The organism is Actinoplanes sp. NPDC048796 (assembly GCF_040650035.1).
Taxonomy (GTDB): Bacteria; Actinomycetota; Actinomycetes; order Mycobacteriales; family Micromonosporaceae; genus Actinoplanes.
Window position 1 is genome coordinate 55562 of record NZ_JBEZGO010000005.1, and the last position, 110229, is coordinate 165790.

Genomic DNA, 110229 nt, shown 5'->3' on the forward strand with positions numbered 1-110229 from the left:
CAGACCTCCGAGGACCTCACCCAGGAGACGATGGTGCGGGCCTGGCGGCACGTCGACGGACTGCCGCCCAGCTCGGAGGAGGAGCGCCGCTGGCTGTTCACGGTGGCGCGCCGGCTGGTCATCGACTCGGTGCGCTCGCGGCGCCACCGCCCGGTCGAGGTCGGCGTGGCCGACCTGACGTGGGCCGCGACCGGGTCGGACGAGACCGGTGACACCGCGCTGGCCTCGGGCACGATGCTCTCGGCGTTCGCGAATCTCACTGCGGCCCACCGGAATCTGCTCGCCGACGTCTATCTGCGCGGCGAGCCGGTCGAACGGATCGCCGACCGGCTCGGCGTGCCGGTCGGAACGGTGAAATCGCGCACCCACTACGCCCGCAAGGCCCTGCTGGCCGCGCTGGCGTAGTGGGTGCGGCCCGGCTACTTCAGGCCGAAGGCCCGGATCACGGTCTGGGTGACCGCGGAGCGGGTGGCCCTGTCCTCGGCGGTGGCCCGCACACTGACGTACTCGGCCGACCTCGGGGCGTCGAGCTTGCCGCGCGGGATGCGCCAGGTGCGGCCGTCGTCGTACGACACCTCGACCTTGACCGCCGTGCGCAGCGCGGTGCCGTCGAGACGGCTGGCGGTCACGCCGAGCGTGGCCTTCCGGGACGCCCGGCCGGACAGGTCGGTCGCCACCGCGTAGTCGAGCTGAACGAGGTCGAGCGGCTCGCCGACGATGTCCTGGCTCAGATCGACGGCGGGCGCCACGAACGACCACGAGGTCGAGGTCTTCGTGCTGTACGGCGTGACCGTGCCGGCGTGGGCCGTCTCGGTGACCAGCCGCAGCGGGGTCGCCCCGGCACCGACCACGACGTCGAAGAACGACCCGTCGACCCGGGCCAGCTCGGTACCGCCCTGGTACAGCGCGGTGCTCTGGGTCAGGCCCTCCTCCATGCTGCCCTGGTGGTGCGGATCGCCGTCACCGAACGGGGCGAGACCGAAGAACGCGACGGCCTCACCGATCCGGGCCGGGCCGCCCCGCTCGAACAGGCGGGGCCGCGCGACCGGGGCGAACCAGCTCGTCCGGCTGGTCCGGCCGACCGGATAGGTGTGCCCGTCGGAGACCTGGTAGACGGGGTGGACACCGGCCTGCTCCATCCAGGAGCCGGCCGAGACCCAGTCGGTGCGCCGGCCCTGGGCGGGAACGGTCAGCGCCGGGCCGTACAGGTAGGCGTCCAGATCGGCGTTCAGGTCACCGCGGGCCATCAGGCCGGTACCGGCGGTGCGGTGACGGAAATCCTGCTCGACCCGGGCCAGGTCGCGCGCCTTCGGCGCCCAGGTGAGGCTGGCCGGCACGGCGCCGGAGAACCACTTGCTCAGGTCGTAGACGTAGTGCGGCGCGGGGTGCGACTCCACGCTCACGTCGGCCCGGCCGAGGCGGGCGATCAGCCGCTCGCCCTCGTCGTGGGCGATGGCGGCCACGGGCAGCGGGGTGACCGGGTCGTCCACCTCCCACCAGGCGTCCAGCCGGCCCTGACCGGAGTTGACGATGACCAGCAGGGTGGCGCCGGCCTTCGCCGCGGCCGCGGCCTGGGCGACAGCCGTGTCGACGTCGACGAAACGTACGACAGCGACCTTGCCCTTCGCCGCCGCGAAGGAACCACCCGGCTTGACCAGGACGGCCTGGCCGCGCCGGACGCCGTCGGGCAGCTTGGCCGAACCCGACTGCCACAGCAGGTCGTCGAAGACCTGGCCGCCCACGGTCAGCGCGAGCGGAGGCTGGACGGCGCTCCAGCGGGTGCCGAAGGTGAAGGCGCCCTGGGTGACCTTCTTACCGGTCGGCGTGGCCCAGATGCTGTCGTACTTGGGGCCGACCACGTAGTCGTCGCCGAACGGGTGCTTGCCGGGGTAGGAGCGGAACACGTCGGCCCGCAGCTGGGCCATGCTCGTGCGCTCCGGGGTGGTCACCTTGGCCGGGACCAGCTTCGTGCCGTCGAGCGTCACCTTCCGGTCGGCGGTGAGCACCACCTCCGGCGCGGCCAGCACGGCCATGCCCAGCGAGTGCGGCCCGCGCAGGCCCGGCACGTCGGCGTACTGCCACATCGCCCACGTGCTGACCGGCAGGCGCAGCGTCAGGGTGCCGGACGCGGTCATCTGGTAGGCGCGGGGCGCGGTGTCGTGCTTGACGTCCTTGACGATGAGCACGCCGGGCAGCGGCTTGCCGTCGGGGCCTTTGGTGTTCACGGTCAGGTTCGCGCGCTCGCCCTCGCGGTTGAGGCCCACCGTCGTCCGCAAGGTCTGCTCGGCGCTTGTCGCCGTCACCGAGCCGATGGCGTACGTGTCGTCGGGCATCGGGTCGAGCGGGGCGACCACTTCGGCCGTCGCCGTGCCGTGGGCGGGAACCGTGACCTGGTCGCGCGGCAGGGTGAAAGCCTCGCTGGTCGACGCCAAATCGAGGGTGACGGCCTTGTCACCGGCGTTGGTGTAGGTGATGGTCCGGGTGTCCCGCTGCCCGGGCGAGTACGGGAACTTCAGGTCGTGGAACGTCGTGCCGGTGGCGAAGAGCGTGCCCTTGACCGCCGCGGCGGCGTCGAGGCGGCCGGTGCCACCGAACTCCACAGGGGACCACGGGGTCGCCTTGGACGTGCTCATCAGCGCGTCCTTCAACCGCGTCCCGGTCCAGTCCGGGTGCGCGGCGGCCAGCAGCGCGGCCGCGCCGGCCACGTGCGGGGTGGCCATCGAGGTGCCGCTCATCGTCTGGTACGAGCCCTCGCCCTCCGGGGCGTACTGCGAGCGGGCGGCCAGGATGTCCACGCCGGGCGCGGTCAGGTCCGGCTTCGGGGCGTTGTCCTCGACCCGCGGGCCGCGGCTGGAGAAGACGGCCAGCCGGTCCCGGCTGTCGGAAGCGCCCACGGTGAGCGCGGAGTCGGCCGCGCCGGGGGCGCTGACCGTCTGCGCGTCCGGGCCGCTGTTGCCGGCCGCGATGACGAACAGGGCGCCGGTCTCGGCGCTGAGCCGGTCGACCGCCTCGCTGAGCGGGTCGGTGCCGTCGCTCGGGCCGCCGCCCAGGCTCATGCTGACCACCTTGGCCTTGGCCGTGCGGGTGGCCCACTCCATGCCGCCGATGATCCAGGAGTCCTGGCCCTCGCCGGCGTCGTTGAGCACCTTGCCCACGTGCAACTCGGCGCCGGGGGCGACGCCGCGCTCCGTGCCGTCCGAGGCGGCGCCGGTGCCGGCGATCGTGGAGGCCACGTGTGTGCCGTGCCCGTGCCGGTCGGTGACCTCCTCGCCGGGCACGAAGCTGGCCGTCTCGGCGATCCGCCCGGCCAGGTCGGGGTGCCCGGTGTCGACCCCGGTGTCGAGGACGGCCACGGCGACGCCCTGCCCGGTGTCGCCGCCGGCCCACACCTGCGGGGCGCCGATCTTCGCGGTGCTCTCGGCCAGGTCGGCGTGGGCCTTCCCGTCGAGCCAGACGCGGGAGATGCCGCCCTTCATCGAGGTGCCCTTGCGGGCCACCAGGGAGCCGAAGAAGTCACCGGTGGTGTCGTGGTCGACGGTCAGCGCGGCGCCGCCGATGCTGGCCAGGGTCCGGACCGCGGTGACACCGGCCGCTTGCTTGCCGGCCGGAGCGACCCCACCGGCGTACTGCACGATCACGGGCGTCGCGCCGGTGCGGGCGTCGTCGTAGCCGTCGGCGATGAGCTTGGTGACGTTGAACAGGTCCTCGTCGAGCAGGCCCGAGGTCACGTACGGCATGGCGGCGTCGGGGTAGGCGTACGTGTCGCCCTTGAAGGTGCTGATCCGGACGCCGCCGGAGGCCCGGGCGACGCCGACGGCCGTGCCGGTCACGGTGATCCGGTCGCCGGTGATGAGGGTGACGGTCCGGGCCTGGCCGTCAGGCGCGGCGACGGGCGCCGGCGCGGGTTGACCGGCCGGCGCCGTCGCCAGGGCGGCGGTCGTGACGACCGCCAGGACTGAGTGGAACAAGACGCAACTCCTGTGGATCGAGGGGTTGCGGTGAAGCATGTGGATATTTGGTTACGTCGTTGTGAAAAACAGACTGGCCATAAAGCGACATGGCGCCGATGCGCCAGCCTTAAGGTTTCAGCCAGCCGAGGTACAGGCCCTTGCCGACGGCCGCGGTCCCGCCGATGAAGCGGTCCTGGGCCAGGGCCAGGAAATCGGCCACCTCGTCCGGGTGCGAGAGCACGTTGTCGACGGCCAGCACCCCGCCCGGCCGGAGCACCCGGGCCGGATGGGGCCACCAGGACGCGTACTCGGACCGCTCGGCATCGAGGAAGAGCAGGTCGATCTCGCCGCTGTCGCGGTGCGCGAGGTAGGCGCCGCCGTCGGCCACGACCCGCTCGACGCCCTGGCCCGACAGGTTCTCCTCGACGCCCGGCCACTGTTCGACGTCGACGGTGGTGACGTGCCCGCCGGTGTCCCGGGCGGCCGCGGCCAGCCAGAGCGCCGACCAGCCGTTCGAGGTGCCGATCTCGACGATGTCCCGCGCCTTGGCGATGCGCACCACGGTGGCCAGCAGCTCGGCCGTGGCCGGCTCGAGGTTGCGCAGGCGCCGCCGCCGGTCCGGCTCGGCCGCGTCGTGATCGAGGCCCGACTGATAAAGCTTTCCCAGGAACGGATTCACGGCGATACCGTACCTGTGTGGACGGTGCGGCGATCGCGGACCTGTTCGGGCTGGGCCGCTTCCGCGGGCTGTCCGGCGGGCCGGTCGCGCGGGGCCGGCAGGGCGAGGTGTGGCGGCTCGACACCTCGGACGGGCGGTGGGCGGTCAAGGTGCCGTTCGAGGCGGCTTCCGTGGCCGGGGCGACCTTCCAGGAGAAGGCGTGCGCGGCCGGAGTCCGGGCGCCGGCCGTCCGGCGCACGGTCGACGGCGCCGTCTCCGGCGAGGACCAGATCCGGGTGTACGAGTGGGTCGAGCTCGGCGCGCCCGATCCCCTGGCGGACCCGGAGCTGGTCGGGGCGACGGTGGCCGCCATCCACCGGGTCTTCGTGCCCGCCGAAGGGCCCGCCGGGGAATGGCACACGGCGCCGGTCGGCGCGGCCCGGTGGGACGAGCTGATCGAGGAGCTACGGGACGCTCCGTTCGGCGGCCGGCTGGCCGCGTTGCGCGACGAGTTGGTGGCGCTGGAGGGGTGGCTCACTCCGCCCGCGGCCGCGCAGACGTGCCATCGCGACCTGTGGGCCGACAATGTGCTGCCCACGCCGGACGGCGGACTGTGCGTCATCGACTGGGAGAACAGCGGGCCGGCCGATCCCGCCCAGGAGCTCGCCTGCGTGCTGTACGAGTTCGCCCGCACCGACCCGGGCCGCGCCCGCGCCCTGACGTCGGCCTACGCGGCCGCCGGCGGCCCGGCCCGGCTGACCCGGACCGGCGACTTCTCGATGCTGATCGCGCAGCTCGGCCACATCGCGGCGCTGGCCGGCGAGCGATGGCTGCGGGGCGACGCGCGGCCGGACGCGGCGGCCTGGATCGGCGAGGTGCTGGACGACTTCCACTCCCGCGAACGGCTTCAGCGGCTCCTCGGCGCGATCCGGCCCCACGGTTTGTAGACCGACAGGACGGTGGCGAGGCTCAGCGCGGTCAGCGACACGATCGGCGGGAAGACCAGGCTGCCCGGGTCGAGTTCGATCCTGCTGTCCTTCGGCCTCGCCGTCTACGCCGTGGGCCACCGGCTCGTCCTCCGCCAGGCCCTGCCCTGGGCCGTCGCGGCGCTGGCCATCGTGCTGGTCCACACGTTCACCGGCCCACCCGGCCTGGTCGGCCTGGTACCCGGGACGGCCTGCGTGATCGTGCCGTTCACCCTGGGCGCGGCCCGCCGCCTGGTGGTGGAGGCTCAGTCCCGCGAGCGCGCCGCAACGGAGCGGCGGACAGCCGACGCCGAACGCCTGCGCCTGTCCCAGGAGGTCCACGACGTGGTCGGCCACGGCCTGGCCGCCATCCAGATGCATCGCCCTCCGCCTGCGCGACACCCGCCCCGCCCTGGCCCACGAGGCCCTGACCGCGATCAGCGCGGCGGCGTGCGTGGCGCTGGAAGAACTGCGCGCCACCCTGGCCGGCGTGACCCCTTCCCCCGGATTGGCCGGCGCCGAGGCGCTGTGCGACCGCCTGCGCGCGGCCGGGGTGTCGGTGACGCTGGCCGTGGAGGGCTCGCCGTCCACGCCACCCCGCCCGCCACCGCCACCTCCACCCCGCCCGCCACCGCCACCCGGCCCTCCACCTTCACCGTCCACGCCGTCCTGCCTCGCACCCTCGCCCCGCCGACCCACCCCACCGCCAACCCCGCCGGCGCTGGTCGCGCCGCGGCCGCGTTCGCGTCGGGAGGCGCCGTGATCTCCGTGCTGATCGCCGACGACCAGGATCTGGTGCGGATGGGCTTGCGGGTGCTCTTCAGGAACGAGGACGGCTTCGCGGTGGCCGCGGAGGCGGCCGACGGGCTGGCCGCGGTCGGCCAGGCCCGGCGCACCCGCCGGACGACGGCGGCGACGGCAAAGCCGGTCACGATGGTGAGCTCGGCCATGAATGACTTGGTTCGAGCCGGCTGTCCGGACCGCCGAAGGTGATATGGCGGACGACGTTCAGCATTCGCGTGAGAGTGGGCGCTACACGGAGGGCCGGCCGGTATCTCGTTGCGGTGGCGGCCTTCTTCGGCCGCCCTGGTGGAGCCGGGGAACGCGACGGCGGTGCCCGCGATGGCTGAGCAGTTCAGAACGGCGGTGGACGCGATGGGTGGGCAGTTCAGAACGGCGGTGGACGCGATGGGTGAGCAGCTCGGGCGGCTATCGCGCCGGCATCGGCAGCGGGGCGCGGGTGGCTCGGTGGTGGAGTGGGTGAGCGGGCCGCGCGTGGCTCGAACCGGCGGGGGTCAGGAGAGGTGGATCGGGTTTACCAGGTCGGCCGTGACTGTCAGCAGCATGACGGCGCCGCCTATCAGGAGGGCGGCCAGGGTTATCGGGAACAGCCTCGTGTAGTCGACCGGGCCGGCGGCTGCTCGGCCCCGGCGGCGGCGGATGGTGTCGCGGGCTCGTTCGTACCAGACGATGGCCAGGTGGCCGCCGTCCAGTGGGAGCAGCGGCAGCAGGTTGAAGACGGCCATGAAGAGGTTGAGGCTGGCCAGTAGTAAGAGGAAGACCTCCCACAAGCCGCGCTCCACCGCCTCGCCGCCCAGGCGGCTGGCGCCGACCATGCTGATCGGGGTGTCGGGGTGGCGTTCGCCGCCGGTGATGGCTTCGAGCACCGAGGGGAGGCGTTGCGGGAAGGCGGCCAGCTGGGTGGCCGTGTTCGCGACCATGTCGCCGGTGAAGGACATGGTGGCGCCGGTCGCGGCCAGTGGGTCGTAGCGCAGGTAGGCCGGCGGCTGCTGGGCGGTGGCGCCCATCATGCCGATCTCGCCGTCGGGGCTTGCGACCCGGGCCACGTCGACCGTGAGGGTCAGCGTCTCGGCGCCCCGCCGGACGGTGAGCGGGGTCGGGCCGGCGGCGGCCCGGACGGCGATGAGGACGTCGTTCCACTGGGGGGTCGGTTTGCCGGCGACGGCCTCGATCCGGTCGCCGGGGCGCAGGCCGGCCTCGGCGGCGGGACAGGTCACGGTGGCGGGGCAGGTCACGGTGGCGGTGGCGGTGGCGGTGGCGGGGCAGGTCGCGGTGGTGGGGACGCACGTGGTCGAGGCGACGATCGGGTCGTCGGACGGGTGGAGGTTGGGCAGGCCGCTGGTGATGGCCATGGTGTAGAGGACGACCAGGGCGATCAGCAGGTGCACGACCGAACCCGAGGCCATCACGACCGTACGTTTCCAGGCCGGGAAGCGCCACATCGCGCGCGGGCGTTCCTCGGGGGTCAGCTCGTCGAGGGCGGTCAGGCCCGCGATGTCGCAGAAGCCGCCGATGGGTAGGGCCTTCACGCCGTACTCGATCTCGCCTCTTTTGACGGAGAAGAGGGTGGGGCCCCGGCCGACGAAGAAGCGGCGCACCCTCATGCCGAACGCGCGCGCCGTGACCATGTGGCCCACCTCGTGCAGGGCGACCGAGAGGGTCAGGGCGAGCAGGAACAGCGCCACTCCGACGAGGTAAGCCGTCACGCGCCGCATCCTACGCGGCCGGTGCCTACCTAAAAGGACGAATATGGGCCGAGGCGCGCCCGAAAGGGGGGCGGGGCGCGCCTCGGCGAGAGGAAAGCTCAGCCGGCCGGGCGGGCGGTGCTGCCCCGCACGACCAGGCGTGGGGTCTCGGTGCGGACGCTCACCCGCGACGACGCGTCGGCGATGGCCTCCAGCAGGGTCGTGGCGACCTGGGCGCCCAGGGCGTGCGTGTCGCGGGACAGGCAGGTCAGGGCCGGGTGGACGATGCGGGTCAGCACCGAGTCGTCGAAGGACACGATCGACAGCTGGCGGGGCACCTCGATGCCCATCTCCAGGGCCACGCCGAGGCCGGCCGCCGCCATCAGGTCGCTGTCGTAGACGATCGCCGTGGGGCGGTCGGCCCGGGACAGCAGGGCCCGGGTGGCCGCCGCGCCCTGGGCGTCGCTGAAGTCGGTCGGCACCGACTCTCCCGCGTGCAGGCCCCGCTCGGACACCTGCGCGCGCAGCGCCGCCGCGCGCCGGGCCGTGTGCTGGTAGACCGGCGGGCCGGCCACGTGGGCTATCCGCCGGTGGTCGAGGGCGGCCAGGTAGTCGACGATCGTGGTCATCGCCTCGGCGTCGTCGGCCCACACGCTCGGCAGCTGGTCGGGTTCGCCGGGCAGGCCCAGGGTGACGGCGGGCAGGCCCAGCTCACGCACGACCGCGATGCGCGGGTCGTCGAGTTGGAGGTCGACCAGGACCAGGCCGTCGACGCGATGTTCGGAGGCCCAGTGCCGGTACAGGTCGATCTCGGCCGCCGTGTCGCGGACGAGTTGCATCTGCACGGCCGACGAGTGGGCCGAGAGCACGTCCTGCATGCCGTACAGGATCTGGGTGTAGAACTGTTCGGACCCCAGCGTGCGCGGGTCGCGGGCGAGGACCAGGCCGACGACGCCGGCCTGGGCGCCGCCGAGCGCGCGGGCGGCCCGGTGGGGCCGCCAGTTCATCTCGCGGGCCACCTCGAGGATGCGCGCGCGGGTCTGCTCGCTGACACCCGGCCGTCCGTTGAGCGCGAACGAGACGGCGCCCGGCGAGACGCCCACGCGCTTGGCGATGTCGGCGATGGTCGGCCTGTTACCCACGTCGCGCACGCTACCGCAGCTATAGCGGTTTAGCCAGCAGCGGGTGTAGAAAACAAAAAGAACATGAAGCGTTGACTATAGCGCTTTAGTTACTCACGATGATGTTTCGCCGACGTTTCCTGGTCGACGCCGACCTAAGGCTCAGGAGCTTCACCACCATGCGAATCACGAAAGCAGCCGTCGCCACCGTGGCGGCTCTGTCCCTCGGACTGACCGCCGCCTGCGGTGGCGGCGACGGCGACAGCGCCAAGAGCGACGAGATCACCGGCAGCATCACGCTGCAGACCTGGGCCCTGACGCCCAAGTTCACCGACTACCTCAACGGGGTCATCGCCGGCTTCCAGGCGAAGTACCCGGGCACCAGCGTCAAGCTGCTCGACCAGCCGGGCGACGGCTACTCGGAGAAGGTCCTCGCGCAGGCCTCCTCGAACACGCTGCCCGACGTGGTCAACCTGCCGCCGGACTTCGCGCTGCCGCTCGCGCGCCAGGACCTTCTGGTCGATGTCAGCAAGGACAACGACCTGTCCAAGACGTACGTGCAGGGCGCGGTCGACGCGTACAAGTTCAAGGGTGTCGACGGGGTCTACGGCTATCCCTGGTATCTCAACACCGACCTCGACTACTGGAACGCCAAGCAGTTCAAGGCGTGCGGCCTCGACGCCGACAAGCCCCCGGCCACCACGCAGGAGCTGTTCACCCAGGCCGCGACCATGAAGGCCAGGTGCCCGGACGACTACCTGATGAGCCGTAAGCCCGACGTGTCGGACTTCGTGCGCGCGGGCATCCCGATCGTCAGCGACGACGGCAAGAGCTTCGTCTTCAACACCGACCAGGCGGCCGCGCTGGTCGACCAGTACCGCGACGCGTACGCCAAGGGCTACATGCCGCCGAGCGTGCTCAACAGCGACTACCAGGGCAACTCGAAGCTGTTCACCCAGGGCAAGGTGGCCTGGACGACCGGCGGCGCCACCGGCCTGGCCGACTTCGAGAAGGACAACCCGAGCCTCAAGGGCCAGATCGCGGTCAGCAAGGCCCTGGACACCCCTCCGCTGTACGTGCAGGGCGTGAGCGTGTCGGCCAAGAGCAAGCACCCCGCGACGGCCAAGGCGTTCGCCGAGTGGATCACCAACGCCGACAACCAGAACAAGTTCGGCCACATCGTCAACGTCTTCCCGTCGACCATCGCGTCCGAGCAGGACAGCTACTTCGGCAAGGACGACGGCACCCCGGGCGGCAAGGCCCGCTCGCTCGCCTTCAGCGAGCTCAAGGACGCCAAGAACCTCATCCCGTACGAGGTCAACTCGGACATGCAGACCTTGCTCGACCAGCAGATCGCGCTCGCGGTCAAGGGCGACGAAACCAGCAAGAAGGCTCTCGACGACGCCGTGGCCCGGATGAACCAGCTGCTGGCCAAGCAGTGAGGACCGGTGGCGGCCGGTGGGTCCCCCCGATAGCGCCGGCCGCCACCCCCGAGGAGATCTTGTGAAGACACATCGCTGGTTCACGCCGTGGGTTCTCACCCTTCCGGCGCTGGCCTTTCTGCTGGTGTTCAGCGTCTGGCCCTCCATCAACACCCTGCGGCTCTCGTTCACCGACGCCAAGCCGCTGGGCGGTGACACCGACTTCGTCGGCGTCGGCAACTACACCGAGCTGCTGCACGACAGCCAGGTCTGGACCGCCCTGCTCAACAGCGCGATCTACATGGCCATCTGCCTGCCGCTGCTGACGATCCTGCCGCTGCTGCTGGCCGTGCTCGTCGAGCGCAAGCTGCCGTTCATCGCCTTCTTCCGCACCGCCTTCTACGTGCCGGTCATCGCCAGCGCGGTGGTGGTCGGCCTGATGTGGACCTGGTTGCTGGACGACCGCGGCCTGATCAACAACCTGGCCCGGTGGCTGCACGTCATTCAGGGACCGGTGCCGTTTCTGACCGACCGCTGGCTGGTGCTGATCAGCGCGATCAGCCTGACCGTCTGGAAGGGCCTCGGCTACTACATGATCGTCTACCTGGCCGCGCTGGGTAACGTCCGCAAGGACCTGCACGAGGCGGCGGCCATCGACGGCGCCGGCCCGGTGCGCCGGTTCCTCACGGTCACGGTCCCGGGCGTACGGGGAACCATGTTTCTCGTCGCTGTTCTGACCAGCGTCGCCGCGCTGCGCGTCTTCTCCGAGCTCTACATCCTGACCGGCGGCAAGGGCGGTCCGGGTGGCAAGGACCAGTCCCTGGTCATGCTGATCCAGCAGTACGCGGGCGGGTTCTACGGCAACCTCGGGTACGCCTCCGCGCTGAGCGTGCTGCTGTTCGTCGTCACCGTGGTCCCGATGGTGGTCCTCGCGCGCCTCAACAACCGGAGTGACTCGTGAAGAAGATCGGCGAGCCCTCGACCGGCGAGAAGGTCCTGCGCTACGTCCTGCTCCTGTTCGTCCTGCTCATCACGGTCGGCCCGTTCCTGTGGCAGCTGTCCACCTCGCTCAAGGGCGCCGGCGAGGACATCTACACGCGGACGCCGAGCTTCATCCCGCACGAGCCGACGCTGAACAACTACAGCCAGGTGGCCGAGGCCATCCCGGTCTGGCGCTACATCGGCAACTCGCTGCTGGTGGCCGTGCTGACCGTGGGCGGCAACATCCTGTTCGCCACCGCCGCCGGCTACGCGATCGCCCGGCTGCGCTTCCGCGGCCGCAAGATCGTGCTGGGCCTGTTCCTGGCCACGCTCATCCTGCCCGGCGAGGTCACGATCATCTCGCAGTACGTGACGGTCCGTGACCTGGGCCTGGCCGACACGCTGATCGGCGTCGCCCTGCCGGGCATGGTGGCCGCGCTGAACGTGCTGCTGATGTTCAACGCGTTCCGCTCGCTGCCGCAGGAGATCGACGAGGCCGCCGTCATGGACGGCGCCACGGTCCCGCAGCGGCTGTTGAGGGTCTCGCTTCCGGCCGTACGGGGAACCCTCGCGGTCGTGGCCATCTTCGCGTTCATCCAGGCCTGGGACGACTTCCTGTGGCCGCTGATCGTGCTGACCTCGCCCGAGAAGTACACGCTGACGGTGGGCCTGCAATACCTGTCCGGCACGTTCACCCAGGACCAGCGCCTGATCGCGGCCGGCACGATGATCGCCTTCATCCCGATCGCGATCCTGTTCAGCGCGTTGCAGCGCTACTTCTTCAAGGGCGTCGAGGAGGGCGGGGTGAAGGGCTGACCCCGTCCTTGTAAAACCGAGAGAAAGCGCACCATGAGATACGGCGTCAACTACACCCCCTCGGCCGGCTGGTTCCACTCCTGGCTGGACTTCGACCCACGCTCGACAAAAAAGGACCTCGAGGCGATCGCGGCGCTCGGCGTCGACCACATCCGGCTCATGCCGCTGTGGCCGCACGTGCAGCCCAACCGCGGCCTGATCCGCCCGCGCGCGCTGGCCGACGTGGTCACGGTCGTGGACCTGGCCGCCGAGTGCGGCCTGGACGTCAACGTCGACGGCCTGCAGGGCCACCTGTCCAGCTTCGACTTCGTGCCGGCGTGGCTGTCGAGCTGGCACCGCCGCAACATGTTCACCGATCCCGACGTGGTCACCTCGACCGCGCACTACCTGCGCCGGCTGACCGCCGCCGTGGCCGACCGGCCCAACCTGCTCGGGGTGACCGTCGGCAACGAGACCAACCAGTTCGCGGCCGCGCCGCACCCGTTCCCGCACCCGGTCACCGAGGAGGGCGCCGGGATCTGGCTGTCGCGGCTGACCGGGGCCGTCCGGGACGAGGCCGGGCCGGGCACGGTGGTCACCCACGCCATGTACGACGCCGCCTGGTACGACGACACCCAGCCGTTCGGGCCGGCGCACGCCGTGGCCCACGGCGACGAGACGGTGGTGCACTCGTGGGTGTTCAACGGCGCCGCGCAGACCCACGGCGGGATGGGTGAGGGTTCCGTACGGCACGCCGAATATCTCTGCCGGCTCGCCGCCGCCTGGCACACCGACGCCGCCCGGCCGGTGTGGCTGCAGGAGGTCGGCGCGCCGACCAACGTGGTGGCCGAGGCCGACGCCCCGGACTTCCTCGAGGCCACCCTGCGGCACGTCGCGCGGATCCCGGAGCTGTCCGGCATCACCTGGTGGTGCTCGCACGACGTCTCGCGCGACCTGCTCGACTTCCCCGAGCTCGAGTACGACCTGGGCCTGATCACCAGCGACGGCCGCGTCAAGCCGACCGGTGAGCGTTTCGCCGCGACGATCGAACAGATTCGCAAGGAATCCCACACGGTGGAACAATCGATGGCGCTTGTGCTCGACGACACCGTTCCCGGATACCGTGCCGCCTCCGGGCCCACCCGCGAGTTCTACCGCTCGTGGCTGGACCTGGCGGGCGACGGCGCCGGCCCGCAGATCGTCCTCGCGTCCAAGGCCGGCGACGCCGAACTGCTCTCCGCCCGCGGCATCACCGAACTCCGCCGTCCACTCGAAAGGCCCTGACATGCACGACGACATCCCGCTCACCGTGGGACGCGCGACCCGCGTCCTGGCCGAGCGCATCCGGCCCGCCATCCACACCGGCAGCGTGCCGTTCGAGGTCGAGGTCCACGCCCTGCCCGGCGAGCCCATCCCGCCCGCCGAGGGCCTGGCCCTGTCGTACCAGCCCTACACCGTCGGCACGCCCTGGGGCCCGGCCTGGAACACCACCTGGTTCCGGCTGCGCGGCACCGTCCCGGCCGAGTGGCGCGGACGCCACGTCGAGGCCGTGGTCGACCTCGGCTTCGACATCAACATGCCCGGCTTCCAGTGCGAGGCGCTGGTCTACCGCCCCGACGGCAGCCCGGTGAAGTCGATCAACCCGCGTAACCAGTGGATCCCGGTCGGCGACGGCGAGACCGTCGAGCTCTACCTGGAGGCGGCGGCCAACCCGGTCCTGCTCGACTACCACCCCTTCCTGCCCACCCAGGAAGGCGACATCCAGACCTCCTCGCCGCGACCGCTCTACACGACCCGGCGCATGGACCTGGCCCTGTTCGACGAGCAGACGTACGAGCTCGCCCTCGACGTCGAGGTCCTGCTCGAGCTTCAGGCATACCTGCCGGCGACCGCGCCGCGCCGGATGCGCATCCTCCAGGCCCTCGACAACGCCCTGGACGTGCTCGACCTGCAGGACATCTCCGGTACCGCGGCGGCCGCCCGCGCCGAGCTGGAAGAGGTCCTCTCCTCCCCGGCCGAGCGGAGCGCGCACCACCTGTCGGCGATCGGGCACGCGCACATCGACTCGGCCTGGCTGTGGCCGGTCCGCGAAACCATCCGCAAGGTGGCCCGGACCGCGGCCGGCATGACCGAGCTGATCGGTCTCGACCCCGATTTCAAGTACGGCATGTCCAGCGCCCAGCAGTACGCCTGGCTCAAGCAGCACCGCCCCGAGGTGTTCGAGCGGGTCGTCAAGGCCGTCGGGGAAGGACGGTTCATTCCGCTCGGCGGCATGTGGGTCGAGAGCGACACCGTCATGCCGACCGGTGAGGCGCTGGTCCGCCAGTTCACGTACGGGCAGCGGTTCTTCCGCGAGGAGTTCGGCGTCGAGTCGCAGGGCGTGTGGCTGCCGGACAGCTTCGGCTACTCCCCCGCGCTGCCGCAGCTGATCCGCCGGGCCGGCTTCCAGTGGTTCTTCACGCAGAAGATCTCCTGGAACCAGGTGAACAAGTTCCCCCACCACACCTTCCTGTGGGAGGGCATCGACGGCTCGCGGGTCTTCACCCACTTCCCGCCGATGGACACCTACAACTCTCAGCTGTCCGGCTTGGAGCTGTCCAAGGCCACCAACCAGTTCCGCGAGAGCCGGCTCGCGTCGCGGTCGCTGGCCCCCGTCGGCTGGGGCGACGGCGGCGGCGGCACGACCCGCGAGATGGCCGGCAAGGCGCGCCGGCTGCGCTCGCTGGAGGGCAGCGCCACCGTCGAGTGGGAGCACCCGAACGAGTTCTTCGACAAGGCGCGGGCCGAGCTGCCGAACCCCGCCGTGTGGGTGGGCGAGCTCTACCTGGAGCTGCACCGGGCCACGCTGACCAGCCAGCACAAGACCAAGCAGGGCAACCGGCGCAGCGAGCACCTGCTCATCGAGGCGGAGCTGTGGGCGGCGACCGCGGCCGTACGCGCGGGCGCGCCCTACCCGTACGAGAAGATCGACGCGCTGTGGCAGGAGGTACTGCTGCACCAGTTCCACGACATCCTGCCCGGGACGTCGATCGCCTGGGTGCACCGGGAGGCCGTGGCCACGTACGAGCGAATCCGGGTCGCCACCGAGGCGATCATCGCCGAGGCTCAGGCCGCGCTCGTCGGCGAGGGTTCGTCGGCGATCGTCCTGAATCCGGCGCCGTTCGCTCGCGACGGTGTTCCGGCTCTCTCGGCGGCTCCCGCGTCACCCGCTTCGGGCGAGGTTTCGATCGACGGCAACGTGCTGTCGAACGGCATCGTGTCGGTGACCGTCTCGGACGAGGGCCTGATCACCTCGGCGGTGGACCTGGCGACCGGGCGCGAGACGATCGCGGCCGGGCAGGAGGCCAACCTTCTGCAGCTGCACCAGGATTTCCCGAACCAGTGGGACGCCTGGGACGTGGACCGCTTCTACCGCAACAAGGTGACCGATCTGCGGTCGCTGTCGTCGCTGGAGTTCAGCCAGGACGCCAACGGCGCGCACGTCACCATCGTGCGGGAGTTCTCGAAGTCGACGGTGAAGCAGACGCTCACCCTGGCCCCGGGCAGCCGGACGCTGCGCATCGACCAGGAGACCGACTGGCACGAGACCGAGAAGTTCCTGAAGGTCGCGTTCCCGTTCGCCATCCAGGCCGAGCACGTCGCCGCCGAGACCCAGTTCGGCTATCAGAAGCGGGTCACCCACACGAACACGAGCTGGGAGGCGGCCAAGTTCGAGGCCTCCATGCACCGCTACGTGCTCGTCGAGGAGCCCGGCTTCGGGGCCGCGCTGATCACCGACTCGACGTACGGATACGACCAGACGCGCGACTCCACCGAGGAGCACGGGGTCACCACGACGGTGCGGCTGTCGCTGCTGCGGGCGCCGCGCTTCCCCGACCCGGAGACCGACCAGGGCCCGCAGACCTGCGCGTACGGCCTGGTCATCGGGGCCGGCGTCGCCGAGGCGACCGAGGCCGGCATCGCGATGAACCTGCCCGCACGCGCGGTGACCGGCGCCCACGGCTTCGAGCCGCTGGTCTCGGCCGAGGGCGACGGCATCGTCATCTCGGGCGTGAAGCTGGCCGACGACCGCAGCGGCGACCTGATCGTCCGCCTCTACGAGTCCCGCGGCCGCCGGACCACCGGCACGCTGCACGTCCACGCCGACTTCACCGCGGCCCAGGAGGTCACGCTGCTGGAGCGCCCCCTCCAGGGTTCCGGGGACGCGCTGACGCTGACCCTCACCCCGTTCGAGGTGCGGACCATCCGCCTGTCCTTGTAGTCACACGCGGAAGTGGCCCACCAGCGTCTGCAGCCGGTGGGCCGTTTCGCTCAGTTCGGTGACGGCGTCGCGTGATTGCGCGACGCCGTCGTTCGTCACGCGGGAGGCGCCGGCCAGGCCGTCGATGTTGGCGGCGATGCCGCCGATGCCCTCGGCGGCCGCGGCCACGCCGCGGTTCATCTCCGAGGTGGTGGCCGTCTGTTCCTCGACGGCGCTGGCGATGGTCGTCTGGAAGTCGTTGATCTGGGTGATGACCGAGGTGATCTCGCTGATCGCCTCGACCGCGCCGGCCGTGTCGGTCTGGATCTGCTGCACCCGGGCGGAGATGTCCTCGGTGGCGCGGGCCGTCTCCTGAGCCAGTTCCTTGACCTCGCCGGCCACCACGGCGAAGCCCTTGCCGCTCTCGCCCGCGCGGGCCGCCTCGATCGTCGCGTTCAGCGCCAGCAGGTTCGTCTGCTCGGCGATCGAGGTGATCACCCGGATGACCGTGGCGATCTCGGCCGACGAGTCGCCGAGCTTGCCGACCTGTTCGGTCGTGCGTTCCGCGATCGACACCGCCTGCGAGGCGACCCGGGCCGCCTCGGCCGCGCTCTGCGCGATCTCGGTGATGGCCACGCCCATCTGTTCGGCGCCGGCCGCCACCGTCTGCACGTTGAGCGAGACGACCGAGGCCGTCTCGGCCACCAGTTCGCTCTGCCGGGCGGTCTCGGTGATGGCGCCGGTCATCGACTCCGAGGTCGACGACATCCGGGCCGACGCGCCGGACACCTCGCCGGCCGCGCCGGTCACCGCGCTCACCACCCCGCGCAGGTCGGCCAGGGCGGTGTCGAGGTCGTGGGCCATCAGGCCGACCTCGTCGCGGGTGGTCACGTCGGCCGTGACGGTCAGGTCGCCGCGGGCCAGGCCCTGCAACGCCCGGCGCACCCGGACCAGCGGCTTGGTGACCGAGATGACCACGATCCAGGCCAGCGCGATCACCACCAGCGAGGCCAGGCCGACCGCCACCCACATCACGTGGTTGCCGTCGGCGCGCTGGGCGGCCGACGACTTTTCGGCCGCGGACACGACCCGGGCGAACTCGTTGCGCGCGTTCTCCAGCACGGCCGACACGAGGTAGTTGTCGACGCCGATCTGGGCCCAGCCGAGCCGGGCCGTCTGCGGGTCGCTGCCGGCGCCGGCCACGTAGCGGGTGATGACGTCGATGTACTCGTCGTACACCGTGGTCAGCTTCGACACCGTCGCCGCCTGGCCGGCGGGCAGCTCGATCGCGGCCAGGTCGGTCAGCAGGCCCTTGGTCCGGTCGATCTGGTCGTCGAGCTCGCCGGCCTGGTCGGCCGGTTTCTCGCGCACGATCGCCTGCAGGCCGCTGGCCTTGAGCTCGCTGGCCATCCGGTCGAGCTGCAACACGTACGTGCCGGCCAGGTTGAGCCGCTGGAGGCGTTCGGCGGTGCGGTTGGCCTGCCACGACGACCAGGTGCTGACGCACAGGCAGGTGATCAGGCCCAGGAGGCTCACGACGACCAGGCCGGTCAACTTGACAGCTACGGGGCGGTCGAGGAACGCCGCGGCGAGCCTCGTCTGAAAACGGCTCACGCCAAGTCCGATTCCTTGTAGTAGCCGCCGTCGATCAGGACCGTTTTCAGGTTGGCCTTCTCGACGCTGACCGGTTGGAGCAGGAACGCCGGGACGACCTTCACCCCATTGGCGTACGTCTTGGTGTCGTTGATGTCGGGGGTCTCGCCGGTCAGCACCTTGTCGGTCATCTGCACGGTCACCTTCGCCAGCTCGCGGGTGTCCTTGTAGACCGTCTGGGTCTGCACGCCCTGCTTGACGAGCTTGACCGAGTCGAGTTCGGCGTCCTGCCCGGTGACGACGGGCACCTTTTTCTTGTATTTCTGCAACGTCTCGATGATGCCGCGGGAAATCCCGTCGTAGGGCGAGAGAACGGCGTCGAGGGTGACGTCGTTCGCCTTGATCAGCTTTTCCATCCGGGCCGCCGCGAGCTTGCCGTCCCACTGCGGCGTGGTCACCTGCGCGAACTGTTTCTGGCCGCTGGGCACGGTCAGATTCCCGTTCTTGAGGTACGGGTTCAGCACGCTCATCGCGCCGTTGAAGAAGAACCGGGCGTTGTTGTCGTCGGCCGAACCGGCGAACAGCTCGATCCGGTACGTGCGTTTCGCCTTGGCCAGACCGAGATGATTGACGATCGTACGGCCCTGCAGCACCCCGACTTTGAAATTGTCGAAACTGGCGTAGTAGTCGACGTTCGCCGACTCCCGGATCAGCCGGTCGTACGAGATCACCGGGATGTGCTTGTCGTGCGCGGCCGCCAGCTGCGATTTGAGCTGTGTGCCGTCGATCGAGCCGATGACCAGCGCGCGGTCCCCCGCGGCGATCATCGCGTCGAGCTGGTCCTGCTGCGTGCCGACGTTGTTGTCGGCGTACTGCAGATCGGCTTTGTAACCGAGCGCCTCGAACTGCTTGACCATGTTGTCGCCGTCGGCGATCCAGCGGGCGCTGTCCTTGGTCGGCAGGGCGATCCCGATGGTCCCCGGATCGGGCGCCGCCCCGGCGTCGATCTCGTCGCCGGCGCATGCGGAGACACCCACCAGCAGAAAGGCGGCGATCAACGCCGCACCGCGCCTGAACATCCCGGCCTCCCGTTGTAGGGCTCGTTGCCCTGTTCGGCCGGTTCGCCTGATCGCTGAGCGTTAAGCGGCTTGTCGCTCCCAGACCACGTCGACGCCGGTCTCGCCGGGAGCCTCCGGCTCGCGGGCCACCCGCTCGACCTCGGTGAAGCCGGCCTTGGCGGCGACCGCCCCCGAGGCGCCGTTGGCGGCGTCGTGCAGGATGACCAGCCGATCGACGCCCGGGAGGGTGAGACCGACCTCGCTGAGGGCGCGGACCGCGGTGGTCATCAGGCCACGACCGGCGAAGCGCGTCCGCATCCAGTAGCCGATCTCCAGCTGGCCCGGTCCGCGCCGGGTCATCAGGCCGATCGAGCCCGCGAGTTCGCCGGCCGGGGTGAAGATGGCGTAGTTGAACTCGGTCGCCGTCTCCCATTTCTCGGCCGACCTCTTGATGAAGTCGCGGGAGGCGTCGTCGTCGTAGGCGCCCGACGCCCACGGCATGAAAGGCGCCAGTTCGGGCAGCGACTCGCGGACGGCGGCGGTGGCTTCCTCGGCGAACTCGGGCGCCCAGCGCCGGAGCACGATCTCGCCGGCGTCGATGGTCTCGGGTGGCAGCATGGCGGACAGCCTCCTCGCCCGTCTCCCGCTCCGGCAACCGGTTTTCACATCGCGCCACAAGAATGGCGCGTGTCCCCACTGCGCGGAACCTGTGAATGGCGACCCTTCACTTCCACCGTCCCTTTTACCGATGATTCCGGGGAAATTCGTGTCCGCCGGGAAGCTCACTTCTCTGAAATCCGGTTGACGCCCGACCGCCCCTTGGCGATGTTGTCCGGATGGACAGCGAGTCGATCAAGCGCTTCATGACCGATGGGTTCATCAAAATGGAGCAGGCGGTGCCGCCGGATGTCACCGCGGCGCTGGAAACCACGCGAGTCGCTCGGCTCCTTCCCCCTGCGGTTTCCGCACGATGAGGAGCCGGACGACGCCGGATGGCACGAGGGCAGCTACCAGCCACCCGGTGAATCCGGCAACTGGGTCAACGTGCACACCACCGGCCGGGCGCTGCTCATGCTCTTCCTTTTCACCGACGTCGGCGGAAACGACGCACCGACCCGGATCCGCGTGGGGTCTCACATGGACGTGCCGCCGGTCCTCGCCCCGTACGGCGAACGCGGCACCCCGATGATGACGGTAGCTTCCGAAGTGGCGGCGGCCTCGGAGCATCGGGCTGTCACTGTGGCCACCGGCCGCGCCGGTGACGTCTTCCTGTGCCACCTCCTCGTGCACGCCGCCCAGCCGCACCATGGCAAACACCCTCGTTTCATGGCGCAGCCGCCGCTCGACCCGAGCGACGACCTCTGGCTCGGCCCCTACGTGCTGCGCGTGACCGACGCCGAGCCCTCGCCGATCGGCGCAACCATCCGGACCGCCCTGCACAGCAGTTGACCAGGCGACGGGATCAACGGCGACCCCCGCCGACCGGCAGTTCCTGACGGTCGGCGACGCTCGTCGCCGGCCTGTGGGCCCGGCGCGCGGCGGGCCTCAGGCGGCGGGCCAGAGCCGCTTCGCGGTGCCCGTCCCCTCGTACACCTCAAGATCCGCTCCGAGCAGCCCGGCCTCACGGAGAGTGCCGATGACCCGCTCCCGATCCCGCGGAGTCACCGGTCCGTAGAGGCGGACCTGAAGATGCGGCCCGGTACGGCGGCGCAGCACCCACAGCTCCGGCGCCGACCCCAGTTTCTCGGCCGCGACCAGCAGCGGCTCGGGCAGCGCCTCGGTGCCGTCACTCTCCACCCTGACCTGCTCGGTGGGCGCGGCGGACACGTTCAGATCGGCCGGGCTGAGACCGGCGCTCACGCTGAGTTCCACCATCTTGCGGTACGCGACGGAGGCGGTGGGCCGGCTCGCCGCATCACCCACCCAGCCCTGCGCAAAGATCAAGAACCGGGTCGTGGACTGCGACATCACGCCCACCCGGCGGTAGTCGCCGCTCTCGATCGTCCGGCCCCACAGGTCGGCCTGCCGGTCGAACTGGCCGGCCGCGGCCGTCCCGTCGTACCAGCGCCCGTCATGCTCGTTCGCACCGCGAAGCACGGAGAGCTTGAGCGACACCCCGTGAACGTCCGAAGGTTCGGCCAGCACCGCCCGGACCCGCTTGACGGTCTCGGCGACCTGACCGTCGGCCGGCTTCACGGTCACCTCCGCGTTCACCTCGACCCCGTCGTCACCGGTCTTGGTCTCGACGGCGGAACGCTGAACGCCGGGCACCGACTTCATCGCGGCGAAGATCTCCGACCGTACGGCCGCCTCCTTCTCCTCGTCGCTCTGACAACCGGTCAGAGCCGCCAGCAGGACCAGCAGGACCACCGCACGTCGCACCACGCGGCCCACCGTATCGACCGGGGGCGAACGCCAGGGAGACGGTGCCGGTCCGCCTCCCTGGCCGCTGTGGTTCTAATACCACTGCTGATTCGCGCCGCCCCAGCAGTCCCAGGTCACGACCTTGGCGCCGTTGTTGGCGTTGAACGCGTAGATCTCCAGGCACTTGTGGTTCATCACGCTGCGGATCTGTTTGCCGTCGCGGTACCACTTCTGGTTGGCGCCGCCCCAGCAGTCCCAGAGCACCACCTTCGCGCCGTTGTCACCGTTGAATCCGTAGATCTCCAGGCATTTGTTGTTCATCGCGTTACGAATGTATTGCCCGTCCCAGTACCACCCCTGGTTCGCGCCGCCCCAGCATTGCCAGGTGACCACGTCGGCGCCGTTGGCATTGTTGAAGTTGTACAGTTCCAGACATTTGTGGTTGAGCTCGCTGCGGAACGTGATGGTGGCGGCCTGAGCCGCCGTGGCCGGCGCGATCACGAGGACGGCGGCCGAGACCACCACGGCGAGACGGCGCAGAATGGAGTGAGTTTTCATGGCGTTTTCCCGATCTCGAAAGGACAGGTTTTCGCCGCGGCTTCGTTCTTCCCGGGATTGCGAATTCAACATATTCCCAGCGCGCCGCCGAATCCGGCGAACGGCCCCGATGTCGGATGGCGGACAGGCCACCTCCGGGGCGGTCAGGAAGGGAGGCCGTCCTCCGGCCGCCCGAAGAGAAAGCCCTGCCCGTGGTCACAGCCGGCCTCGCGCAGGACCCGCTCCTGCTCGGCCGTCTCGATGCCCTCGGCGGTGACAGTCACGCCGAGCGCGTGACACAGCCCGACGACGCCGCGCAAAACCTCCGCGGTCCCGGAACGGGGGACGGCGAGAAATTCGGCGGCCAGTTTCACCTCGGCGAACGGGAGGGTGACAAGCTCGGCCAGGCTGGCGTAGCCGGTGCCGAAGTCATCCAGGGCGAGCCGCAGCCCGAGGCCGGCGAGCCGGTCCAGGACCGCCCGGTGCTCGATGACGGCGGCCGTCTCGGTGATCTCCAGTTGCAGGCGGCCGGCGGGCAGACCGGTGCGGTGCAGGACATCGGCGACGGTGGCGACCAGACCCGGCGCGGCCAGCTGAACCGGCGACACGTTCACGCTGATCCGCAGGCCGTCCCGGGCGGCGCCGGCCCGGCAGGCCCGCTCGAGCAGGTGGCGGCCGAGCTCGTGGATGACGCCCGTCCGCTCGGCCATCGGGATGAACTGCCGGGGTTCGAGCCGGTGCCAGCGGGCCAGGGCCTCGACCCCGATCACGGCCCGGTCGGCGAGCCGCACCAGCGGCTGATACCGCAGGGTGAACTCCCCCGCCGCGAGCGCCGCCGGAATCGTGGCGGCCACCCGGTGCCGCCGCCGGTCGTCCTCGGCCCGCCCCGCTTCGAAGACACCAGGACGGGCGTTGTCCTGGGTGGCCCAGCGCAGCGCCAGGCGGGCGTCGTGGAGCCAGCCGTCGGGGTCGGTGCCGGCGGCCGCGCGTTCCACCACGCCCGCGGTCACCGCCACCTCGTGCGCGAGCAGCCGCGACACCCGGTCGGCGACCTTCACGACGTCGTCCACCCCGCCCGTGCCGACGAGCAGAATCGCGAACTGGTCGTCGGCCAGATGGGCGAGAAAGCCGAGTGGGCGCAGCCGCCGGGCCACCTCGGCCAGCAGCAGAACGCCGTTCTCGTGCCCCAGGGTGTCGGTCACCTCGTCGTACCGGTCAAGGCTCACCAGGCACAAACCCAGCCGTTCACCGCCCCGGCCGGCGATCGTCTCGGCCAGATGTTTGCGCAGGTACTGCTCGTTGGGCAGTCCGGTGTCGGGCCGGTGCAGCAGGGCCTGCTGCAGACGCTGCTGCAGATCGGCCTGCACGCCCCGCCAGTGAATCTTCTCGGCCCGGTTCATCTCCTCCGCCGCCCGCAGCGCGGCATCACGCTGGGCCGCCACGAACCCGGTGCTCAGCGTCCCCAACAGCGCCATGATCCGCTGCCGCGTCTCATCCCCGGCCGGCCCGCCCATCGCGGCCGTTCGCTGCCGACTCTCACCGCCGGCCGGGCCGCCCCTCGCGGCCGTTCGCTGCCGGGTCTCATCGCCGGCCGGCCCGCCCATCGCGGCCGGCAGGCGGCCGGCGAACAACGTCACCGTCGTTCCCAGCACCGGCGGCGCGGACATGCGCAGGTCGACCAGTTCGGCGCCGATACGGGCGCCGCGGGACGGGTCGAACGGTTCCGCCCGCACGGCCGCGACGAACTCCTCCAGCAGGTCCCGCAGGGCGGCGCGGGCCCGGGACCGTACACCGGGAACGAAGCCGGCCGCGACGACCCCGCGCAACCAATCGTCAGTGATCCCCGCCAGGGGATCCCGCCCGGTCACTTCTTGCGGGCGAGCACGACGAGAGCGGTGTGCTGCGGTGGATCACCGGCCTCGTCCGGATCGGCGTGCCACTCGGTCGCGCTGACCACACCCGGCTCGACGATCTCGAACTCGTCGCCGATCAGGGCGGCGATCTCGTCCCCGGTACGGATCACAACCGGGGTGGGCGTGTTCTCGTACAGCTTGCGGGCCCTCTCCTGCGCCTCGCGGCCCTCCGGTGTCACCTCCGGCCCGAGGTGCGAGACGACCAGATAGCTTCCGGAGACGAGCGGCTCCCCGAGCCGCCGCAGGATGCCGGCCGGGTCGGCCTCGCCGGGCACGAAGTGCAGCACGGCCACGGTGAGCACGGCGACCGGCTCGGAGAAGTCGAACAGGTCGAGAACGTCCGGGTGGTACAGGATGCCGTCCGGCTTGCGCAGATCGGCTTCGATGACCTTGGCGTACGGGTTCCCGGCGAGCAGACTCCGGCTCTGCTGCACGGCGATCGGGTCGATGTCGACGTACATGACCCGGGCCTCGGGGTCGGCCTCCTGCGCGACCTCGTGCACGTTGCCGAGCGTGGGGATGCCCGACCCGATGTCGAGGAACTGCCGCACACCGCGCGCGCTCAGCCACCGCACGGCCCGCCCGAGGAACGCCCGGTTGGCCCGCGCCACCAGGCGGGCCTCGGGGAACATCGTCTCCACCCGCTGCCAGAACTCCCGGTCGACGGCGAAGTTGTGCACCCCGCCGAGCGTGTAGTCGTACACCCGCGACGCATCCGGCACGGTGATGTCCACACCCTCCGGCACCCATCCGTACGACTCGGTCATGCTCGCCCCCACGCTCGGCTCCCGGACACCGCCCATTGAAGTACGCGGATGCCCACAAAGCCAGACCGTGCGTCCGATTGAGACGGTTCTCAGCCCAAGTGATCACAAACGTTGTCCCGCCGCCCACGCACCATGGTCACGGTCCGATAGCCACTGGCCGAGATCTGAAGCCGGTACACCCCGTCGATCACCCACAGCCCGCGCGGAATGTTCCCACCGCCCGCGCGCACCCCGAGCAGAACCGGCCCGACGACATTCCAGATCGCACCCCCGTCGGGGGCATGCTCGACCACGGCGCTGCCACTGACGTCGGCGTCGTACGACCGGCCGTTCCCGCTGTTGGTCACCCGAACGACAAGCGCACCCTTGTAGGCGTCCCAGCGGATGGCCCCGTCCGGATAACGCCGCAGAACCTTGGTCACCACCTCGTCGACCACCGGCTCGGCCCGAAACGCGAAGTCGCAGGTAAGCCCCGCTTCCTGCGAAAACGGCGGCGTTGGGGCGGGAACCCAGCCGGTGCTGTCGGAGACCGCGGGCACGGCGGGAGACGGGGAGTCGCCGGCAACGGCAGGCGAGGCGACACCGGTCAGCAGGACTACGGCCGTCGCGGCCGTCATGAGTGTTCGACGCATCGGTGCAGCCTGGAGGACAGCACTCACCATCCGATCACCATGCGCGAGCCGGGCGTGGAGCACTGCGTAGCCGACGCCCGTCGCCGAGCCCGCTCACACAGGCCGTCGAGCATCCTAGGAGGCTAGGTTCCTGAGTTGCGGCCCGGTAGGCCGGCGCCCGGACGGCAGGCTTCGCAGCACCCCTGACGGCGGCAGGTGCCACCGCGTGGCACAGCGATGGGCGCGGCGGACGGACGGGCGGGTGCAGCGCGACGGATCCGGCATTCGGAGGCGGGCGCGAGCTTCAGCGACAGCGGTCGGACTGGAGAGCGCGGCGGCAGCGACGCGACGACGGCCCAGCGAGAAGGCAAAGCGACGACGGCCGGGCGACAGGCGCGCGGCGGGCACGGCGGAGCGGGCGGCGGGCACGGCGGAGCGGGCGGCGGGCACGGCGGAGCGGGCGGCGGGCACGGCGGAGCGGGCGGCGGGCACGGCCGGCACAGCGGGCGGCGGGAACGGCGCGCGGTGAGCGGGCGCCGTGGGCGGGCGCGGTGGGCGGGCAGCAAAGGCAGGCCGAGAGGTGACGGTGGCGACGAGGGGACAGCAAGGCGGGCGCGGGCCGGCGATTCCGTTCGGATGAGGTCGGGCGGAGGGAGGGGGCTGGTTATAAGGTTCGATGTGATGGAGTTTCGGCTGTTGGGGCCGTTCGAGGTCTGGGGCGGCGGGCTGCGGATCGCGGTGGGTAATCGCCGGCAGGAGCGGTGCCTGCTGGGGATTCTGCTGCTCGCGGGCGGGCGCGTCGTGGCCACCGAGCGTATCGCCGATCTTCTGTGGAGCGGGGAGCCGCCGCCATCGGCGCGGGGCGCCATCCAGACGTACGTCGGGCGGCTTCGCCGCGCGCTCGGTGACCATGGGCTGACCATCGAGACCCGGCACGACGGCTATCGGGTCGACCTGCTGGGGCATCGGCTCGATGTGGACGAGTTCGTGGAGCGGAGCCGCCGCGCCGCCGAGGGCACCGACGCCGTCGAGCGGGTGCGCCTCTGGGACGACGCCCTCGGGCTGTGGCGTGGGCCGCTGCTCGCCGACGTCGCCGACGACCGGCTGCGGGAGCGCCTTGGGGCCGCTCTGCGCCGCCAGTGGCTCGCCGGGACCCGCAAGCAGGCCGAGGATCTGCTGGCCATCGGCGAGCACGAACGCGCACTGTCCACTCTCGAGCCCGTCGCCGAGCAGGAGCCGGCCGACGAGGCGCTGGTCGCGCTGCTGATGACGGCCCTGTACCGGCAGGGCCGTACGGCCGAGGCCATTCATCGTTATGACCTGACCGTCAAGGGTCTGGACGTGACGCCCGGGGCTGACCTTCGGGAGCTTCGCCGCCGGATCGCCCGGTGGGATCCGCGGCTCGACCGGCCGCCCGCGCCGGCCTACGCGGTTCGGGTGCGCGGCGAGTGGCTTCCCTGGAACGTCGGCGGTCATCCGGCCCTCGAGTTCTGCAACACCTATGCGGGCTGGAGCGGACCGCCGAGCGCGGGCGGCGAATGGCTGGGCGGCTATCCGGCGCTGGCGGCCTGGTCCGAGCAGGTGGGCCTGGTCGGCCCGGGCACCGTGTCCGCGCTGTTGCGGCTCGCTCGGCGGAGCCCTCGAGCCGCCGACGGCGTTCTCCGTGAGGCCAAGAGACTTCGTTCGCTTCTGTACGCCGTACTGACCGACCCGGGGGACGATCGGGCTTTCGCCGCGGTCGCCGGTTTCGCCCAGGCCGCCGCCCGCGCGTCGGTCCTGACCCGGGACGGCTCGGGGCTGGCCCGCTGGGCGCTGTCGCCCTCGGCCGGGCTGGAGACACCGGTGCACGCGGCCGCGAACGCCGCCGCCGAACTCCTCGCCGATCCCCGGCGGTTCACCGTGTGCTCGTGCCCGGGCGCCAACTGCGGCTGGCTGTTCCTCGACGACACCGGCCGCCGCCGCTTCTGCAGCATCGCCACCTGCGCGCACTGAGCGGTGGTCACCCCGCCGGGTGATGAAGGCCCGGCCCGCGTTCGCCGGTCGGCCGGCGGGTGAGCAGGCACGGCTCGCCCGTTCAGGCAGGGCGTCTCCGCACGCATGGACGCCCGTCACATCCGGTCGGCGGGTTATGCGGTGTGCGGGCGTTCACCATGCTCACGCGGGTGAACCCGCCTCCAGCTCAGGATCCGTGGCAAGGCAACGACGCCGTCCCGCCGGACCGGCAGCCGCCACCACCGGGATACGTCCAGCCCGGACAGCCGTACGGGCAGCCGATGGACGCGTACGGCCAGCCCGTCGACGCCTACGGTCAGCCCTGGGAAAGCACGCCCGGCCGCCCAGCTGAGCCGTACCCGCCCACGACGGCCTTCCCGCCGCCGAAGCCGCCGAAGCCGCCGTCGCGGTGGAAGGCCTGGCACAAGGTGACGCTCGGCGTGATCGGCGCGCTGTCGCTCTGCGTCTGCGGCATCGCCGTCTTCGCGCCCGACTCGAACTCCGGCGATCCCGCCGGCAAGGAGCGGACGGCCGCGGCCCAACAGCTGGCCGATGTACCGAGCACAGAGCCGGCCACCACAGAGCCGGCCACCACAGAGCCGGCCACAGCAGCGCCGACCACGAAGCCGGTCACCGTAGCGCCGGCCACGAAGCCCGCGGCAAAGCCGACCACGAAGCCGGCCGCCAAGCCCAGCACCACGAAGGCCGTGTACTACGCCACCTGCGAGGACGCCCCCGGCCCGCTGCGCAAGGGCCAACCCGGATACCGCAAGGCCCTCGACCGTGACAAGGACGGCGTCGCCTGCGAGCAGGGCGGCGGCGACGAGGAGCCGCCCGCCGAGGAGCCCGGCGACGACAGCGACAGCGGCGGCGGCACCGACCCCCGCTATTCCAGCTGCACCAAGGCGAAGGCCGCCGGCTACGGACCGTATTACGAGGGCCAGGACCCGGAGTACGACTGGTATCAGGACCGGGACGGCGACGGGGTCGTCTGCGAGTAACGACGGTCGGCGACGCGCATCGTCGTGGAGCGGGCGGGCGGTGCGAGGAGCATCGGCAGGAATCGGGGCTGGTCGCCGTACTTGGCCTGGTAGGCGCGGTCGACCAGCTCCCTGGTGTGCTCGTCGGCGGCCAGGCTGACCGTCACCGGGATCGGGCCGTCCGGGGTCACGAACGTCAGCGTGCCGGCCGCCGCGACCCGCTTGTACCAGGCGGACGTCGTGCCGTGCGAGGAGCGGATGTACCCGGTGCCGCCCGCCTCGACCGCCCAGATCGGCGTCCGGTGGCCGTCGGCCTCGATGATGACCGTGTCGGTGTCGCGCAGGTACTCGAGCAGTGAAGACATGCGATCAGCGTGCTTCCGGTCCCGGCGGCCGGGATGAGTCGAACGACTGGGGGTATACCGTTTGCCGTCCTCGTCTGTTAGCGTTCACACGACCCAAGGCGCTCCCCTTTTCGCGCCGCGTCGTCGCGTGATGTTATCGCTAACAGCACGCGCCTCGTGGAGGTGCTCCCCCTCATGCCCGATCACCCGCGTTACACCGTCGGGGTCGACTTCGGCACCCTGTCCGGCCGGGCGGTCGTCGTCCGCGTGCCGGACGGCGCCGAGCTCGGCTCCGCGGTGCACGACTACAAGCACGCCGTGCTCACCGAGGCGCTGCCCGACGGCACGCCGCTCGGTCCCGACTGGGCGCTGCAGGTGCCCTCGGACTACGTCGACGTCCTCAAGCACGCCGTCCCCGCCGCCGTCGAGGCGGCCGGGATCGATCCGGCCCACGTGGTCGGCATCGGCACCGACTTCACCGCGTGCACGATGGTCCCCACGCTCGACGACGGCACCCCGCTCAACGAGCTTCCGGAGTGGGTGAGCCGCCCACACGCGTACGTCAAGCTCTGGAAGCATCACGCCGCCCAGCCGCAAGCCGACCGCATCAACGCCCTCGCCGCGGAACGCGGCGAGGCGTGGCTCCCCCGCTACGGCGGCCTCATCTCCTCGGAGTGGGAGTTCGCCAAGGCCCTGCAGATCCTCGAGGAGGACCCCGAGGCGTACGCGGCGATGACCCGCTGGGTCGAGGCCGCCGACTGGATCGTCTGGCAGCTCACCGGCAGCTACGTGCGCAACGCCTGCACGGCCGGCTACAAGGGCATCCGCCAGGACGGCGCCTATCCCTCGGCCGACTTCCTCGCCGCCCTGAACCCCGGCTTCGCCGACTTCGTGGCCGGCAAGCTCGACCAGCCCATCGGCGAGCTCGGCCGGAAGGCGGGCGCCCTGTCCGCCGAGGCCGCCGCCTGGACCGGCCTACCGGCCGGGATCGCCGTGGCCGTCGGCAACGTGGACGCGCACGTGACCAGTGCCGCCGCCCGCGCCCTCGACCCGGGACGGATGGTGGCCATCATGGGCACCTCGACCTGCCACGTCATGAACGGCGACGAGATCCGCGAGGTGCCCGGCATGTGCGGGGTCGTCGACGGCGGCATCGTGGCCGGGCTGTGGGGCTACGAGGCCGGGCAGAGCGGCGTCGGCGACATCTTCGGGCACTACGTCGACCGGCTCGGCGACGAGTGGACCCACGCGCTGCTCACCGAACGGGCGGCGGCTCAGCGGCCGGGCCAGCACGGCCTGATCGCGCTCGACTGGCACAACGGCAACCGGTCCGTCCTGGTCGACCACGAGCTGTCCGGCCTGCTGATCGGCGAGACCCTGGCCACCAGGCCGGAGGACGTCTACCGGGCGCTCATCGAGGCGACCGCCTTCGGCACGCGGAAGATCGTCGAGACCTTCAACGACGCCGGCGTTCCCGTACGCGAGTTCATCGCGGCCGGCGGCCTGATCAAGAACCGCCTGCTCATGCAGATCTACGCGGATGTGCTGAACATGCCGCTCTCGGTCATCGGCTCCGACCAGGGGCCCGCGCTGGGCTCGGCCATCCACGCCGCCACCGCCGCCGGCTGCTTCCCGGACGTACGCACGGCCGCCGAGTCGATGGGCCGGGTGGAAAGCGCTGTGTACCAACCCGATCCGGCCGCCGCGGCGGTCTACGACGAGCTGTACGCCGAGTATTCGGCGCTGCACGACTACTTCGGCCGCGGCGGCAGCAAGGTGATGCGCCGCCTGCGGGCCATTCAGCGGAAGGCGTGGGACAACCGATGACCGTCACGACCGACGTCCGCGACACCATCGCGGAACTACGCGCGCAGGTCGCCGAGCTGCACGCCGAACTCCCCCGCAACCAGCTCGTGGTGTGGACCGCGGGCAACGTCTCGGCCCGCGTTCCGGGCCGCGATCTGCTCGTCATCAAGCCGTCCGGGGTCTCGTACGACAAAATCACGCCGGAGGCGATGGTCGTCACCGACCTCGAGGGTGAACTGGTCGACGGCGAGCTCAGCCCCTCCTCCGACACCGCCGCGCACGCCTACGTCTACAAGCACATGCCCCACGTGCGGGGCGTGGTGCACACCCATTCGACGTACGCCACGGCGTGGGCCGCCCGCGGCGAGGCGATCCCCTGCGTCCTCACGATGATCGCCGACGAGTTCGGCGGTGAGATCCCGGTCGGGCCGTTCGCGCTGATCGGCGACGACTCGATCGGCCGCGGCATCGTCGAGACGCTGCGCGGCCACCGCTCCCCCGCCGTCCTCATGCGCAACCACGGCGTCTTCACCATCGGCTCGTCCGCCCGCAACGCGGTCAAGGCGGCCGTGATGTGCGAGGACGTGGCTCGCACGGTCCACCTCTCCCGGCAGCTCGGCACGCCCCTGCCGATCGAGCAACACCACGTCGACTCGCTCTACGAGCGCTACCAGAACGTCTACGGACAGGAGCCCGTCGAATGAAACCCCAGATCTGGTTCCTGACCGGCAGCCAGCACCTCTACGGCCCGGAAACCCTCGAGCAGGTCGCCGCCCAGTCGGCCGACATCCAGCAGCTGCTGGTGGCCGGCGGGCTCACCGCCGAGATCGTCGGCAAGCCGGTGCTGACCGACTCGGCCGCGATCCGCCAGACCATGCTCGAGGCCAACGCCGATCCGTCGGTCATCGGCGTCATCGCGTGGATGCACACGTTCTCCCCGGCCAAAATGTGGATCACCGGGCTGGACACGCTGCGCAAGCCGCTGCTGCACCTGCACACGCAGCACAACCGGTCGCTGCCGTGGGCCACCATCGACATGGACTTCATGAACCTGAACCAGGCCGCGCACGGCGACCGGGAGTTCGGCTTCATCCAGGCCCGCCTCGGCGTGCCGCGCAAGACGGTCGCCGGTTACGCCGGCGACCCCTCGGTCATCGAGCGGGTCGACGCCTGGATCCGGGCCGCCGCCGGCTATCAGCATCTGCGGACGCTGCGGCTGGCCCGCTTCGGCGACAACATGCGGGACGTCGCGGTCACCGAGGGCGACAAGGTCGAGGCCGAACTGCGCTTCGGCGTCTCGGTCAACACGTACGGGGTGAACGACCTCGTCGCCGTGGTGGACGCGGCCGCGCCCGAGACCGTCGACGCGCTGGTGGCCGAGTACGCCGACCTCTACGAGCTGGCGCCGGAGCTGGCCCGGGGCGGCGACCGGCACGAGTCGCTGCGGTACGCGGCCCGGATCGAGGCCGGGCTGCGGCAGTTCCTCACCGAGGGTGGCTTCGGCGCGTTCACCACGAACTTCGAGGACCTGGGCGGGCTGCGGCAGCTGCCGGGCCTCGCGGTCCAGCGGTTGATGGCCGACGGGTACGGCTTCGGCGGTGAGGGCGACTGGAAGACGTCCGCCCTGCTGGCCGCGGTGAAGGCCATGGGCGGGGCCGCCTCGTTCATGGAGGACTACACCTACCACTTCGGGCCGGGCGAGCCGAAGATCCTCGGCGCCCACATGCTCGAGGTGTGCCCGTCGATCGCCGCCGCCCGGCCGCGGGTCGAGATCCACCCGCTGGGCATCGGCGGCCGCGAGGACCCCGTACGCCTGGTCTTCGACGCCGCGCCCGGCCCCGGCACCGTGATCGGCCTGGTCGACATGGGCGACCGGTTCCGCCTGGTGGCGAACGCGGTCGAGGTGACCACCCCCGACGAGCCGCTGCCGGCGCTGCCGGTGGCCCGGGCCGTGTGGAAGCCCGCGCCGTCGCTGTCCACGTCGGCCGAGTGCTGGCTGACCGCGGGCGGCCCGCACCACACCGTCCTGACCCAGTCGGCCTCGGCCGAGACCCTGCGCGATTTCGCGACGATGCTCCGGACGGAGCTGTTGCTGATCGACGAGAACACCACGACGCACGACTTCACCGACCGCGTCCGGTGGAACTCGGCGTACTACCGCCTGTCCCGTCCCCTGTAAGGCCTCCAGCCCGCAGGTTTGCCGATGATGTCACGCTGAATCTCGCTCGTGCCGCCGTACCCGGTCGAGATCAGCGTGGCCGGGCTTCGCGGACCGGCGTTACGCTGACGCGCGTGAGCCGTCGATACGAGCGGGCGCACCGGATCGCCGCCCTCGACCCCGAGCGTGACCACCTCGAGATCTACCAGATCTCGGCCGGCTTGGAGTTCCCGTGGGACTACACGCGGGCGCTGGAGTTCGCCCTGTTCCGTACGTACTGCGTGCCCAGCATCTCGCGCCTGCTGGCCGCCACCGGCGAGTTCCGCGACCGGCCCCAGCGCCGCTACGACGACACCGCGCTGCTGATGGCCGAGATGGCCGCGCACGGGTACGACTCCCCACGCGGCAAGGAAGCGCTGCGCGTCGTCAACCGGGCCCACGGGCGCTATGCCATCACCAACGACGACATGCTCTACGTTCTGTCCACGTTCGTCTACGACCCGATCGACTGGCTCGACCGCTACGGCTGGCGCCCGCTGCACGACAACGAGCGCCTGGCCGCCTTCTTCTATTACCGCGAGGTCGGCCGGCGGATGGGTATCCGCGACATCCCGCCCGCCTTCGGCGATTTCCGGAGCTTCAAGCGGTCGTACGAGGACGAGCACTTCCGCTACACCGACACGAACCGCGAGATCGGCGAGTACACGGTGAACCTGTTCGCCGCCTGGTTCCCGCCGTTCCTGCGCCCCGCCGCCCGCCTCGGCGTCCGCGGCCTGCTCGACGAGCCGATGCTGCACGCCTTCGGCTTCGGCCCCGCCCCACGCTGGGTCACCGCCGCCGCCGGCGCCGGCCTGCGCGCACGGGCCGGCGCCCTGCGGTTCCTTCCGCCTCGCCGGGAGTCGGTCCTCGGCGCGTCACCGCACAACCGCACCTATCCCGGCTACCCGCGCGGCTACGAGATCTCCGACCTGGGACCCTCGTAGACACGACCTTCGATTAATCTGCCCGATCATGAGACGACGGATCTGCGCCGCCCTGCTCGTGCTGCTGAGCACGGCCGCCTGCTCACCGCCCGAAGAGGAGAGCACCGCCCTCGCCGCCGGCTACGCCACGTACAGCACGCCCGAGAGCCGCCCGCAGCTCGACGTGGCGCTGGAGGGCGACGGCCTGAAGCCGGTCCTGACCGGCGCCGAGATCACCGGTCCCCGGTACGGCGTGCGCTTCCGCAAGGTGTACGTGGCGGCGGCGCTCACCGGGAAGCAGGCGTGGGACCTCGATCTGACGGACAGCTCGGACGTCGGGGTCAACGCGGGCGCGGGACGGGAACTGCTCATCGCCGTGGCCGGCGGCGGGCAGAACACCCGGGAGCCGTACTCCGGTGAGCATCCCGATCCGGTCGTCAAGCTTCAGGTGGACGGCGCCGCCCGGACGGTCGAACGCCTGGGCGGCTTCACGAAGATGGGCGACGTCCTGGTCGTCAACATTTCCGCCGGCGCCGACCCGGCGCTGACGGTGACCGACCTCGGCCGGACGCAGACGCTGAGCCTGCGCACCGGGAAACGCGGCGGGCACAGCCCGGACGCCTACTACCCGCTGCGAACCGCCAAGGCCACACTGGTCGGGCCGGGCGCCGGCCGGGTGACGCCGCTGAGCGCCTACCTCACCACCTTCGAGATCGACGCCACCCTCGGCGCGTACGACGCCAAGCGCGGCTGGGCCAAGGACGGCCACGCCTGGCTGGTGCTGAAGACGCAGGTCCGCGGCGACTCGAACCCGGCCGACCTGAACGGCTGGCGGGTCGAGCTGGATCTGGGCCGCGACTTCGAGGTGAACGGCGCCCACCCGATCCGCGACACCTTGACGGTCACCGAGACGACGATCCCGGTCACCTACGCCGTCGACATCCCCAACCCGAAGTCTCTGAGCACCGTGGACCTGAAACTGACCGGCGCCGGAACCCTCTTCACCGGCGACGGCCGGCGCGTACCCACCCGCCCGGCCGGCCCAGCCGGCCACACCACTCTCAGGTTCTAGCCCGCCGCCACCGGTCGACCGACTCATGCTCCGGAGCGGGCCCGCGGCGAGCCTGGAGGCATGACTACCGAACCCCGTCTCGTTCTCGAACCCGAAGCCCAGCAGATCGCCGACAGCACGAGCAAGCCGCCGTTCCTCTTCGAGCTCGGGCCCGACGGCGCCCGCAAGGTGCTCGACGACATCCAGGCCGCGCCGATCGACATGCTGCCGGTCGACGACGAGTGGATCACCGTCCCGGCCGAGGTGGGTGACGTCCGGGTACGCGTCGTCAAGCCGGCCGGCGCCACCGGCACCCTGCCGGTCGTGCTCTACATGCACGGCGGTGGCTGGATTCTCGGCAACGCGGGCACCCACGACCGGCTCGTCCGTGAGCTGGCCGTCGGCGCGAACGCCGCCGTCGTCTTCGTCGAGTACGACCGCTCGCCCGAGGCGCGCTTCCCCGTCGCCATCGAGCAGGGCTACGCCACCGCCCGCTGGATCGTGGCCGAGGGCGCCTCGAAGGGCCTGGACGCCTCGCGCCTGGCCGTGGCCGGCGACTCGGTCGGCGGCAACATGACCGCGGCCCTGGCCCTGATGGCCAAGGACCGCGGCGATGTCACCTTCGTCCACCAGTCGATGTACTACCCGGTGACGAGCGCGGCGCAGGACACCCCGTCCTACACCGAGTACGCCGACGGGCCGTTCCTCACAGCCAGGAGCATGGCGTGGTTCTGGGACGCGTACACCACCGACCCGGCCCAGCGCGCCGGCAAGTACGCCTCGCCCCTGAACGCCGCCCTGGACGAGCTGGCGGGGCTGCCGCCGGCGTTCGTCATCGTGGACGAGGCGGACGTGCTGCGCGACGAGGGCGAACTGTACGCGGGCAAGCTGCGCGAGGCCGGGGTCGCGGTGACGACCGTGCGGTACGACGGCATCCACCACGATTTCATGATGCTCAACCCGCTCAGCCCGACCCACGCCACGCGGGCCGCGGTGGCCCAGGCGATCGCGATGCTCAAGCTCGCGTTCGCCTGAGACGACGGCCCGGGCTCCCGCCGTCAGCCGGCGGCGGGGGCCTGCGCGACCCCGTTGAAGAACGTCCGGCCGCTCATCGTCATGGCCGGCTGGAAGTCGTTCATCAGCTTCACCCGGTTCGGGGAGTCGGCGAAGCGCGGGTCGAGCTGGAACTCGGCCGCCACCGACCACCACGTGACCGGCACGATCCCGGCCATCGCCATGCGCTGGATCGCGATGTCGTGCGCCTCCTTGCTCAGCGAGGCGGAGGCGTCGGCGACCACGTACGTCTCGTAGCCCGCCCGGACCGCGCCCAGCGCGGTCTGCAGGACGCACCCGTCGGTGGCGATGCCGCCGATCAGCAGCCGCCGCCGGCCGGTCGCCTCGACCGCCGCCGCGAACGCCGGGTCGAGGAACGAGTTGAACGCCGTCTTGCGCTCGATCACCGGCTGGTCGCCGAGCGCGGCCAGCAGTTCCGGGTAGAGCGGGCCGGAGGGCTTGGAGCTCTCGCCGTTGGTGACGACCAGCCCGGCGCCGTAGAGCTTCGCCGTCGTGGCCAGGCCGACCGTGTTGTTGATGTGCTCCCGCAGGTCGTGCGAGCGCAGCAGGTTGGCGAAGCCGATCGCGTAGTCGACCAGGACGACCGTGCTGTCGGCCGGGGACAGGGGCTCGAGATTCATCGTTGACTCCTCACTAATGAACAGCTGTTCATTAACGTAGCTCGCTAATGACCGGCCGTACAGTAAAAGCGTGTCGCCTGCCTCACAGCAATCGCACGAGCGATGCCGACAGCTCAGTCGACCGACTGATGCCAGCACGGCGTCCAGCCCGCAGGATCGAGGGGACAACGCGAGACATTCGATTCATCTGGGGGAATCATGAGCAAGCCCACCATCGTGCTGGTGCACGGCGCGTTCGCCGAGTCGGCGAGCTGGAACGGGGTCGTCGAGGGCCTGCGCGCGGCCGGCTTCCCGGCGATCGCCCTGGCCAACCCGCTGCGCGGCGTCAGCAACGACGCCGGGTACCTCAAGGCCACGCTCGCCTCCGTCGAGGGCGACGTCGTGCTGGTCGGCCACTCGTACGGCGGCATGGTCATCACCAACGCCGCCGAGGGCAACCCCAACGTCAAGGCCCTGGTGTACGTCGGCGCGTTCGCCCCGGACGCGGGCGAGAGCGCCGGTGACCTGGCCGGCAAGTTCCCGGGCAGCTCGCTGGGCGAGACCCTGAACCCGGTCGCCCTGCCCGACGGCGGCACCGACCTGTACATCAAGCAGGACCTGTACCACCACCAGTTCGCCGCCGACTCGCCGGCCGAGGACGCCGCCGTCTGGGCCGTCACCCAGCGGCCGATCACCGACGCCGCGCTGAGCGAGAAGTCGGCCCAGGCCGCGTGGAAGACGATCCCGTCGTGGTTCCTGTTCGGCAGCGACGACCTCAACATCCCGGTCGCCGCCCACCGTTTCATGGCCGAGCGGGCCGGCTCCAAGCGGACCGTCGAGCTGGCCGGCGGCTCGCACACCGTGGCCATCCCCGAGGCGGCCCAGCTGGTCGAGCTCATCAAGGAAGCCGCGTCCGCGTAAGCGGCGAACAGAAAGGGGAGTGCGGCCGCGCGCCGCACTCCCTTTCTGTTTCACAGAGCGCCGGCTGCAACTGGGTTGCGGTCCGGTGCGACCCTGCCGCGCGGCCCCGTCCCGGCCGATCAAGCGGGGCATGTCAGCAGAGCCGATCCTCTTCCCCCGCGACACGCAGGCCGGCCCCGCCCGGGACGCCTGGTGGCGCAACGCCGTCGTCTACCAGGTCTACCTGCGGTCGTTCGCCGACGGGAACGGCGACGGGATCGGCGACTTCGCCGGCCTGCGCTCGCGGCTCGGCTACCTGAAGTCACTCGGCGTCGACGCGGTCTGGGTGACCCCGCACTACCCGTCGGGCGGCGCCGACGGCGGCTACGACGTCATCGACTACAAGGCCGTCGACCCCGTGTACGGCGACGTCGAGGACGTCCGCGGCCTGGTCGAGGACGCGCACGGCCTGGGCCTCAAGGTGCTGCTCGACATCGTGCCCAACCACACCAGCGACCAGCACGCCTGGTTCCGCACGGCCCTCGCCGACCCGGACAGCCCGGAGGCGGCGCGCTACCACTTCCGGCCGGCGAGCGAGGAGCCGCCCAACAACTGGCAGAGCATGTTCGGCGGATCGGCCTGGTCCCGTACGCCCGACGGCCGTTGGTATCTGCATCTGTTCACGCCCGAGCAGCCGGACCTCAATTGGGACAACCCCGAGGTCGCCGACGACTTCGACGAGACGTTGCGGTTCTGGTACGACCTGGGAGTCGACGGGTTCCGGGTGGACGTCGCCTACGGGCTGTTCAAGGACCCGCAATACCGCGACAACCCCGGCGTCTACTCCCCCACCCTGTTCGGGCACGGGCCCGAGCAGGTCATGACCACCAACCAGCCCCGGATCCACGAGATCTGGCGCCGCTGGCGGGCGGTCGGCGACTCGTACGAGAACGGGCGGATGCTGGTCGGCGAGGTCTCCCTCGCCGATCTGAAGCAGGTCGGGTTGTACGCGCGGCCGGACGAGCTCCAGCACGCGTTCCAGTTCCGGCTGCTCAAGAGCAAGTGGGACGCGACGGCGTTCGCCGACACGATCGCCGAGGCGCTCACCGTCTTCGCGTCGGTCGGCGCGCCCGCGCCCTGGGTGCTCGGCAACCACGACAAGGCACGGCAGGTCACCCGGTACGGTTCCCTGCGCCGGGCCCGCGCCGCCGCCCTGCTGATGCTCGCCCTGCCCGGGTCGGCCTATCTCTACGCCGGCGAGGAGCTGGGCCTGCCCGAGGCCGAGGTCCCCGACGCCGCCAAGAAGGACCCGATCTTCTTCCGCTCCGGGGGCGCTCGGGCCGGTCGCGACGGTTGCCGGGTGCCGATGCCGTGGGACGACCACGACGCGCTGGCCGGCTTCTCCGCGGCCGGCAGCGCCGCGCCGTGGCTGCCGATCCCGGACGGCTGGCGGGATCACGCCGTCAACCGCCAGGCGGCCGACGCATCCTCGACGCTCTCGCTCTACCGGCAGGCGATCTCGATGCGGTCGCTCTACCCGGCGCTCGGCTCCGGGCTGGGCGCGGTCTCGCGCGTCGGCGACGTCATCCGGGTCGACCTGGTGGCCCGCGACGGCGACCCCGACCCGGTCACCTGCTGGATCAACATGAGCGGGTCGGCCGCGTTCGTGCCCGCCCGGCGGGTGCTGCTCGCCTCGGACCGGACCGGTGTCCGGGAGCGCGACGGCATCGTCGAGCTGCCGGCCGATACGGCGGTCTGGGTGACGCCGAACTCCGTCGATCTGAGGTAGCGTCCTGACCCATGGCTCAGCGCAGCCTCGAGTTCGACGTCGAGGTCGGCCCGCAGGCACCCGGCGAGGCGCGTCACCGTGTCGTGACGTGCCTGCGCCAGTGGGGTTTCACCGACGGCGGCTGGCTCGACGCGGTCGCCGTCGTGGTGAGCGAGGTGGTCACGAACGCGGTGCAGCACGGTGGCGGCACCCTGGTCGCGATCGCCCTCGACGCGTACGCCACTCGGGTGACCCTGTCGGTGGCCGACTCCTCGGCCGTCGTTCCCCGGCGCCGCGAGCCGGACGACCGCGGCGGGCGCGGCCTGCTGCTGCTCGACGCGCTGACCGAGCGGTGGTACGTGGCCGACGAGGGTGACGGCAAACGGGTCCACGTCGAGTTCCGGCCGGCCGTGGCCGCACCCTGGCAGGAGAACCCCAAGTGAAGATCATCGGACGGCAGGACGGTGACGCCGTCCGGGTCGCGCTCACCGGGGAACTCGACCTGGCCAGCAGCGACGAGGTGCGCTCGTACATCGAACAGGCGCTGGCCACCATCCACCCGGCCCGCGTCCTGGTCGATATGGACGGCGTCGCGTTCTGCGACTCCACCGGCATCGAGGCGCTGATCCGGGCCCGCGCGACGGCCGTCGCGCAGGGCGCGCGCCTCGAACTGGTGAACGTCCACGGCATCGCCCGGACCACACTGGAGATCACAGGCGTACTCCCCCTGTTCTCATGACGAGGTTGCGCCTGCTGCTGGTCGTGGCCGTCGCGTACACGATCGGCGCCCAGATGGCCTTCGTCGTCTTCGACGCCGACTCGATCGTCGTCCTCTTCCTGCCCGCCGGCGTCACGCTGTCGGCCCTGCTGCTCACCCCCCACCGCGAATGGCCGTGGATCCTCGGCACGGTCGCCGTCCTCGAGCTGCTGATCGACGCCGGGCACGGCCTCGATCCGGGGTACGCCCTGGGCTTCGCCGCCGCCAACACCCTCGAACCCCTGGTCGGCGCGCTGCTGCTGCGCCGCGCCGTGCCCGGCCGGATCGACCTCGCCCAGCGCCCGCACTTGCTGGCCTTCCTGGCCTTCGGCGTGGCCGCCGGCCCGGCCGTGGGCGCCCTGGTCGGCGGCACCACCATCGCCCTGGCCCAGGACCGCGGCTGGCTCTCCTCGTTCCTGCCCTTCTGGGCCGGCGACGCCACCGGTGCCCTGACCGTCGCCGGCACGGTTCTGGCCTGGCGCCGCTCGTGGCTGACCCGTTGCGTACCGGCCGTCCTGGTCACCGTGGCCGTCACCGCCGTCGGTTTCTGGCCCCAGCACCTGCCGCTGTTCTACCTGCCGATCCCGCTGCTGTTCTGGCTCGGCTTCACCCAGCCGCTGGCCGTGACGATGATTTCGGGCCTGGCCATGACCGTCACCGCGAACACCCTGACCGGCGCCGGCCGGGGCCCGTGGGCGGCCCTCGACGGCCCGATCGAGATCAAGACGGCCACCCTGCAACTGTTCCTGGCGGTGGCCATCCTCGGCGCCTGCTTCCTCACGGTCGGCGTCACCGAACGCGACCGCGCGGTCAGCGCCGCCCACCAGCTGCAACAGGCCCTGCTGCCGGCGGTCGCCCCGGCGCCGCCCGGCATCACGGTGAGCGCCGGCTACCGCCCGGCCGACCTGACCCACCACGTCGGCGGCGACTGGTACGACGTCTTCGACGTCCCCGGCGACCGCATCGGCTTCGCCGTCGGCGACGTGGTCGGCCACAACCTGGCCGCCGCCGCGGCCATGGCCCGGCTCCAGTCGTCCCTGCGCCTGCTGGCCCAGACCGCCCCCGGCCCGGCCGAGGTCCTGACCGGCCTCGACAAGGCCAGCATGGTCATCGAGGGCGCCCACATGTGCACGGTCGCGTACGCCGACTACCACCCGGCCACGCGCCGCCTCCGTTACGCCTGCGCCGGCCACCCGCCCCCGTTGCTGATGACGCCGGGCGGCGGCGAGTTCCTGTGGGAGGGCCGCTCGATGCCCTTGGCGGTCGAGCCGCGGGCCCGCCCGCAGGCCGAGCGGATCGTTCCCCCGGGCGCGCACCTGCTCCTCTACACCGACGGCCTGGTGGAACGCCGCGGCGAATCCCTGCGCACCAGCCTGGACCGCCTCGCCGCCACGGTCGCCCGCGCGTCCACCAGCGACCTCACCGAGACCCTGCTCGGCCGCATCCCGCACGACGGCCCCGCCATAGACGACGCCGTCGTCCTGCACGTCACCTTCGGCACCGCACCCCAGAAAGGGTGATGTAGGTCATAGGTCGCCGCTCGGCGGATGGTCAAGACTGATGCGTCATCGCGTCAGGCCTGCTCAGCCCGGGGAGAGCTCGTGCGGCAAGAGCGTTACGGACGTGGCGGGCGGCCGGGGACGACCGGCACCGCACTCGTCGACCGGAAGGTGGAACGCGCCGCCATCGACGACATGGTCCAGGCGGTCGGCCTCGGCCAGAGCCGCGTGCTCGTCCTGCGCGGAGGCGCCGGGATAGGCAAAACCGCTCTCCTGGACTACGCGCGGACGACCGCCACCGGACTTCGCGTGCTGAGTACGACCGGCGTCGAGTCCGACATGGAGCTGGCGTTCGCGGCCCTTCATCAGCTGCTGCTGCCGCTGCTGGACGGCCTGGCCGAGCTGCCGGGGCCGCGCCGCGCCGCGCTCGAGGTCGTCTTCCGGATGCGAGAGGGCCCCGCGCCCGACCCGCTCCTGGTGGGTGTGGCCGTCCTCAACCTCCTGTCGGACGCGTCCGAGCGCGGCCCTCTGCTCTGCGTGGTCGACGACGGGCAATGGCTCGACCAGGCGTCGGCGCAGGTACTCGGCTTCGTCGCCCGGCGCCTGCTGGCCGAGTCGATCCTGCTGCTGTTCTCCGCCCGCACGCCCGGCCCTGACTTGCGGGACCTGCCCGAGCTGGAAGTCACCGGCCTGCCCGAGGCGGACGCGCACCTCCTGCTCGGCTCGGTCACACACGCCCCGCTCGACCGGAGCATCCGCGAGCGGATCGTGGCCGAGACACAGGGCAACCCGCTCGCCCTCATCGAACTGCCGCGCGGGCTGTCCGCGACCCGGATGGCCGGTGGGCTCGGGCTGCTGGACGCCGGGGCGCTGCCCGGCCAGATCGAGGAGAGCTTCCTCGCCCGCGCCGCCGAGCTGCCCGCGCCGATCCGTCTGCTGCTGTTGCTGGCGGCCGCGGAACCCGCCGGCGATCCCGCCCTGGTCGGCCGGGCCGCCGCCCGGCTCGGCGTTCCCCTCGCGGCCGACCGGGCCGACGGGCTGCTCACCATCGGCGACCGGGTCACCTTCCGCCATCCCCTGGTGCGCTCGGCGGTGTACCGCGCCGCCGACGCCGAGCAGCGGCGGGCCGTGCACCTCGCCCTGGCCGAGGCCACCGACCCGTCGGCCGCGCCGGATCGGCGCGCCTGGCATCTCGCCGCCGCCGCTTCCGGTCCGGACGAGGAGGTCGCGGCCGAGCTCGAGCGTTCCGCCGGCCGGGCCCAGGCGCGCGGCGGGGTGGCCGCGGCGGCCGCGTTCCTGCAGCGCGCGGTGGCCCTGAGCGCCGACGCCCCACGCCGTACGGGCCGGATGCTCGCCGCCGCCGAGGCCGCGCTGCGGGCCGGCGAGTTCGCCGACGTGCGCCGGTTGGTCGCCGCCGTCCGGGCCCGGCCACTCGACGCGGTGGACGAGGGCCGCGCCGGTGTGCTGCGGGCCCAGCTCACCTATGCCTCCGGCGGTGGGCCCGCCGCGGCCGTACCGTTGCTGCTGAGCGCCGCCGAGCGGTTCGCCGGTCCGCAGCCGCGACTGGCGCGCCAGACGTTTCTGCACGCGTGGGCCATGGCGAACGTCGCCGCCGACCCGGACCTGCTGCTGGCGGTCTCGCGCAACGCCCTCGAGGTGCTGCCTCCCGGCGGGGACGACCCGCTCGACCTCATCGTGGACGCCGTGGCCCGCATGGTGACCGACGGCCGCGCCGCCGCCGCGCCGATGCTGCACCGGGCGGCGGGGGCCATCCTCGACATGCCGCTGGCCGACGTGGTCGGCTGGGGCCGGGCCTCGACCGCCGCCTTCGTCGGCGTCTGGGACATGGAGGGACTGGGCACGATGGCGGCCCGCCAGGTTCGGCTCGTGCGGGAGGCGGGCGCGCTGCAGAGCCTGCCGGAAAACCTGATCGCTCTCGGCCACGCCCTGCTCTGGGCCGGCGATTTCGAGGAAGCCGAGGCCACGTACGACGAGGGCCGCACCATCTCGGAGGCGACCCGCCGGGCCGCACCCCCGCCGTACATCATCATGCGGTTGCGGGCCCTTCAGGGACGCGAGGCCGAGACGGCCGGCCTCGTCGCCGACACGCTGCGCGCCTCGGCCGCCGCCGGTGTCGGCGCGGGCATGACCGCCGCCCGATGGTCGGCCGCGATCCTCTACAACGGCCTGGCCCGGTACCCCGAGGCGATGCGCTACGCCGTCGAGGCCGGGGAGAAGCACGATCCCTGGCACTCCATCTGGATCCTGCCCGAGCTGATCGAGGCGGCCGGCCGGGCCGGCGAGCTCGGCGTGGCCCGGGCCGCTCTGGAGCGGCTGGTCGAGACCACGGCGCCGTTCGACGGCGATTTCCCGCGAGGCCTTCAGGCCCGCAATCAGCCCTGCTCGCCGAGGGCGACGAGGCTGACCGCCTCTACCGCGAGGCGATCGACCGGCTGGGGCGGACGAAGCTGCGGACCGAACTGGCGCGCGCTCACCTGCTGTACGGCGAGTGGCTACGCCGCCACCACAAGCGGGTCGAGGCCCGGGCGGAGCTGCGCGTCGCGTACGACATGCTCGTGGCCGTCGGCATGGAGGCCTTCGCCGAGCGCGCCCGGCGCGAGCTGCTCGCCACCGGCGAGACGGTACGCCGGCGTGCGGATCGACCGGCCGCCGGCGAGGACCTGACCGCCCAGGAGCGCCAGATCGCCCTGCTCGTCCGCGACGGCTACTCCAACTCGGAGGTCGGCGAGCGGCTTTTCCTGAGTCCCCGTACCGTCGAATGGCACCTCCGGAAGGTCTTCGGCAAGCTGGGCATCGAGTCCCGGCGCCAGCTGCGTGACGTTCTGCCCGGCGCCGCGAACGAGGTGTCCGTGTGATCGACCGGGCCGCTGAGCGCGCCGTGCTCGAAGAGATGATCGCCGCCGTTCGGGCGGGTGAGAGCCGCGTGCTTGTGGTGCGGGGCGCCGCGGGCATCGGCAAAACCGTCATCCTCGAGTACGCCGAGAGGGCCGCCACCGGGTTCCGGGTCCTCCGCGCGATCGGGGTCGAGTCGGAGATGGAGCTGCCTTTCGCCGCCCTGCACCAGTTGCTTCTGCCCCTGCTCGACCGGCTCCCGCGACTTCCGGCGCCGCGGCGCGAGGCGCTCGAGACCGTCTTTCGCATGCGTGCGGGCGCGCCGCCCGATCCGTTCCTGGTCGGTTTGGCCACCCTCGACCTGCTCTCCGGTGTCTCGGAGGAACAGCCGCTGATCTGCGCCGTCGACGACGCCCAATGGCTGGACCGGGCCTCGGCCCAGGTTCTCGGCTTCGTCGCGCGCCGGCTGCTCGCCGAGTCCATCGCCATCCTGTTCGCGGCCCGGCAGCCCGGTCCCGAGCTGCGCGGGCTGCCCGAGCGGGAGGTGACCGGGCTCAGCGACGCCGACGCGCACGACCTGCTCGACTCGGTCACGCACGCGCCGCTCGACCGCGGCGTCCGCGAGCGGATAGTGGCCGAGACCCACGGCAACCCGCTCGCCCTGGTCGAGCTCCCCCGCGGACTCGGCACCACCCGGCTGGCCGGGGGTTTCGACCTGCTCGACGCCGAGACGCTGCCCGGCCAGATCGAGGAGAGCTTCCTGGAACGGGTCCGGGCGCTCTCCGGCCCGGCCCGCACGCTGCTGCTGGTCGCGGCGGCCGAGCCGGCGGGCGACCCGGATCTGGTGCGCGACGCCGCCGCCCGGCTCGGCGCCGGCCTCGACATCGACGCCACGGACGGGCTGCTGGCCGTCGACCACCGCGTCACCTTCCGGCATCCGCTGGTGCGTTCCGCGGTCTACCGGGCGGCGTCCCCCGCCGAGCGCCGCGCCGTTCATCTGGCCCTGGCCGAGGTGACCGACCCGGCGGCCGATCCCGACCGCCGTGCCTGGCATCTCGCGTCCGCCGCGCCCGGGCCCGACGAGGCCGTCGCGGCCGAACTGGAGCAGTCCGCCGGCCGGGCCCAGGCGCGCGGCGGGATCGCCGCGGCGGCCGCCTTTCTCCGGCGCGCGGTGGCGCTGACCGCCGATCCGGCCCGCCGCGCCGACCGGATTCTGGCCGCGGCCGAGGCGAGTTTCCAGGCCGGCGATCTCGAGGGCGTCGGCCGGATGTTGAGCGCGCTGCGCGGCCGGCCGCTCGACGGCCTTCAGTCGGGCCGGGCCGGCGTGTTGCACGGCCAGGTGGCCTTCGCCTCCGGTCGCGGCGCGGATGCCACCGCCCGCACCGTCCAAGCCGCCCGGCAGTTGGAGGCGGTCGATCCTCGGCTGGCCCGCGAGATCTACCTGACCGCGTACGGCATCGCCGTCAGCGTCGCCGATCCGGAGGCCCTGCTCGCGGTGTCGCGGGCCGTCCGGCGCCTCACCCCACCGGCCGACCCCGGCCCGCTCGACCTGCTGCTGGAGGGCTACACGCTGCTCGTGACCGACGGCCGGGCGGCCGCGGCCGACGTGCTGCGCCGGGCCGCCGCCGCGCTCACCGAGCTTCCCCCGGCGGACGTGCTGCGCTGGGGCTGGGTGGCGACCGGGGTCAACGCCGCCGTCTGGGACGACGTGGCCATGCGGGAGACGTCCGAGCGCTGGACCCGGATCGTGCGCGACGCCTACGCGCTGCGGGAGCTGCCGTACCTGCTGACCGTGGTCGGCTACGCCAGCTCGTGGACGGGTGACTTCGAGGCGACGGCCGCCTTCATCGCGGAGGCCGACGCCGTCGCCGCCGCCAGCGGCATTCCCCTGCCCCCGTACGCGCAGCTGCGGCTGCTGTCCCTGCGCGGGCGGGAGCCGGAGACCACGGCGCTGGTCGCGGCCACCGTCGAGAGCTCGGCCGCCGCCGGCCTGGGCATGGGTGTCACGGCCGGGCAGTGGGCGGCCGCTGTGCTCTACAACGGGCTGGCCCGTTACCCGGAGGCGGTGCGGGCCGCGCGGTCCACCACGTACCTGGCCGAGCCCGGTCTGTCGACGTGGCTTCTGCCGGAGCTCGTCGAGGCGGCGTCGCGGTCCGGGGAGGCGGAGATCGCCCGGGAGGCGCTCGACCGGCTGGTCGAGGCGACCGCACCGTTCGCCACCGACTTCGCCGGCGGCGTCGAGGCCCGCAGCCGGGCGCTGATGGCCGACGGGCCGGAGGCCGAGGCGCTTTACCGGGAGGCGGTCGAGCGGCTGGAACGCACCCCGCTGCGTACCGAGCTGGCCCGGGCCCATCTCGTGTTCGGCGAATGGCTGCGGCGGCGCCGGCAGCGGCTCGAGGCCCGCGAGCACCTGCACACCGCGTACGAGATGTTCGTGGCCATCGGCATGGAGGCCTTCGCCGAGCGCGCCCGCCGGGAGTTGCTGGCCACCGGCGAGGCGGTCCGCCGCCGGGCCGCCCCGGCGGCGGCCGGCGAGGAACTGACCGCCCAGGAGCGTCAGATCGCCCTGCTGGCCCGCGACGGCTACTCCAACCCGGAGGTCGGCGAACGGCTGTTCCTGAGCCCCCGTACCGTCGAATGGCATCTGCGCAAGATCTTCGGGAAGCTGGGCATCGACTCCCGCCGTCAACTGCGCGACGTCCTGCCGGCCGGCGACGTCACGGAATGAGCTGCTGGCCGCCGTCCACGTCGTAGGTGGCGCCGGTCAGGGCGTCGTTGCTCATCAGCTGGAGGATCAGCGCGGCCACGTCGCCGGGGCCGACGACCCGGCCGATCGGCAGACTCGCCCGTAGTTCGGCCCGGCGCGCCTCGAGCTGGTCGCCGAGCAGGCGGGCCGACAGCGGCGTGTCGACGAAGCCGGCGGCGACCGCGTTGACCCGCAGCGGGGCCAGTTCCAGGGCCGCGTTGGCCGTGATGGCCGACAGCGCCGCGGTCCCGATGGCGGCCAGGATCAGTCCCTTGCCGGGGCGGCGGGCGCCGGTACCGGTGATGAGGGTGAGGGAACCACCCGACCGGGCCCGGGCCGCGGTCTCGCGGGCGACCCGCAGGGCGCCGACGAGATGATCGTCGATCTGCTCACGGGCCACCGCGAAGTCCATCTCGGCGATCGGCGCGTAGGCCGGGCCGGGGCCGCTGAGCAGCACGTGGTCGAGGGGCGTGGGCAGCGTGTCGAAGAAGCCGTCCAGGTCGGCCAGGTCGAGCCGGACGGCGGTCACCCCGAGTTCGCCGCCGACCTCCTTGAGGCGGCCCTCGTCGCGGCCGGTGACGATGACGTTCGCGCCGGCCGCGCGGGCCTGGCGGGCCGTCTCCAGCCCGATGCCGGAGGTGCCGCCGATGACGACGACGGTGCTCTGGTCGAGAGTTCTCATGAGTCCTCCTAGACGGCGCAGGCTTGCAGGCGCGGATTGGGGGCGAGCGGTTGCTGGGTGGCCCGGCGGCTGGGCACGAAGACGGCGGTGAGGACGGCCGCGATGGCGGTCACCCCGGCCAGCACGAGCATCGCGAACTGGTAGTTGTCGGCCAGCGGCCGCGTGAGGTCGGTGGCGCCGCGGGCGCCGAGCAGCAGCGGCACGAGCGCCACCAGCACGACTCCGCCGACCCGGGACGCGGCGTCGTTGACGGCCGAGGCCTCGCCCAGGTCGCTGTCGTCCACGGCGGCCAGCACCCCGGCCGTGAGCGGCGCGACGGCCAGGCCGAGCCCGAGGCCGAACAGCAGCGCGCCGGGCAGGATCGCCTGGGTGTACGGCTGTCCGGGGCTCGCGGCCGAGAGCCAGGCGAAGCCGGCCGCGACGATCAGGATGCCGCCGGCCATCGGCCAGCGGGTGCCGACCCGGGCCACCAGGCCACCGACGAACGGCGACACCAGCAGGAAGACGGCCGACTCGGGGATGAGGGCGGCGCCGGCCTCGGTCGCGCTGTAGCCGAGCTGGAGCTGGCATTGCAGGATCACCAGGTAGCTCACCGCACCCAGAGCGCCGTAGAACAGCACGGTCGCCGCGTTGATGGCGTCGAACGGCCGTGACCGGAACAGTTCGGGCCGCAGCATGGGCCGCGGCAACCGCCGTTCGACCGGCACCAGCGCGGCCAGGCAGGCCACCCCGAGGACCGCCGAGGCCAGGACGGGCCCGCTCGCCCAGCCGCGCTCGGCGCCCGCGGTGAGGGCGTAGATGACCCCGCCCAGGCCGGCCACCGCCAGCAGCGCGCCGGCCACGTCCACGCTCAGCGGCCGCCGTCCGGTGTCCACATCGGGCACGAGGCGCAGCAGCACGAGCGCGGCCAGGATGAGTGGCACGTTGAGCAGGAAGACGTAGCGCCAGGACGCGTGGTCGACGAGCCACCCACCGCCGTACGGGCCCAGGGTGGTGCCGAGCGTGGAGACGCCGGCCCAGATCCCGATGCCCCGGGCCCGGTCCGGGCCGCGCAGCGTGCCGTTGAGCAGGGCCAGGCTGCTCGGCACGACCAGCGCCCCGCCCGCGCCCTGCACGACCCGGGCCGCGATCAGCGTCCCCACGTTCGGGGCGGCGGCGCAGGCGAGCGAGGCGGCCAGCATGACGAGCAGCCCGGCCGCGAGCACCCGCCGGCGGCCGAAGTGGTCGGCCAGCGCCCCGGACAGCAGCAGCAGCGACGCCACCGTCACCAGATAGCCGGTCAGCACCCATTGGAGCTCGCTCACGCTCGCGCCCAGGTCCTCGCCGATGGCCGGAATCGCCACATTGATCATGTACGCGTCGATGAAGCCGACCGCCGAGGCGAGCACGGTCGCGGCGATCAGCGCCCGGCCGGCCGGGCCGCGCAGCGCGATCACCGCGCCGCCGCCAGGGTGGCCGGATCGCTGGGGTGCGGGGTCAGCGGCACCGTCTCGGTGGTCAGCCAGTCCGCGAGCGGCAGCGACCCGAGCAGGTGCCGCATCTGGTCCTCGCCGCTGGCCTGCCACAGGCCCACCCCCCGGCCGCCGGGCGCGGTCCACAGCCGTACGAGCCGTCCCTCGCCGGCCAGCCGCCGGGTCTGCGCGGCCTCCTGCTCGAATCGCTCCTCGGCCGCCTCCCGGCGCGTACCCTCGGGAACCTGGATCGTGAAGTTGACCAGGAACTCCCGGGCACCCGGCTGGAGCGGCACCCGCCCCGCCCCCGGGTCGTTGGGGAACGCCGTCAGCGGCGTCACCTCGTCGGTACGCCACACCCGCAACGGCATCCTGGCCAGCGCGGCCTCCAGCTCGTCCGGGTCATCGGCCGCGAACAGCCCGATCGAGCGCCACTCCCCCGGGCCCAGCGGCGGCCGCCACAGCCGCCGGATCTGCCCCTGAGCCGCGAGCCGGGCGGTGTTCGCCGCTTCCCGGGCCCGCATGTCGGCCACCTCGTCCTCGGTGGTGCCGGCCGGCACCCTGGTGGTCATCGTGACCAGGAATTCCATGTCGCTCCCCTCGTCGTGCTGTGTTCCACCCTCCGTCAGGCAACCGGTCCGTGGGACCCGTGGCACTCCCTGGCCCCGCGTGCCCAGGGAGTCTCACCGGTGTGTCCCGGCGCCGCGGGGCGGCAGGCTCGGTCCACCAACGCAGGAGGAGTGGGCCATGGACATGAAGCTGGAAGTCGTCGTGATCGGGGTGTCGGACGTCGACCGGGCCAAGGCGTTCTACACGGGCCTCGGGTGGCGCCTCGACGCCGATCTGGCCACGAGCGAGAGCTTCCGGGTGGTGCAGGTGACTCCCCCGGGCTCGCCGGCCTCGGTCATCTTCGGCACCTCGGTGACGGACCAGCAGCCCGGCACCGCGCAGGGGCTGCACCTGATCGTGAACGACATCGCCGCCGCGCACGACGAGCTCAAACGGGCCGGGGCCGAGCCGAGTGAGGTCTTCCACGACACCGGCGGCGTCTTCCACCACGGCGGCACCGCCGAGCGGGTGGCCGGGCCGGCCGAGGGCAACGCCAGTTACGGCTCGTTCCTGTCGTTCAGCGACCCCGACGGCAACGGCTGGCTGCTCCAGGAGATCACCACTCGGCTGCCGGGCCGGCTCGACCCGTCGGTCACCGCGTTCTCCTCCGCGAGCGATCTGGCCGCCGCGCTGCGCCGGGCCGCGGCCGCGCACGGCGAGCACGAGGCCCGTACCGGCGCCGAGGATCCGGACTGGCCGTCCTGGTACGCCGACTACATCGTCAAGGAGCAGTCCGGTCAGGAGCTCCCCCGGTGAGCGACACGTACCGCGCGGTGGTCGCCACCGGTCACCGCCGCTTCGAACTGGTCGAGCGCGAGCGCCACGACCCGCCGCCGGGCCAGGTGCTCATCGACGTGGAGGCGTGCGGGGTCTGCCACACCGACGCGCTGGCGGTCGAGGGCGACCGGTCGGCGCCGATCGTGCCCGGCCACGAGATCATCGGCCGGATCGGCGCGGTCGGCGAGGGGGTCGACCCGTCGTGGAAGGTGGGCGACCGGGTCGGCGCCGGCTTCCTCGGCGGCCCGGACACCACCTGCGAGGCCTGCCGGTGGGGCGACTTCCTCAACTGCGCCGACCAGCCGCTGACCGGCACGACGGTCGACGGCGGCTACGCCGAGGTGACGTACGCCCGGGCCACCGGCCTGGTCCGGATCCCCTTGGGAACCGAGACCGTGAACGACGCGCCACTGCTCTGTGCCGGCCTGACCATGTACAGCGCGCTGCTGGCGGGGAGGGCCCGGCCGGGTTCGCTGGTCGCGGTGCAGGGCATCGGCGGCCTGGGTCATCTGGGCATCCAGTACGCCCGGGCGCTGGGTCACCGGGTCGCCGCGATCGGCCGGGGCCCGGCCAAGCGGGAGCTCGCGGCCGAGCTCGGCGCCGACGAGTACATCGACAGCCGGGCCGAGGATCCCGGCGAGGCGCTGCGACGGCTCGGCGGCGCGGCGGTCATCGTCGCGACCGCCGCGGCCGGGGCGGCGATGTCGGGCCTGATACCGGGGCTCGGGCGGGGCGGCGAGCTGGTCGTCGTCGGGGCCGACCCGGAGCCGCTTCAGGTACGCCCGGAGCAGCTGATCTTCGGCAGTCACCGGATCCGCGGCAGCCTGACCGGCACGGCGATCGAGAACGAGGAGAACCTGCGGTTCACGCTGCGCCACGCGATCCGTTCCTACAACGAGGTGTTCCCGCTCGGCGAGGCCGCCAAGGCGTACGAACGGATGATCTCCGGCGACGTGCGTTTCCGCGCCGTCCTCGACGTGAGGGGTTGAACGGCCATGGTGGACACCCTCCTGAGCGGGACGGTGGCGCTGGTCACGGGGGCGAGCGGCGGCATCGGGGCCGCCACCGCGCGCCGGCTGGCCCGGGAGGGCGCGGCGGTGGCGGCCGTGGCCCGCCGCCCCGACCGTCTCACCGGCGTGGTCGAGGACGTCACGGCGCTGGGCGGGCACGCGGTGGCGGTCCAGGCCGACCTCACGGACCCGGACCAGGCGGAACGGGCCGTCCAGGACGCGCTCGACCGGTTCGGGCGCATCGACATGCTGGTCAACAACGCCGGCGTCATGCTGCTGGGCACCGCGCTGCACACCACGCTCGAGGAGTGGAACCGGATGGTCGCGCTCAACGTGTCGGCGGTGCTGCACGTCACCCACGCGGCGGTGCCGCACCTGATCGACGCGGCGGCCACCTCGCCGCGCGAGGTGGCCGACATCGTCAATGTGAGTTCCACGGCCGGGCGGGTCGCCCAGCCGGGCGCCAGCGTCTACACCCTCACCCGGTTCGGCCTCACCGGCTTCACCGAGTCGTTGCGGCAGGAACTGCTCGAGGAGCGGGTACGGGTCGGCCTGGTCGCCCCCGGCGCCCCGGCCGGGCCGCTGCTGGCCGAGGAGGTCGCGGACGCGGTCCTCTACATGGTCAGCCGCGACGGCCGGGTCGCGGTCAGCGAGATGCTGGTCCGGACGGCCGGGAGAAACTAGGCGAACTCGGTCGCGACCTCGCGCGGGTTGGCGCCGGCGACCTCGAGCACGTCGTCGCCGGCCCCGCCGAGGATCGAGCGGGTCGCCCACAGCGCGAAACCGGACGCCTGGGCCACGCTCACCTTGGGCGGGATGGCCAGCTCGTGCCGCACGACGCGGGCGTCGACGACGGCCGGGCCGTCGTGCGCGAACGCCTTCTCCAGCGCGCCGTCGAGCTCGCCGGCGGTCTCCACCCGTACCCCGAAGAGACCGACCGACCGCGCCACCTCGGCGAAGTTCGGGTTGTCGAGGCCGGTGCCGTAGTTGACGATGCCGTCGGCTTTCATCTCGAGCTCGACGAAGGCCAGCGCCTCGTTGTTCAGCACCACGACCTTCACCGGCAGCCGCTGCTGGCGCAGGGTGAGCAGCTCGCCGAGGAGCATGGCGAGGCCGCCGTCGCCGGAGAAGGTGACGACCTGCCGTCCCGGCTGCGCGGCCTGCACGCCGATCGCCTGCGGCAGCGCGTTGGCCATCGTGCCGTGGTTGAACGAGCCGATCAGCCGGCGCCGGCCGTTCATCCTCAGGTAGCGCGCCGACCAGAGGGTGGGCGTGCCGACGTCGGCCAGGAAGACGGCGTCCTCGGACGCGATCCGGTCGACCGCCGCGACGAGGGCCTGCGGGTGCAGCGTGCGCCCGGCGCGGCCGGAGTGGGCGAGGGCGTCGAACCGGCGCCGGGTCCGCCGGTAGTGCTCGACCATCCGGTCCAGGTGCTCACCGTCGCGGCCGTCCGTCAGGCGCGGCAGCAGCGCGGCCACGGTGTCCTTGACCGTGCCGACCAGCGGCACGTCGACCGGCACCCGGCGGCCGACGCGCTCGCCCCGCACGTCGACCTGCACCACCTTGGCGTGCGCCGGGTAGAAGGGCCGGTAGGGGAAATCGGTGCCCAGCATGAGCAGCACGTCGCAGTGCTCCATCGCCCGGTACCCCGACGGGAAGCCCAGCAGGCCGGTCATGCCGACGTCGTACGGGTTGTCGTACTCCACGAACTCCTTGCCCCGCAAGGCGTGCACGATCGGCGCCTGGAGCCGCCCGGCGACGGCGGTCAGCTCGCCGTGCGCGCCCTCACAACCGGCCCCGGCCAGGATGGTGACCCGCTCGGCGCCGTTGAGCAGTTCGGCCGCGGCGGCCAGGTCGGCCTCGGCCGGCCGGTGCACCGACCGCGCGGGCCGGACGGGGGTCACCTCGGCCGGGACCGTCGCCCCGAACACCTCGCCCGGCACCACGATCACGGCGACGCCCCGCCGCTCGACCGCCGCCCGCATGGCGATGCGCAGGACACCGGGCAGCTGCTCGGGAACGCTGACCATCTCGCTGTAGACGCTGCACTCGCGGAACAGCTCCTGCGGGTGGGTCTCCTGGAAGAACCCGGTGCCGATCTCCGCCCGCGGGATGTGGGCGGCGATCGCGAGGACCGGCACGCCGCTGCGCTGGGCGTCGAACAGCCCGTTGATCAGGTGCAGGTTGCCGGGCCCGCAGCTGGCCGCGCAGACCGCGAGCTCCCCGGTGACGGCGGCCTCCCCGGCCGCCGCGAAGGCCGCGGCCTCCTCGTGGCGGACGTGCTGCCACGTGATGCCGCCGTCGCGGCGCAGGGCATCGGTCAGGCCGTTGAGCGAGTCGCCCGGCAGTCCGTAGATCCGGCTGACGCCGGACGCCTTGAGCGTGGCGACGATGTGGTCGGCGAGGGTCATCGCGTCTCCCGTGAGTGTGCGGAATACCGAACTCCACCGTCGTCCGCCCGGCACTGGTTCGGCGCCCGGGTAAACCCCCGGGATACGCGACACCAGGGTCTTCCACCGGTACCGGTGGCCCGGGACGTCGGCCAGGGTGAAGGGGAGCACATCGATCTGGGGAGGCATCGGGTATGAGCGATTACGACGTGATCGTGGTCGGCGGCGGGTCGCCGGGTGAGCACTGCGCCGGGGCACTGGCCGAGGGCGGCCTGCGGGTGGCGCTGGTCGAGCGGGAGCTGGTCGGTGGCGAGTGCTCGTACTACGCCTGCATCCCGTCGAAGACCCTGCTGCGGCCGGGTGAGGCCGTGCAGGCGGCCCGGGACGCCGAGTCGACCGCCGAGGTCGACGTGAAACGGGCCCTGGCCTGGCGCGACTTCATGGTCTCGGACTATTCGGACGCGGGCCAGGAGCGGTGGCTGGCGGGGGCGGGGATCGCGCTCATCCGGGGCAGCGCGCGGCTGGCCGGGCCGGGGGCGGTCGAGGTGGCCGGGGTCCGCTACACGGCCGAGCACGTGGTGCTGGCCAACGGGGCGTCGCCGATCATCCCGCCGATTCCGGGTCTGCGCGAGCTCGACGTCTGGACCAACCGCGAGGTGACCGGGATGAAACAGGTGCCACGACGGCTGGTGATTCTCGGCGCCGGGCCGGTGGGGGTGGAGATGGCCCAGGCCGTACGGCGTCTCGGCGGCTCCGTCGTGCTCACCGCCCACGGTGACCGGGTTCTCCCGCACGAGCCCGCGCAGTTGGGTCACGCCCTCACCGCCGCCCTGCGTTCCGACGGCGTGTCGCTCGCCCTGGGCCCTCGTGCGATCGGCGCCCGCCGGGACGATTCCGACTATGTCCTGACGTTGGATGACGGTCAGGAGTTGCGGGGTGACCGGCTTCTGGTGGCCACCGGGCGGGCGCCTCGCGTCGAGGGGATCGGCTTGGAAACCGTCGGGATCGTGCCGAACAAAAAGGGCATCCCGGTGGACGAGTATCTGCGGGCCGCGCCCAACCTCTGGGTCGTCGGCGACGCCACCGGCCAGTTCATGCTGACGCATGTCGGGAAATATCAGGGCGAGGTCGTGGCCGACAACATCTACGGCCGCCCGCGCAAGGTCGACTACACCGCCGTACCCCGGGTGGTCTTCACCGACCCGCAAGCCGCCGCGGTCGGTGCGACGTCGGGCGCCGTCAGCTCCACTGTGGCCCTCAAGGACGTCGCCAAGACCGCGGCCTACACGCGCCGGTACGCCGAGTCGCACGGCTTCCTGACACTGTTCTCCGACGGATCCGTGCTCACCGGCGCGTGCGCGCTCGGCCCGGAGGCCGGCGAGTGGCTTCAGCAGGCCACCCTGGCCATCCGGGCCAAGGTGCCGCTCGACATCCTGCGCGACACGATCCAGCCGTTCCCCACCTTCTCGGAGATCTATGTCCAGGCCCTGCACGGCCTCCGCAAATGACCGTCTGCTGTTCACCGGCCGGTCACCCCGAATTGGACGCCGCGTGCGGTCACGACCGGCACGCTGTGCCGATGTTCGGCTTCGTTCTCGGCGCACTGGCAATCTCGTGGGGCGTGCTGGCGGCGTTCCTCGACCAACCGGGCGCCGCCGACCACCGGCGAGCCCGGCAGCTGTCGGCCGCGCTGCTGACCGCCTGCACGGCCGCGACGGCGGTCGGCGGTGTCGCGGCGCTGGCCGGCGCCTGGTAGGCGGTAGCGTTCGCCCATGGCGATGACGGTGGAGCAGGCGTGGGAGCTGAGCCGGGCCGAGAGCGGCCTGGCCGTGGTGTCCACGCTGCGCGCGGACCAGACGATCCAGAGCTCACTGGTGAACACCGGGATCATCCAGCGGGATGCTCCGGTGCTGGCTTTCGTGACGTACGGGAAGGTGAAGCTGGCCAACCTCAGGGCGCGGCCGCAGCTGACCGTGACGTTCCGCAGCGGCTGGCAGTGGGCCGCGGTCGAGGGCCGGGCCGAGGTGGTCGGCCCCGAGGCGGGCGCCGAGGCGCTGCGCCTCCTGCTGCGCGAGATCTTCTCGGCGGCCGGCGGCACCCACGACGACTGGGACGAGTACGACCGGGTCATGCGCGACCAGGGCCGCGTGGCGGTCCTGATCACCCCCGCCCGCGTCTACGCCAACTGAGCCGCACACCCGGGAAGCCCGTCGCCTCCCCCATGGTCGCGGATCGATGCCTTATCCTCCGCCCATGCGTAAGGCGATCATCTTCCACGGCACCGGCGGCAACCCCGGAGTCGCCTGGTATCCCTGGCTGGCCGATCGGCTGACCGCCCGCGGCTACGCCGTCGAGGTGCCGCACTACCCCACCCTCAACGTCGAACCCATCGACACGTTCCTGCCGAAGGTCCTCGAGGCGCACACCTTCGACCCGCAGACCGTGCTGGTGGGCCACTCCGGCGGCGCCGCCCTGCTGCTGGCGATCCTGGAGCGCCGGCCCGCGGCCCAGGCTGTGCTGGTGGCCGGTTACTGCACCCCGCCCAACGACGGCGAGGAGCCGGTCCTGCGTCCCGGCTACGACTGGGACGCCATCCGGGCCAACGTCCGGGACCCGTACTTCATCAATTCCCGCTCGGATCCCTACGGTTGCGACGCCACCCAGGGCCGGTCCCTGTTCGACCGCCTCGGCGGCACCCAGATCGTCCGCGACGACGGCCATTTCGGCGACTACAACCAGGTCTACGATGAGTTTCCCCTGCTCGACCGCCTGATCCCGTAAGCGCGCCCTCTCCCTGGCCGCCCTCGGCCTCTCCCGCTGACCCCCTCACCCGGCACAACCCTCAGGCCCAAGGTCAAAGCCGGCTGTCGTAGCGGGGTGGGGCGTACAGACCGTCGCTCCCGCCGAGGGCCGCGACGAGCCGAGCTGGGCGCTGGCGCGCCCAGAGCGCTCGGCCCGCCACGGCGACGTGCGTGATCGGTTGCGCTCGGAAACCCGGAGGGCAGCCGGCCGGGAACTATCAAGCCCGTTCTGACGTTCAGGTGAGCGACATGACAGTGCCCCGGCGGCGCCGAAGGGTAATGCTGGGGGACAAACTACGAATGAGGTGTGCGCCATGGCCACGGAGAAGGCGATTCTCGCCGGCGGCTGTTTCTGGGGGATGCAGGATCTGATCCGCAAGCGCCCCGGAGTGATCTCGACGCGGGTCGGGTACACCGGCGGCACGGTCGCGAACGCGACGTACTACAACCACGACGGGCACGCCGAGGCGATCGAGATCGTCTTCGACCCGTCCGTCACGTCGTACCGGGATCTGCTGGAGTTCTTCTTCCAGATCCACGACCCGACGACGCTGAACCGGCAGGGCAACGACGTCGGCACCAGCTACCGCTCGGCGATCTTCTACGAGACCGACGAGCAGAAGCGGGTCGCCGAGGACACCATCGCCGACGTCGAGGCGTCCGGGCTGTGGCCGGGCAAGGTGGTCACCGAGGTGACCGCGGCCGGCCCGTTCTGGGAGGCCGAGCCGGAGCACCAGGACTACCTGGAGCGCATCCCGAACGGCTACACCTGCCACTTCCCGCGCCCCGACTGGAAGCTGCCCCGCCGCGTCAGCTGAGCGCACGGCAGCCGCCCGGGCGGTGGCTCACCGTCCGGGCGCAGACGCCGCTCGCACCTCGTCGTTGGTGCGCCCGCTCACCACGGAGCGCGGGTGGTCCTCGGCGTTCCAGCCCTCGACCGCGTACTCGTCACGCTTGTGCAGCAGCAGCCATTCCCACTTGCCGTTGGCCCCCTGGCGCGTGCGCACGAGGACGAGGCGGCCGCGCAGCTTCTCGCCGTACACGTCGAAGTGAAGCTCGCCGTCCCTGACCGCGCGCCCCGGATCGCCCTGCGGCTCGAAGGTTCCGGCGTCCCACACGATGACGTCGCCGGCGCCGTACTGCCCGGCCGGGAGGACACCCTCGAAGTCGTAATAGGACAGTTCGTGGTCCTCGACCTGGAAGGCCGCCCGCCGCACCGTGGGGTCGAGCGTCGGCCCCTTGGGCACGGCCCAGCTCGCCAGCACCCCGTCGATCTCGAGCCGGAAGTCGTAGTGCAGCCGCCGCGCGCGGTGCCGTTGCACAACGAAGCGCATGCCTCTCACCTGCCCCCTAGCGGTTGAAATCAATGTTAGCTCACTGACGTATCATCGATTTATGCAGAAGCTGGAAGACAACGCCGTACGGGCGGCGCTGGTCGAGGCGGCCGAACGGCAACTGGCGGCCTCGGCCGACGGCGACATCGCCACCCGAGCCGTCTGCGAGGAGGTCGGCGTCACCCAGCCGGTGCTGTACCGGCTGTTCGGCGACAAACGCGGCCTGCTCGACGCCGTCGCCGACGCCGGTTTCGAACGGTACGCGCGGCGCAAGGCCGGCCTGGAGGTCAGCGACGACCCGGTGGCGGACATGTACGTGGGCTGGGACGACCACATGGCCTTCGCCGCCGAGAACCCGGCCCTCTACCAGCTGATGTTCGCGCCCCGGGCGGGCGCCGCGTCGAGCGCCCACCGCCGGATCCTGGACCTGCTGGAGGCCACACTGGTGCGGGCCGCGGCGGCGGGCGCCCTCCGGACGACCCCGCGGCTGGCGGCCCAGCTGATCCTGCCGGCCAACATCGGCGTCGCGCTGAGCCGCATCGCCCAGCCGTCCCTGTTCGACGACCCGGACCTGTCCCATCGCGCCCGCGACGCGGTCTTCGCCGCCGTCCTGACCGCCATCCCGGCCCGGGACGACGGCGCCGATCCGGTACGGGCGGGGGCGCGCCAGTTGCGCTCGCGTCTTTCCCTTTCCGGTACGCCGAAACTGGAGCTCGCGGAGGCGGCCTTGCTCGACCGCTGGCTCGAACGCCTCGACGAGCCCTAGGCGGCCTGGCGCCGCGCCTTGCGGACGGCTTTCTCCAGCTCGGCCCGGCTCATCGTGGTCCGCTTCGGGACGTCGAGGTCGCGCGCGAGCTTGAGCAGATCGCTCTTCGAGACCTCCTTGAGGTCGGCCGCCTTCGCCTTCGCGCCCTTCCCGCTCGCGGCGGTCTTGCGCTTCGGGGCGGCCGACTTCCCCGGTTCGGCCGCCGCCCGGCTCTTCTTGGCGGCCTCGACGCTGCGGCGCAGGGCCTCGAACAGGTCGGTGGCCGCGGTGGGCTCGGGGGCCTCGGCGGCCGGGGTGATCTCCTTGCCGGACTTCTTCTCCTCGATGAGCTCGTTGACGCGGTCGGTGTAGGTGTCGCGGAAATCGGCCGGGCGCCACTTGCCGGCCATCGAGTCGATCAGCTGCTGGGCCATGTGCAGTTCGGCCGGCTTGGCGGCGTTGCGCCGGGGCAACGAGTCGATCTGGTCCTTGGGGTCGCGGACCTCGTCGGCGAAGTACATCGTCTGCAGCATCAGCAGGTCGCCGTCGGCACGGATCGCGGCCAGATACTCCTTGCCCCGCATCACCAGCGTGCCGATCGCGGCGCGGCCGGAATCGGCCATCGCGTCGCGCAGCAGGCCGTACACCTTCTCGGCCTCCTCGCGGCCGGGACCGAGAAAGTACGTCTTGTCGTAGTAGATCGGGTCGATGTCGTCGAGCTCGACGAAACGGTCGATGTCGAGGCTGCGCGACCGGCCCGGCGCCACCGAGTCGAGCTCCTCCTGGTCGAGCATGACGTAGTCGCCGCCGCCGACGTCGGCCCCTTTGACGATGTTGTCGTAGTCGACTTCCTTGCCCGTGCGCTCGTTCACCCGCTTGTAGCGGATGCGGTCGCCGGTGCCCTTCTCGAACTGGTGAAAGCCGACCTCGTGCTCGTGGGTGGCGGAGTACATCGCCACCGGCACCGACACCAGGCCGAAGGTGATCGCTCCTGTCCAGATCGGTCGCGCCATACCGCTGCCATACCCGCCGGCGGCGAATCGAATCCCGCCGGTTAACTACCACCATGTAATTCCTGGTCAAGGGGTATCACCCGGCCGTGCGCGGGGTAGCCCGATCGGATGACGATCGACGGCGAGGTCGTACGGCCGATGCTGGCCGCGCTCGGCCCCCTGCCCACCGGACCGGGCTGGGCGTTCGAGTTCAAGTACGACGGCGTGCGCGCGGTCACCTACGCCGCCGGCGGCGAGGTGCGGGCGCTGACCCGCAACGACAACGACGTCACGACCACGTACCCGGAGCTGGCCGAGATCGCCACGCTGCTGGATGGCCGCCAGGCGATCCTCGACGGCGAGATCGTCGCCCTGGAAGCCGGCGAGCGCCCGTCGTTCGCGCTGCTCCAGAACCGGATGCACGTCGCCGCTCCCCCGGCGGCGCTGCTGCACACGGTCCCGATCCGCTACTACGTCTTCGACGTGCTGCGGCTGGACGGCGAAAGCACGATCGACCTGCCCTACCGGCGCCGCCGCGAGCTGTTGGCCGCCCTGCGCCTCGACGGCGCGACGGTGCGGACGCCGGCCAACTTCCCGGACGCGGACGGCACCATCGTCCTGGACGCGGCGAAACTGTCCGGCTTCGAGGGCGTCGTCGCCAAACGCGAGGACGGCGTGTACCGGCCGGGACGCCGCTCCCCCGAGTGGACCAAGGTGCCACTGATCCGCACCCAGGAGGTCCTGATCGTCGGCTACGAGCCGGGCGAGGGCCGCCGCTCCGGAACAATAGGTTCACTCCTGCTCGCCGTCCCCGATCAGGAGCAGAGCTTGCGGTACGCGGGTCAGGTCGGCACCGGCTTCACGGACGCCATGCTCCAGCACTTGCAGGCCGAACTCGACGCCGCCCGGCGCACCACGGCCCCCGTACCCGGCGTCCCCCGCGACCATGCCCGCCACGCCCGCTGGGTGGAGCCCACCCTGGTCGGCGAGGTCGCCTTCCGCAACTGGACCGTCGACGGCCGTCTCCGCCACGCTTCCTGGCGAGGCCTGCGCCCCGACCGCGACCCGTCCTCGCTGGCCGCTCCCCCGCGGGCAGCCACCCCGACCCAACCCGCGACACCACCGACAGCCCGCCCCCGCACGACCCCAGCCCGACCGACCCAAGCTCGACCAACCCGAGCTCAAGCAACCCAAGCCCGGCCGACCCAAGCTCAAGCAACCCAAGCCCGCCCGACCCAAGCCCAAGCGACGCCAGCCCAGGCGACGCCAGCCCAGGCGACGCCAGCCCAGGCGACGCGAGCGAAAGCGGCAGCGTCAGCGGCAGCGAGGCAGACAGCTAAGCGGGCAACCGCCGGGAAGCAGACAGCCGGGCGCGAAACAGCCGGGAAGCAGACGGCCGGGCGGGAAACGGCCGCGCGGGAAGAGGTGACCGGCACGGTCATGACCGCGGATGCCACCTGGCGGGTCGAGGCAGTACGCCGCGACGGCCGCCAGTGGTACCGGATCGTCCACGGCGACAACGTGGTCGAGGGCCTGACCCTGGACGACGTCCGGCTGGTACTCGAAAAGGCGGGCATCGACCTAGCCGACCTCACCGAAGCCGCCTGACCCAGAACACCGCGCCCCAGGGACGGCGCGGGACGGCGCGGGACGGCGCGGGACAGCGCGGCGCGGGACAGCGCGGGACAGCGCGGCGCGGGACAGCGCGGGACGGCGCGGCGCGAGGCGGGACGGCGCGGAGTAGCGCGGGACGGCGCGCGGGCGGCGTGGCACGGGTGCAAGGGGACGTGGCACGCGATGCGGGGCGAGGGCGGTGGGAGCGTGGCGCGGGGCGGCGGAGCGCGAGGGGATCCGTTTCGCAACTGGGTCGCTCCGGGGCTGTCACGAGGTCGGGGGTGGGGCTGCCGACTGTGTGCACATGAAGTCGCTCGTAAATGGTTTGTTCGTGGTCGCGGCGATCTCCGGGGCCGCCTCCCTGGCCGCGCCGGCCGCCTATGGGGTGGACGCGGCCGACTCGCTGCTTCCGGCTGAGGTGTCCGGCCGGCGGCCGGCGAGGGTGGTCAGCACGGCTCTGGACGACGCCGGGCGGCCGATTGTCCGCGTTCGGACCGCCACCGACCGGGCCGCCGCGCGGCGGTACGTTCGGGAAGGCCGCAGCCGCAGCCGGTCCGTGGCCGTGGAGATCGACAAGACGGTTCGTACCACCGAGGTTCCGGCCGGCTCCGACCCGTACCGGGCCGATCAGTGGGACTTCGCCAAGATCAATGTGGCGGCGGCCTGGCCGCGGTCGACCGGGGACGGGGTGACCGTCGCGGTCATCGACACCGGCGTGGACGCGGCCCACCCCGATCTGGCCGGCGACGTTCTGCCGGGCATCGACTACGTCGCCGGGACCGTCGGCGGCACCGGCATCGACCCCAACGGCCACGGCACCCACGTGGCCGGCACGATCGCGGCCGCGACCGGCAACGGCGTCGGCATCTCGGCGGTGGCCCCGTCGGCGAAGATCCTGCCGATCCGGGTGCTCGGCGCCGACGGCACCGGCAGCATGGCCGACGCGGCCAGCGGCATCGTCTACGCCGCCGACCACGGGGCCCAGGTCATCAACATGTCGCTGGGCTCGACGGATCGGCTCGACGCGGTGACCCAGGCCATCGCGTACGCGCGCGGCAAGGGTGTCACAGTGGTCGCCGCGGCCGGCAATGACGGGAGGAAGGGCAGCCCGGCCAACTATCCGGGGGCCGACCCGGGCGTCATCGCGGCCGCCGCCACCGACTCGGCCGACGCGGTCGCCGCCTTCTCCAACCGCGGCTCCTACGTCGACGTGGCCGCGCCGGGCGTCGGCATCCTGAGCACCCTGCCGACGGTGAAGGACAGCTACGGGAGCATGAGCGGCACCTCGATGGCCGCGCCGCACGTGGCCGCGGTCGTGGCGCTCCTCAAGGCGTACCACCCGGCCTGGAGCCCCGACGAGATCGAACAGGTTCTTCAGAGCACGGCGGTGGACCTCGGCACGCCCGGCAAGGACACGAGCTACGGCTGGGGACGCATCGACCCGGTCGCGGCGCTGGCCGAGGAAACGCCGACCGCGCCGAGCATGCCCGTTGAGACCACCACACCGAGCACGCCGACAACGCCTGTCCAGCCCATCACTCCTAGCGAGCCCACTGCGCCTAGCGAGCCCACTGCGCCTAGCGAGCCCACTGCGCCTAGCGAGCCCCGCAAACCCAGCACACCGAGCGTCACGATCGGAGTGAGCACCGGAGCGCGCGACGTCGCGTACGGCACCCGGCTGACCACCCGCTACACCGTCAAGGCGGGCAGCAGCCCGTTGGCCGGGCGGGCGGCCCAGCTGTGCGTCGCCTCGGGCAACAAAGCGTTCACGTGTACGTCGATGACGACCACCGCCGCCGGCACCGTGACCGTCGCGGCGACGGCCACGGCGAACCGGCGCGTGCGCCTGACGGTCGCGGGTGTCAGCTCGCCCGTCACCTCGTACGTGGTCCGGCCCCGGCTGGCTGTGGCCAAGACGGGCGCCCGCAAGATGCGGATCGCCATGACCGGGGTGGCCGGGCAGCGCCTCAGCGTGCAGCGGTGGACCGGCAAGGGCTGGCACGCGATCCGGTCCTACCCGGCCGCGAGCAGCCGCCTCGTCACCGGCCTGGTGGCCGGCGCCACCTATCGGGTGGTGGCACCGGCGAGCACCGCGCTGTCGTCGAAGACGAGCGGCGCCGTCAAGGTCTGACGCGGGTCAGGCGCGGACGATGGCCACCCCGTACTGGGGCAGTTCCAGGCCGCGGGCCGGCTTGCCGGTGAGCAGGTCGGTCCCGTCGAGCTCGACGACGTACGGCAGCGGGTTGTGGTTGATGACGTACGTGTCGGCCTGGCTGGTGATCCGTTCGACGCCGGGCGCCGGGCGGGGCAGGTCGAGGCCGAGGCGGCCCAGGATGGTCTCCACCAGGGCCGCCTTGCCGTCGGCGGCCAGGTCGGCCGCGACGTACCAGGCGGTGCCGTTGCTGGTGATGGCCGGGCCGCCGGCGGCGGGACCGTCGGTGAACTCGGACTCGACGGTGGCTCCGGCCGGCCGGACGACCTCGCTCCACGTCACCGACGACGAGGTGACCGTGCCGGCGAGCGCGGCCGGGTGGCCGGCGAGCGGGGTGAACTCCTCGATCCACAGGCCGAGCGTCCGCTGGAGCGGGCCGAGGTAGCCGCCGGAGCGGACGCGCAGGTTCTCGTCGACGATTCCCGTTTGGAACGTCACGATGAGCGTGCCGCCGTCACGGGCGTACCCGGCAAGGTTGTCGAGGCTCGCCTCGGTCGCCAGGAAGAGCGTGGGCGCGACGACGACACGGAAGCCGCTCAGGTCGGCGCCGGGGTGCACGAACCGGACCCGGAGGCCGGCCTGGGTGAAAGCCCGGTACCAGGCCGAGAGCTGCCCCTGGTAGCTGATCCGGGTCGGGCGGGCCGGCTGTTCGAGGGCCCACCAGCTTTCCCAGTCCAGGACGATCGCCGCCTCGACCGGCGGGGCGGCCACTGTGGACGGCAGCACGCCGGAGAGCGCCGTCAGCTCGGCGCCGAACTCGACGACCTCGCGCCACACGCGGGTGTCGGTGCCGCTGTGCGGCAGCATGCCGGAGTGGAACTGCTCGGCGCCGGCGATGGACTGCCGCCATTGGAAGTACATGATGCCGCGGGCCTCGCGGGCGATGGCCTGGTACGACCACGCGCGCATCTGGCCGGGGCGCTTGGCCGCGTTCTGCGGGCGCCAGTTGACCGCGCTGGTCGCCTGCTCCATCAGCACCCACGGGTTGTCGCCGGCGAGCGAGCGCATCAGGTCACGGGTCATGGCCGAGTGCAGGTACGCGGTCTCGTCGGCCGGGTCGGGGTAGCTGTCGTCGGAGACGAAGTCCAGTTCCTTCGCCCACTCCCAGTAATTCGCGGGCTTGAAGAAGCCCATGAAGTTGGTGGTGAGCGGGATGTCCGGGGTCACCTGGCGCAGGACGGCCGCCTCGGCCCGGAAACACTCGAGGAGCTCGTGGGAGCCGAACCGGTCGAAGTCGAGCAGCTGGGCCGGGTTCTTGAAGGTCGGCGCGTCCCGCGGCGGGAAGACCTCGTCGAAGGACGAGTAGTGCTGCGACCAGAAGGCGGTGCCCCAGGCGTGGTTCAGGCCCTCGACGGTGCCGTACTTGTCGCGCAGCCAGCCCCGGAACGCCTCGGCCGACACGTCGCAGTAGCAGCGGCTCACGTGGCAGCCGTACTCGTTGTTGACGTGCCACATCTGAAGGGCGGGATGTGAGCCGTAGCGCTCGGCCAGAGCCGTCACCAGCCGGGTCGCGTAGCGGCGATAGAGCGGCGAGCTCGGGCAGTACTGCTGGCGGCTGCCGGTCGACAGCCGTACGCCCGAGGCCGTGACCGGGAGGATTTCGGGGTGCTTGAGGGTGAGCCACGGCGGCGGGGACGCCGTCGCGGTGGCCAGGTCGGCGCGGACCCCGGCGGCGTGCAGCTTCTCCAGCACCACGTCGAGCCACTCGAAGTCGAACTCGCCGTCGCGCGGTTCGAGTCGCGACCACGAGAAGACGCCGACGGTGGCCAGGTTGACGCCCGCGGTCCGCATGAGCGAGGCGTCCTCGTCCCACACCGCGCGCGGCCACTGCTCCGGGTTGTAGTCCCCGCCGTACCAGATCGGCATCTTGTCTCTCCTGCCTAGGCGCGTCGCACGGCCGTGGAGCCGCGCACGATCAGGTGGTCCTCGACCGCGGGCAAGGGCTCGCGCGGTACGTCCGGCTCGAGCCGTTCCAGCACGCGGCGGAACGCGTGCGCCCCGTGGAGGGCGAAGTCCTGGCGTACGGTCGTCAGCGGCGGCGAGAAGTACGCCGCCTCGGGCATGTCGTCGTAACCGACCACGCTGACGTCGGCCGGGACGTGGCGGCCACGCTCGGCCAGGGCCCGGGTGACGCCGAGCGCGATCTGGTCGTTGGCGCAGACGACAGCGGTGGGATTCCGCAGCCGCCGGCCCGCCTCGTGTCCGGACGCGGCGGACCAGCCGGCGGCGAACAGGCGTTCGCTGTCGAGGCCGGTGAAGGCTTCCTCGAAGGCGCGCAGGCGGGTCCGCGCGGAGCACCAGTCGCGCGGGCCGGCCACGTACGTCACGCGGTCGTGTCCCAGCTCGATCAGGTGCCGGGCGACGGCGTGGTGGGCCTCGACGGTGTGGGCGGCCGGCGTGTCCTCGGTGACCGTGACGAGCAGGTCGGGCGAGAGCCGGCCGACGGCCTCGCGGAGCTGGTCGGTGTCGGCGATCGCGAGCACCCCGGCGACGTCCTGGCGGCCGATGGTGGTGAGCGTCCGCTCGAGGTCGTCCGCGTCGTACGTCATCACGTCGAGCAGGTAGCCGGCGGCGCGCGCGGCCCGGCGTACGCCCTCGACGAGCTGGACCGTGCCCACCTCGAGCAGTTCGCCGGTGAGGGCGACCACCGTGCGCGACTCGCCGCGGGCCAGCATCCGCGCGGTCAGGCTGGGCCGGTAGCCGAGTTCCTGGATGGCCCGCTCGACACGCTCGCGCGAGGCCGGGCGCAGCGGGGACGCACCGGACAGGTAGCGGCTCACGGTCTGGTGGGAGACCTCGGCCACGCGCGCGACATCGTAGATCGTCGGTGCTCTGGGCACTCGGTCCTTGCGCACCACGGGCCGCTCCCACAAGAAAGTTACCGGTAACAGTTCGCCCTCCCAGCAAAACTGTTACCGGTAACTTTTGTCAAGGGACGAGCACCAGGCGGATCGGGTCGCCCTCCTTGGCGTCGAGGCGGCGGACGGCCTCGGCCGCGTCGGCCAGGCGCAGGGCGCCGCTGACCGAGCGGGAGAACTCGACCCGGCCGCCGGCCACCAGGTCGAGCAGCTCCAGCACGTGCTCGGGCTGCGAGCCGTAGTGGCCGAGGATCTGCTGCTTGAGATAGCTGAAGTGGGTGCCCTGGGTGATGGTCAGCGGCTGGTCGGTGAGGCCGACCAGGATCAGCCTGCCCCCGCGGGCCATCGTCGCGGCGGCCTGCTCGCGCACCGGTGCCACGCCGGCGAAGTCGAAGGCGTACGAGAGACCGCGCCCCCGCGTCGCCTCCTTCACCCGCGTCGCGAAGACAGGGTCGGCCGGGTCCAGGGCGAGGTCGGCGCCGAAGGCCAGCGCGCGTTCGCGGGCGGCCGGCAGCGGATCGATCGCGATGACCGGGGCGGCGCCGATGACGCGCAGCAGCTGCACGGCGTGCGCGCCGAGGCCGCCGACACCCCAGACGCCGACCGGCCGGGCCGGGGCCACCCGGGCGGTCTCGACGATCGCGGCCCACGGCGTGGAGACCGCGTCGGGGATGAAGCAGGCCTGCTCGAACGGGAGGCTGTCGGGCAGCGGCACGACCGTGCCGGCGGTGGCGACCGCGAATTCGGCCCAGCCGCCGTCGTAGTCGACGCCGCGCGTCCAGACGACCCCGTCGCGCTCCTCGCCGGCCTGGAGCAGCACCCGCTGGCCGACCGTGAGCCCGGTGACGCCGTCGCCGATCTCGTCGATGACACCGGCGGTCTCGTGCCCGAGCGTGACGCTGTCGCCCGGCAGCAGCAGCGGCTTGATGACGCCCTGGATGAGGTGGACGTCGGAGAGGCAGACACCGGCCGCCTTGACGGCGATCCGGACCTGGCCGGGGCCGGCGTGCGGCTCGGCGATCTCTTCGACAGCGAACGTTCCGGTGGAAACGTCGAGACGTCCTGCGAGCATGGTTGCTCCTCGGTCGGTAATTTCAGTACCCTCGGTATCGAGTGAATACCCGCGGTATCGAGAGGTCAATGTCTGACATGCCACAAGATCGACGACGGCCACGGCGCGAGGACGTGCGGCGCGATCTGCTCACCGCGGCGGCCGAGGAATTCCGGCTCTCGGGGTACGCGGCCACCCGGCTCGAAGCGATCGCCGCGCGCGCCGGCTACACGAAGGGCGCGGTCTACTCCAACTTCGGCTCGAAACAGGAACTCTTCGCCGAGCTGCTCGACGAGCAGGTGACAGCCCTCATCGCCACCTCGGTCGAGCAGATCTCGACGGCCCGGGCCGAGGACGTGGCGCTGCGCCTGGCCCGGTTGTCGCTCGACGAACAGCGCTGGCACGTGCTCATCGCCGAGTTCGCCGTGCAGGCCACCACCGACCCCGGCGTGGCCGCCGTCTACCTGGCCAGCCGCCACCGGCTGATGACCGCGCTGGCCGGCCTGATCCGCGACAACGCCGCCCACCTCGGCGTCACCGGCGACCCGTGGAGCATCGCCTTTCTGATCCTGAGCACGACCAACGTCCTGGGCGTGCACGGCGTCATCGAGCCCGCGGCCCTCCCGCTGGAGCGGCGCGCCGAACTCTTCGCCGCGGTCCTGCGCGCCTAGCTCTAGCGCCCCGCCTCCGCCAGGGCTCGGGGCAGCTCGCGGCGGGAGGCGACGCCGAGCTTGCCGAGGACGCGGCGGACGTGCCGCGGACAGCGCCTCCCGGAATCGGCCGGATCCGTTGTGCAGAACGGCGCCGAGATAGTGGAACCGGGTGATCCCGACGCCCTCCCCCAGCGCCTCGGCCAGCTCGGCCGACTCGGCGACGAGCTTGGCCGCCCCGCCGGCTCCGCGCCAGGCGGCCACCGACTCGTCCGGGCCGTCGGCGGCCTGAGCTCGGTGCCAGGCGCCACGGTCCGGATCGGCCCGTTCGTCTGTCACGTGGGCCAGGGCGCGGTGGGCCGCGCGGCGGTCGTCCCGTGGTGCCGCGCCGTAGACGGCCGAGCGTGCCAGCGTGTGCCGGAAATGGACCGTGGCGCCGATCGTGAGCAGCCCCGCCGCGCGGACCTCGTCGGCGGCGGCGCGGGCGATGCCGAGGCGGCGGGCGGCGCGCACATCAGGGCCGGATCGCCGACCGGGTCGGCGGCCGCGATGAGCAGCAGCGTGCGGGCGCCGGCCGACAGTCCGCGGCTGCGGGCGGCGAAGCTCTCCTGCAGACGGCCGGCCAGCGGCAGCGCCCCGGGCAGCCCAAAGCCGCCGGCCAGCCTCGTCGGGGTGCGGGCCGGCGGAAGTTCGAGCAGCGCGAGGGGATTGCCGTGCGCCTCGGCGAGGATCGCGTCGCGGACCCGCTCGTCCAGCGGCCAGCGGACGACCGTGTCGAGCAGCGCCCGCGAGTCGAGGTCACCGAGGCCCTCGACGGTCCGGGTGGGCAGGCCGTCGAACTCCCGCACCGCCGGCCGCAGCGCGTACAGCATCACCACCGACTCGGCCTGGAGCCGGCGCGTGACGAACGCGAGCACCCGAGCGGACGCCTGGTCGAGCCATTGCGCGTCGTCGACCACGCAGAGAAGCGGCTTCCCGGCGGCCGCCTCGGCGAGCAGGCTCAGCGTGGCCAGCCCGACCAGGAACGGATCCGGGGGCGCCGGGTGAACGGCCCGCGGCGAGGCCGAAGACGGTGGCCACGTATGTCGCCGGCCACGGCGTTACCGGGCGGCCTTCTCGAGCCACGTGTGCAGCGCCTTGAGCGCGTCGGGGGCGATGCCGTGGCCGACGGGATCGCGGCGGGCCTCGGCGAGGGCGCCGGACTCCGTGGTCACGTAGGCCCAGGTCCGGTCCTGGAGTTCGCGGGGAATGACGGTGTCGTGGTCGCCCTGGGCGACCAGCACCGGCACGCCGGACAGCCGCTGGGGCGTGACGGGCACACCGGCGTCGAACGGCAGGGTGCCGTAGAGGATGGCGGCGCCGGCGAAACGGGTGGGGTCGTCGAGCAGGAGACCGCCGGCGAACGCCGCTCCCCCGCTGAAGCCGGCGAGGACCACCGGGCGGCCCTTCGCCGTGGCGTCCAGCCATTCACGGAACCAGTCGATGCTCGCGCGCAGCGATTCGGGACGGGGGCGGCCGATCCCCCGGTTGGCGAACCAGGCGTATCCGGTTCCTTCGGCGATCGGCGCGCGGACCGCCGCGTACGCCAGGGAAGCCGGAAGATGGCCGGCGCGTCAACCTTTCTCGAGTGAGGTCACGGCTTCTCCACCTCTTCGAAGACCAGCAGGGTACGGGTGTTGACGACGCCGGGCATGCCCTGGATCTCGTCGAGCACGAGGCGGCCGAGGGCCGCGTTGTCCGGCGCGCGTACCAGCATGATGACGTCGAACTCGCCGCCGACCAGGGCGATGTGCACGACGCCGGGCAGCGCCCGGAGCTGGTCGGCCACGTCGCGCCACTCGGCCTGGTTGAGGTTCACCGTCACGTAGGCCGAGGTGCCCAGGCCGGCCGCGACCGGGTCGACGTCGGCCCGGAAGCCGCGGATCACGTTCGTGGAGCGCAGGCGCTCGACCCGGGCGTAGGCGTTGGCCCGGGAGATGTGCAGGCGCTCGGCCAGGGTACGCATCGACAGGCGCCCGTCCTGGGTGAGCTCGGCCAGAATCTGGCGATCGATGTCGTCGACCACTTGTCTCGCCCCTCCGATCCACTAGGCGCCCGGCCGAGACGTTTGGCTCCCAAGAACTCGTGGTGAGCGTACATCTTCTCGGTTTTCACCCGATAGTGGAAACCAATTGGCATGAAGCGAAGCATGTCCACATGACAGGTGACGCACACCACCTTCTCCCCTCGGCCACGCCCGTGACGCTGATCGGCGTCGACGGCCGGGCCGTACGAGACGAGTTGCCGGACGACGCGGCGCTGCTGAGGGCCCTACAGGGTCTGATCACCGCGCGCCGGCTCAACGAGCAGGCATACGCCCTGGTCCGCCAGGGCCGGCTGGCCGTCTACCCGTCGTCGCACGGGCAGGAGGCCTGCCAGGTCGGGGCGGCCCAGGTGCTCGGCGACGGCGACTGGCTGTTCCCCACCTACCGGGACACGGCGGCCATCGCCGAGCGCGGCGTCGACCCGGTCGAGGCGCTCAGCCTGCTCAAGGGCGACTGGCACTGCGGTTACGACCCGCATGAACACAAGGTCGCCCCGCACACGACGCCGCTCGCCACCCAGCTGCCGCACGCGGTCGGCGTGGCGCACGCCGCCCGGCTCAAGGGCGAGCGAACAGTCGTGATGGCCCTCTGCGGCGACGGCGGCACGAGCGAGGGCGACTTCCACGAGGCGCTGAACTTCGCCGCCGTCCTCAAGGCGCCCGTGGTGTTCTTCCTCCAGAACAACGAGTACGCCATCAGCGTCCCGCTCTCCCGGCAGACCGCCGCTCCTTCCCTGGCCTACAAGGGCATCGGGTACGGGATCAGGAGCGAGCGCGTGGACGGCAACGACGTCGCCGCCGTGCTGGCCGTGCTGACGGACGCCGTGAATCGAGCGCGCGCCGGTGAGGGACCGCAGCTCGTCGAGGCCCACACGTACCGGATGCAGGCGCACACCAACGCGGACGACGCGACGCGCTACCGCACCGACGACGAGGTGGCGGCCTGGGTCGAGCGCGACCCGATCGTCCGCCTCGAGAAGCACCTGCGCGATCGGGGTCTGCTGACCGACGATTCGCTCGCCGAGATGCGGGCGGCGGCCGAGAAGACGGCAGAGCACATGCGCGACGGCATCAACCGCGATGTCGAGCCCGACCCCCACGACCTTTTCGCTTATGTGTACGCCGAACCGACAACCCAACTGCGGGAGCAGGGGGCCCAGGCATGACCGTCCACGAGAAGCTTTCGATGGGGCAGGCGCTCAACCGGGCCCTGCGCGACGCGATGGCCGCCGATCCGGCGGTGGTCGTCTTCGGCGAGGACGTGGGCCCGCTCGGCGGGGTCTTCCGGATCACCGACGGCCTGACCGCCGAGTTCGGCGAGGACCGCTGCTTCGACACGCCGCTGGCCGAGTCGGGCATCGTCGGTGTCGCCGTCGGCATGGCCATGAACGGGATGCGCCCGGTCGTCGAGATGCAGTTCGACGCGTTCGCCTATCCGGCGTTCGAGCAGATCGTCAGCCATGTGGCGAAGATGCGGAACCGTACGCGCGGCAAGGTGTCCCTGCCGATGGTGATCCGCGTTCCGTACGCGGGCGGCATCGGCGGTGTCGAACACCACTGCGACTCGTCGGAGGCGTATTACGCGCACACGCCGGGCCTGCACGTGGTCGCCCCGGCCACCCCGTCGGACGCGTACGGCCTGCTGCGGGAGGCGATCGCCTCGCCCGACCCGGTCGTCTTCCTGGAGCCGAAGAAGCTCTACTGGAGCAAGGAGGAGGTCGAGCTCTCCGGTCGCCCGGCGGCGGGCATCGGCAAGGCGGTCGTCCGCCGGGAGGGCACCGACGCGACCCTGATCGCCTACGGGCCGTCGGTGCCGGTCGCGCTGGAGGCGGCCGAGGTCGCCGACCGGGAGGGCCGCAGCCTTCAGGTCGTGGACCTGCGGTCGATCGTGCCGTTCGACGACGAGACGGTGTGCGCGGCGGTCCGGTCGACCGGGCGGGCCGTGGTGGTCGCCGAGGCGAGCGGGTTCGCCAGCGTCTCCTCGGAGATCGTGGCCCGGGTGACCGAGCGCTGCTTCCACTCGCTGGCGGCGCCGATCCGGCGGGTGACCGGCTACGACATCCCCTACCCGCCGCCGAAGCTGGAGCACCTGCACCTGCCCGATGTGGACCGGGTGCTCGAAGCGGTCGACGACCTGCAGTGGGAGGACTCGTGAGCGGCCAGGTGTTCCTGCTGCCCGACCTCGGCGAGGGGCTGACCGAGGCGGAGGTGGTGCGCTGGCTGGTGAAGGAGGGTGACACCGTCGCCGTCGACCAGCCGGTCGTGGAGGTGGAGACGGCCAAGTCGCTGGTCGAGGTGCCGACGCCGTTCGCCGGTGAGGTCGCGGTGCGCCACGCCCCCGAGGGCTCGGTGCTGGAGGTCGGCAAGCCGCTGCTGACGGTCGGCGCGGTCGCCGCGCCGACGCCGGCCGAGACCTACCGCGAGGAGGAGCGCGCCGGATCCGGGAACGTCCTGATCGGGTACGGGACGAGCGCCGCGCCGGCCGCCTCGGGCCGCCGCCGGCGGCGGCCCGTGCACACGACGGTCTCCCGGGTCCCTCTGGTGGTGTCCCCGCTGGTGCGGCGGATCGCCCGCGACAAGGGACTCGATCTGCGCACCATCACCGGCAGCGGCCCGGGCGGCCTGATCGTGCGGGCCGACGTCGAAACGGCCGCCGAGACGGCCGTGCCGCCGATGGCCCCCGCGGTGACCGTGCCGGGCGAGCAGCGGATTCCGTTGAGCGGGTTCCGCAAGGCGGTGTCGGCCGCGTTGGCCCGCAGCCGGTCCGAGATCCCCGAGGCGACGGTCTGGGTCGACGTCGACGCGACGCCGCTGTGGGAGCTGCGCGAGAGCGTACGGCCGGGTCCGGGGATCCTTTCCTACATCGCGCGGTTCGTGGTGGCCGCGCTCAAGCAGTACCCGGTGCTCAACGCGCGCCTCGACACCGAGCGCCAGGAGATCGTCCAGTACGACCGGATCGACCTCGGCATCGCGGTGCAGGGCTCGCGGGGGCTGGTGGTGCCGGCGGTGACCGACGCCGGGTCGATGACCACGACCCGGCTCGACGAGGAGATCCGGAAGGTGACCGCCGCCGCCCGGGAGGGCACCGTGGGCGCCCCGGCCGGGACGTTCACGCTGAACAACTACGGCGGCTTCAACGTGGACGGCAGCGCCGCCATCATCAACCATCCGCAGGTGGCGATCCTCGGCTTCGGCCGCATCATCGACCGCCCGTGGGTGGTCGGCGGTGAGCTGTGCGTCCGCAAGATCACCCAGATGAGCTTCGTCTTCGATCACCGCGTCTGCGACGGCGGCACGGCCGCCGGCTTCATGCGCGCGGTCGCCGACGCCATCGAGAACCCGGCGGCCGCGATCGCCCGGTTGTGATCGTGAGGGGCGGGTGAGTGACCCGCCCCTTCACCCTGTGAGGATGGCTTCCATGACTCATGTATCGGGGGGACCGGACGTCCGCGTGACCGGGCGGCGGGTGGTGGCGACCATCATCGACGGCATCGTGCTCGGCGTGATCGGCAACATTCTGGCCGCGGTGTTCGACCTGGACGTCGTCGTCAGCGGCCGTGAGCTGACCCACCTGGCGAGCGGCGGCAATCTCCTGCTTTTCGTGGTCGCCACGCTCTACTACGTCCTGATGGAGGGCTACCTGGGCCGTACGGTGGGCAAGATGGTGACCGGGATCAGGGTGGTCGACGGCGAGACCGGCCGTACCCCGCCGGGCGTCGGCAAGGCGATCCTGCGCACCATCTTCCGCATCATCGACAGCATCTTCGGCTACCTGGTCGCGTTCATCGTCGTCCTGTCCTCCCCGCGCCGCCGCCGCGTCGGCGACATCGTCGCCCGCACCCAGGTCGTCCGCGGCTAGCTCGGCGACGGTGTCGTCGCGGCTTTGAGGCGCCGGCTGATCTGGTCCATCGCGGACCGGAGTTCGGCCGGCTCGACCTCGCTCAGGTCGGTGTCGAAGGTGATGAACAGACCGGCGATCCCGGCCCAGGACCAGCCGCCGATGGTGAGCCGGCTGCGGTCGGCGCCGGCGGGCTCGACGACGGAACCGCCCGGCGCCCAGCGAGCGGCGACCTCGGCCGGCAGCTCGAGGACGGCCGAGCCGACGCACTGCCACCGGCCGGGCGTGTCACCGCGGTCCGGGTTCCGCACGACCAGGCGGGTCAGGTCGTCGCGGGTGAGCGGCTGGGGCGTGAACACCGCCCCGCCGCCGGGGGTGTGCGGGCGGATCCGGTCGACCCGGTAGGTGTGCCACTCCCGGTCGCGGTGGCCGCGGGCGATCAGGTACCAGCGCCCGGCCCAGACGACCAGGTGATGCGGCTCGACCTCGCGGGGCGGGCGGAACCCGGGCCGGCCGGGCTCGGTCACGCAGCCGTCGGGGTCGAGGTAGTCGAAGCGCAACACCCGGGCGGTACGGATCGCCGCGCCGACCGTCCGCAGCGTGCCCACGTCGATCGGCGGGGCGGAGAACTCCCAGTAGTTGCGCAGCGAGGTGACCTCGAAGGCCTCGCTCGCCGCGCGCAGCCGGGCCGGCATGACCTGACGCAGGGTGGTGAGCGCCCGGGCCACGGCGTCGTCGATCCCGGTCACCGTCGCCGGCGCGGTCTGCAGAGCCAGCGCGATCGCGATCGCCTGGTCGTCGTCGAGCACGAGAGCCGGCAACCGGCCGCCGGCGCCGAGCCGGTATCCGCCGCCCGCCCCCATCACGGCGTTCACCGGATAGCCGAGCTCACGCAAGGTGTCGACGTCACGCCGCAGGGTCCGGGCCGACACGTCCAGCCGGGCGGCGAGCTCGGCGCCGCGCCACTCGACGCGCGCCTCCAGCAGGGACAGCAGGCGCAGGATCCGCGCGGAGGTATCGGCCATGGAATCCACAATTTCAGACGTGGCGGTCAGCCGGTGTCCGCCATGGTTGCCACGCTGCCGTCATGAGCACTCATCTTTCCCCGGCCGGGACGGCCGTGTCCCGGCCGCCGTCGGTCGCCGGCCGGCGGGCGTCGATCGCCCTGCTGGTCGTCCTGTTCGCCTCGTTCATGGATCTGCTCGACGTCACCATCGTGACTGTCGCCGCCCCCGGCATCGCCGCCGACCTGGGTGCCGGCGAGTCCCAGCTCCAGTGGACGGTGGCCGCGTACACCCTGGCCCTCGGCTCCGGCCTGATCACCGGCGGGCGGGTCGGCGACGCGTACGGCCGCCGCCGGGTGTTCCTGGTGGCACTGGCCTGTTTCGCCGTCGCTTCGGCGGCCTGCGCGCTGGCTCCGGGCGCCGGGGCGCTGATCGCCCTGCGAGCGGTGCAGGGCCTGGCCGGCGGCTTCATGGTGCCGCAGGTCTTCGGGATCATCAGGTCCTCGTTCGCGCCGGCCGCCATGGCCAAGGCGTTCGGGGCCTACGGCGCGGTGCAGGGCCTGGCCGCTGTCGCCGGTCCGCTGCTCGGTGGCGCCCTGGTCGACGCGGACCTGTGGGGCCTGGGCTGGCGCACGGTCTTCTGGATCAACATCCCCGTCGCCGTGGTCGCCCTGGTGGTGGGGATCCGGGTGCTGCCGGAATCCACCGCGCCGGAGCGGGCCCGCCTGGACGTCGCCGGCGCGCTGCTGTCCGCGGGCGCGGTGGTGCTGGTGCTGCTGCCCCTGGTGCAGGGACGGGACTGGGGCTGGCCCTGGTGGGGATGGGCGATGCTGGTGGCCGGTCTGGGTCTGCTCGCCGGCTTCGTGGCGTACGAGCGGCGGGTGGCGAACCGGGGCGGGCAGCCGATTCTGGACCCGGCGCTGCTGACCGTACGCCCGTTCACCGCCGGGCTGGCCGCGTCGGTGCTCTTCTTCGGCGCGCTGGCGTCGTTCTTCCTGGTCCTGTCGATCTACCTGCAGTCGGAGACGGGCCGCTCGGCGTGGCAGACCGGCCTGGTGCTGTTGCCGTACGCGATCGGTTCCATGCTCACGTCCGGCGCCGGAGTGGCCCTGGCGGCCAAGGCCGGCCGGGCTCTGCTGGTCACCGGCTCGCTGACACTCGCCGCCTCGCAGGGCCTGCTGTGGCTGCTGGTCCGCGACGGTGGCACACCCGGATACTGGCCTCTGGCCGGTGCCCTGTTCCTGGGCGGGCTGGGGCTCGGGCTGGCCGCCCCGATCCTGGTCAACGTCGTGCTGGCCGGCGTGCCCGGTCGTCAGGCCGGCGCCGCCGGCGGGGTGCTGTCGACCGTCACCCAGATCGGCGGAGCGGCCGGTGTCGCGGTGCTCGGCACCGTCTTCTTCAGCGCCCCGGACGGTCTCGCTCGGGTCATGCCCTGGCAGGTGGCCGCCTATCTGCTGGCCGCCCTGGTGATGCTCGCCCTGCCCCGCACCGCCGCCGCTCCCGGCCCGGGCTGACACCCCGCCGGGAGCGGCCGGGAGTCAGCTCTCGCGGGTGGCGGCGAGGGCCCAGGCGACCAGCGCCGGCTGGCCGAGCAGGCGCAGCGCCCGCTTGCGGTCGGTGTCCAGGCCGAAGCCGTCCTTGCGCTCGGTGTACTGGGCGATGTTGCCGGGGAAGACCCCGATGAAGAAGGCGGCCGCCAGTTTGCCCAGGCGGCCGCGGGTCGGCTGCTTCCAGGTGGACAGCAGCGCGGCGCCGAGGCCGAGCTCGACCAGGCCGGAGGCCAGCACGACGAAGTCCGGGTCGAGGGGCACCCAAGACGGCACCTGGGCCTGGAACTCCTCGCGCTGGGTCGTCAGGTGGCCGGCGCCGGCGGTCAGCAGCACCAGGCCGAGGGCGGCCTGGGCGAGATTGCGAGTCTTCGACATGCCGGCCTTCTTACCCGTTGAAGGTCGCGGGATGCGGGCCCGTACGGCCGTCGCTCTCCAGAGCGTCGATCGCGGCCAGCTCGGCCGGCGTCAGGTCGAAGCCGAAGACGTCGAGGTTGGCCGCGATGCGGGCCGGGGTGACCGACTTCGGGATGACCACGCGGCCCTGCTGGAGGTGCCAGCGCAGGACGGCCTGGGCCGGGGTGACCCCGTGGTCGCGGGCGGCGGCCACCACGGGCGCCGCGTCGAGGACGGCGCCCTGGGCGAGCGGGCTCCAGGCCTCGGTGACGATGCCGAGGGCGGTGTTCGCGGCCACGGTCTCGCGGTTCTGCAGGGCCGGGTGCAGCTCGATCTGGTTGACCGAGGGCACGGCGCCGCCGAGGGCGGCCACCCGGTCGAGGTGTCCGGGCAGGAAGTTGGAGACGCCGATGGAGCGGGTCAGCTTCTCGGCGCGCAGTTCCTCGAGGGCCTGCCACGTCTCCAGGTAGGCGTCGGTGGCGGGGGCCGGCCAGTGGATGAGGTACAGGTCGACCCGGTCGAGACCCAGGGCGTCGAGGCTCCGGCGCAGGGCGTCACGGGTGGGCGTACGGCCGAAATCGGAGATCCACAGCTTGGTCGTGACGAAGAGCTCGTCGCGGAGCAGGCCGGAGGCCGCGATCGCGCGGCCGACGCCGGCCTCGTTGCCGTAGGCCGACGCGGTGTCGATGCTGCGGTAGCCCGCCTCGAGCGCGGTGGAGACCGCGGCCTGGGTCTGGGCGCCGGGCACCTGGAAGACGCCGAAGCCGAGCTGCGGGATGGTCACGCCGTCGTTGAGCGTGACGGTGGGGACGGCAGTCATTGTTTCTCCTGCAATAGACAGCGTATGCAACTAACCGATAGTTGCACGCGCGTTCTATCGGCGCAAGGCGGTGTAAGGTTGGTCGCCATGGGGATCAGCAACGACGCGGTCGAGATCCGCGCCCAGGGGTGGCGGCGCCTGGCCGCCCTGCACGGCCTCATCGAGACCGCGCTCGAGAAGGCGCTCCAGGCCGAGCACAAGCTTTCCGTCGTCGAGTTCACGGTCCTCGACGCGCTGAGCCGCCAGGACGGCTGGCACATGCGCATGCAGCAGCTGGCCCGCGCGGCCGCCCTGTCCAGCAGCGCCACCACCCGGCTGGTCACCCGCCTGGAAGACCGGGGCCTGCTGACCCGCATCCTGTGCGCCGACGACCGGCGCGGCATCTACACCGAGCTCACCGCGGCCGGGCAGCGGCTGCTGTCCGAGGCGCGGCCCACCCACGACCGCGTACTGGAGCAGTCGCTGGCCGAGGCCGGGACGATCCCCGAGCTGGAGAGCCTGGCCGCGACCCTGCATCGGGTTTGACCGGCAACCGGCGGGTATCCGATGGTCATGAGCGATCAGAGGAACGAACGGGACGCGGTGGAACAGGGCGACGGCGCGCCGGCGCCCGAGGAATCGCCCAGCCGGGCCGGAACCGAGGACCGGCCCGACCTGAAGGAGCACGACAAGGCCGACCCGGCCGACGGCACCGACGTCTGACGGCGTTCACGAGGCCAGGCCCCGGATCAGCTCGATCGTGCGGCTGAGATGGGGCTCGGCCCGATCGGCCCGGTGGGCCAGGGCCAGGTCGACGGTGGCGGCCGGGCCGGCCAGCGGGCGGTAGACCACACCGTCGAGGGCCAGGGCGGTCACCGGCTCCGGCACCACCGCCACACCCAGGCCGCCGGCCACCAGAGTGATGACGGTGGACGTCTCGCCGACCTCGTGCCGGACGCGGGGCTCGAGGCCGGCGTCGCGGAACAGGCCGAGCACCACGCCGTACATCACCGAACGGCGACCGGCGGAGTACACGATCAGCGGCGTCTCCCCCAGGTCGGTGACCTGTACCCGCTCACGCCCGGTCAGTGGATGCGCGGCCGGGAGCGCGACGACCAGGCGGTCGCGGCGCAGCGGGGTGACGGTCAGGGACCGGTCGGCCACCGGCGGGCGCAGCAGCGCCAGGTCGATCTCACCCGAGCGCAGCGCCTCGACCTGGTCGGGCGCGAGCATCTCGCCCCGGAACGAGAAGTCGACGCCCGGCAGTTCGACCGCGAGGTGCCGGGACAGGGCGGGCAACAGGCTGTACGTGACCGAGCCGACGCAGCCGATGGCCAGATGACCGACCACGCCCGCCGCGACCCGGCGCGCCTCGTGACCGGCCTGCTCCACGTCGGCCAGGATCGCCTTCACCCGCGCCAGGTAGGCCCGGCCGGCCTCGGTCAGCTCGACCCGGCGGGTGGTGCGGTGCAGCAGTTCGACACCGAGCTCGGCCTCGAGCCGGCGGATCGCCTGGGACAGCGGCGGCTGGGCGATGTGCAGCCGCGCGGCGGCCCGCCCGAAGTGGCGCTCCTCGGCCACGACCAGGAAGTACCGCAGGTGGCGCAGCTCCATACGGCCAGCAGGCTATCAAAACGGGCGTACGGGCTGGTCGAGCACGTCGTCGTCCGCGGCCACCGGATATCGCGCCACCAGGGCCAGCGCTTCGTCCTCGCGGCCGCGCACCGCGTACGCCACGACCAGGTAAGCCCGCAGCAGCGCCACGTCCTCGTCGTCCCGGCCCAGCACGGCGTGGGCGCGGGCGAGCAGCCCCTCGTCCGGTGGCGTCTCGGCGGCCAGGCGGATCAGCGCGCGCAGGGTTCGCGGGTCGTCCGGCCCCAGCAGCCGTTCCAGGTCGCCGGCGATCCCCCGTTTCCGGTGGCGCTCCTCGTCCGGCCCGGCCAGCCACCGCACGTATCGCGCGTGCTCCTCGCGGGCCGCCACGGTATCCGGATGCACCGGCCCGAGGTCGCGCGCGCGGTCGGCCACGATCCGTTCGCAGGCGGCCGCGACCTGCCCGAACAGCGCCCGGGCCGCTCCCTCGTCGCCGAAACGCTGGTGCAGCGCCGCCAGCCGCGCCCGGGCCCGAAGCGTCCCGATGTCGTCCGGCCCGGCGGCCGCCTCGCGCCAGCCGCGCAGGATCCGTTTCCGCAACGCCGAGCGGACCGGCCCGGGCGACGACCAGAACTCCAGGCGGGACAGGGTCTCCAGAGTGTCCGGGTGGGCCTCGCCGAGGATCCGGGCGCGCGCGGCCGCGATGCTCTCCAGCTCGGCGATCAGGCGCGGCTCACGGTCGCCCTCGGCACCCCAGCGCACCAGGGCCAGCTCCTCGCGGACGGTGAGGGTGTCCGGGTGCTCCGGCCCGAGGGTCCGCGCCCGGCTTTCGGCTGCCTTCGCGAGCTCACCGATGGCCGCGTCCTCCCAGACCGCGTGGCCGGGATCGTCGTACTCGGGCGTCGACCGGTAGGCCCCGGCCAGCTCGATCCGGCTGCGCACGGTACGCGGGTGGTCGGCGCCCAGAGTCCGCTCCCGCTCGGCCAGGGCGGCCTGGAGCCGGCGAACCTCGACGACCCGGCTGCGGCGCACGACCGGAGACTACAACGAAGCCACCGGGCGCCCTCCCCCGCTCAGGTGAGGCGCCCGGTGGCTTCGCGACAGCTACCGCGTCACGGGGCCAGCAGGGAGTCGCTGACCGCCGTCACCCGGCCGAGCTTGAGGGTGGCCACGTCGGCCTCCTCGTACGAGGCGGCCTGGTGGGCCCACTGCGAGCGGCCGCCGGCCGTGCGGAAGTGCACCTTGACCGGGCCGGGGGCGAGCTTGGAGAAACGGTAGCGGCCGTCGGCGCCGGTGGTGGTGGTCAGGCCGAACGCGTTCTCGGTGTTGACGAAGTCGACCGAGGCGCCCGCGACCGGCGCGCCGGTCTCGTCGGTGAGGCGGCCGGTCAGGGTGGCGGCGTGGAACAGGCGCTCGCTGACGCGCAGGGTGCGGCCCTCCCGGACCGTGTGGACGGTGGCCTGCGCGAAGTCGAGCGTCCGCGGCGAGTACTGCTGGAGGTGGCCGTCGGTGAAGCTGACGACGTACGCGTCGCCGGCCGGCACCTCGATGGCGTAGCGGCCGTCGGCGGCCGTCGTGGCCGTGAACGGCCGGGCGGTGTCGATGTCGTCGACGGTGACCTTGACACCGGCGGCCGGGCGGCCGGCCGGGGTGACGACGCGACCGGCGATGGTGCCGTTGTCCACATCGGTCCCGGCGGCCTGGGCCGGGGCGGCGAAGGCGGTGGTGGCGACGAAGGCGGCGGCGAGGGTGGCGGTGATGACCTGGCGACGGCGCATTTCTGTGTTCTCCCCGTGAAGAAGTGGTGTGCGGAGAACGCTATGCGGGCCGGTCAGCGAGCGGGATCGATCTCTGTGGCAGGTGGCACGAAACCGGTAGCCGCGAGGAGCCGGGCGGCCACCGAGTGACACCGGGCCGACAGTTCGGGCGGTTCCAGCACCTGGAATTCATGCCCCAGCAGGACCACGTGCATGAGAATGAAATCCAGGTTGTCGGCCCCACTGACCACTTCGGAGTTTCCGTCGTCGCGCTCGTAGACGATGGCGGCCGAGGGCGGGACCGCCGCCCGCACGACGGATGCCGGAGCGTGCACCAGGAAGCGGCCCTGATACTTGTAGACCCGGCTCGTCACTCCTTCTTGGACATAGGTGGCCGCGTCCGGTGCCGGGCGTGGCCGGAAACGCCAGGTGCGCGCGGACACCTCGCTCATCCGGTCGACCCGGAAGGTGCGCCAGTCGTCGCGATCGAGGTCGTACGCGAACAGGTACCACCGCTTGTCCGAGGCGACCAGCCGGTACGGCTCGGCGTGCCGCGGCCCCGAGGTGTACGTGAAGTCGACGAGCACCTGGTCGCGGCAGGCCCGGGCCAGCGTCATCAGGTCGGCCGGATCGCCGAAGGAGCGCTCGCGGCCGAACGACGAGACGGACCCCGACAGCGCCTTCACCGACTGCCGCAGCCGGGCCGGAAGCACCTGATCGAGCTTGGACAGGGCCCGCAGCGCCGCCTCCCCGCCGACTCCGGCCAGCAGGGAGACGGCGGTCGCGATGGCCTCCTCGTCGTCGAGCAGCAGCGGCGGCAGCGCCTGCCCGGGACCGAGCTGATATCCGCCGCCGGCGCCCTGGCCGGCGTTGACCGGGTAGCCGAGCGTGCGCAGCCGGTCGACGTCGCGGCGGACCGTGCGGGACGTGACGCCGAGCCGTTCCGCCAGCTCGGGCCCGGTCCAGACGCGGCGTTGCTGAAGCAGGCCCAGGAGCGTGAGCACCCGTTCGGTCGTGTCCATGTCACCCACCTTGTCAGAGATAGCGGACCGATCCTGTCCGCCTCAACTGGCATGGTGCGGACATGGACCTCAACCGCGCACTTCGCGAGCAGTGGGAATGGCACTGGAATAACCAGGTCGGCCCGCGCCTGGACGGGCTCACCGACGACGAGTACTTCTGGGAGCCGGTGACGGACGCCTGGAACGTGCGGCCGCGCGGCACCTCGCCCGCGCCGGTGCACGCCGGCGGCGGCGACTTCACCATCGACTTCGCGTTTCCCGAGCCGTCGCCGCCGCCCGTCACGACGATCGCCTGGCGGCTCGGTCACGTGATCGTCGGGGTGCTCGCGATGCGCAACGCGTCCCACTTCGGCGCGCCCGCCGCCGCGTACGAGACGTGGGATTATGCCGGAACGGCGGCCGGGGCCCGCCGCCAGCTCGACGAGCAGCTGGCGATCTGGCTGGCCGGGGTGAGCCAGGCCGACCTGGAGAAGAAGGCGGGACCGAGCGAGCCCTACCCGGAGGCGACGATGGCCGAGTTGGTCCTGCACATCAACCGCGAACTGATCCATCACCTGTCCGAGGTCTGCCTGCTGCGCGACCTCTACCCGCACACGAATGGAGAAAAGCTGTGAGCACCGAGTTCCAGGTGACCTTCGACGCCCGCGACCCCAAGGCCCAGGCCGAGTTCTGGCGCCAGGTCCTCGGCTACGTCGTGCCGGCGCCGCCGGGCGTCGAGCTGGCGCCCGGCGACGACGTGTGGGCCGCCTGGGAGGAGGCGCTGGAGCGGTTCAACGTGCCGAAACAGCGGCGCAACGCGCAGTCGGCGATCGAGGATCCCGAGGGGAAGCGCCCCCGCGTGTTCTTCCAGCAGGTGCCCGAGGAGAAGGCGGTCAAGAACCGCGTTCACCTGGACGTCCGGTCGGCTCCCGGCCTTCGGGGCGAGGAACGGATGGCGGCGCTGGAGGCCGAGCACGACCGGCTCGTGGCGCTCGGGGCCAAGCGGCTGCGGCGTGAGGAGCCCGCTCCCCCGCTGAGCTTCGGGTTCATCGTGATGGCCGACCCCGAGGGCAACGAGTTCTGCCTGGACTGACCCGTCTTGTGCGGTTGTGCGTAACGAGCCTCCCAAGTTGCGAACCTCCTTTCGCGGGGATTACGTGAATGGAGCACCTGACGGGAGGCTCCTATGACGGTCGACGACGCCGAGCGGCTGAGCGTGGACGAGCTGCGCGGGCTCCAGCTCGAACGGCTCCAGTGGACGCTGCGGCACGCGTACCAGAACGTCCCGCACTACCGGCGGGCGTTCGACGCCGCCGGTGTCCACCCGGACGACTGCCGCGACCTGTCCGACCTGACGCGATTTCCCACCACCAGCAAGGCCGACCTGCGCGACAACTACCCGTTCGGCATGTTCGCCGTCCCCGGCGACCAGGTGCGGCGCATCCACGCGTCGTCGGGGACGACCGGCAAGCCCACCGTCGTCGGCTACACCGAGCGTGACCTCGACACCTGGTCGACTGTGATGGCCCGATCGCTGCGCGCGGCCGGCGCCCGGCCCGGCGATCGGCTCCACAACGCGTACGGCTACGGGCTCTTCACCGGGGGCCTGGGCGCCCATTACGGGGCGGAGAGGCTGGGCTGCACGGTCATCCCGGTGTCGGGCGGCATGACGCCGCGGCAGGTGCAGCTCATCACCGACTTCCAGCCGCGGGTCATCATGGTGACGCCGTCGTACATGCTCACCGTCATCGACGAGTTCGAGAAACAGGGCCTCGACCCGCGCAAGTCGAGCCTCGAGATCGGGATTTTCGGGGCCGAGCCGTGGACCGAGCAGATGCGCCTCGAGATGGAGGAACGCGCCGGCATCCACGCCGTCGACATCTACGGCCTGTCCGAGGTGATCGGGCCCGGCGTCGCCCAGGAGTGCGTGGAGACCAAGGACGGCCTGCACATCTGGGAGGACCACTTCTATCCGGAGATCCTGGACCCGGTCACCGGCGAGCCGGCCGAGCACGGCGAACTCGTCTTCACCTCGCTCACCAAGGAGGCGATGCCCATCATCAGGTATCGCACCCGCGACCTGACCCGGCTGATGCCCGGCACCGCGCGCCCGGCGATGCGCCGGATGGAGAAGATCACGGGCCGCTCCGACGACATGATCATCGTGCGCGGGGTGAACCTCTTCCCGACCCAGATCGAGGAGATCATCCTGCGGACGCCGGGACTGGCTCCGCATTTCCAGCTGGTACTCACCAAGCGCGGCCGCATGGACCACCTCACCGTCCAGGTCGAGGCGCGCCCCGACTGCCCCGGCGACCGCCGCGAGGCCGCCGGCGCCGAAATGGCCAAGACGGTCAAGGACACCGTCGGCACCAGCGTCGAGGTGGTCGTGACCGAACCCGAGACTCTCGCCCGCTCCGCCGGAAAAATCCAGCGGCTGGTCGACCACAGGGAGCGCTGAATGGCCGTATTCCGCATCCTCGAAGCCACCGCGCGGCCCGGCGCCGTGGCCCGGCTGTCGGAGCTCGTCGTCCGGCAGGAACAGCAGATCGTGGCGCGGGCGGCCGGCATCGTCTTCGTCCAGTCGCTGCGCAGCGGCGACCGCGTGATGGCGGTGTCGAGCTGGGCCAGCGTCGAGGACATGCAGCGTTACCTCGACCGGCCGGAGACCGGCGACTTCTACCGGGCGCTGCCGGAGCTGCTCATGGGTGTGCCCAGCGTGCGCACCTACGAGGTGATCAGCCCATGAGCTGGTATTACCCGAAGGGCTGGACCGACTCCGGCGACGGTGTGGAACAGGTCCTCATCCATTACGCGGCAACACCTCCCGGTCAGTGGCCGGACTGGAGCTGGGGTCACGAGGCGCGGGTACTGCAGGATCTCGGCGGCTCTCCGCGGCAGCGGCTGAAGGTGCTGCGGATGCCGCGCACCGTCTGGGATCTGGAGAACAACCGGTCCACGCCGGAATACCGTTTCCACTACTACTTCGAGGTGTTCCAGCACGGCCACCGCTGGACCACCGACCTGTTCACCGAGGACATCGTCTACCGCGACCTCGAGTACACCGACGACAACGGCTGGATCACCAACATCTGCATCTACTGGTCGGTGGGCGACTGGGTCGCGCCGGTCTACAGCCCCATGGAGGACCCGCGCATCCCCGGCGACTCCGAGTTCCAGGCCAGGAACTATTACACGTACGACGACAAGGAACGCTTCCACCACGAGAAATACCGGATGTTGTACGGCCTGGACCTGCCGCATCGCTTCCGTTCGCGGATGTGGGGGCCGCGCGGGGCCACCCTCGTGCAGCAGTACCACGTCGGGCGCATGTACCCGCCGGAGGAGAAGAACGAGACGTGGCTGGGGCCGGACGGGGCGTCGGCGCCGGGAGGGGGCAACTGTTGGTACCACCACCTGTGAGCGTCTTCGGCCTGCGCAAGAACTGGGTCGACCCGGGACCGGGCATCGCCCTGGTCCAGGCGCACTACGTCTGCTCCCCCAGCGGCGCACCTCCCGACTGGTCCTCGGCCGAACAGGTCGTGCTGGCGCCGTCCCCGGTCCGGACCGCGGTTCTCGAACTGCCACGGACGGTCGACGGGTCCACCGAGTTCTCGCTGCACCACTTCTTCTTCGTCGTGGGCGCGAACGACCGTACGACGTCTCCGGTCTTCACCGAGGACATCATGGCGCGCGAAATCGTGTTCGACGACGCCGCCGGGGCGTACACCTCGGTGGGTTTCGTCTGGAGCGCGGTCGACGCGCCCGTGCCGAACTACACCAGCGGGACGATGGACGGTTTGCCGTTCGTGTCGCCGGGTACCGCGCCCCCGGAAGGTGACGTCTACGAGTTCGTGCGCGCGCAGCCGCTGCCGCACGTGTTCCGAGGGCTGGTGTGGGGCGTGCGCGGAACCACCATTCGCTACGGCTATCACCTGCTGCGCCAGGGGATGCCGGATCCGGCCGCGGACGACGAGCGCTGGGACGACCACGACGGTCACGGCTGGACCATCTCCCTGTGAGGCGCTACGACCGACCGCTGCGGTGGGCCGGCCGGGGCCTGATCCGCTACACCGGATCGATGCCCTTCCCGGTTCTCCATTACGGGTACGACGGGTGGTCCTCCCCGCGGGATCTGCCCATGCGGCGCGACGACGCCGGCTGGCTCGCCTCGATCCCCACGGCCGGGCGCCACGTCGTCGACTGCGTCGTGCGCTCGGCGCGATCGGAGCGGTGCGACAACAACGACGGGGCGGACTACCGGCTCTGGATCGGGCTGGACCCGGTCGACGCGCACACGCACGTCCGCGCGCCCGGCGGCGGCATGCTGGGTTTCGACAGCCTGCGCACGGCCGCGTTCTCCGGCGGCATGACGCACGCGCTGGTCTCATGGACCGACAACGACCTGGTCGAGATCGTCGCCGAGGCGACGCCGTGGCTCACCCCGCTCGTCTGGGTCCGGCCCGGCGGTCCCGATCCGGCCGACGTCCGGCGCCGGCTCGCCGCCGGCGGCGCCGGACTCAAGCTCCATCCGGCGTACGACGGGTATCCGGCCGACACGCCGGGGCTGGATCCGTACCTGCGAGTGGCCCAGGAGGCCGGCGTGCCCGTGACGGTGCACAGCGCGCCCGGACCGGCCGATCCCGACCTGATCCGGCGCCTGGCCGAGCGGTTCCCGGCGGTACGGTTCGTGCTCTACCACACGTACCTCGGACCTCCGGAGGGCCGCAAGCGCGCCCTGCGGCACGCCGCCGCGCTGCCGAACCTCTACCTCGAGACCTCGTGGTGCCGGTCGGCCGAGGCCGAGCGGCTGCTCGACGAGCTGGGACCGGACCGGGTGCTCTTCGGGTCGGACGCGGCCACCGACGGGCCCGACCACTACGTCCGGCGGCCGCCGAACATCGAGATGACCGAGAACTACAACACCGGGCTGCTGCGGCTGGCCCAGCGGCTCGCGCCGGAGGTGTTCCGGGCGTTCGTCTCGGGGAACGCCCGCAAGCTGTTCGGCCTCCCGGCGGCGTACGTTCACAAGCGCCGTCCGCGGCGGCCGTCACTCTGACGTGGCGGTGTGGCGCGCCGGGCAAGATCTCCCATGAGTCGCTATGTTGGTACGCATGACGACGGCCGGCGCACGCGGGACACTCCTGCCGCGCGCGTTGCTGTCCATTCTGCTGTTCGTGTTGCTGGCGCAGGTCGCCACGCCGCAGCGGCCGTCCGCCGCTGTTTCCTCCTCCGCCGTTTCTGAATCCTCCCCGGAAGAGCCGGGTGAGGAGGCGGAGTTCGAGCAGGCGCCGCTTGACCGCGCCACCGTCCTCAGTACGCAGTTCACCGCGGGTGTCCGCGGTTCTCGCGCGCCTCCGGCCGCGTCCCTCTGATCACCGCTTGGTGATCGCAGCCCTGTTGCGAAGAGTGGACGTGCCGACTGGACGGATAGATAGTCATGAATGTTGTAGCGGAGATGCTCGTTTCCTCGCCGGCGCCGGCGGCCATCTGGGCCACGCTGATGCTGCTCACCCTGCCCGCTCTGCTCCTACTGGGCAGCCCGCAGGCGATGCGCCACCCCCGGAAGGCGGCTCAGGAGACCGTGGCCGCGCTGCGGTCGCAGGCCACCCTGCGGCGGCGTCAGGCCGAGGAGGCCGAGCGGGCGGCCCAGTTCGCCTCGGAGGTCGAGGTGGCGGCCTCGCGGGCGGCGGCCTCGGCGCAGCGCTGGCAGGAGATCTGGGAGCAGGCGTCGGCCTCGGTGAACACGGCGTACGACGCGTGGCTGGAGGCGGATGCCCGGGTGCGGAGCGCGGCCTCGGCCGCGGCGTGGGGCACCCCGTGGTCGGTGCGGACCTGCGAGGAGTACGCGGCGCGGGAGCGCTTCCTGCACCAGGCCGTCTCGGCGGCGGTCGGCCGCGGCGAGCTCCCGGCTTCGGCGCTGGGTGACGCGATCGCCGGGCGCAACGGCTGGGACGCGCGGCTGCACCCGGTCGACCAGGAACTGGTGATCGCGCGGGCCTCGGCCGCGTGGCTGCGCCAGTGCTACGACCTGGCCGTCGAGGCCGAGGCCACGGCCTGGCACGACGCCTCGCTGGCCCGGCGCGCCGCGAGCAGCCTGCGCGAGGAATCGCAGGCGGCCGCGGTGCTGGCGGCGGCCCCGGCCCCGGTGCGGGGGAACACCGAGGTCCGGGCGAGCCGCCGGGTCACTTTCGGGGAGATCGCTCAGATCGCGATGCGCTGACCCGGGAAGATCAGGTTCGGGTCGTCGATGATGCTCTTGTTGAGCTCGGCGAGCCGCTCCCAGCCACCCTCGATCTGGTAGCGGTTGGCGATCTTGGCCAGGGTGTCGCCGGCGCGGACCACGTAGAAGTCACCGCTGGTCCGGGTCGTCGACTTGTGGGTCGACGTCGTCTTCGCGCTCGACTTGTGGGTCGTCGAGGTCGACTTCTTGTGCGTGCTGTGGGTGCTGTGGCTGCTGTGCGTGCTCGTCGACTTCTTCTTCACCGACGACTTCTTCGTCTCCGAAGCGCCGCTGGTGTTGTGGCCCTTGTAGCTCTTGGACGAGCCGGCCTTCTTGCCGCAGACGGGCCAGGCGCCGATGCCCTGACCGTCGAGGACCTTCTCGGCGATCCGGATCTGCTCGCTGCGGCTCGCCTTGTCGGCAGTGCTGGCGTACTTGCCGCCGCCGTAGGCCTTCCAGGTGCTCTTGGTGAACTGCAGGCCACCGTGGTAGCCGTTGCCGGTGTTGATGCTCCAGTTGCCGCCGGACTCGCACTGGGCGACGGCGTCCCAGTTGACGCTGCCCGCGGCCTGAGCCGGCTGGGCCGCACCGAACAGGGCGAACGCTCCGGCCACGCCGGCGGTGGTCAGGCCGAGGGCGATGGTGTGCTTACGGGTCTGTGCCATGGAAGAACAACCTCCACGCCTACGAGGTGAGCTGTCGGGTTCGGGCTGAGGTGCCCGGCCGCACGTGGCGGCTTCACCCCGAGGCACGCGCTGGGCGTGCCGAGGAACGTGTGGGTCCCCCGCTCCATGCCTGAGTTGAATTCCGTCGGGCGGCGGCAGGACTCGGCGTTCCGCCCGCGGTGCCCACGATCGTGGGACCGGCCGACCGTAACCACGCCCGGCGACGGTCGGCAAAGGCCCGAAGGGCGATCGTGACGTTGTTCTCAGTACGCCCAGGCCGGGAATGTGCCCGATTTCGTCCCGTTATGTGGGCCACCACGATCAAGGCCGCGACCAGGCACGATCAGTCCGGCGTTACCAGGCCCTGCAGCCCGACGACAATGGCGACGAGACCGAAGATCGCCAGCAGCAGTCCCCGGCCGAACGGCGCGGCGCCCGGTTCGACCGGTTTGCGACCGGTCAGGCGGTCCCAGAGCAGCGCGACGCCGACGGCGATACCGACCACCTCGAAGTGGAAGACGTGCGGCCCGTCGAACAGGTGCACAAGCAGGTAGTAGCCGCCGGCCACCAGGGCGACGACGCCGACCACCCAGCCCCAGGGCGCCACCTTGTCGGCGAACCCGCCCACCCCACCGCCCACCCGGGGAATCTGCCGCAGCAGGGCCGCGGCCAGCAGCAATCCACCGAGGATGTTCGCGAGATCCAACAACAACGCCATGAGCATGCCTCCCTGGTACCCATACGGGAGCGCTCCCATGTTCGGTTCAGCGCCGCTGGATCGAACAGTCCGCGCAGAGCCGCTGATGCGGAATCGTGAATGCCAGGCAGCACGTGCGGCGACGGACCCGCTCGGCGTTCCACTCGACCAGCCCCGCCACCCCCAGCGTCCGCAGCACCCGGCCCGTCGTCTCCCCCGGCGGCACCCCGGCCACCGCGGCGGCCCGCTGAGCCGCGTGCGCGACCCCCGCCGAGAGTGACCCCAGCAGCAGGCGCCGGCTGACCCGGGTCGCGTCGGCAACGGTGTCGAGCAGCGGCGTCACATGCTCGTCGAGCAGCGTCCGGCGCAGCGTCGCCAGCAGCGCGCCCTCGTCACCGGCGACCCGGACCCGCGGCTCTCCGCCACCGGCCAGCGGGTCGCCGGGCAGCACCGACACCGGCACGTCCTCGCGCAGCCCGAGCCGCGCCGGCGCGTACCGGTCGTCGAACCGGATCAGCACCTGAGCACGCGAGAGATGCGGCACCCGGCGCGCCGCCACCCACCCGAAGACCGCCGGAACCGCGAGCCAGAAGGAGTACGCCTTCCAGATCAGCGCCGCCGACACGTGCGGCTGCGCCGCCGGCCACCGGCGCCGGCCCGCCTCGAGCAGCACCTCGACACCGTCGCCGACCAGGCTTTCCGCGGGGATCCAGCCCTCGAGATCGCGCACCAGCAGGTCGGCCGCGAGCCCCGGCACCCGGTTGCTGGAGCCGAAACCCGCCGCGATCGCGGCGAGGATCGGCGCGTCCACGAGATCTCCCACCACCGCTGTATACCCGCCCGAACGCTTTTCAGTGACGCGTCCCCAGTGGACGGTAGGGTGGCCCGGTGAAACTGGGTGTGAACCTGCCGCAGACCACCACCTACGACCTGGCGCACGACGTGACCGCGTTCGCCCGGGAAGCCGAGCAGATCGGCTTCGACAGCCTGTGGGCGTACGACCGGGTGCTGACCCCGGAAGACCAGACCGGACCCCACGGGTTGTACGGAATGCCCGATGTGCCGTGGCCGGAACGGTACGGCTACACCACGGATCCACTGGTCACCCTGTCGATGGCGGCCGCCGTGACCTCGCGGATCGAACTGGGCACAGGCGTCCTGGTGCCGCCGCTGCACGTACCGGTCCGCCTGGCCAAGATGCTGTCGGCCCTGGACGCGGCCAGCGGCGGCCGCCTCATCGCCGGCCTGGGCGCCGGCTGGTCCATCGACGAGTTCGAGGCCAGCGCCCCGCGCCCGCTGACCGAGCGGGGCGCCGCCCTGGACGAGTTCCTGGACGTGGCGGAGGCGGTCTGGGGCCCCGACCCGGTCACCTTCGACAACGGTCGATACTCGATCAAATCCGCCCGTATCAACCCAAAGCCCGCCCGACGCGTCCCGGTCATCCTCGGCGGCCGCGGCGAACCCGCCCTGCGGCGCATCGCCCGCCGCGCCGACGGCTGGCTCCCGACCGCGACGGCACCCCAGCAGGTCGGCGAGACCCTGACCCGCCTGCGCGACCTGGCCGAGGCGGCGGGCCGTGACCGAGCGGCCATCACCTGCGTCTTCCAGATCGGCGTGGCCGCGACCCCCTCCGTACCGAAGATCGTCGAGGAGATCGAGGCCCTGGCCAAGGTAGGCGTGGACCACGTCTACGTGACCCTGCCGTCGGCGTTGTCCTCACTGACCGAGCTGATCGACACCGCGGCCGCCCTGATGTCCGCCGCCGAGGACGCCGACCTGCACTGACCCCACCCCGCGCGCCGTGTCGGCCGCCGCCGCGGAAGTGGAGCGGCGGCCACGAGCGGACCGCGCACGACCGGCCCGGCGGCCCAGCGCTGTCGCCGGATCACGTCGAGGACGACGGCCAGGGTTTGAACGCGTTGGCCGGAAGCTTGGCGCCCAGTGCTGGGCAGTGGCGGCTGATCAGGGCGGTCATGCTGGTCTCGGCGATCCGGTCGAGGCCGAACCGGGTGTAGATCTCGGGGCGGTAGTCGGCGGTCAGGAACCGGTCGCTCTGCAGCCGCCGCGAGGCCATCAGGATGAAGACGCGGAACGCCGTGTCCGAGAAGCCGAAGCCCTCGGGCGGCGTCTCCGCGAACAGGCCGACCATCGTGTCGACCTCGTCGATCGACCGGTAGACGGCGCGAAGCTTGGCCACCGAGGCGGGATCGGCCGAGAGGTCCTCCCAGCGTGTGATCCGGGGCAGGTGCAGTGCCTCGCGGAAGTCGTTGTAGCGCGGGACGTCGCGGTGCCGGGTGCGGATCAGGTCGACCACCGACAGGTCGATCACCTCGCCCTCGCGGACGAAGTTGAGCAAGGCCCGCGGATAGTTGTGCAGTGCGATCGCCCCCGGGTGGGCGATGCCGAACGAGTACAGGGTGTCGGTCAGCCCGAATTCCCGCAGCGCGTCGTCGGCGCGGTCGCCCTGGATCTCCGGGAACTCCGCGCGGCGCAGCAGGGCGCCGTCACCGGCGGCGTGGAACGCGTACGAGTCCGGGATCAGCGGATGCATCCGGTAGACGGTGACGAAGTCCTCGGTCAGCGAGTACGGCGTGCCGTGGTGGTCCGGTGTCGTGGCCGGGATGCCGTGCAGCGCGTTGGCGTCGGTGAGCCACAGGCCGGCGCGGCTCAGCCAGTCCTTCGGCGGGACGCCGCTCCAATTGACGTTCATGGCCCGCTCCAGCACCGGCGTGGCCAGGATGGCGGGCGTCCACTCGATCGTATGGATCTTCACGATGATGGCGGCGACGATGAGGCGCGCGGTCTGGTAGATCCGCTCGTCCGGCCACAAAGGATTCCGTGACCGCAGCTCGTCGCAGAGGAGGTTGTGCTCGCGGGCGAAGAGCGTGTGCATCGCGCCGAGGCCGAGCCACCACGCCTCGCTGAACCCGGTGATCTCCGATCCGGCCACGTCGAGCGGCAGATAGCCGTCGGGCGTCATCCGCAGTTTGGCGCCGTCGCGCAGGTCGAGGGCCTTGGCCGTGGTGGTGCCGTAGACCTCGGAACCGTCCCACCAATGCGACGCGACGTTGCCGAAGAGCACGCCGTCGCGGGTGACGTTCCCGCCGACGCGCATCTCCGGCTCGAGCGGGCCACCGGGCGTGTTGGCCCAGCCCGCCATGTCCGGCGGCAGCGGAACCCGGACATCCGCCACGCCGAGCGGGTGCCGGGCGTGCACGACCCAGTCGTGCACCTGGAACTGGATCCACGCCGCGGCCAGGATGTTCAGCGACGTGGCCGGCCGGAAATCGTGGCGGTGCAACAGTTCCCGGCTCACCACGATCGGGTTGGGCTCGATGACCAGCTCGGGCCGGGCCACGGCGGCGACGTTGCGCCCGAAGGCGGCGCCGACGGCGCCCATCGACGGCTCGGCCAGATCGTTCCAGGTTCCCTCGTGGGTACGGAAGGCGCGCGCGTCCGCCGACGGCGGCGCCGGCACGGGCCGGGCCGACGGCGGGGCGGGCCGGGTCTCGGTGTCGATCAGGTTCTCGCGGCGCAGCACGTCGCGCAGCGCCGCCAGATTGAGCAGCGACAGGGCCTCCGGCAGGCGGTGCCACGGCCGGAACCGGTTGACCACGCCGAACAGGGAGCGCATGGCCGCCCCGGCGATCCGGTTGCGCAGCGGGACCTCGGTGACCCAGTGCCGGCGGTCGCGGTGCGCGGCGCTGGCGTCGTAGGCGGCCTCGCGCACCCGGTTGAGGTTGCCGAGCGGACGGAACTCCGCGGTCGTGTTCCAGGGGTTGAACCGCAGGGCGTGCACGGCTCCGTCGTCCGTCGCGCCACTGTGGATGGTCAGCACGGCGATCGGCTCGGCGTCGGACTTCCACTCCACGGCCGCGTCCTCGATGGGCGTCTCGCGGGGGCCGCGATAGCGTTTGACGCACAGCTCCAGGCGTACGTCCGCGGCCTGAAGCCGCGACGTCATCTCCTCGCGCAGGAAGTCGAAGCCGGAGAACGGGGCGGCCGCGGGGGTGCCCGGCGCGGGCCGCAGAAGGTACTGCACGGCGGTGCCGCCCCAGGCGATCGGCACGCGGCTCCAGTAGGTCTCGGTGGCGACGCTGCCGATCCGGCGGCGGCCCCGCTGAACGTTGCCGACCATGCGCAGGGTCTCGACGGGCCCGAGGACGAAGACCAGGCGGACCAGCCCGAGGTAGCGGCGCGCGCCCCCGCCCGCCGTGGCCACCGCGAACTCGGTGAACTGCCGGGCGTCGCGGGCGTGCGACACCGGCGCGTTCGTCATCAGCAGGTCGTGCTGCTCGCCGGGCGAGACGGTCACCCGCACGGCGGCGCCGCGCAGGTCGGGCTCGCGGTCGTCGAGGATGCGGCCCTCGGCGTTGCTGAACCGCACGGAAGCCGGGTATTCCGCGCCGGGAACGGCGTACCCCACGCGCAGATCCGCTGGGACGTCGAGGAAACGCAGCGTCGCCGCCGCCGTGGCGAAGGTCCCCTTCGCCTGGAACCCGGCCCGGATCGGGCCGCCGGCCTTCCGGTTCTTCAGTTGCGTCTGAAGGATCTGCCGCGCCATCCGCTCGAAGAGGCGCCGTTCCGCCTCGGGCGAACCGCCCAGGTAGACCTCCTGCCATCCGGTGGTCATCCGGGCAGCGTAGCGGCCATCGGCAACCGTGGATCACCCGATCAGGGCGGCGGCGGCCTCCACAGCCCGTACGGCGACCTCGTCCAGCGGACGGTCGCTGAGCGCGAAGAACCCCTCACCGAACAGCGCCACGTAGCCGTGCGCGACCGCGAGCGTCGCCTCCAGGAGCCGGACCGCCGCCGGGTAGCCACCGGGATGCGCCGCCGCCACTGCCAGATCCAGAAGCGCCGTCATGAGCGCGCGGGTGTGGTCGCGGCGCTCATCATCGCGCACGGCGTACAGCTCGTTGGCGAAGATGACGCTCATCCCGGCTCCGGTCCGGCCCACATAGCGGACATAGGCGCCGGCCACCGCCGCCATTCGGGCCGCCGGGTCGCCGGCCGGAGAGACGGCGGCTTCGATTGCCGTACGCAGGTCGCGCGCGGCCCGCGCGGACACGGCGCTCAGCAGGTGGGCGCGGTCCGGGAAATGCCGGTACGGCGCGGCGGCGCTCACCCCGATCCGCCGGGCCACGGCCGCGACCGAGAAGCGCTGCACCCCGCAGTCGGCCAGCACCTCGAAGCTCGCGGCGACCAGCGCGGCCCGGAGATCGCCGTGGTGGTAGCGCGTCACGGTTGCCTCCCTGTAAGGGGGCTCTTACATTATCAAGTAAGTGCCCTTTTACATCTGATGCGCCCGGGAGACATCGTGACCATCCGGCTCGGCTACCAGATCCCCAACTTCACCTATCCCGGTGTGCCCGTCGAGAACCTTTTCGACACCGTCGCCGCCCAGGCCCGCGAGGCGGAGGCGTCCGGCTTCGACACCGTGCTGGTCATGGACCACTTCTACCAGCTTCCGGGCATCAACACGCCCGACCACCCGATGATGGAGGCCTACACGACCCTGGGCGCCCTGGCCGCCTCGACGTCGACGGTGCGGCTCTCGACACTGGTCACCGGTAACACGTACCGGAACCCGGCCTTGCTGGCCAAGACGGTGACCACATTGGATGTCATCGCGAAGGGCCGCGCGATCCTCGGCATCGGCGCCGGCTGGTTCGAGCGGGAACACCAGGACTTCGGCTTCGAGTTCGGCACCTTCGGCCAGCGCTTCGAACGGCTCGAGGAAGCCCTCGGCATCATCGCGCCGATGCTGCGCGGCGAGGAGCCCACGCTCGAGGGCAAGTGGTACACGGCTCGCGGGGCGATGAACCACCCGCGCCTGCGCACGATCCCGATCATGCTGGGCGGCGCCGGCGAGCAGAAGACGTTCCGGCTGGCCGCCCGCTTCGCCGACCACATGAACATCATCTGCGACCTGGACGACCTGCCCCGCAAGGTCGCCGTCCTGAGGCAGCGCTGCGAGGAGGCCGACCGCGACCCGGCCACGCTGGCCACCAGCTTCCTGGTCACCGGCATGGTCGGCGAGACGGCTCAGGAGGCCGCGGAGCTCAGTGCGAGCCTCGACGACAACCGCCGCGCCCGCGCCGCTGTCGGCACGCCGGACCAGGTCGCCGAGCAGATCCAGGAGAGGATCCTGAACGCCGGCGTCGACGGCGTCTGCATCAACCTCATCCGCAACGGCCACCGCCCCGGCGTGGTGGCCGCGGTCGGCGCGGCGCTCAAGCCGCTGGTGACTGCCTGATCAGCACGCGGTAGACGACGTAGCCCAGCCAGGCCTGGGTGTCCTGGGAGTCCTGGTCGCCGTGCTGAACGCCGGGCCAGGCTCGCGGCCGCATCGGCTGGTGGGGCGCCCACAACCCGGCCCTGTTCGTCAGCAGCGTCATCATGATCCTGATCGGCCCGGCCGGCGTCCTCGCCGCCGCGTGACACCGAGACCGGACCGATCATGTGACGCTCCTCCCGTTCTGCCCGCCCAGCCGTTGCCGGCCGGGCCGCCGGGCGGGAGTCTGAGGGAGTGATCACCACCCCCATGTCGGTCGACCTCGATCTGCCCTACGGCCCGGCTCCGGAACACCGTCTCGACGTCTATCAGAGGACCGGCACCACCCGGCCGCCCGCGGTCGTGCTGGTGCACGGCGGCGGCTGGTTCCGCGGCGACAGGTCCAAGGAACAGCGACTGGCGTCGCTGCTGGCCGAGGCCGGCTACGTCGTGTTCGTGCCCGACTACCGGCTGGCACCGGCCCACCCGTTTCCGGCCGGGCGCGACGACGTACTGGCCGCGGCCGCGTGGGCACACGCCTCGGGCTACGCCTTCGACCGCGACCGGGTCGCCTTCCTGGGCGGCTCGGCCGGCGGCAACCTGGCGGTCGAGGCCGGGCTGTCCACCGGCCGCCCGGCGGCGAGCTGGTCGGGCATCTTCAACCTGCAGGCCTTCATCGAGGCCACCGACGGCACCGTCGCCGCGACACCGACCGGGCAGGACCTCGACGCCATGCGCAGCGCCGACATCAACCAGACCGGCCGCGACGACGCCTTCCTGCGCTGGTGCATACTGCAGGAGGTCGGCGGCGACCGGTCGTTGCTGCCGGACGCCTCGACCGTCCAGCACGCCACCGCGAACGCCGGCCCGGTCTACCTGGCCAATTCGCTCGCCGAGTTCGTCCCGGTCAGTGATCCGATCGCGATGCAGCAGGCGCTGACGGCCGTCGGCGTGGCCAGCACGCTGCAACTGATCCCGGGCACCCGGCACGCCGAGGGCTATCTGGACCAAGCCATCGCCGGGACCCTCGCCTTCCTGCACGACGCTCTGGCCCCGGGCCGGCAGCCGTGACCACGAGCGGCCCCTGGGCACCGTCGCCACAAGCACCGCTCGATCGGAGAACAAGCATGAACCGCCCCTTCAGCACCGTGGCCGACGTCTTCTGCTTCGTGACCGACCTCGCCGCCGCCTCCGCCTGGTACACCGACCGGCTCGGCACACCGCCGGTGCTCGAGGTCGCCCAGATGGTCCGCTTCGACCTCGGCGGGTCCGCCCTGACCATGCACAAGGCCGACGACTACAACACCGGCGGCCCGGCCGGATGCGTCGCCTACTTCGACGTCGAGGACGTCGACGCGCTGGCCGCCGAATGGATCCGGCACGGCGCGAGCGCCCACCGCGGGCCGAAGACCATCATGACCGGGGAGCGGCTCTGTCAGCTCCTCGACCCGTTCGGCAATCTCATCGGCATCCGGCAGAGGCCGCGCTGACCGGATCGGCGCTCGTCCGTTGGGGACACGTCACCGGCCGGACGTGCCGTCGATCAACTGTTCCTGGCGACGCACATGACGGTGCAGGGCGCTGAGCTGTTGCGCGGCCGAGCGGGTCAGCTCGTCGATGTCGCGCACGGCACGCTCCCGGTCGGTGAGCATGGCGGCGGCAGTCAGATTCCGGTGGTGCCGGGCTTCCCGGCCGATGGCGGCGGCCATCTCCCGGGCGTCGTGCAGCGTGCGACCGGCCCGTTCCCGCGCCTCGCTGAGCAGTGCCCGAGATCTCTCCTCGGCGTCGCGCACGTGCTCGTCAGCGGTGTGCCGCGCCATCGTCATGACTCGCTCCGGGAACGCCTCGCCGCCCACGGCCGCGGCTGTCGTGGACCGGTGCGCCTCGTCGAGCTGCTGCCGCACGTGCCGGGCCTCCCCTTCGGCACGGTCGCGGGCGCGATGCGCGCGATCGAGGGCGGCGGCCACCTCTGACAACTCGGCCTGGGCGGCTCGACGGCGCCCGCCGGGATCGCCCGGCGGCACGGCGGCCTCGAGCCTGGTCCGCAGCGCGTCGTTCTCCTCCAGCAGCCGGCTCATCTCGCCGATGGCCTCGTCGAGGAACGCGTCCACGTCGTTGTCGTCGTAGCCACGCCGGCCGAGGGACGCCTTCGCGAATTCCGTGTTGTGGATGTCGGCCGGTGTCAGGGTCATGGAGCTCCTCGATCGAGGGTCTCGGCACGCCGAAGGCGGGCGCGGATGCGCTCGTCGGAGATCGCGGAGGCCGTTGACGGCTACCGTACGCGCTCCACCGCGGGCTGCGCGTACAGTGGGCCCTGCGGTCGCCTCGAGGCGCCGGAGGCCGGCAGCACCGGCCGCCCTTGATCAGGACGCTCCTCGTCGTCGCCGGCGCACCCGCCCGCGACGGACGACATCGTCGACCTGGTCCTCCAGCATCACCTGACAAACGCGAACGAGAAGGATCTGAATGACACCGAACTATGACAATTCCTCGTTGTTCTTGGCGCCGTCCGCGCCCCGAGACACCGAGACCGGCGCGAATCGGCCGGCGGCCGACCACCGCGCCGAAGCGATGCGGGCGCTGCGCCACCCGTTCGCGGTCCGGCCCGAAGCGGCCGCCGCCCGCATGCGCTGAACGGTGAACGCGCGCCATCTCACCGGCTCGCCGCCGGCCCGCTTCACCCTCTCAGAAAGCACACCATGACCATCTCCAAGGCAGCCGTGATCTTCGCTCTTCGCGAGCGCGGCCAGCACGATCGCGCCGACTTCGTCGACCGGGAGCTCCCCGAGCACTTCGAGCTCTCCCGGCACGGCGGCCTGCTGTCCACCCTGCGGCTCGACCCGGCCGACCTGACCGAACCGGGCGCTCGGCCCGCCGTCGTCCGGCCGGTCTGACGACGCGCCGCCGGACACGCTGAACGCCTTCACGGCGACATCGTCATCGACTTGCCCGGCGACGGCACGTCCCGCTTCGCGATCAGGTCACGGCGGCCCAGACCACCTTGCCGTCCCGGGTGGGCAGGACGCCCCAGGCGGCGGCGGTCACGTGCACCAGCCGCAGGCCCCGGCCCCGTTCACCGAGCGGGACCGGCTGGCCGGCGAGTTCCAGTTCGCTCGCGGCCGGGAACCGGCCGACGCAGTCGTGGACCGCCACGGACAGCCGGGTGTCGCTGCGCGAGACGGTGACGATGAGCCCTCACACCGGGCTCGGCGAAGGGCGCGGACATTCGCCTGTCACTGAGACGGCACAACCCCGTCCTAGCGTTGCCGCATGGATGAGAACACGCACGACTCCGGCCCCCTGACCGTGCTGCAGAGCGTCAAGCCGCCCTTCGTCCCGGACGGCGCGGAGGCGACCACCATCATCATCGAGTACCCGCCGGGAAGCCCCGGCACGGCGCCGCACCGTCACCCCGGACCGGCCTTCGGTTACGTGCTCGAGGGCGAGATGGTCTTCGAACTGGAAGGCGAACCCGAACGGGTCGTCCGCGCCGGGGAGACGTTCTGGGAGCCCGGCGGCGACGTCATCCACTACCAGGACGGCAACCACAGCACCGAGACACGGCTGCGGTTCCTGGTCACCATGATCTGCCCACCCGGGGCGCCCATGCTCACCTTGGTCGGCGCGGACGAGCTGACGGCTCGCCGCGGCCGCCGAGCGCCGCGATCCACCTGAGGCGGACACGGCGCAGCGGATGACGACGACCGGGCCGGCCTGGCCACTGGAGATCACCGCCCTGCGGCAGCCGCCCGGGGTCCGCCTCCGCGGCGAAGTGGACCTGGCCACGCTGCCCAGCCTGGAACTGGTACTGGAACTGCTCCTCGACACGCCCGGCGACATCGTCGTCGACCTGGAGGGGGTCACCTTCCTCGACGTGGGCGGCGGCCGAGCGCTGGCCCGGGCCGCCCTGCTCCTGCGGCCCACCGGCCGCCGGATCCACCTGCGAGCGGCGAGCCCGTTCGTATGCCGCGTGCTGGTCCTGCTCGGCTGGGCGGACCTGTTCCTCATGTACACGGAGCAAGGGACGGCGTGAGGCCGCACCGGACCTGCGGCAGCTGCGGACGGGCCGAGCGCCGGGGCGCGGCCGGTCGCTTCATGGACGGCTGGGTCACCGGATGAACGTCTCCAGTGGGAGGAAGACGTTCAGGCCGATGATCAGGGCGGCCGCGGCGGCGGTGGTCAAGGGGTTGTTGACGAAGACGCCCATGATGTCGCGAGGGCACGCTGGTCATCCAGCACGCCGACAAGGCCGGGCGCCCCGGTTTGCAAACCCTGTGCCGCATGATCGAGCAGGCGCCGGCCTCCATGTGGAGCGTGGTGACGTTGAGGGTCCCGTTGCCGCCCGTTGGTGATCCTGGTGTGACCTGCCGAGTATTGCGGGTTGCGGCGGTCAGGACGTTCGCCCTTCTTGGCTCGTCGGGTGCCATCTCCGCTTCGCGATGTCGAGCCCCCGCACTTTGCCTCACGCTCTCCCGCCGCAGACGGCCTGACCTTCGAGCGTCTGCACTGAAGCCACTTCTAATCCCAGAAGTCGGAGACGCCGAGTTGACGGGCGGCGTTCAGGGCGGCTCGGCCGAGGACGTTGGTGTAGGTCGGGAACGAGAGCGGGATGCGGATGAACTGCTCCACCGGCATCGCGGCGGCCACGGCGACCGCGGCCACCTGGGCTATCTCGACGGCTCGTTCGCCGACGATGTGGCAGCCGATGATCTGGTGGGTGGCGGTGTCGACGATGAGTTTGCAGAAGCCGCCGGGGCGGCCGTCGATGATGGGGCGTACGACGTCGGCGAACTGTTCGGTGGCGACGACCACGTCGTGGTCGGCGCGGGCCTGGGCCTCGGTCGGGCCGACCTGGGCGTACTCGGGATCGGTGAAACTGCCGATCGGGTTGGCGGGTGGGCTCAGGCGGGCGTGGGAGCCGGTCACCGCGTTTGTCGCGGCCTGGAAGCCGTCCTGGACCGCGTGGGGTACCAGCATCAGGCGGCCGGTGACGTCGCCGGCGGCGTAGACGTGCTCGGCGCTTGTTCGCAGCTCGGCGTCGACCTGCACGTAGCCGCGAGCCGTGGTGGCCACGCCGGCCGCTTGGAGGTTCAGGCCCGCCGTGTCGGCCAGCCAGCCGATCGCGGCCACGGCCAAGGTCGCCTCCGCGCTGTGCGTCACGCCGTCGCTGGTGAAGACCATGCGTACGCCGGCCGGGGACTTCTCGAAGCGTTCGATGCGGCCGAAGCCCTCGCGCACCTCGATGCCGGCGGCGCGGAACGCGTCGGCCATGACCCGGGAGACGTCCTCGTCCTCGGTCGCCAGGATCCGCGGGCCGGCCTCGAACAGCGTGACCCGGGTGCCGAGCTCGGCGAAGACCGACGCCACCTGCGCGCCGGTGGCGCCGGCGCCGATCATCAGCAGCGACTCCGGCACCGAGGTCAGCGCCCAGGCGTCGCGCTGCGAACCCACCAGCTCCGCCCCGGGCACCGGCAGGAGCCGGTTGGTGCCGCCGGCGCACAGGATCACTTTGTCGCAGCGAAGGCGGAGGCCCGGTTCGGCTTCGATGGTGTGCGGGCCGGCGAAGCGGGCCGTGCCGGCGTGTTCGAGGATGGCCACTCCGGCCTCCTGGAGTTCGGCGCGCATCATCGAGCGCTCGGCGACCTCGCCGACGACCTCCCGGACCCGGCCGAGCAGCCGGGGGAAGTCGAGGACGGGGTCGCCGACGTCGATGCCGTACCGATGCAGGTGCCGTGCCTCGCGGCGCAGCCGGGCCGCCTGCGCGAGCGCGCGGACCGGCACCGGGCCCTCGGCGGCGGCCATGCCGCCCACCGCGTCCCGGGTGACGAGGACGGTCCGGGCGCCCAGGCGGGCCGCCCGCAGCGCCGCCGAGAGGCCGGCCGGGCCGGCGCCGAGGACGCCGACGTCGGCGCTTTCCACAGTGGTCATGTGACAGTCCCTTCGTTGGCCATGAGTACCCGCAGGAACATGAACAGCAGAATGCCCAGTGCCACCCCGAGGACGATCATGGCGACGTACGGCAATCGGTCCTTTTTGCTCATGTCTCACCTCGCCTGGTCCGGGCGACGAGGTACTCGACGCCCTTGGTCGTGAGGAACGACGTGATGACGGCGATCAGAATGGGGGCGGTCTGCAAGGCCCCGATCTGCGTCATGAACGCGGCCAGCAGCACCATCGAGAACGGCGCGGCGACCACCCCGCCCGGCACCGCCGCGAGCAGGCAGGTGAACGCCAGCCCCAGCGGCACTCCCGGGATCACCTGGTGGATCAGGACGCCGGCGGCTCCCCCGACGAACAGGGCCGGGAAGATCGGCCCGCCCACGAAGCCGCTGGCCTGGCTCACGGCGAAGGTGAGCATTTTCGCGATCGGTACGGCGATCAGCAGCCCGAGGCCCAGGCTCCCGGCCTCGCCGAGCACGGTCTCGAGCTGATCGCTGCCGGTGAACATGGTCAGCGGCAGCGCCACGCCGACCAGCCCGAAAACGGCACCGCCCAGCACGGGCCTCGCCATGGGAGGGAGCCTGAGCCGCCCGAACAGCGCCGCCGCGCCCTTGACGAACAGGCCCATCAACGCCACCACGACCGCCGCGACCAGGCCGAGGGGCACCCCGGCGACCAGGAGCCAGTCCTTGAACTCGTACCGCGGCACCTGATAGGCGTCGAGAAAGACGGACCCGGCGATGACGAAGTAGACGCCGAACGAGACACTCGAGGCGACGATCGTACTCAAGAGGGCTTTGACGTATCTCTGTCCTCCCGGCCGGGCGATCTCCATGATCATGGCCACCACGATCACCGTGCTGGAGAACAGTCCCCCGTACGCGCCGGCGAAGCCCGACAAGGTGTTCAGTCGCGCGTCGTCCTCGCTCAGCCCGCGCCGCCGCGACCACCAGCCGCCGGCGCCGCCACCGATGGAGCCCAGCGCCTTCTCCGGCCCGAGGCTGGCCCCGCCGATCAGCGACACCGCCGACACGGCGACGACCCCGGGCACCAGCTTGGCGTCGACGTGCTCCTCCCGCAGGTCGGCGATCAGCCCCGGAAGCTCCCCGGGCAGCCCGGTCAGCCGCCGCAGCAGCCCGACGGCCAGCCCCGCGCCGGCGGTGACCGCGATCCACCACCAGGCCCCGCCGAACCATCCCGGATCCGGCTCGCCGTACCACCGGCCACCGGCCCCGGTCGCCCCCACGAAGACCAGACCGGCGAAGGCGCCGAAAACCCCGAGGACGATTGCGTACGCGATGAGGACCCAGAACTCGCGCCGGCGAGTGAACGGCGGCGCCAGAACCGGTTCCCTCGTCGCGCTCACAATCAACGAGCGTTCCCGGCCTCCGTCCGCGACACCTCACCCCGTGCGGATGAAGGCTTGTCGAGGCCGTCGTACGCCGGTCCGGTCTGGGCTGGCCGATCCCGCGCCCCGGCGGCTTCACCTCCGACGCCCTCGCCCGGACCGAGTCGATCCGGGCCGGGCGGACCGTGGCCGCGCCGTTCGGCGACGTCCCGCTGACCCGGCGCACGGCCGTGGGACCCTGCTCGGGTGGATTTCTTCTTCTACTGCTGGGATCGAGACGGGACCGGGGAGCTGCGGCAGCGGCTCGTCGAAGAACACTGGGCGTTCATGGACCGGTACGCCGACGGGATGATCGCCCGGGGACCGACGCTGACCGACGACCTCGACGGGGCCACCGGCAGCGTCCACATCGTCGATCTGCCCGGCGTTCCGGCCGCACAGGTCTTCGCCTTCGAAGAGCCCAACTATCTGGCCGGGGTCTATCGCCGCGTCATCGTACGGCGCTACGTGGATCTGCTGGGACAGACCATGTGGGACTTCCCGGGCCGAGAGGAGGAGCGGAGGCGTTATCTGGTCCTCGCGCACGCCAAGCCGCTGATGGACTGGCCCGGAACCGAGCCGGTCCTCGACCGGAAGCGGCTCATCGCGTACGGCCGGCTCCTCTCCGAGGACACCGAGGACTGGGAGGGCGCGGCCGTGATCGGGGAGTTCGACGAGCCGGCGGCCATCGGGGACGTCTTCGCGGCGACCGGGGCGTACGAGACGATCGAGATTCATCCTTGGACCTTCGGCGGCCGCCGGTAGCCTCGGGCCATGGTCAGCTTCGACATCACTTCGATCGGCACGGTTCGCAACGAGCGGACGGATGTGCAGAACTCCGACTACTGGGGCGCGGTCCGCAGCACGATCGTCGTCGACGAACGCTTCGGCGACGCGTGCCTGCAGGGGCTGGAGCTCTTCTCGCACGTCGAGGTGCTGTTCGTCTTCGACCAGCTCGAGGAGCCCGGCGACTATCGCGAGCCGCGCCCGTACCGTGGCCGGGCCGACCTGCCACCGGTCGGCATCTTCGCCACGCGGGGCCCGCGCCGCCCCAACCGGATCGGCGTGACCACGTGCGCCATCGAGTCCGTCAGCGGCCGCGAACTGACCGTCGTCGGCCTCGACGCGGTCACCGGCACCCCGGTCGTCGACCTGAAGCCGGCCATGCGGGAGTTCACCGTGGCCGACGTCGAGCAGCCCGAGTTCGTCTCCAAACTCATGGCGGACTACTTCAGGCCGTGAGGAAGATCGGGTTGGTGAGCGCCGCCATCCGGCCGCCGGGGTGACGCACCTCGGCCCGGACGAACGCCGACTCGGCGGCGAAGGTGGACCGGCCGATCTCGCCGCGGTCGGTGTGAACGGCAACCGTTCCACCCGGGACCCCGCTCACCTCGGCGGTCACCACGACCTCGCGGCCACCGGTGCTCAGCCGTTCGCCGGCCTGGGCGCGGCGCTCGCCGACGGTGGCGGTGAACGACAGCTCGACGCCGGCCGACTCGGCGATCCAGCAATGTCCCCCGCGAATGCCGGCGAGCACCTTGTCCGCATCGGCCTTCTCGGCCCGTACGACCGTCTGAGGTGTGCCGATCTGGCCGGCGAGATGAACGTCGCTGTTGCCGATCGCCGGCCGCCACCGGCCGCGGCGAAGGTCCCTCTCCCATCGGGCGAGCGCCGCCTCGTTGTCGGCGTTCCAGGGCAGATCCGAGATCCACTGGCCGTTCCACACCTCGACCGCGTCGAAGTCCTCGAACGGGTGACGGAAGGTCCCGGTCGGATAGGGCGCGAACGGGTGCGCGACCACGGTCAAGCCTCCGGCGCGCCGAACCTGGTCGACGCCGTCGACGGCCTGACCGAGATCGAGACCCAGGGCGAGCCAATGTCCGAGATCGGTTGTCACTTCCTGGCCGAACACCACGAGAAGGTCTTCGCCGGCGTACGACTGGAACGCCCCATGGGTTTCCACGGTGTTGTGCTCGGTGACGGCGATGAAGTCGAGCCCGGCCGCGCGCGCCGCCGCCGCGATCTGGCCGGGTGTCAGCTCGCCGGCGTGGGAACGCTCGGAGTGGACGTGGCAGTCGCCGCGAAACCAGGGCATCAGGTCAGCGACGCCGTGGCCGCGCGCAGTTCGGTCAGGGCGGTCAGGGCGTGCGGCGCCAGGCCCTGACCGTCGTCGCGGTCGCCCTCGGACCAGCGGGCGTAGCCGCGCTTGAAGGCGAGCACACCCAGTTCGGCGGCGACCTGGGCGACCGGTTCGGGCACGCCACGGGCGGTCAGGGCGCCGGCCATGGCGGCGGCGAGGCCGACGCTTTTGAGGGCGTCCCGTTCCTGCAGTTCGGTGCTGGCGGCCACGGCCGCCTTGAGGCGGGGGCCGAGTTCGCGGTTGGCCGGGCCCATCGTGCTCGACGCGCGCGCCAGGCCGGCGGCGACCGCGTCGAGCGGGGCGGCCTCGGGCGGGGCGTCGGCGATGCCCTCGGCCAGCAGCTTCGACAGCGTTTCCTGACCGGCGACGAGCAGTTCCCGCTTGTCGGAGAAGTGCCGGAAGAAGGTGCTCTTCGTGACGCCGGCCCGCTCGGCGATCTGCGCCACCGTCGTGGCGTCGTACCCCTGCTCGGTGAACAGGTCGACGGCGGCGACGACCAGTCGTTGCGTCGTCTCCGGTTGCCATCGCGCCATGACGACCATCATAGGCGACGGGACAATGGTCCCATCATGCGCTACGGTGATGGGACAGAAGTCCCGTCACTTTTCAGGAGCATCCATGCTTGTCTTCGTCACCGGCGGCACCGGCACGATCGGCTCGGCCGTCGTCGCGGAACTGCTCACCAACGGCCACACCGTGCTCGCGCTGGCCCGCTCGGACAGTTCGGAGCGCACCCTGCGGGACGCCGGAGCGGAGGTGCTGCGCGGCGGCCTGGCCGACCTCGACGTTCTGCGCGCCGGCGCGGCGCGGGCCGACGGCGTCATCAGCCTGGCCTTCGGGCGCGACTACGGCACCCCGGAGGCCCTGGCCGCGTCCATCGCCGAGGAGAGCGCCGCGATGGCCACGCTGGGCTCGGCGCTGATCGGCAGCGGCCGCCCGCTCGTCACCGTCTCCGGAACGCCGTGGGTGCCCGGCCGCGCCTCCACCGAGGCCGACCCGGTACCGACCGACGGCCCGGTCGGCGCGCGCGGCCGCTCGGTGAACGCGCTGCTGGCGCTGGCCTCACAGGGCGTCCGCGCCACCTCCGTACGCATGCCCCGCACCGTCCACAACAACGGCCAGGGCGGCTTCGCCGGCTTGCTCACCGACGCCGCCCGCCACACCGGCGTCGCCGGCTACCCGGGCGACGGCACCCAGCGCTGGCCGGCCGTCCACGCCCTCGACGCCGCGGCCCTGTTCCGCCTGGCCCTCGAATCGGCCCCGGCCGGCACCGCCTGGCACGCGGTCGCCGACGAGGGCGACGCGGTCCGAGACATCGCCGCCGTCGTCGGCCGCCGCCTGTCCCTGCCGGTCGAGTCGGTACCCGAGGAGACCTTCGGCCCGTTCGGCCCCATCTTCGCCATGGACCAGCCCGCTTCCAGCACCCACACCCGCGAAACCCTGGGCTGGCAGCCCAAGCACCCGAGCCTCCTCGAGGACCTCGAAAACCTCCAGCCGTAACCTTCTTTTCCTGGCACGCCACTTGAGGACCCGCGAGAAACGGTGTGCGTGAGGGAATGGTCGTCACTTGCGCCGAGGAGCTTCGGTGGGTGCTGCCCGAGGCGGAGAACAATGCGTTCACAAGAACGGCGGCTCACTGGTCGGAGTCTCCCGCGTCCGCCGCGGTGCCGAGGGACGACGCCGTTGAAGCGATCGCGTTCGTCTGCGGACGTGGCGAGCCGCCGCCGCGGGCGGACCGGGTCGGAGTGTGAGTGGTGGCCCGTGCGGCGGGCCACCACTCAGGCGGGGCTTCAGAGGACTAGTTTGCCGTTCTTCACGCGTGGCCAGGTCTGGTAGTGGGAGGCATAGAGGCTCTGGCCCACCCACCTGGCGTCGGTGCGGACCGGGTTCTTCGGGGTGTAGGAAAAGAAATTCGAGGCGTCGTCGGGGCTTCCGGTGCCGTCGTAGCGGGCCACGGCCGGGTAGGGGAAGACCGGGCGGGTGCGGGCGCCGTTGGTGGCGATGATGCGGGCCGGCTGGTGGCCGGACTCCACCCAGGACATCAGCGGGGTCAGGACGTCGAAAGTGTCGGGGCCGGCGCCGCCTGAGCAATGGGCCAGGCCGGGGAACATGTAGAGCTTGGTGAAGCTGTCGGCGTCGCGCACCGTTCGGCGTACGGCGTCGTAGTAGATCAGGGTGCTCTGGGGGGAGATGTGCTGGTCGTTCCAGCCGTGCCACAGGATCAGCTTGCCGCCGCCGCGCTGGAAGGCGCTCAGGTCGGGGTTCGAGGCCGCCATGTACGACGATGACGGCATCACTGTCTTCCAGAAGGACTCGACGGTCAGTTTCAGGTCGGTCAGCTGGTAGGAAGGGCGCGGGTTGTTCGGCTGGGCCAGGTAGCGCAGGTAGGACAGGGCGAAGTTCTCACTCGCCACCGTCCGGCCCTGGGCCGCGGGGATGAACAGGGTCCATTCGAGTTCGGAACCCCACTCGTGGGAGAGGTACGGCTCCAGGCGGTTCCCCCGCGAGTCGGTGGCGCCGTCGTGCAGCTTGCGGACGACCGTGGCCTGCGCCGGCGAGAGGCAGGTGGCCGGGTTCTGGCCGGTCCGGCAGATCAGCGTCGACGGGTTGAAGTGGCAGAGGCGCGGATCGTCGATGACCGAGCCGCAGGCGGTGCGCACCGCGCTGTGAATCAGCGGCAGCTTGTCGGCCAGCAGGATGTCGTTGCCGTTGGCGTCCTTGTTGGCCAGCACGGTCCACGCGTGGTGGAAGGTGTTCTGTACGGCCATGTTGGTGGCGGGGGCGCCGGCGGCGATGCCGTCGAAGTCGCCGGGGTAGCGCTGGGCCTCCATCAGGGCCTCGCGGCCGCCGTCGGAGCAACCCGTGAAGTAGGAGTAGCGCGGGGGCTTGCCGTAGAAGGCCTTGATGAGGGCCTTGGCCGTCTGCGCGGTCACATGCACGCCGCGGTAGGCGAAGTCGATCTGGGCCTGGGGGTTGCCGGCGGCCCAGGAGCCGTCGTTGTGGCCCTGGTGGCCCATGTCGGTGGTGGCGCTGGCGACCTCGCCGTCGTCGACGGGCCGGCAGCCGGCGGCCTGGCCGTAGTTGATGGTGGCGCTGCCGCACAGGCCGCCGCAGCCGGTCTGTACGTAGCGCTGGGTCCAGCCCCGGAGGGGAAGGCGGGCCACGATCGTGGTCGCGGGGGCGATGGTGCCCCGTACCTCGCAATCGTCGCCGGCGACGGTGGCGGACGTGATGGTGACCGGAGCGTCGGTGGCCCGGCTCAGGTCGACGTCGCGTACCTCCGCGCAATTGATCCGGGGTCCGCGGGCGGCCGGATCAGCGGTGGCGGAGGCGGAGGCGACCCCGAGGACGATGACCAGCAGCAGTGAGGACGGACGGCGCATGGGGTCACCTACTCTGGGCCGGAGCGGGACGTACCGGCGGGTGTCGTCGAAGTAGTGGCCGGTTTCGGGGTCGATGCCGCGCACAGCACCCACCATCTCCGATCCGAAGAGGATGTTGTCAACACCGATCACCTTGACGAGGAGGTCGATGCCGGGCTGGTGGTAGACGCACGTATCGAAGAAGACGTCGCCCCTCACGGTCTCCTCGAGCGGCGGGCGGCCGAGCATGTCGGCCAGGCCGCGGAAACGGCCCCAGTGGTACGGGACCGCTCCCCCGCCGTGCGGAATGATGAACCGCAGGCCGGGGAAGCGCTGGAACAGGTCCGATCACGTGCCGGCCTCGCCGGCGGGCACGATCGGGGTGCCGTGGGTGTGGAAGGTGTCGATGGTCTTGAGGCCCCAGGCCTGGCCCTTGGCGCGTTCCTCGCGGGTCCAGCTGATGGTGCGCCAGTCGGGGGCGAGGATGAGGCGCGCGCCGGCGTTGCAGATCTCGACGCGGTTGCCGCCGGGCTCCCAGACGTACAGGAAGAAGGTCTGCTGAATGGCGTGTTTGTGGGGGCCGGTCTCGATGTGGACACCGGCGTCCAGGCAGACGTCGGCGGCGCGCAGGATCTCCTCGCGGGTGTCGGTGGCGAAGGCGACGTGGTGCAGGCGGCCGCGGCTGCCGGTCCAGTCCTCGGTGTAGACCAGGTCGTAGGTCTTGTTGCCGAGCGAGTACCAGACGGCCTGCGGCGAGCCGTCGTCCTTGACGATCTGTTCGGTGCAGCGGGCGCCGAGGGTCTCGCTGAGGAAGGTGCTCGTCTCGGGCACGTTCGCGGTCAGGTAGTTCACGTGGTCGAGCCGGCGCAGGTTGGCGCCGCGCCCCGGATACCTGGCCGCCTGGTTCTTCAGGGCCGGCCTGTCCGATTTGTCCGCCGCATACCACTCAGCGTCCCAATAGATCCCCATGTCGTGGCCGTCGGGATCGTCGAACAAATAGACCTCACCCAGACCGGGAACATCACTGGATGATTTGTCGGTTCTCAGCCCAGCGCGCAGACGATCAAGAGCCTGCGGACTGGCCGCCCGAAGGTAGGTACGGCCAACGCCCGCGTCGACGTTCCGGACGAGACGGACGGTCCACGACTGATAGTCGTCCCACGTGTGCAAGTAGATCGAGGAAGCGTCGCGGTGCACCTCCCGCAACCCCATCACGTCGACGAAGAAGTCGCGCGACTCCTCCAGCACCGCCGTCCGCAGCTCGATCGGCCCCACGTGGGCGATGTCCCGGCGCCGGTCCGGGTCGTGCGTGACGCTCATCCGACTGCCTTTCCGCTGCGCGGCCACACCAGGCCGTCGGCCAACTTGCGCGCCGTGCGCACGACGCTGCCGCGC

The 110229-nt window shown here is 71.8% G+C and carries 112 protein-coding genes and 1 riboswitch (2 of these 113 only partly in view); of the genes, 64 read left to right on the forward strand and 48 right to left on the reverse strand.

The annotated features are described in order from the left end of the window. Positions 1 to 405, forward strand: the 3' portion of a protein-coding gene (locus tag AB0C26_RS21855; protein WP_360250192.1) for a sigma-70 family RNA polymerase sigma factor. Its footprint begins 90 nt before the window's first position; only the last 405 of its 495 coding nucleotides appear in the window; its start codon lies off the left edge, out of view; it ends in the stop codon at positions 403 to 405. 14 nt (positions 406 to 419) lie between these two features. Here the strand turns inward: AB0C26_RS21855 and AB0C26_RS21860 are convergent, their stop codons facing one another. Together AB0C26_RS21860 and AB0C26_RS21865 are read right to left on the reverse strand one after the other, a co-directional pair. Further along, complete coding sequence (locus AB0C26_RS21860; protein ID WP_360250195.1) at positions 420 to 3968, reverse strand: S8 family serine peptidase; 3549 nt, start codon at positions 3966 to 3968, stop codon at positions 420 to 422. 109 nt (positions 3969 to 4077) lie between these two features. After that, the gene (locus AB0C26_RS21865) at positions 4078 to 4629 is read right to left on the reverse strand and encodes a class I SAM-dependent methyltransferase (RefSeq protein WP_360250197.1); all 552 of its coding nucleotides are present in this window, start codon (positions 4627 to 4629) and stop codon (positions 4078 to 4080) included. A 17-nt stretch (positions 4630 to 4646) separates the two neighbouring features. On the opposite strand from AB0C26_RS21865, the gene AB0C26_RS21870 reads away from it, so the two are divergent. Together AB0C26_RS21870 and AB0C26_RS21875 are read left to right on the forward strand one after the other, a co-directional pair. Then, positions 4647 to 5555 carry an aminoglycoside phosphotransferase family protein gene (locus AB0C26_RS21870; RefSeq protein ID WP_360250199.1) on the forward strand — a complete coding sequence of 303 codons (909 nt, stop codon included), beginning with the start codon at positions 4647 to 4649 and terminating at the stop codon, positions 5553 to 5555. 12 nt (positions 5556 to 5567) lie between these two features. Next, entirely contained in the window at positions 5568 to 6566 is a 999-nt protein-coding gene (locus AB0C26_RS21875; protein ID WP_360250201.1) for a histidine kinase, read from the forward strand. Positions 6567 to 6868: 302 nt separating this feature from the next. Here AB0C26_RS21875 and AB0C26_RS21880 read toward each other — a convergent pair whose 3' ends face one another. Further along, positions 6869 to 8080: a site-2 protease family protein gene (locus tag AB0C26_RS21880; protein ID WP_360250203.1), complete on the reverse strand. Its 1212-nt coding sequence runs from the start codon at positions 8078 to 8080 to the stop codon at positions 6869 to 6871. Positions 8081 to 8178: 98 nt separating this feature from the next. Further along, the gene (locus AB0C26_RS21885; protein ID WP_360250206.1) at positions 8179 to 9201 is read right to left on the reverse strand and encodes a LacI family DNA-binding transcriptional regulator; all 1023 of its coding nucleotides are present in this window, start codon (positions 9199 to 9201) and stop codon (positions 8179 to 8181) included. Positions 9202 to 9359: 158 nt separating this feature from the next. Here AB0C26_RS21885 and AB0C26_RS21890 point away from each other — a divergent pair, with 158 nt between their 5' ends. The 5 genes from AB0C26_RS21890 (at position 9360) to AB0C26_RS21910 (ending at position 16638) form a co-directional block, all read left to right on the forward strand. Beyond that, positions 9360 to 10622: an extracellular solute-binding protein gene (locus AB0C26_RS21890; RefSeq protein ID WP_360250209.1), complete on the forward strand. Its 1263-nt coding sequence runs from the start codon at positions 9360 to 9362 to the stop codon at positions 10620 to 10622. A gap of 61 nt (positions 10623 to 10683) precedes the next feature. Continuing rightward, entirely contained in the window at positions 10684 to 11562 is an 879-nt protein-coding gene (locus AB0C26_RS21895) for a sugar ABC transporter permease (protein ID WP_360250212.1), read from the forward strand. Next, the gene (locus AB0C26_RS21900; RefSeq protein ID WP_360250215.1) at positions 11559 to 12398 is read left to right on the forward strand and encodes a carbohydrate ABC transporter permease; all 840 of its coding nucleotides are present in this window, start codon (positions 11559 to 11561) and stop codon (positions 12396 to 12398) included. The genes AB0C26_RS21895 and AB0C26_RS21900 overlap by 4 nt, the downstream gene beginning before the upstream one ends. 33 nt (positions 12399 to 12431) lie before the next feature. After that, a complete protein-coding gene (locus AB0C26_RS21905) occupies positions 12432 to 13661 on the forward strand; it encodes a glycosyl hydrolase (RefSeq protein WP_360250218.1) in 1230 nt (409 codons plus the stop codon). 1 nt (position 13662) lies between these two features. Then, positions 13663 to 16638 carry a glycoside hydrolase family 38 C-terminal domain-containing protein gene (locus AB0C26_RS21910; RefSeq protein WP_360250221.1) on the forward strand — a complete coding sequence of 992 codons (2976 nt, stop codon included), beginning with the start codon at positions 13663 to 13665 and terminating at the stop codon, positions 16636 to 16638. Here AB0C26_RS21910 and AB0C26_RS21915 read toward each other — a convergent pair whose 3' ends face one another. The 3 genes from AB0C26_RS21915 to AB0C26_RS21925 are packed head-to-tail and all read right to left on the reverse strand — an operon-like array spanning position 16639 to position 19886. Next, the gene (locus AB0C26_RS21915; RefSeq protein WP_360250224.1) at positions 16639 to 18231 is read right to left on the reverse strand and encodes a methyl-accepting chemotaxis protein; all 1593 of its coding nucleotides are present in this window, start codon (positions 18229 to 18231) and stop codon (positions 16639 to 16641) included. It lies immediately after the preceding gene. Beyond that, positions 18228 to 19289, reverse strand: coding sequence for a multiple monosaccharide ABC transporter substrate-binding protein (gene chvE, locus AB0C26_RS21920; protein WP_360250227.1), 1062 nt, complete (start codon positions 19287 to 19289; stop codon positions 18228 to 18230). Before chvE ends, AB0C26_RS21915 begins: the two co-directional genes overlap by 4 nt. A 60-nt stretch (positions 19290 to 19349) precedes the next feature. Then, entirely contained in the window at positions 19350 to 19886 is a 537-nt protein-coding gene (locus AB0C26_RS21925; RefSeq protein WP_360250230.1) for a GNAT family N-acetyltransferase, read from the reverse strand. A 288-nt stretch (positions 19887 to 20174) separates the two neighbouring features. Here AB0C26_RS21925 and AB0C26_RS21930 point away from each other — a divergent pair, with 288 nt between their 5' ends. After that, a complete protein-coding gene (locus tag AB0C26_RS21930) occupies positions 20175 to 20717 on the forward strand; it encodes a hypothetical protein (RefSeq protein WP_360250233.1) in 543 nt (180 codons plus the stop codon). Positions 20718 to 20813: 96 nt separating this feature from the next. Here AB0C26_RS21930 and AB0C26_RS21935 read toward each other — a convergent pair whose 3' ends face one another. The 5 genes from AB0C26_RS21935 to AB0C26_RS21955 all read right to left on the reverse strand — a co-directional run bounded on the left by AB0C26_RS21935 (position 20814) and on the right by AB0C26_RS21955 (position 25511). Further along, on the reverse strand, positions 20814 to 21653 hold the full coding sequence (locus tag AB0C26_RS21935; protein WP_360250236.1) for a hypothetical protein: 840 nt from the start codon (positions 21651 to 21653) through the stop codon (positions 20814 to 20816). A 72-nt stretch (positions 21654 to 21725) separates the two neighbouring features. After that, positions 21726 to 22190, reverse strand: a complete 465-nt coding sequence (locus AB0C26_RS21940) for an RICIN domain-containing protein (protein WP_360250239.1) — start codon at positions 22188 to 22190, stop codon at positions 21726 to 21728. 143 nt (positions 22191 to 22333) lie between these two features. Next, a complete protein-coding gene (locus AB0C26_RS21945) occupies positions 22334 to 23995 on the reverse strand; it encodes a bifunctional diguanylate cyclase/phosphodiesterase (protein WP_360250242.1) in 1662 nt (553 codons plus the stop codon). 38 nt (positions 23996 to 24033) lie between these two features. After that, positions 24034 to 24849 carry an SAM-dependent methyltransferase gene (locus AB0C26_RS21950; protein ID WP_360250245.1) on the reverse strand — a complete coding sequence of 272 codons (816 nt, stop codon included), beginning with the start codon at positions 24847 to 24849 and terminating at the stop codon, positions 24034 to 24036. Positions 24850 to 24938: 89 nt separating this feature from the next. Then, positions 24939 to 25511 (reverse strand): hypothetical protein, encoded by a 573-nt coding sequence (locus AB0C26_RS21955; RefSeq protein WP_360250248.1) that lies wholly within the window; start codon positions 25509 to 25511, stop codon positions 24939 to 24941. Positions 25512 to 26141: 630 nt separating this feature from the next. On the opposite strand from AB0C26_RS21955, the gene AB0C26_RS21960 reads away from it, so the two are divergent. Both AB0C26_RS21960 and AB0C26_RS21965 read left to right on the forward strand, forming a co-directional pair. Continuing rightward, complete coding sequence (locus AB0C26_RS21960) at positions 26142 to 27452, forward strand: BTAD domain-containing putative transcriptional regulator (protein WP_360250251.1); 1311 nt, start codon at positions 26142 to 26144, stop codon at positions 27450 to 27452. Between the two features lie 170 nt (positions 27453 to 27622). Then, complete coding sequence (locus AB0C26_RS21965; RefSeq protein ID WP_360250254.1) at positions 27623 to 28453, forward strand: excalibur calcium-binding domain-containing protein; 831 nt, start codon at positions 27623 to 27625, stop codon at positions 28451 to 28453. On the opposite strand, the gene AB0C26_RS21970 is transcribed toward AB0C26_RS21965, so the two are convergent. Next, positions 28417 to 28797: a DUF2255 family protein gene (locus AB0C26_RS21970; RefSeq protein ID WP_360250257.1), complete on the reverse strand. Its 381-nt coding sequence runs from the start codon at positions 28795 to 28797 to the stop codon at positions 28417 to 28419. The two genes, AB0C26_RS21965 and AB0C26_RS21970, sit on opposite strands and share 37 nt — an antisense overlap. 174 nt (positions 28798 to 28971) lie before the next feature. Between AB0C26_RS21970 and araB the strand changes: the two genes are divergently transcribed. The 6 genes from araB (at position 28972) to AB0C26_RS22000 (ending at position 35788) form a co-directional block, all read left to right on the forward strand. After that, on the forward strand, positions 28972 to 30603 hold the full coding sequence (gene araB / locus AB0C26_RS21975; RefSeq protein WP_360250260.1) for a ribulokinase: 1632 nt from the start codon (positions 28972 to 28974) through the stop codon (positions 30601 to 30603). After that, positions 30600 to 31286 carry an L-ribulose-5-phosphate 4-epimerase gene (locus AB0C26_RS21980; protein ID WP_360250263.1) on the forward strand — a complete coding sequence of 229 codons (687 nt, stop codon included), beginning with the start codon at positions 30600 to 30602 and terminating at the stop codon, positions 31284 to 31286. Before araB ends, AB0C26_RS21980 begins: the two co-directional genes overlap by 4 nt. Further along, positions 31283 to 32761 (forward strand): L-arabinose isomerase, encoded by a 1479-nt coding sequence (araA, locus tag AB0C26_RS21985; protein ID WP_360250266.1) that lies wholly within the window; start codon positions 31283 to 31285, stop codon positions 32759 to 32761. The genes AB0C26_RS21980 and araA overlap by 4 nt, the downstream gene beginning before the upstream one ends. 113 nt (positions 32762 to 32874) lie before the next feature. Continuing rightward, entirely contained in the window at positions 32875 to 33723 is an 849-nt protein-coding gene (locus AB0C26_RS21990) for an oxygenase MpaB family protein (RefSeq protein WP_360250269.1), read from the forward strand. Between the two features lie 28 nt (positions 33724 to 33751). Next, a complete protein-coding gene (locus tag AB0C26_RS21995) occupies positions 33752 to 34774 on the forward strand; it encodes a hypothetical protein (RefSeq protein WP_360250272.1) in 1023 nt (340 codons plus the stop codon). A 60-nt stretch (positions 34775 to 34834) separates the two neighbouring features. After that, positions 34835 to 35788, forward strand: a complete 954-nt coding sequence (locus AB0C26_RS22000; protein WP_360250275.1) for an alpha/beta hydrolase — start codon at positions 34835 to 34837, stop codon at positions 35786 to 35788. Positions 35789 to 35811: 23 nt separating this feature from the next. Here the strand turns inward: AB0C26_RS22000 and AB0C26_RS22005 are convergent, their stop codons facing one another. Further along, on the reverse strand, positions 35812 to 36447 hold the full coding sequence (locus tag AB0C26_RS22005) for an isochorismatase family protein (RefSeq protein ID WP_360250278.1): 636 nt from the start codon (positions 36445 to 36447) through the stop codon (positions 35812 to 35814). Positions 36448 to 36645: 198 nt separating this feature from the next. Between AB0C26_RS22005 and AB0C26_RS22010 the strand changes: the two genes are divergently transcribed. The 8 genes from AB0C26_RS22010 (at position 36646) to AB0C26_RS22045 (ending at position 46931) form a co-directional block, all read left to right on the forward strand. Beyond that, entirely contained in the window at positions 36646 to 37347 is a 702-nt protein-coding gene (locus AB0C26_RS22010; RefSeq protein WP_360250281.1) for an alpha/beta hydrolase, read from the forward strand. A 130-nt stretch (positions 37348 to 37477) separates the two neighbouring features. Next, positions 37478 to 39115, forward strand: coding sequence for an alpha-amylase family glycosyl hydrolase (locus AB0C26_RS22015; protein WP_360250284.1), 1638 nt, complete (start codon positions 37478 to 37480; stop codon positions 39113 to 39115). A gap of 11 nt (positions 39116 to 39126) precedes the next feature. Further along, complete coding sequence (locus AB0C26_RS22020; protein ID WP_360250287.1) at positions 39127 to 39537, forward strand: ATP-binding protein; 411 nt, start codon at positions 39127 to 39129, stop codon at positions 39535 to 39537. After that, the gene (locus AB0C26_RS22025) at positions 39534 to 39833 is read left to right on the forward strand and encodes an STAS domain-containing protein (protein ID WP_360250290.1); all 300 of its coding nucleotides are present in this window, start codon (positions 39534 to 39536) and stop codon (positions 39831 to 39833) included. The genes AB0C26_RS22020 and AB0C26_RS22025 overlap by 4 nt, the downstream gene beginning before the upstream one ends. Then, a complete protein-coding gene (locus AB0C26_RS22030; protein ID WP_360250293.1) occupies positions 39830 to 41371 on the forward strand; it encodes a SpoIIE family protein phosphatase in 1542 nt (513 codons plus the stop codon). Before AB0C26_RS22025 ends, AB0C26_RS22030 begins: the two co-directional genes overlap by 4 nt. A gap of 81 nt (positions 41372 to 41452) precedes the next feature. Next, complete coding sequence (locus AB0C26_RS22035) at positions 41453 to 44035, forward strand: ATP-binding protein (protein ID WP_360250296.1); 2583 nt, start codon at positions 41453 to 41455, stop codon at positions 44033 to 44035. After that, a complete protein-coding gene (locus AB0C26_RS22040) occupies positions 43939 to 44226 on the forward strand; it encodes a helix-turn-helix transcriptional regulator (protein WP_360250299.1) in 288 nt (95 codons plus the stop codon). The genes AB0C26_RS22035 and AB0C26_RS22040 overlap by 97 nt, the downstream gene beginning before the upstream one ends. Then, positions 44223 to 46931: an AAA family ATPase gene (locus AB0C26_RS22045; protein WP_360250301.1), complete on the forward strand. Its 2709-nt coding sequence runs from the start codon at positions 44223 to 44225 to the stop codon at positions 46929 to 46931. The genes AB0C26_RS22040 and AB0C26_RS22045 overlap by 4 nt, the downstream gene beginning before the upstream one ends. On the opposite strand, the gene AB0C26_RS22050 is transcribed toward AB0C26_RS22045, so the two are convergent. The 3 genes from AB0C26_RS22050 to AB0C26_RS22060 are packed head-to-tail and all read right to left on the reverse strand — an operon-like array spanning position 46921 to position 49672. Further along, positions 46921 to 47631 (reverse strand): SDR family oxidoreductase, encoded by a 711-nt coding sequence (locus tag AB0C26_RS22050; protein ID WP_360250304.1) that lies wholly within the window; start codon positions 47629 to 47631, stop codon positions 46921 to 46923. The genes AB0C26_RS22045 and AB0C26_RS22050 overlap by 11 nt on opposite strands. An 8-nt stretch (positions 47632 to 47639) precedes the next feature. Next, positions 47640 to 49067, reverse strand: a complete 1428-nt coding sequence (locus AB0C26_RS22055) for a DHA2 family efflux MFS transporter permease subunit (RefSeq protein ID WP_360250307.1) — start codon at positions 49065 to 49067, stop codon at positions 47640 to 47642. Beyond that, entirely contained in the window at positions 49064 to 49672 is a 609-nt protein-coding gene (locus AB0C26_RS22060; RefSeq protein WP_360250310.1) for a muconolactone Delta-isomerase family protein, read from the reverse strand. Before AB0C26_RS22060 ends, AB0C26_RS22055 begins: the two co-directional genes overlap by 4 nt. 157 nt (positions 49673 to 49829) lie before the next feature. On the opposite strand from AB0C26_RS22060, the gene AB0C26_RS22065 reads away from it, so the two are divergent. Genes AB0C26_RS22065 through AB0C26_RS22075 form a run of 3 tightly spaced genes read left to right on the forward strand, consistent with a single transcriptional unit; the run spans position 49830 to position 52162 of the window. Next, on the forward strand, positions 49830 to 50447 hold the full coding sequence (locus AB0C26_RS22065) for a VOC family protein (RefSeq protein ID WP_360250313.1): 618 nt from the start codon (positions 49830 to 49832) through the stop codon (positions 50445 to 50447). Beyond that, positions 50444 to 51457, forward strand: a complete 1014-nt coding sequence (locus AB0C26_RS22070) for a zinc-binding dehydrogenase (RefSeq protein ID WP_360250316.1) — start codon at positions 50444 to 50446, stop codon at positions 51455 to 51457. The genes AB0C26_RS22065 and AB0C26_RS22070 overlap by 4 nt, the downstream gene beginning before the upstream one ends. Positions 51458 to 51463: 6 nt before the next feature. Continuing rightward, positions 51464 to 52162 carry an SDR family NAD(P)-dependent oxidoreductase gene (locus tag AB0C26_RS22075; protein ID WP_360250319.1) on the forward strand — a complete coding sequence of 233 codons (699 nt, stop codon included), beginning with the start codon at positions 51464 to 51466 and terminating at the stop codon, positions 52160 to 52162. Here AB0C26_RS22075 and poxB read toward each other — a convergent pair. Beyond that, complete coding sequence (poxB, locus tag AB0C26_RS22080) at positions 52159 to 53889, reverse strand: ubiquinone-dependent pyruvate dehydrogenase (RefSeq protein ID WP_360250322.1); 1731 nt, start codon at positions 53887 to 53889, stop codon at positions 52159 to 52161. The two genes, AB0C26_RS22075 and poxB, sit on opposite strands and share 4 nt — an antisense overlap. A gap of 173 nt (positions 53890 to 54062) precedes the next feature. Between poxB and AB0C26_RS22085 the strand changes: the two genes are divergently transcribed. From AB0C26_RS22085 to msrA, 5 genes are all read left to right on the forward strand, one after another. After that, positions 54063 to 55376 (forward strand): NAD(P)/FAD-dependent oxidoreductase, encoded by a 1314-nt coding sequence (locus tag AB0C26_RS22085; RefSeq protein ID WP_360250325.1) that lies wholly within the window; start codon positions 54063 to 54065, stop codon positions 55374 to 55376. Positions 55377 to 55447: 71 nt separating this feature from the next. After that, positions 55448 to 55624, forward strand: a complete 177-nt coding sequence (locus AB0C26_RS22090) for a hypothetical protein (protein ID WP_360250328.1) — start codon at positions 55448 to 55450, stop codon at positions 55622 to 55624. Between the two features lie 16 nt (positions 55625 to 55640). Then, a complete protein-coding gene (locus AB0C26_RS22095; protein ID WP_360250331.1) occupies positions 55641 to 56057 on the forward strand; it encodes a TIGR03618 family F420-dependent PPOX class oxidoreductase in 417 nt (138 codons plus the stop codon). Positions 56058 to 56121: 64 nt separating this feature from the next. After that, positions 56122 to 56649, forward strand: a complete 528-nt coding sequence (locus tag AB0C26_RS22100; protein WP_360250334.1) for an alpha/beta fold hydrolase — start codon at positions 56122 to 56124, stop codon at positions 56647 to 56649. A 334-nt stretch (positions 56650 to 56983) separates the two neighbouring features. After that, entirely contained in the window at positions 56984 to 57487 is a 504-nt protein-coding gene (gene msrA, locus AB0C26_RS22105) for a peptide-methionine (S)-S-oxide reductase MsrA (protein WP_360250337.1), read from the forward strand. A gap of 27 nt (positions 57488 to 57514) precedes the next feature. On the opposite strand, the gene AB0C26_RS22110 is transcribed toward msrA, so the two are convergent. Next, positions 57515 to 58012, reverse strand: coding sequence for a DNA polymerase ligase N-terminal domain-containing protein (locus tag AB0C26_RS22110; RefSeq protein ID WP_360250340.1), 498 nt, complete (start codon positions 58010 to 58012; stop codon positions 57515 to 57517). A gap of 52 nt (positions 58013 to 58064) precedes the next feature. Here AB0C26_RS22110 and AB0C26_RS22115 point away from each other — a divergent pair, with 52 nt between their 5' ends. Continuing rightward, positions 58065 to 58769, forward strand: coding sequence for a TetR/AcrR family transcriptional regulator (locus AB0C26_RS22115; RefSeq protein ID WP_360250343.1), 705 nt, complete (start codon positions 58065 to 58067; stop codon positions 58767 to 58769). Here AB0C26_RS22115 and AB0C26_RS22120 read toward each other — a convergent pair. Next, the gene (locus AB0C26_RS22120; RefSeq protein ID WP_360250346.1) at positions 58766 to 59761 is read right to left on the reverse strand and encodes a Ku protein; all 996 of its coding nucleotides are present in this window, start codon (positions 59759 to 59761) and stop codon (positions 58766 to 58768) included. The genes AB0C26_RS22115 and AB0C26_RS22120 overlap by 4 nt on opposite strands. A gap of 108 nt (positions 59762 to 59869) precedes the next feature. Between AB0C26_RS22120 and ligD the strand changes: the two genes are divergently transcribed. Together ligD and AB0C26_RS22130 are read left to right on the forward strand one after the other, a co-directional pair. Beyond that, positions 59870 to 61348 carry a non-homologous end-joining DNA ligase gene (gene ligD / locus AB0C26_RS22125; protein ID WP_360250349.1) on the forward strand — a complete coding sequence of 493 codons (1479 nt, stop codon included), beginning with the start codon at positions 59870 to 59872 and terminating at the stop codon, positions 61346 to 61348. Between the two features lie 310 nt (positions 61349 to 61658). After that, on the forward strand, positions 61659 to 63485 hold the full coding sequence (locus AB0C26_RS22130) for a S8 family serine peptidase (protein WP_360250352.1): 1827 nt from the start codon (positions 61659 to 61661) through the stop codon (positions 63483 to 63485). A gap of 6 nt (positions 63486 to 63491) precedes the next feature. Here AB0C26_RS22130 and AB0C26_RS22135 read toward each other — a convergent pair whose 3' ends face one another. From AB0C26_RS22135 to AB0C26_RS22145, 3 genes are all read right to left on the reverse strand, one after another. Beyond that, positions 63492 to 65432 (reverse strand): beta-galactosidase, encoded by a 1941-nt coding sequence (locus AB0C26_RS22135; protein ID WP_360250355.1) that lies wholly within the window; start codon positions 65430 to 65432, stop codon positions 63492 to 63494. A 14-nt stretch (positions 65433 to 65446) separates the two neighbouring features. Then, entirely contained in the window at positions 65447 to 66424 is a 978-nt protein-coding gene (locus tag AB0C26_RS22140; RefSeq protein WP_360250358.1) for a substrate-binding domain-containing protein, read from the reverse strand. 70 nt (positions 66425 to 66494) lie between these two features. Then, positions 66495 to 67496: a zinc-binding dehydrogenase gene (locus AB0C26_RS22145; protein WP_360250361.1), complete on the reverse strand. Its 1002-nt coding sequence runs from the start codon at positions 67494 to 67496 to the stop codon at positions 66495 to 66497. 68 nt (positions 67497 to 67564) lie between these two features. Between AB0C26_RS22145 and AB0C26_RS22150 the strand changes: the two genes are divergently transcribed. Next, positions 67565 to 68146 carry a helix-turn-helix domain-containing protein gene (locus tag AB0C26_RS22150; protein ID WP_360250364.1) on the forward strand — a complete coding sequence of 194 codons (582 nt, stop codon included), beginning with the start codon at positions 67565 to 67567 and terminating at the stop codon, positions 68144 to 68146. A 314-nt stretch (positions 68147 to 68460) separates the two neighbouring features. Here the strand turns inward: AB0C26_RS22150 and AB0C26_RS22155 are convergent, their stop codons facing one another. From AB0C26_RS22155 to AB0C26_RS22165, 3 genes are all read right to left on the reverse strand, one after another. Next, the gene (locus AB0C26_RS22155; RefSeq protein ID WP_360250367.1) at positions 68461 to 69084 is read right to left on the reverse strand and encodes a hypothetical protein; all 624 of its coding nucleotides are present in this window, start codon (positions 69082 to 69084) and stop codon (positions 68461 to 68463) included. Between the two features lie 141 nt (positions 69085 to 69225). Beyond that, positions 69226 to 69714, reverse strand: coding sequence for a hypothetical protein (locus AB0C26_RS22160; protein ID WP_360251626.1), 489 nt, complete (start codon positions 69712 to 69714; stop codon positions 69226 to 69228). 44 nt (positions 69715 to 69758) lie between these two features. Continuing rightward, positions 69759 to 70190 carry an Lrp/AsnC family transcriptional regulator gene (locus tag AB0C26_RS22165; protein ID WP_360250370.1) on the reverse strand — a complete coding sequence of 144 codons (432 nt, stop codon included), beginning with the start codon at positions 70188 to 70190 and terminating at the stop codon, positions 69759 to 69761. Positions 70191 to 70321: 131 nt separating this feature from the next. Here AB0C26_RS22165 and pdhA point away from each other — a divergent pair, with 131 nt between their 5' ends. The 4 genes from pdhA to AB0C26_RS22185 are packed head-to-tail and all read left to right on the forward strand — an operon-like array spanning position 70322 to position 74067. Then, positions 70322 to 71374: a pyruvate dehydrogenase (acetyl-transferring) E1 component subunit alpha gene (gene pdhA, locus AB0C26_RS22170; RefSeq protein WP_360250373.1), complete on the forward strand. Its 1053-nt coding sequence runs from the start codon at positions 70322 to 70324 to the stop codon at positions 71372 to 71374. Further along, positions 71371 to 72363: an alpha-ketoacid dehydrogenase subunit beta gene (locus tag AB0C26_RS22175; RefSeq protein WP_360250376.1), complete on the forward strand. Its 993-nt coding sequence runs from the start codon at positions 71371 to 71373 to the stop codon at positions 72361 to 72363. The genes pdhA and AB0C26_RS22175 overlap by 4 nt, the downstream gene beginning before the upstream one ends. Further along, positions 72360 to 73574 (forward strand): dihydrolipoamide acetyltransferase family protein, encoded by a 1215-nt coding sequence (locus AB0C26_RS22180; RefSeq protein WP_360250378.1) that lies wholly within the window; start codon positions 72360 to 72362, stop codon positions 73572 to 73574. The genes AB0C26_RS22175 and AB0C26_RS22180 overlap by 4 nt, the downstream gene beginning before the upstream one ends. Positions 73575 to 73626: 52 nt before the next feature. Further along, positions 73627 to 74067, forward strand: a complete 441-nt coding sequence (locus AB0C26_RS22185) for an RDD family protein (RefSeq protein WP_360250381.1) — start codon at positions 73627 to 73629, stop codon at positions 74065 to 74067. On the opposite strand, the gene AB0C26_RS22190 is transcribed toward AB0C26_RS22185, so the two are convergent. Continuing rightward, the gene (locus AB0C26_RS22190; RefSeq protein WP_360250384.1) at positions 74064 to 75071 is read right to left on the reverse strand and encodes a WYL domain-containing protein; all 1008 of its coding nucleotides are present in this window, start codon (positions 75069 to 75071) and stop codon (positions 74064 to 74066) included. The two genes, AB0C26_RS22185 and AB0C26_RS22190, sit on opposite strands and share 4 nt — an antisense overlap. A 62-nt stretch (positions 75072 to 75133) precedes the next feature. Between AB0C26_RS22190 and AB0C26_RS22195 the strand changes: the two genes are divergently transcribed. Beyond that, positions 75134 to 76564, forward strand: coding sequence for an MFS transporter (locus AB0C26_RS22195; protein ID WP_360250387.1), 1431 nt, complete (start codon positions 75134 to 75136; stop codon positions 76562 to 76564). A gap of 24 nt (positions 76565 to 76588) precedes the next feature. Here the strand turns inward: AB0C26_RS22195 and AB0C26_RS22200 are convergent, their stop codons facing one another. Both AB0C26_RS22200 and AB0C26_RS22205 read right to left on the reverse strand, forming a co-directional pair. Next, positions 76589 to 76975 (reverse strand): hypothetical protein, encoded by a 387-nt coding sequence (locus AB0C26_RS22200; protein WP_360250390.1) that lies wholly within the window; start codon positions 76973 to 76975, stop codon positions 76589 to 76591. A 10-nt stretch (positions 76976 to 76985) separates the two neighbouring features. Beyond that, positions 76986 to 77813, reverse strand: a complete 828-nt coding sequence (locus AB0C26_RS22205; RefSeq protein ID WP_360250393.1) for an aldo/keto reductase — start codon at positions 77811 to 77813, stop codon at positions 76986 to 76988. Positions 77814 to 77900: 87 nt separating this feature from the next. Here AB0C26_RS22205 and AB0C26_RS22210 point away from each other — a divergent pair, with 87 nt between their 5' ends. Then, complete coding sequence (locus tag AB0C26_RS22210) at positions 77901 to 78338, forward strand: MarR family transcriptional regulator (protein WP_360250396.1); 438 nt, start codon at positions 77901 to 77903, stop codon at positions 78336 to 78338. A gap of 27 nt (positions 78339 to 78365) precedes the next feature. Beyond that, complete coding sequence (locus AB0C26_RS22215) at positions 78366 to 78515, forward strand: hypothetical protein (protein WP_360250399.1); 150 nt, start codon at positions 78366 to 78368, stop codon at positions 78513 to 78515. 6 nt (positions 78516 to 78521) lie between these two features. On the opposite strand, the gene AB0C26_RS22220 is transcribed toward AB0C26_RS22215, so the two are convergent. The 4 genes from AB0C26_RS22220 to AB0C26_RS22235 all read right to left on the reverse strand — a co-directional run bounded on the left by AB0C26_RS22220 (position 78522) and on the right by AB0C26_RS22235 (position 82164). Further along, entirely contained in the window at positions 78522 to 79406 is an 885-nt protein-coding gene (locus AB0C26_RS22220; RefSeq protein ID WP_360250402.1) for a LysR family transcriptional regulator, read from the reverse strand. Between the two features lie 15 nt (positions 79407 to 79421). Next, entirely contained in the window at positions 79422 to 80417 is a 996-nt protein-coding gene (locus tag AB0C26_RS22225; protein WP_360250405.1) for a hypothetical protein, read from the reverse strand. An 80-nt stretch (positions 80418 to 80497) separates the two neighbouring features. Continuing rightward, on the reverse strand, positions 80498 to 81163 hold the full coding sequence (locus AB0C26_RS22230) for a carboxypeptidase-like regulatory domain-containing protein (protein WP_360250408.1): 666 nt from the start codon (positions 81161 to 81163) through the stop codon (positions 80498 to 80500). A gap of 53 nt (positions 81164 to 81216) precedes the next feature. Beyond that, positions 81217 to 82164: a YafY family protein gene (locus AB0C26_RS22235; protein ID WP_360250411.1), complete on the reverse strand. Its 948-nt coding sequence runs from the start codon at positions 82162 to 82164 to the stop codon at positions 81217 to 81219. A gap of 62 nt (positions 82165 to 82226) precedes the next feature. Between AB0C26_RS22235 and AB0C26_RS22240 the strand changes: the two genes are divergently transcribed. From AB0C26_RS22240 to AB0C26_RS22280, 9 genes are all read left to right on the forward strand, one after another. Beyond that, a complete protein-coding gene (locus tag AB0C26_RS22240; RefSeq protein WP_360250414.1) occupies positions 82227 to 82778 on the forward strand; it encodes a DinB family protein in 552 nt (183 codons plus the stop codon). Beyond that, entirely contained in the window at positions 82775 to 83236 is a 462-nt protein-coding gene (locus AB0C26_RS22245) for a VOC family protein (RefSeq protein WP_360250416.1), read from the forward strand. The genes AB0C26_RS22240 and AB0C26_RS22245 overlap by 4 nt, the downstream gene beginning before the upstream one ends. Positions 83237 to 83329: 93 nt before the next feature. Further along, positions 83330 to 84604, forward strand: a complete 1275-nt coding sequence (paaK, locus tag AB0C26_RS22250) for a phenylacetate--CoA ligase PaaK (RefSeq protein WP_360250419.1) — start codon at positions 83330 to 83332, stop codon at positions 84602 to 84604. Next, positions 84605 to 84892, forward strand: coding sequence for a hypothetical protein (locus tag AB0C26_RS22255; protein ID WP_360250422.1), 288 nt, complete (start codon positions 84605 to 84607; stop codon positions 84890 to 84892). After that, positions 84889 to 85566: a hypothetical protein gene (locus tag AB0C26_RS22260; RefSeq protein WP_360250425.1), complete on the forward strand. Its 678-nt coding sequence runs from the start codon at positions 84889 to 84891 to the stop codon at positions 85564 to 85566. The genes AB0C26_RS22255 and AB0C26_RS22260 overlap by 4 nt, the downstream gene beginning before the upstream one ends. Further along, positions 85563 to 86165, forward strand: coding sequence for a hypothetical protein (locus AB0C26_RS22265; RefSeq protein ID WP_360250428.1), 603 nt, complete (start codon positions 85563 to 85565; stop codon positions 86163 to 86165). The genes AB0C26_RS22260 and AB0C26_RS22265 overlap by 4 nt, the downstream gene beginning before the upstream one ends. After that, positions 86162 to 87202, forward strand: coding sequence for an amidohydrolase family protein (locus tag AB0C26_RS22270; protein WP_360250431.1), 1041 nt, complete (start codon positions 86162 to 86164; stop codon positions 87200 to 87202). The genes AB0C26_RS22265 and AB0C26_RS22270 overlap by 4 nt, the downstream gene beginning before the upstream one ends. 55 nt (positions 87203 to 87257) lie before the next feature. Beyond that, entirely contained in the window at positions 87258 to 87518 is a 261-nt protein-coding gene (locus tag AB0C26_RS22275; protein WP_360250434.1) for a hypothetical protein, read from the forward strand. Positions 87519 to 87583: 65 nt separating this feature from the next. Beyond that, positions 87584 to 88366 carry a hypothetical protein gene (locus tag AB0C26_RS22280; protein WP_360250437.1) on the forward strand — a complete coding sequence of 261 codons (783 nt, stop codon included), beginning with the start codon at positions 87584 to 87586 and terminating at the stop codon, positions 88364 to 88366. Here the strand turns inward: AB0C26_RS22280 and AB0C26_RS22285 are convergent. The 3 genes from AB0C26_RS22285 to AB0C26_RS22295 all read right to left on the reverse strand — a co-directional run bounded on the left by AB0C26_RS22285 (position 88348) and on the right by AB0C26_RS22295 (position 90551). Then, positions 88348 to 89031, reverse strand: coding sequence for a transglycosylase family protein (locus AB0C26_RS22285; protein WP_360250440.1), 684 nt, complete (start codon positions 89029 to 89031; stop codon positions 88348 to 88350). The two genes, AB0C26_RS22280 and AB0C26_RS22285, sit on opposite strands and share 19 nt — an antisense overlap. A 2-nt stretch (positions 89032 to 89033) precedes the next feature. Continuing rightward, positions 89034 to 89189: riboswitch (cyclic di-AMP (ydaO/yuaA leader) on the reverse strand. Between the two features lie 185 nt (positions 89190 to 89374). Next, the gene (locus tag AB0C26_RS22290; protein WP_360250443.1) at positions 89375 to 89749 is read right to left on the reverse strand and encodes a hypothetical protein; all 375 of its coding nucleotides are present in this window, start codon (positions 89747 to 89749) and stop codon (positions 89375 to 89377) included. A 46-nt stretch (positions 89750 to 89795) separates the two neighbouring features. Continuing rightward, positions 89796 to 90551 (reverse strand): (2Fe-2S)-binding protein, encoded by a 756-nt coding sequence (locus AB0C26_RS22295; protein ID WP_360250446.1) that lies wholly within the window; start codon positions 90549 to 90551, stop codon positions 89796 to 89798. 65 nt (positions 90552 to 90616) lie between these two features. Between AB0C26_RS22295 and AB0C26_RS22300 the strand changes: the two genes are divergently transcribed. Next, positions 90617 to 91513, forward strand: coding sequence for an LLM class F420-dependent oxidoreductase (locus AB0C26_RS22300; RefSeq protein WP_360250449.1), 897 nt, complete (start codon positions 90617 to 90619; stop codon positions 91511 to 91513). A gap of 100 nt (positions 91514 to 91613) precedes the next feature. On the opposite strand, the gene AB0C26_RS22305 is transcribed toward AB0C26_RS22300, so the two are convergent. Both AB0C26_RS22305 and AB0C26_RS22310 read right to left on the reverse strand, forming a co-directional pair. Next, positions 91614 to 94361, reverse strand: a complete 2748-nt coding sequence (locus AB0C26_RS22305; RefSeq protein ID WP_360250452.1) for a peroxidase family protein — start codon at positions 94359 to 94361, stop codon at positions 91614 to 91616. Between the two features lie 33 nt (positions 94362 to 94394). After that, positions 94395 to 94973 carry a helix-turn-helix domain-containing protein gene (locus AB0C26_RS22310; protein ID WP_360250455.1) on the reverse strand — a complete coding sequence of 193 codons (579 nt, stop codon included), beginning with the start codon at positions 94971 to 94973 and terminating at the stop codon, positions 94395 to 94397. Between the two features lie 75 nt (positions 94974 to 95048). Here AB0C26_RS22310 and AB0C26_RS22315 point away from each other — a divergent pair, with 75 nt between their 5' ends. Further along, positions 95049 to 95987 (forward strand): LLM class F420-dependent oxidoreductase, encoded by a 939-nt coding sequence (locus AB0C26_RS22315; protein ID WP_360250458.1) that lies wholly within the window; start codon positions 95049 to 95051, stop codon positions 95985 to 95987. Here AB0C26_RS22315 and AB0C26_RS22320 read toward each other — a convergent pair. Then, on the reverse strand, positions 95965 to 96132 hold the full coding sequence (locus AB0C26_RS22320) for a hypothetical protein (protein WP_360250461.1): 168 nt from the start codon (positions 96130 to 96132) through the stop codon (positions 95965 to 95967). The genes AB0C26_RS22315 and AB0C26_RS22320 overlap by 23 nt on opposite strands. Before the next feature lie 128 nt (positions 96133 to 96260). On the opposite strand from AB0C26_RS22320, the gene AB0C26_RS22325 reads away from it, so the two are divergent. Continuing rightward, the gene (locus AB0C26_RS22325; protein WP_360250464.1) at positions 96261 to 97076 is read left to right on the forward strand and encodes an alpha/beta hydrolase; all 816 of its coding nucleotides are present in this window, start codon (positions 96261 to 96263) and stop codon (positions 97074 to 97076) included. Between the two features lie 56 nt (positions 97077 to 97132). Further along, positions 97133 to 97495: a VOC family protein gene (locus tag AB0C26_RS22330; RefSeq protein ID WP_360250467.1), complete on the forward strand. Its 363-nt coding sequence runs from the start codon at positions 97133 to 97135 to the stop codon at positions 97493 to 97495. A gap of 30 nt (positions 97496 to 97525) precedes the next feature. On the opposite strand, the gene AB0C26_RS22335 is transcribed toward AB0C26_RS22330, so the two are convergent. After that, complete coding sequence (locus tag AB0C26_RS22335) at positions 97526 to 98197, reverse strand: DivIVA domain-containing protein (RefSeq protein WP_360250470.1); 672 nt, start codon at positions 98195 to 98197, stop codon at positions 97526 to 97528. Between the two features lie 274 nt (positions 98198 to 98471). Between AB0C26_RS22335 and AB0C26_RS22340 the strand changes: the two genes are divergently transcribed. Both AB0C26_RS22340 and AB0C26_RS22345 read left to right on the forward strand, forming a co-directional pair. Beyond that, positions 98472 to 98639 carry a hypothetical protein gene (locus AB0C26_RS22340; protein ID WP_360250473.1) on the forward strand — a complete coding sequence of 56 codons (168 nt, stop codon included), beginning with the start codon at positions 98472 to 98474 and terminating at the stop codon, positions 98637 to 98639. 65 nt (positions 98640 to 98704) lie between these two features. After that, positions 98705 to 98899: a hypothetical protein gene (locus AB0C26_RS22345; RefSeq protein ID WP_360250476.1), complete on the forward strand. Its 195-nt coding sequence runs from the start codon at positions 98705 to 98707 to the stop codon at positions 98897 to 98899. A gap of 82 nt (positions 98900 to 98981) precedes the next feature. On the opposite strand, the gene AB0C26_RS22350 is transcribed toward AB0C26_RS22345, so the two are convergent. Next, positions 98982 to 99158: a hypothetical protein gene (locus tag AB0C26_RS22350; protein ID WP_360250479.1), complete on the reverse strand. Its 177-nt coding sequence runs from the start codon at positions 99156 to 99158 to the stop codon at positions 98982 to 98984. 117 nt (positions 99159 to 99275) lie between these two features. Here AB0C26_RS22350 and AB0C26_RS22355 point away from each other — a divergent pair, with 117 nt between their 5' ends. Beyond that, the gene (locus tag AB0C26_RS22355; protein WP_360250482.1) at positions 99276 to 99680 is read left to right on the forward strand and encodes a cupin domain-containing protein; all 405 of its coding nucleotides are present in this window, start codon (positions 99276 to 99278) and stop codon (positions 99678 to 99680) included. Positions 99681 to 99699: 19 nt separating this feature from the next. Next, complete coding sequence (locus tag AB0C26_RS22360) at positions 99700 to 100038, forward strand: STAS domain-containing protein (RefSeq protein WP_360250485.1); 339 nt, start codon at positions 99700 to 99702, stop codon at positions 100036 to 100038. Positions 100039 to 100523: 485 nt separating this feature from the next. Here the strand turns inward: AB0C26_RS22360 and AB0C26_RS22365 are convergent, their stop codons facing one another. Beyond that, complete coding sequence (locus AB0C26_RS22365) at positions 100524 to 101933, reverse strand: NAD(P)/FAD-dependent oxidoreductase (protein WP_360250488.1); 1410 nt, start codon at positions 101931 to 101933, stop codon at positions 100524 to 100526. Between the two features lie 109 nt (positions 101934 to 102042). Further along, complete coding sequence (locus AB0C26_RS22370; RefSeq protein WP_360250491.1) at positions 102043 to 103311, reverse strand: chloride channel protein; 1269 nt, start codon at positions 103309 to 103311, stop codon at positions 102043 to 102045. Between the two features lie 228 nt (positions 103312 to 103539). On the opposite strand from AB0C26_RS22370, the gene AB0C26_RS22375 reads away from it, so the two are divergent. After that, positions 103540 to 104097, forward strand: coding sequence for a YciI family protein (locus AB0C26_RS22375; RefSeq protein WP_360250494.1), 558 nt, complete (start codon positions 103540 to 103542; stop codon positions 104095 to 104097). Positions 104098 to 104106: 9 nt separating this feature from the next. Next, on the forward strand, positions 104107 to 104574 hold the full coding sequence (locus tag AB0C26_RS22380; protein WP_360250497.1) for an SAM-dependent methyltransferase: 468 nt from the start codon (positions 104107 to 104109) through the stop codon (positions 104572 to 104574). On the opposite strand, the gene AB0C26_RS22385 is transcribed toward AB0C26_RS22380, so the two are convergent. Both AB0C26_RS22385 and AB0C26_RS22390 read right to left on the reverse strand, forming a co-directional pair. After that, entirely contained in the window at positions 104564 to 105427 is an 864-nt protein-coding gene (locus AB0C26_RS22385) for a CehA/McbA family metallohydrolase (protein WP_360250500.1), read from the reverse strand. The two genes, AB0C26_RS22380 and AB0C26_RS22385, sit on opposite strands and share 11 nt — an antisense overlap. Next, entirely contained in the window at positions 105427 to 106005 is a 579-nt protein-coding gene (locus AB0C26_RS22390) for a helix-turn-helix domain-containing protein (RefSeq protein ID WP_360250503.1), read from the reverse strand. The genes AB0C26_RS22385 and AB0C26_RS22390 overlap by 1 nt, the downstream gene beginning before the upstream one ends. Positions 106006 to 106090: 85 nt before the next feature. On the opposite strand from AB0C26_RS22390, the gene AB0C26_RS22395 reads away from it, so the two are divergent. After that, the gene (locus AB0C26_RS22395) at positions 106091 to 106972 is read left to right on the forward strand and encodes an SDR family oxidoreductase (protein ID WP_360250506.1); all 882 of its coding nucleotides are present in this window, start codon (positions 106091 to 106093) and stop codon (positions 106970 to 106972) included. Positions 106973 to 107262: 290 nt separating this feature from the next. Here AB0C26_RS22395 and AB0C26_RS22400 read toward each other — a convergent pair whose 3' ends face one another. The 3 genes in view from AB0C26_RS22400 to AB0C26_RS22410 are tightly spaced (at most 6 nt apart) and all read right to left on the reverse strand, a layout consistent with a single transcriptional unit that may run on beyond the window. Beyond that, complete coding sequence (locus tag AB0C26_RS22400) at positions 107263 to 109176, reverse strand: tannase/feruloyl esterase family alpha/beta hydrolase (protein ID WP_360251629.1); 1914 nt, start codon at positions 109174 to 109176, stop codon at positions 107263 to 107265. 6 nt (positions 109177 to 109182) lie between these two features. Further along, the gene (locus AB0C26_RS22405; RefSeq protein ID WP_360251632.1) at positions 109183 to 110154 is read right to left on the reverse strand and encodes a VOC family protein; all 972 of its coding nucleotides are present in this window, start codon (positions 110152 to 110154) and stop codon (positions 109183 to 109185) included. Then, positions 110151 to 110229: the 3' end of a hypothetical protein gene (locus tag AB0C26_RS22410; protein ID WP_360251667.1), read on the reverse strand. Its footprint extends 158 nt past the window's final position; only the last 79 of its 237 coding nucleotides appear in the window; the start codon falls outside the window, past its right edge — the gene reads right to left on this strand; its stop codon occupies positions 110151 to 110153. Before AB0C26_RS22410 ends, AB0C26_RS22405 begins: the two co-directional genes overlap by 4 nt.

What these genes read in the sequence shown, in the direction of transcription:
- AB0C26_RS22275 (WP_360250434.1), top strand. Translation starts at nt 87,258, where the DNA reads ATGACGACGGCCGGCGCACGCGGGACACTCCTGCCGCGCGCGTTGCTG.
- AB0C26_RS22220 (WP_360250402.1), bottom strand. Translation starts at nt 79,406, where the DNA reads ATGGAGCTGCGCCACCTGCGGTACTTCCTGGTCGTGGCCGAGGAGCGC.
- AB0C26_RS22075 (WP_360250319.1), top strand. Translation starts at nt 51,464, where the DNA reads ATGGTGGACACCCTCCTGAGCGGGACGGTGGCGCTGGTCACGGGGGCG.
- AB0C26_RS22405 (WP_360251632.1), bottom strand. Translation starts at nt 110,154, where the DNA reads ATGAGCGTCACGCACGACCCGGACCGGCGCCGGGACATCGCCCACGTG.
- AB0C26_RS22240 (WP_360250414.1), top strand. Translation starts at nt 82,227, where the DNA reads ATGGACCTCAACCGCGCACTTCGCGAGCAGTGGGAATGGCACTGGAAT.
- msrA (WP_360250337.1), top strand. Translation starts at nt 56,984, where the DNA reads ATGGCCACGGAGAAGGCGATTCTCGCCGGCGGCTGTTTCTGGGGGATG.
- AB0C26_RS22060 (WP_360250310.1), bottom strand. Translation starts at nt 49,672, where the DNA reads ATGGAATTCCTGGTCACGATGACCACCAGGGTGCCGGCCGGCACCACC.
- AB0C26_RS22100 (WP_360250334.1), top strand. Translation starts at nt 56,122, where the DNA reads ATGCGTAAGGCGATCATCTTCCACGGCACCGGCGGCAACCCCGGAGTC.
- AB0C26_RS22355 (WP_360250482.1), top strand. Translation starts at nt 99,276, where the DNA reads ATGGATGAGAACACGCACGACTCCGGCCCCCTGACCGTGCTGCAGAGC.
- AB0C26_RS22260 (WP_360250425.1), top strand. Translation starts at nt 84,889, where the DNA reads ATGAGCTGGTATTACCCGAAGGGCTGGACCGACTCCGGCGACGGTGTG.
- AB0C26_RS22290 (WP_360250443.1), bottom strand. Translation starts at nt 89,749, where the DNA reads ATGGCGTTGTTGTTGGATCTCGCGAACATCCTCGGTGGATTGCTGCTG.
- paaK (WP_360250419.1), top strand. Translation starts at nt 83,330, where the DNA reads ATGACGGTCGACGACGCCGAGCGGCTGAGCGTGGACGAGCTGCGCGGG.
- AB0C26_RS22255 (WP_360250422.1), top strand. Translation starts at nt 84,605, where the DNA reads ATGGCCGTATTCCGCATCCTCGAAGCCACCGCGCGGCCCGGCGCCGTG.
- AB0C26_RS22395 (WP_360250506.1), top strand. Translation starts at nt 106,091, where the DNA reads ATGCTTGTCTTCGTCACCGGCGGCACCGGCACGATCGGCTCGGCCGTC.
- AB0C26_RS22385 (WP_360250500.1), bottom strand. Translation starts at nt 105,427, where the DNA reads ATGCCCTGGTTTCGCGGCGACTGCCACGTCCACTCCGAGCGTTCCCAC.
- AB0C26_RS22200 (WP_360250390.1), bottom strand. Translation starts at nt 76,975, where the DNA reads ATGTCGAAGACTCGCAATCTCGCCCAGGCCGCCCTCGGCCTGGTGCTG.
- AB0C26_RS22285 (WP_360250440.1), bottom strand. Translation starts at nt 89,031, where the DNA reads ATGGCACAGACCCGTAAGCACACCATCGCCCTCGGCCTGACCACCGCC.
- AB0C26_RS22230 (WP_360250408.1), bottom strand. Translation starts at nt 81,163, where the DNA reads ATGCGCCGTCGCCAGGTCATCACCGCCACCCTCGCCGCCGCCTTCGTC.
- poxB (WP_360250322.1), bottom strand. Translation starts at nt 53,889, where the DNA reads ATGACCCTCGCCGACCACATCGTCGCCACGCTCAAGGCGTCCGGCGTC.
- AB0C26_RS22130 (WP_360250352.1), top strand. Translation starts at nt 61,659, where the DNA reads ATGAAGTCGCTCGTAAATGGTTTGTTCGTGGTCGCGGCGATCTCCGGG.
- AB0C26_RS21910 (WP_360250221.1), top strand. Translation starts at nt 13,663, where the DNA reads ATGCACGACGACATCCCGCTCACCGTGGGACGCGCGACCCGCGTCCTG.
- AB0C26_RS22085 (WP_360250325.1), top strand. Translation starts at nt 54,063, where the DNA reads ATGAGCGATTACGACGTGATCGTGGTCGGCGGCGGGTCGCCGGGTGAG.
- AB0C26_RS21995 (WP_360250272.1), top strand. Translation starts at nt 33,752, where the DNA reads ATGAGACGACGGATCTGCGCCGCCCTGCTCGTGCTGCTGAGCACGGCC.
- AB0C26_RS22040 (WP_360250299.1), top strand. Translation starts at nt 43,939, where the DNA reads ATGGAGGCCTTCGCCGAGCGCGCCCGGCGCGAGCTGCTCGCCACCGGC.
- AB0C26_RS22320 (WP_360250461.1), bottom strand. Translation starts at nt 96,132, where the DNA reads ATGATGACGCTGCTGACGAACAGGGCCGGGTTGTGGGCGCCCCACCAG.
- AB0C26_RS21950 (WP_360250245.1), bottom strand. Translation starts at nt 24,849, where the DNA reads ATGACCGAGTCGTACGGATGGGTGCCGGAGGGTGTGGACATCACCGTG.
- AB0C26_RS22065 (WP_360250313.1), top strand. Translation starts at nt 49,830, where the DNA reads ATGGACATGAAGCTGGAAGTCGTCGTGATCGGGGTGTCGGACGTCGAC.
- AB0C26_RS21960 (WP_360250251.1), top strand. Translation starts at nt 26,142, where the DNA reads ATGGAGTTTCGGCTGTTGGGGCCGTTCGAGGTCTGGGGCGGCGGGCTG.
- ligD (WP_360250349.1), top strand. Translation starts at nt 59,870, where the DNA reads ATGACGATCGACGGCGAGGTCGTACGGCCGATGCTGGCCGCGCTCGGC.
- AB0C26_RS22185 (WP_360250381.1), top strand. Translation starts at nt 73,627, where the DNA reads ATGACTCATGTATCGGGGGGACCGGACGTCCGCGTGACCGGGCGGCGG.
- AB0C26_RS21925 (WP_360250230.1), bottom strand. Translation starts at nt 19,886, where the DNA reads ATGCTGCCACCCGAGACCATCGACGCCGGCGAGATCGTGCTCCGGCGC.
- AB0C26_RS22305 (WP_360250452.1), bottom strand. Translation starts at nt 94,361, where the DNA reads ATGACCACCGGATGGCAGGAGGTCTACCTGGGCGGTTCGCCCGAGGCG.
- AB0C26_RS22330 (WP_360250467.1), top strand. Translation starts at nt 97,133, where the DNA reads ATGAACCGCCCCTTCAGCACCGTGGCCGACGTCTTCTGCTTCGTGACC.
- AB0C26_RS21955 (WP_360250248.1), bottom strand. Translation starts at nt 25,511, where the DNA reads ATGGTGAGTGCTGTCCTCCAGGCTGCACCGATGCGTCGAACACTCATG.
- AB0C26_RS22235 (WP_360250411.1), bottom strand. Translation starts at nt 82,164, where the DNA reads ATGGACACGACCGAACGGGTGCTCACGCTCCTGGGCCTGCTTCAGCAA.
- AB0C26_RS22145 (WP_360250361.1), bottom strand. Translation starts at nt 67,496, where the DNA reads ATGCTCGCAGGACGTCTCGACGTTTCCACCGGAACGTTCGCTGTCGAA.
- AB0C26_RS22150 (WP_360250364.1), top strand. Translation starts at nt 67,565, where the DNA reads ATGTCTGACATGCCACAAGATCGACGACGGCCACGGCGCGAGGACGTG.
- AB0C26_RS21940 (WP_360250239.1), bottom strand. Translation starts at nt 22,190, where the DNA reads ATGAAAACTCACTCCATTCTGCGCCGTCTCGCCGTGGTGGTCTCGGCC.
- AB0C26_RS22095 (WP_360250331.1), top strand. Translation starts at nt 55,641, where the DNA reads ATGGCGATGACGGTGGAGCAGGCGTGGGAGCTGAGCCGGGCCGAGAGC.
- AB0C26_RS22115 (WP_360250343.1), top strand. Translation starts at nt 58,065, where the DNA reads ATGCAGAAGCTGGAAGACAACGCCGTACGGGCGGCGCTGGTCGAGGCG.
- AB0C26_RS22215 (WP_360250399.1), top strand. Translation starts at nt 78,366, where the DNA reads ATGAGCGATCAGAGGAACGAACGGGACGCGGTGGAACAGGGCGACGGC.
- AB0C26_RS22380 (WP_360250497.1), top strand. Translation starts at nt 104,107, where the DNA reads ATGGTCAGCTTCGACATCACTTCGATCGGCACGGTTCGCAACGAGCGG.
- AB0C26_RS22280 (WP_360250437.1), top strand. Translation starts at nt 87,584, where the DNA reads ATGAATGTTGTAGCGGAGATGCTCGTTTCCTCGCCGGCGCCGGCGGCC.
- AB0C26_RS22195 (WP_360250387.1), top strand. Translation starts at nt 75,134, where the DNA reads ATGAGCACTCATCTTTCCCCGGCCGGGACGGCCGTGTCCCGGCCGCCG.
- AB0C26_RS21980 (WP_360250263.1), top strand. Translation starts at nt 30,600, where the DNA reads ATGACCGTCACGACCGACGTCCGCGACACCATCGCGGAACTACGCGCG.
- AB0C26_RS22210 (WP_360250396.1), top strand. Translation starts at nt 77,901, where the DNA reads ATGGGGATCAGCAACGACGCGGTCGAGATCCGCGCCCAGGGGTGGCGG.
- AB0C26_RS22345 (WP_360250476.1), top strand. Translation starts at nt 98,705, where the DNA reads ATGACCATCTCCAAGGCAGCCGTGATCTTCGCTCTTCGCGAGCGCGGC.
- AB0C26_RS22030 (WP_360250293.1), top strand. Translation starts at nt 39,830, where the DNA reads ATGACGAGGTTGCGCCTGCTGCTGGTCGTGGCCGTCGCGTACACGATC.
- AB0C26_RS22000 (WP_360250275.1), top strand. Translation starts at nt 34,835, where the DNA reads ATGACTACCGAACCCCGTCTCGTTCTCGAACCCGAAGCCCAGCAGATC.
- chvE (WP_360250227.1), bottom strand. Translation starts at nt 19,289, where the DNA reads ATGTTCAGGCGCGGTGCGGCGTTGATCGCCGCCTTTCTGCTGGTGGGT.
- AB0C26_RS22340 (WP_360250473.1), top strand. Translation starts at nt 98,472, where the DNA reads ATGACACCGAACTATGACAATTCCTCGTTGTTCTTGGCGCCGTCCGCG.
- AB0C26_RS22365 (WP_360250488.1), bottom strand. Translation starts at nt 101,933, where the DNA reads ATGACCACTGTGGAAAGCGCCGACGTCGGCGTCCTCGGCGCCGGCCCG.
- araA (WP_360250266.1), top strand. Translation starts at nt 31,283, where the DNA reads ATGAAACCCCAGATCTGGTTCCTGACCGGCAGCCAGCACCTCTACGGC.
- pdhA (WP_360250373.1), top strand. Translation starts at nt 70,322, where the DNA reads ATGACAGGTGACGCACACCACCTTCTCCCCTCGGCCACGCCCGTGACG.
- araB (WP_360250260.1), top strand. Translation starts at nt 28,972, where the DNA reads ATGCCCGATCACCCGCGTTACACCGTCGGGGTCGACTTCGGCACCCTG.
- AB0C26_RS22175 (WP_360250376.1), top strand. Translation starts at nt 71,371, where the DNA reads ATGACCGTCCACGAGAAGCTTTCGATGGGGCAGGCGCTCAACCGGGCC.
- AB0C26_RS21930 (WP_360250233.1), top strand. Translation starts at nt 20,175, where the DNA reads ATGTCACCGCGGCGCTGGAAACCACGCGAGTCGCTCGGCTCCTTCCCC.
- AB0C26_RS22015 (WP_360250284.1), top strand. Translation starts at nt 37,478, where the DNA reads ATGTCAGCAGAGCCGATCCTCTTCCCCCGCGACACGCAGGCCGGCCCC.
- AB0C26_RS22010 (WP_360250281.1), top strand. Translation starts at nt 36,646, where the DNA reads ATGAGCAAGCCCACCATCGTGCTGGTGCACGGCGCGTTCGCCGAGTCG.
- AB0C26_RS22050 (WP_360250304.1), bottom strand. Translation starts at nt 47,631, where the DNA reads ATGAGAACTCTCGACCAGAGCACCGTCGTCGTCATCGGCGGCACCTCC.
- AB0C26_RS22335 (WP_360250470.1), bottom strand. Translation starts at nt 98,197, where the DNA reads ATGACCCTGACACCGGCCGACATCCACAACACGGAATTCGCGAAGGCG.
- AB0C26_RS22190 (WP_360250384.1), bottom strand. Translation starts at nt 75,071, where the DNA reads ATGGCCGATACCTCCGCGCGGATCCTGCGCCTGCTGTCCCTGCTGGAG.
- AB0C26_RS22120 (WP_360250346.1), bottom strand. Translation starts at nt 59,761, where the DNA reads ATGGCGCGACCGATCTGGACAGGAGCGATCACCTTCGGCCTGGTGTCG.
- AB0C26_RS21970 (WP_360250257.1), bottom strand. Translation starts at nt 28,797, where the DNA reads ATGTCTTCACTGCTCGAGTACCTGCGCGACACCGACACGGTCATCATC.
- AB0C26_RS21905 (WP_360250218.1), top strand. Translation starts at nt 12,432, where the DNA reads ATGAGATACGGCGTCAACTACACCCCCTCGGCCGGCTGGTTCCACTCC.
- AB0C26_RS21890 (WP_360250209.1), top strand. Translation starts at nt 9,360, where the DNA reads ATGCGAATCACGAAAGCAGCCGTCGCCACCGTGGCGGCTCTGTCCCTC.
- AB0C26_RS22205 (WP_360250393.1), bottom strand. Translation starts at nt 77,813, where the DNA reads ATGACTGCCGTCCCCACCGTCACGCTCAACGACGGCGTGACCATCCCG.
- AB0C26_RS22020 (WP_360250287.1), top strand. Translation starts at nt 39,127, where the DNA reads ATGGCTCAGCGCAGCCTCGAGTTCGACGTCGAGGTCGGCCCGCAGGCA.
- AB0C26_RS22090 (WP_360250328.1), top strand. Translation starts at nt 55,448, where the DNA reads ATGTTCGGCTTCGTTCTCGGCGCACTGGCAATCTCGTGGGGCGTGCTG.
- AB0C26_RS22390 (WP_360250503.1), bottom strand. Translation starts at nt 106,005, where the DNA reads ATGGCGCGATGGCAACCGGAGACGACGCAACGACTGGTCGTCGCCGCC.
- AB0C26_RS22360 (WP_360250485.1), top strand. Translation starts at nt 99,700, where the DNA reads ATGACGACGACCGGGCCGGCCTGGCCACTGGAGATCACCGCCCTGCGG.
- AB0C26_RS22005 (WP_360250278.1), bottom strand. Translation starts at nt 36,447, where the DNA reads ATGAATCTCGAGCCCCTGTCCCCGGCCGACAGCACGGTCGTCCTGGTC.
- AB0C26_RS22135 (WP_360250355.1), bottom strand. Translation starts at nt 65,432, where the DNA reads ATGCCGATCTGGTACGGCGGGGACTACAACCCGGAGCAGTGGCCGCGC.